Source organism: Streptomyces misionensis, from assembly GCF_007896895.1.
Taxonomy (GTDB): domain Bacteria; phylum Actinomycetota; class Actinomycetes; order Streptomycetales; family Streptomycetaceae; genus Streptomyces; species Streptomyces misionensis_A.
In genome coordinates this window covers 18,480-102,532 of record NZ_VOGW01000197.1, presented here as the reverse complement: position 1 = coordinate 102,532, position 84,053 = coordinate 18,480, and the positions used below count along the sequence as shown (strand labels likewise).

Below are 84,053 nucleotides of genomic sequence, written 5' to 3'. Positions count from 1 at the left end.
AGGCGGGAACGAGCGCGGAAGCGGAAGCGGAGGCGGGAGGCGGGGCGCACGGCCGGGCGCGGTCAGCAGGGCCCGCCGGGACTCGCCGGGACTCGGGGCGGTGCCCGGCGCGCTCAGCGCAGCGGTACGACGGCCGTGATCCGCTTGCCCCCGCACGGCAGCTCGCTGACGCGCACGTCCCGGGCGAGGTGGCAGACGATGGGCCAGCCCCGGCCGTGGCGGCGGGTGGGGGCGTGCCCGTCCGCGGGGGCGGTGGCGACCGGGAGTTCGTCGCTGCGGTCGCTGACCGAGACCCGGACGCCGCCGGAGTCCACGTCGACGTCGAAGCCGGTGATGCCGCCGCCGTGCACGATGGCGTTGGTGGTGAGTTCCGAGGTGACCAGGAGCGCGTCGTCCATGGTGTGCGGGCCGAGCGGCAGATGCCGGGCCCGGCAGCGCTCGGTGACCACGCGCTGTACGGTCCTGCGGGCGTCGGCCGGGCGGCACGGCGGCCGACGCAAGGGTTCGTCCGTCGGGGCGCAGGAGCTGGTGGGGTGTATGTCTGGCATCCCTTCCCTCCCTGGGGCACTGCCGGGATACGCGCTCTCTCCCTGTCCGGCTGACCCTTGACGGCCCCCTCAAACACGCTGGGTGCCGGTGTCATCACCTCGCCCGGACGGGGTACCCGTGGCGCATGACCGACGTGGTGGACGCGGACGAGTTGCTGCGGCGCATCCAGCGGGGCAGGGACCGCGCGGCCGAAGGGGAACGGCTCTGGGCGGACCGCGCCCGGACCCTGACGGCCGAGGACCCGGAGGGCGCGCGGGAGGCCGCGGTGCGGGCACGGGCGTACGAGGCGGTGCTGCGGGTGCTGGAGGAGATCGTCCAGCCGGGTGGACCCCCGCTGACGGCGGAGGGGGTGAGACGAGTCACCTAGGCCGCTTCCGGGTTGCGTGAATCGGCCACGGATGGTTTATCGTTCATCCATAAGTGATGGCGGAGCGGGCCACCGAGCCCCCGCCCCACCCTGAACTGCCCTGGCTGGCCTCCCCCGTCCAGCCAGGGCTTTTTTCTGCCCGCGCGACGGCTCCCCGCAAGAAATCCGCGTCCTTCGAGGTGCCCTGGGCGGCGCCAGCGGCTGAAATGGGTGTGACGAACGCACCCGGCCCGCACAGAGCCCCGCAGCACCCGAACCGCCGCCGGCGAGGAGCCCGCGCCATGACCAAAGCGATAAAACTGCTGACCGCCCTGCCCCAGGCGCAGCGCGAACGCCTGATGGAGCTGGCCAAGGAGGTGTCCTTCCCGGAGGACACCCGTATCTTCGAGGCGGGCGGCACGGCCGACCGGTTCTGGGTGATCCGTTCGGGGGCGGTCCATCTGGACCAGGAGGTCACCGCACGAAAGCGGGTGACCGTGGGCACGCTCGGCGCGGGCGACCTGCTCGGCTGGTCCTGGCTGTTCCCGCCGTACCAGTGGGACTTCGGCTCGGTGGCCTTCAGCAACGTGCGCGCCTACGAGTTCGACGGGCCCTCGGTGCTCGCGCTGTGCGTGGAGGACCCGCTGCTCGGGCTGTCGCTGGTGCGCTCGGTGGCCGAGATCCTCGCCCACCGGCTGGAGATCACCCGCGGCAGGCTGATGGACGAGTACGCGCTGGGCCGCCGCAGCCCGCTGTAGGGCCCGTCCTCCCCGTCCCGCCGAGCGGGCCCGGTCCGGAGGAAGGGCCCCGGCCTCAGATCCGGTAGCGCCGCAGCGCGGGCACGGCCGCGGCCAGGGCCAGCATCAGCACCACGACCAGGGCACCGCCGCCCGCGACGGCCGCGCGCGGGCCGAACAGGGAGCCGGCGGTGCCGTGCAGCACGTCGGCCAGCCTGGGGCCGCCCGCCACCACGACGGTGAACACCCCCTGCATCCGGCCGCGCATCTCGTCGGTCGCGGCGGACAGCAGGATCGCGCCCCGGAACACCATCGAGATCATGTCCGCGACCCCGGCCGCGGCGAGGAAGACCAGCGCGACCCACAGGTTGCCGCTGAGCCCGGACCCGGCGATGGCCACGCCCCAGCCGACGACCGCGCCGATGACCATCCAGCCGTGCCGGCGGGCCCGGGAGAAGACGCCCGAGAAGAGCCCGCCGAGCACCGCGCCGACCGGGATGCCGGCGAACAGCACGCCGAGCGCCAGCCCTTCGCCCCAGGCGTGGTAGGTCTGCGCGGCCAGCTGCGGGAACAGGGCGCGGGGCATGCCGAACACCATGGCGACGATGTCGGCGAGGAAGGACAGCAGCAGCACCTTGTGCCCGGATATGTAGCGGAACCCCTCGGCTATCTCGCGCACCCCGGCACGGCGGGCGGGGCCGTCGCCGAGCGGGGGCAGCGCGGGCAGCCGGAAGACGGCCCACACGGTGACGCACAGCGCGAGGGCGTCGATCAGGTACAGCTCGGGCAGCCCGATCACCGGGATGAGCACACCGGCGAGCAGTGGCCCGGCCACCAGTCCGGTCTGCATCACGGTGGAGCTGAGCGCGTTGGCGGCGGGCAGTTCCCGGGCCGGGACCAGCCGGGCGATGGAGGCGTTGCGGGCCGGGGAGTTGAGGCCGAAGAAGGCCTGCTGGAGCGCGAGCAGCACCATGAGGACGACGACCGAGTCCAGCCCGCCGACGGCCTGCGCCCAGAACAGCAGGGAGGTCACCGCGATGCCGATGTTCGTCACCAGCAGCAGCTTGCGGCGGTCCACCGTGTCGGCGACCGCCCCGCCCCACAGCGCGAACACCACCATGGGCACCAGGCCGGCGAGGCTCGCGTAGCCGACCCAGGCCGAGGAGTGGGTGATGTCGTAGATCTGCTTGGGTACGGCGACGGCGGTGAGCTGGCTGCCCACGGAGGTGACGATGGTCGAGGACCACAGGCGCCGGTAGGCGGGGATGCGCAGCGGACGGGTGTCCATCGCCCAGCGCCGCCAGCCCCGGCGGGGCGGGGTGTCGGCCGTCTGCGCGTCGCCGCCGGTCTCGGTCGTGCTCTCGCTCGTGTTCACGGATGTCCTGGTTGCTCGTTACATCTTTTCAGTTCGAGAGCCTAACTATCGCATCCGTCCGGGCGGGAGACCCGTCTCGGCCTTCGGAGGGGCGACGGCACCGCCCGCGCGCTCAGCCCCGCAGAAGCAGGGAGCCGCCCAGCACGAGCATGGTGGCGGCGACCAGGCCGTCCAGGACCCGCCAGGCGCCGGGCCGGGCCAGGTACCGGCCGAGCAGCCGGGCGCCGAAGCCGAGCGCGGTGAACCAGCACAGGCTGGCGAGCGCGGCGCCGAGCCCGAAGGTCCAGCGCATCGGGCCCCGGTCGGCGGCCAGGGAGCCCAGCAGGAAGACGGTGTCCAGGTAGACGTGGGGATTGAGCCAGGTCATCGCCAGACAGGCGAGCACCGCCCGGCGCCGCGAACCGGCGGCCTCGCCCGCCGCCACCAGGCCGGTGGCCGCGGGCCGTACCACCCGGCGGGCGGCGAGCAGCCCGTAGCAGAGCAGGAAGACGCCGCCGACGATCCCGACCGCGCGGACCGCGCCCGGCCAGGCCACCACGAGGGCGCCGACGCCGCCGACACCGAGGGAGATGAGCACCGCGTCGGACAGGGCGCAGATCCCGACCACGGCGAGTACGGCGTCCCGGCGCACCCCCTGCCGCAGGACGAAGGCGTTCTGGGCGCCGATGGCGACGATCAGGGACATGCCGGTGCCGAATCCGGCGACCGCTGCGGTCAGGGCGGTGTTGTTCATGCGTTCGAAGCTAAGGGCGTAGGGGCATCAAGTACAGCTAAAGATTCTTACGTATCCTTAGCGCTCGTGATGGACCTCCCCCTGGATCAGGTACGGACGCTGCTCGCGGTGGTCGACGAGGGCACCTTCGACGCGGCGGCCGCCGCCCTGCACGTGACGCCCTCGGCGGTCAGCCAGCGGGTCAAGGCGCTCGAACAGCGCACCGGGCGGGTGCTGCTGCAACGGACCAAGCCGGTGCGGCCCACGGAGTCCGGCGCGGTGCTGGTGCGGTACGCCCGCCAGCTCGCCCGGCTCGAACACGACGCGTGGGGAGAACTGGGGCTCAGCGGCGCCGGGGAGCCCACCCGGGTGTCGGTCGCGGTGAACGCGGACTCGCTGGCGACCTGGTTCCTGCCGGCGCTGAGCCGGGTGCCGGGACTCTGCTTCGAGCTGCACCGCGAGGACGAGGGGCACACCGCGGTGCTGCTGCGCGAGGGGCTGGTGATGGCGGCGGTGACCTCCTCGCCCGACCCGGTGCCCGGCTGCACGGCGCGCCCGCTCGGCCGGATGCGCTATCTCCCGGTCGCCGCACCGGAGTTCGCCCGCACCCGGCTCGGTGGGCGGCCCCTGGTGGACGGGCTGGTCTCGGTGCCCGTGGTGCTCTTCGACCGCAAGGACGACTTCCAGGACGGCTACGTCCGCCGGCTCGGCGGTGTCTCGGCCGGTCCGCACCGGCACTACGTGCCCACCTCGGAGGGCTTCCTCGACGCGGTCGTCGCGGGCCTCGGCTGGGGCATGGTGCCGGAGGTCCAGGCGTACCCCCTGCTGGACGAGGGCCTGCTCACCCTGCTCGCCCCCGGCGAGTGGATGGACGTCACCCTGTACTGGCAGCAGTGGAGGCTCGACTCCCCCTCGCTGGCGGCGCTGGCCGAGGCGGTGACGGCCACGGCGGCGAAGGCGCTGCGGGCCTGAGAGCGAGAGGTGGCCGGAAGTCGTCGGTCCGGCGCCGATCCCGGGCCCGTTGCGGCCGTCGCCGTTTCACTCCGCGACGACCGGTCACCCGCCCCCGGAACGCCTTCGACAGGACACGGACATTTCCCGATCCGACCCAGGAGACTTCCATGGAGAACTGGCGCGAACATGCCGCGTGCCGTCATGAGGATCCCGACCTCTTCTTCCCCATAGGCACCACCGGGCCCGCGCAGGTGCAGGCCGAGCAGGCCAAGGCGGTCTGCGGGCACTGCCCGGTCCGGGAGCAGTGTCTCGACTGGGCGCTGGAGACCGGTCAGGGCATCGGTGTCTGGGGCGGTACCACCGAGGTGGAGCGCCGGGCGCTGCGCCGCCGGGCCCGCTCCCGCCAGCGCTCGGGCTGACCGGGAACCGGGTTCAGCCGGCCCCGCGGCGCAGGGTGCCCCACGCCCGCTCCTGGCGGCTCACCTCCGTCCGGGCCGTCTCGATCACCTCGTCGGCGATCCAGCACAGCGGCTCGACGTCGGTCACCAGGGGCTCGTTGTCGGGGCCCCGGCCGCTCTCCCGGCCCTTGAGGACCCAGGGACGGACGCCGGGGCCCTTGTCGTGGGGCAGGTGCGCGTAGTCGTACAGGCGGCGGGCCACCCACAGCTCGGGCGAGCGGTCGCCCCACCAGTCCGCCACGTCGAGGGGGTTGGCGGACAGACCGGGCAGAGGGACGCCGGTCAGCTCGTCGGCGCTGGAGACGGCCTCCAGGTCGAGGCCGGGCCCCCTGGACCAGCGCACGTACAGGCCGCGGTGGCGGGCCACCAGCTCGGCCGCCTCGGCGAGCGTGGAGACGGTGGGCAGGTCCTCCGGTGCGCTCATGGGCTCCGGGGTACCCCCGGGACGCGAGGGGAACCGGACCACGGCGGTGCACGACGCCCCGCTCACGGCTCCTCGCCCGGTGCCTCCCCGGCGGGCAGCCGCAGGGTGAACACCGAGCCCGCGCCGGGCTCGCTCGCCGCTTCGGCGGTGCCGCCGTGCGCGGCGACCAGCTGCCGGACGATGGACAGCCCGAGCCCGCTGCCCCCGGTGCGGCGACTGCGGGACTTCTCCGCGCGCCAGAACCGCTCGAAGACCTGCGGCAGTTCCTCGGGCGCGATGCCCGAGCCGGTGTCGGCGACGGTGAGGACGGCGTCCGGGCCGTCCCGGCGGGCGGTCAGCGTGACCGTGCCGGCGGCCGGGGTGTGCCGCAGCGCGTTGGAGACGAGGTTGCCGAGCACCTGCCGCATCCGCACCGGGTCGGCGTCCAGCCAGACGGCCGGGTCGGCCTCGGTCGCCAGCGTCACCCGGGCGGCGTCCGCGGCCACCCGGTGCGCGGCGGCGACCTGGGCCAGCAGTTCCGCCGCCGGCAGCGGCTCGCGGTGCAGCCGCAAGGTGCCGGCGTCGGCGGCGGCGAGGTCCTGGAGGTCGTCGATGATCCGCTGGAGGACGACCGCCTCCTCGTGCAGCGAGTCCAGCAGGCCCGGGTCGGGCTCCACCACGCCGTCCCGCATCACCTCCAGCCAGCCGCGGATGTTGGTGAGCGGGCTGCGCAGTTCGTGCGCGATGTCGCTGACCATGGCCTTGCGCTGGGCCTCCAGGCGTTCGCGGCGCTCGGTGAGCGCGTTGAACGCCTCCGCGAGGATGCCGGTCTCGTCGCGTGTGGTCACCGGAACCCGCACATGCCGCTCGGGCGGCGCCTGCGCGGCCTCGGTCAGCGCGCGCAGCGGCCGTACCAGCCGGACGGCGACGGCGGCGGTCACCGCGACGGTGACGGCGAGGACCAGCCCGGCGGCGGAGACCACCTTGGCCTTGTTGGCCGGGGACATGTCGAAGCGGGAGGGGTTGCGGTCGCCGATGCCGAGGAAGAGTTCGGCGCCGGGGGCGACATAGGGCTCCAGCTGCGTGCGGCGGGCGGTGAGCACACAGCTCCGGGCCGCCCGCGCGGTGCCGCCCCGGGCGGCGGCGAGCTTGACGAGCAGGGGGCCGCCGCCGAAGTGGTCCTCGGCGTTCGGCTCGTAGAGCGGGAACAGCGGCCCGTCGCCGACCGCCAGGCCCGCCTGCCGCAGGCAGGGGCGGGCGAGGCCGGACAGCGTGTCCAGGGCCCTGCGCTCGGTGGGTGTGGGGATGCTCAGCCCTCCGTCCGCGCACACCGCGAGGCCGTAGCCGGCGGGGTCGGTGCCGTCGGTGGCGGTGAGCCCGGGCCGTCCGCTCGGCGTGTGCGCCACGGTGGTCCGGATGCCGTAGCGGGCGTAGCAGTCCTTGTTCCGGCCGGCGAGCGCGTCCAGTGCGGCGCGTTCCTTCGCGGGCAGCAGATACGGGCCGACCGCGCGCGGGTCGATGCCGCTGAGCTGGGCGCCGGTCTCGCTGTAGGTGTCGGTGCGCAGCGGGTCGACGCCCGCGGCGGGCCGGGGCGGCAGCGGGGTGCCGCGGGGCGCGGAGTCGGCCAGCAGGGCGCGGTCGGGGGTGGTGAGCGCGATCCGGCGGCCGGTGCGTTTCGCCAGCTCGCGCACGGTGTGGTGGACGCCGGACCAGTCGGGGTGCGTGGCCGCGTACCCGCTGAGTTCGGCGAGGATGCTGTTGTCGGCGGCGAGGTCCTGGCCCTGCTCCTCCTTCAGGGCGCTGGTGGTGGTGGTCACCGCGAGCCAGGCGGTGGCCGCGACCGAGCAGACGGCGATCAGCGCGGAGACGGACAGGAGGCGGACGAGGAGCCGCTTGCGCAGCGGGATCCGCCGCCGCGCCGCCGGGCGCCGGCTCCCCCGCCGGGTCCCGAACCTCACATCCGGCCCCCGCTGAGCTTGTAGCCGACGCCGAACACGGTGAGCAGCCGGACGGGGTGCCGGGAGTCGGCCTCGATCTTGCGGCGCAGGTTCATGATGTGCACGTCGATGGCGCGTTCGGTGGAGGAGCGGTCGAACCCGCGGGTGCTCTGGAGGAGTTGATGCCGGGTGAAGACCCGCTCGGGCTCGGCCGCCATGGCCAGCAGGATCTGGAACTCGGCCGGGGTGCACTCCACCGGCAGGCCGTCGCAGCGCACTTCGTGGCGCACGGGATCGACGCTGATCCCGGCGGCCCGTACGGCCGGGTCGTCGCCGCGCGCCCCGCCGCCGCGCCGCAGCACCGTGCGGATGCGGGCCATCAGCTCGCGCGGGCTGTACGGCTTGGTGAGGTAGTCGTCGGCGCCCAGGTCGAGGCCGAGCAGCAGGTCGTCCTCGCCGGAGCGGGCCGTGAGCATCACCACCGGCACCGCCAACTCGCCGTCAGGACGCCGCAGTCGGCGGCAGACGTCGAAGCCGTCGAGGACCGGCAGCATCAGGTCGAGGACGAGCAGGTCGGGCCGCAGGCGGCGGGCCGCGTCGAGCGCGGCCGCGCCGTCGTGCACCACCGTCGCGGTGTGTCCCTCGGCCAGCAGGGAGCGGCGGATCAGCTCGGCCTGTTTCTCGTCGTCCTCGGCGACCAGCACATGTGCGCACACAAGTGCGGATCCTAAGCGGCTCAAGCGGCGAGCCAGTCGGCGTACCCCATCGCGACCACCGGGTGCCGGGCCGGATCGAGGGTGCGCAGCAGCTCCTTCATGTGTCCCTTGGAGACGCTGACGCAGCCGTGGGTGGGGCCGCCGTGGTCGACGTGCAGCCAGACGCCGCCGCCGCGCTTCTCGCCCAGCGGGCGGGTCCAGTCCAGCGGGGAGGTGCCGGGCTTGCGGTTGTAGTCGATGGCGATGACGTAGTCGAAGCAGCCGTCCAGGGGTTCGCCCTCGAAGCCGGTGCCGGGCGAGTGGAACCGGGGGGACTGGTGGTACGGCAGTCTGCTGCCCGGGTCGGGCAGCAGCCCCCCGGCGTCCGTGAGGGTGTAGACGCCGAGCGGGGAGCGCAGGTCGTTGAGCATGTGGTGGGCGCTCCAGCCGTGCAGCGCGTTGTGCGCGGGCCAACGGGGGCCCGCCTGCCAGCCGTCGGCGGTGCGCTGGTGCAGGACGACCGTGCACTGCGGGGAGTCGGGGCCGCGCCCGGTGGCGACGACGACCTGGGTGCACTGCTCGGGTATCGCCGCCGACCGGGTGGGTCCGAGTCCGGGTATGCCCTGGTGGGCCTGTTCGGCCTGGGAGGTGGTGCCCGTCGCGGGCGCCGGCCGGGTGGGCGGCGTGCGGCGCCCGGTCTCCCCGGCCCCGCCGCCGCAGCCGGTGAGCAGCAGCGGGGAGGCGAGGAGGGCGACGGCGGTTCTGCGGTTGATCATGTTGTCGAGCTTCGCCGACGGTTATGTGGAAATGGTAAGAAATCAGGGCCTGTTCGGCTTGCCCTTCGTGAACAGCCAGGTGTGGAAGAGGGAATCCAGCCGCTTGCCGGACTCCTGCTCCGCGAGCCGGACGAACTGCGCGGTGGTGCCGTGTCCGTGGCGGTGCGCGGTGGCCCAGGCGCGCAGGATGCGGAAGAAGGCCGGGTCGCCGACCGCCTTGCGCAGTTCGTGCAGGGCCATGGCGCCGCGGTCGTAGACGGGGGCGCCGAAGATGTTCTCGCCGCTGCCCGGGTCGCCGGGCGGGTAGGCCCACAGTCCGTCGCCGGCCGGGCGGGCGTAGAGGCCGTCGAAGGTCTTCTGGGCACTGGCGCCGCCGTGCTGTTCCGAGTAGAGCCACTCCGCGTAGGTGGCGAAGCCCTCGTTGAGCCAGATGTCCTTCCAGGAGGTCGGGGACACCGAGTCCCCGTACCACTGGTGGGCGCTCTCGTGCACGAGGGTGAGGATGCCGGGCGCGGAGTCGTAGAGCGGACGGGTCTGGGTCTCCAGGGCGTAGCCGACGTCCGCGTGGTCGACGATGGACCCGGCGGACGTGAAGGGATAGGGCCCGAACAGCTTGCTCTCCCACTCCAGGACGGAGGGCAGCTTGGCGAGCACCGGCGCGGCGGCCTCGGCCTCGCGGGGGTCGACGGCGTCGTAGACCTGGACGCCGTCGCGGGTGGTGTACCGGTGGACCTGGAAGGTGCCGATGGTGGCGGTGGCCAGGTAGGCAGCCATCGGCTGGGTCTCGCGCCAGCGGAAGGTGGTCTCGCCGCCGGCGGTGCGCTGCCCGAGCAGGACGCCGTTGGCGACCGCGGTGCGGCCCTTGGGCACGGTGATCGTGAAGTCGTACGACGACTTGTCCTTGGGGTGGGCGTTCCCCGGGAACCAGGTCATGGCGCCCTGCGGTTCGTTGGCGACGAACGCGCCGTCGTCGGTGGGGATCCAGCCGTCCGCCGAGCCGTCCGGGTCGGTGACCGGCTTCGGGGTGCCGTGGTATCTGACGGTGACCGTGAAGTCCCGCCCGGCGCGCAGGACGTGGCGCGGGGTGACGACGAGTTCCTGTCCGGAGCGTTCGACGGCGGTGGCCGCGGTGCGGTCGACGGTGACGCCGTCCACCGTCAGCCCTTTGAGGTCGAGGTCGAAGCGGCTGAGCTGCTGGGTGGCGCGGGCGGTGAGGACCGCGGTGCCGGTCAGCCGGCCGCCGCTTCGGTAGCGCAGCGTCAGGTCGTAGTGGCGCACGTGGTAGCCGCCGTTGCCGCTGAGCGGGAAGTAGGGGTCGCCCGCGCCGGCCGCGCCGGTGGTGCCCGTCCCCGTCGGCGCGGCGGCGCCGACGAGGGCGGCGACGGCGACGGGGACGGTGGCGAGAACCGCCCGGCGGCCGAATCCCGTGCCACGGCGGCCTGCGGGCTGTCTGCGGGGTGGCGTCACATGCGCTCCTTGTACGGTGGCTGGTGCTCGGCAGGCCCACAGACTAGGGGTCCGGGCCGCTCGGTCTCCGTCTCGTTCCGGCCAAGTGGCGCCGACCGGCGCGCACCGGGTGCGCGCAGTACGCTCGCGGAATCGGCCCCTGTCGTGAAGGGCGGTCCCGACCGTGAGCGTGCGTGTACGACGGATCTATGACGAACCCGATCCCGACGACGGCCTACGGGTCCTGGTCGACCGGTTGTGGCCGCGCGGGGTGGCCAAGGACGCGGCGCACGTGGACGAGTGGCCCAAGGGGCTCACTCCCTCGGCCGGACTGCGCACCTGGTTCCACGGCGGCGGTTCCTACGAGGAGTTCCGCCGCCGCTACGAGGCGGAACTGGACGCTCCCGAGGCCGCCGAGCTCCTCGACGGCCTGCGCGAGTCCGTCCGCAAGGGCCGTGTGACCCTGCTGACGGCGTCGAAGACACCGGAGCGCAGCCACGCCCAGGTGTTGCTGGAACAGCTCGGCGGCTGACCCGGGGGCCGGGTGGCGCCGGACGGCCGGGCTCAGCCCGTCCGGCGGGCGGCGTGCCGGCCCGCGGCGCGGCCGGAGAAGAGGCAGCCGCCGAGGAAGGTGCCCTCCAGGGAGTTGTAGCCGTGCACCCCGCCGCCGCCGAAGCCGGCCACCTCGCCCGCCGCGTACAGCCCCTCGACGGGGTTGCCGTCGGTGCCGAGGGCGCGGGAGTCGAGGTCGGTCTGGATGCCGCCGAGCGTCTTGCGGGTGAGCACGTGCAGCCGTACGCCGATCAGCGGGCCCGCGGCCGGGTCCAGCAGGCGGTGCGGGACGGCGACCCGGCCGAGGCGGTCGCCGAGATAGCGGCGGGCGTTGCGGATGCCCTGGATCTGGGAGTCCTTGCTGTAGGGGTTGGCCATCTGGAGGTCGCGGGCCTCGATCTGGCGGCGCACCTCGGCGGCGTCGAGCAGCGGCTTGCCGGTGAGGCCGTTCATCTTCTCGACCAGGTGCTCCAGCGATCCGGCGGTCACGAAGTCGGCGCCCTTGTCGAGGAAGGCCCGCACCGGGCCGGGCGCCCCCTTGCCGAGGACCCGGTCGCGCAGCACCGCCTTGCGGTCCTTGGCGGTGATGTCGGGGTTCTGCTCGGAGCCGGAGAGGGCGAACTCCTTCTCGATGATCTTCCGGGTGAGGATGAACCAGGAGTGGTCGTAGCCCGCGATGTCCTCGGTGGTGCGCAGGTACTTGAGGGTGTTGAGGGTGTCGTAGCCGGGCAGGCAGGGGTCGGGCAGCCGGCGGCCGAGGGCGTCCAGCCAGATGGAGGAGGGGCCGGGCAGGATGCGGATGCCGTGGCCGGGCCAGACGGGGTCCCAGTTCCGCAGGCCCTCGGTGTAGTGCCACATCCGGTCCCGGTTGACCAGCCGGACGCCGGCCGCCGCGCTGATGTCGAGCATGCGGCCGTCGACGTGGGCGGGCACGCCGGTGACCATCTCGGCGGGGGGTGTGCCGAGGCGGGCGGGCCAGTGGCGGCGCACGATGTCGTGGTCGGCGCCGATGCCGCCGGTGGTGACGACGACGGCCTGGGCGGTGAGTTCGAAGTCGCCGACGCGCTCGCGGTTGGTGGCGACGCCGCGCGGCGCGTCGTCGGGGGCGAGCACGGTGCCGCGCACGCCGCGGGCCGTGCCGCCCTCGATGACCAGTTCGTCCACCTGGTGGCGGTGATGAAAGGTCAGCAGTCCGTCGCGGGCGGCCTGCCGGGCGTGTTCGACGAAGGGTCCGACCACTCCGGTGCCGGTGCCCCAGGCGATGTGGAAGCGGGGCACGGAGTTGCCGTGTCCGTCGGCCCTGAGGTCGCCGCGCTCGGCCCAGCCGACGGTGGGCAGCAGCTCTATGCCGTGGCCCCGCAGCCAGGACCGCTTCTCACCGGCCGCGAACTCCACGTAGGCGCGGGCCCATTCGACCGCCCAGGAGTCCTCGTCGTCGGTCCGGTCGAACTGGGCGCTGCCGCGCCAGTCGTTCCACGCCAGTTCGAGGGAGTCCTTGATGCCGATGCGGCGCTGTTCCGGGGAATCGACGAGGAAGAGCCCGCCGAAGGACCAGTACGCCTGGCCGCCGAGGTTGGCGCTGTTCTCCTGGTCGACCAGGGCCACCCGGCGTCCCCGGCTGGTGAGTTCGTGGGCCGCGACCAGGCCGGCGAGGCCCGCTCCGACGACGATGACGTCCGCGTCCATGACGTGGGGTTTCCTTCCTCAGTGCGGGGATGCAGTGCGTGGGTGCCTCGGCGCGTGACTGCCTCGGCGCGTGGGTGCCTCAGCGCGTGGACGAGGGGGTGGAGGCGGTGGGCGGCGCGGTGCCGCCGTCGGTGAGCAGCGCGGTGAGCAGTTGCTTGAGCCAGGCCCGCGCGCGCTCGACGTCCTTGTCCAGCAGCAGCTGGACGGTGACGCCGTCGTACGCGGCGACCACGGCGTGCGCGGCGCCCGCCACGTCGCCGAGCACGGCGGGCAGCGCGGTGTGGCCCCGGGCCCGGAAGAGGCGGTCGGCGACGGCCTCCCGGAGCCGGGCCCGGTGGTCGAGGAGGGCCTTGGCGACGACCGGGTCGCGGGCGGCGTGCACCAGGAAGTCGGTCTTCACCAGCAGCCAGTCCACGTCGAGCAGCAGCACCGCGGTGACGCGGTCCACGGCGGCCGGTACGTCGAGGCCGGGGCCGTCCTCGGCGAGGGCGCCCGCGACCTGGTCCGCGATGAGGTCGGCGCGCTGCCGGTAGAGGGCGAAGAACAGCTCGTCCAGGGTGGCGAAGTTGGAGTAGAAGGCGCCCCTGCTGTATCCGGCCGCCTCGCAGACCTCCTCGATGGAGACCCGGCCGAAGCCCTTGGCGGCGAACACCCGGAACGCGGCGTCGAGCAGCCGGGCGCGGGTGTGCGCCCGGCGCCGGGGGACGCGCTCGGCGGTCTCCTGCATGGCGGCACCTCGCTTTCGATACGGGAATGTATCCAATACATCGGTGTATCGAAAGGGCCTGTGCGGCGCGGCGGTGCCGCCGGTGATCAAATGGAACGTATTTTCGATTAAGGAGTACGCTGGGCTCCATGGCCACGCACCTCCAGGGCTCCCTGTTCGACCAGACCGACGAGCTGCGCCTCGGCCCGCTCGACGGCCTGCGCCGGACCGTGCTGGGCGCCGGCGCCTGGATCGACGTACTGCCGGGCTGGCTCGGCGGCGCCGACACCCTGTTCGAAAAGCTCGCGGCGGAGGTGCCCTGGCGCGCCGAGCACCGCAAGATGTACGACAACGTGGTCGCCGTACCGCGCCTGCTGGCCTTCTACGGTGCGGCGGACCCGCTCCCCCACCCGGTCCTGGACGAGGCCCGTGCGGCGTTGTCCCGGCACTACGCCGGGGAGCTGGGCGAGCCGTTCACCACCGCGGGGCTGTGCTTCTACCGCGACGGCCGGGACAGCGTGGCCTGGCACGGCGACCGGATCGGCCGGGGCTCGCGCGAGGACACCATGGTGGCGATCCTCTCCGTGGGCGAGCCCCGCGATCTGCTGCTGCGCCCGGCCGGCGGGGGCGGCGCGACGGTGCGGCGGCCGCTCGGGCACGGCGATCTGATCGTGATGGGCGGCTCCTGTCAGCGCACCTGGGAGCACTGCGTGCCGAAGACGGCGCGGGCGGCGGGACCGCGCATCAGCATCCAGTTCCGGCCGCAGGGCGTGCGCTGAGACTCCGGCCGGCCCCTTGCGCCCCGCGGTGTTCGATCTGATTGGCTGTCCTCCCGACGATCAACGACACCCGGGGCGGAGAGAGCATGCGGGCACAGGTACACCAAGTCGCCGACGGCACCTATCTGGTGCACGGCAACAACGTCAACTGGGTGATCCTCAAGGACGGGGACGGCATCACGCTGATCGACACCGGCTACCCCGGGGACCGGCCGGGAGTGCTGGAGTCCCTCGCGGCGGTGGGCGGTTCACCGGAGGCGGTCGCCGCGGTGCTGATCACCCACGCGCACAACGACCACCTGGGCTCGGCCGAGTACCTGCGCACCACGCACGGCACCCCCGTCTATCTGCACCCGGCCGAAGTGCCGCACGCCCGCCGGGACTTCCTGCACCAGGCCACCATCGGTGACGTGGTCCGCAACGCCTGGCGGCCGGGGCTGCTGCCCTGGGCGGCGCACGTCATCAAGGTCGGCGGCATCGAGCACAACCCGGTCACCGCGCCCGAGCCGTTCCCCGCCGAGGGCGCGCTGGACCTGCCGGGCCGCCCGGTGCCCGTGCACACGCCCGGCCACACCGACGGCCACTGCGTCTACCACCTACCCGAGGCGGGCATCGTGATCTCCGGCGACGCCCTGGTCAGCGGGCACGCCACCTCGCGGGTCAAGGGGCCGCAGCTGCTGCACGGCTTCTTCCACCACGACGGCGGCCAGGTGCTGGACTCCCTGGACGTGATCGCGGCGCTCGACGGCGACACCCTGCTGCCCGGCCACGGCCCGGTCCACCGGGGCGCGATGCGCGCCGCCGCGGAACAGGCACGGGACCGGGCCGGCCGCAACGCCCGGCGCGGGGCCTAGAGTTCATGTCCCGCGCTACGCGTGCGGGACCACCGCCACCGGGCAGTCCGCGTGGTGCAGCACGCCGTGGGCGACCGAGCCGATGCGGGCGCCCACGGCGGTGCGCCGGGCCCGGCGGCCGACGACCATCAGCTGGGCCCGGCCGGCCAGCGACAGCAGCACCTGCCCGGCGCTGCCCATCTCCACCTGCTCGGCCACCGCGACCCCCGGGAACCGCTCGCGCCAGGGCCGCAGCGCGTCGGCCAGCGCCTGCCTCTCGTACGGTTCGAGCCCGCCGGCCTCGTCCAGCAGCCTGAGCGAACCGGGGCTGTAGGCGAAGACCGGCGGCAGGGTCCACGCCCGTACGGCCCGTACGGTGGCGCCGCGGGCCGCCGCCGTCTCGAAGGCGAAGCGCAGGGTGGCCGCGCTGTCCTCCGGGTCGCCGTGCTGGCCGACCACCACCTCCCGCCCGGCCGCCTCCAGCGCCGGGCGGTCACCGGCCCGCACCAGCACCACGGGCCGGGTGGCCTCGGCGACGACCTGCTGTCCGACGGAGCCGAGCAGGAAGCCGACGACCGGTCCGTGCCCGCGCGAGCCGAGCACCAGCATCTCGTCCCGCGAGGCCGCGCGGCCCAGTGCCGCCACGGCCCCCTCCTCGACCACGTCGACGCTCACCGTGAGCTTCGGGTGCCGCTCGGCGAGCGCGCGCACCGCCTCCGCCACGCCCTGCTCCGCCCAGCCCCGCTGGGTCTCCCGGCCGGCCCCGGCGAGCGTGTCTGCGTACGTCCACGCGTGCAGCACCCGCAGGGGCAGGCCCCGGCGCACGGCCTCCCGGGCCGCCCAGTCGAGCGCGGCCCGGCTCTCCTCCGTGCCGTCCGTCCCTGCCGTGATCGCCCGTGCCATGCCTGGTCTCCTCGTCGTCCCACGTGTGCGTGCTGCCGGTGCCCACTATCGGGCACCGCGTGGCGCCGCCCGCCCCCGGCCCCGCGTCCGTCCGGACGAACCAGGGCCGCGCACCACCGGGCCACCGGGCACCCGGTGATCCGGAGTTTCGAGCCGGGCGAGCAGTGGTTCTGGGACTACACCACCGAGGAGTTGTACACCTCGGGGCCCGAACTCGCCCCGCCCGCGGCTCATCCCGCCGACCAGCCGGTGCCGGGTCCCGCGGGGCGGCTGCCCGAGGACTGGGCGCGCACGTCGGGGTGAGCCCCGGCGCGCGCGGGGCGTACGGCCCGGCGGGCGCACTCCAGGCGGTCCAGGCCGACGCCGTCGGCGAGGGCCCGCATGCCCCGGTCGCCGGGGTGCAGATGGTCGCCGCCGTCGAGGTCCGGCCGCAGCCGCTCGGGGTCACGGGGGTCGCGCAGCACCCGGTCGAAGTCGGTGACGGCGTCGAACGCCCCGCCGGTGCGGACGAACCGGTTGACCTCCCGGCGCGCGGCCTCGACGCCGGGGTTCCATTCCGGCCATCCCTTGAACGGGCCGATGGTCGCGGCGACCACGCACAGGTGGGCCGCGTGCGCCCGCCGCACGATCCGCCGGTACCCGGCGATCAGGTCGGCCGCGGTGGCGCCGGGGCGGGCCTTGAGGTCGTTGACGCCCTCGAAGAGGAAGACGGTGCGCACCCCCGGCAGCGACAGCACGTCCCGGTCCAGCCGGTGCAGCGCGCTGGGCCCGGCGTCGTCCGCGAGCACCTTGTCGCCGGAGATGCCCTCGTCGGCCACGCCCTCGACGGCGGCGCGGGCCGCGCGCAGGCGCCGGGCGAGGTGGTCGGGCCAGCGGCGGTCGGTGTCGGGGGTGGACCTCTCGCCGTCCGTGAGGGAGTCGCCGAGCACGGCCACGGCGCCGGTCGCCGGGCGGTCCGGCCGTACGGAGACGGCGTCGAGGTACCACCAGGAGCCGGTGGTCCCCGTCCAGTGCGCGGCGCCCGGCTCGGCGGTGTGCGCGCCCTGTCCGGTGTACGACGTCCGCAACGCCATCCGGTGGCCGCTGGCCGGTCCGGCGGCGTGCGGGGTGTGCAGGCTGACGGCGAGGTCCGCGCCGGCCGGCAGCCGGCCGGGCAGCGGGTCGCTCCAGGCCGTGGCGCCGGCGGGCAGGGTGATCCGGCGGGCGCCGCCGAAGGTCACCGGGCGGTTGCCGCCGGGCCGCAGGGCGGCGCCGCGCAGGCGCGGTCCGGCGTGGACGTGGTCGAGGGTCAGCGGCCGGTCCCCGAAGGCGTTGGTGAAGCGGACGCGGAGGGCGGTGCCGCCGACGCTGGTGTGCACGATCATCCGGTACTCCCGGTCCGCCGCGCCCGGGCCCAGCCGCTCGGCGCTCGCCGCCCAGGTGACCACGCCGGAGGGGCGGCCGGCGGCGCCGGGCAGGTGGGGCGCCGCGCGGGCCGGCCCGGCCTGGCAGGCGACGGCCGTCAGCAGGGCGGCGGCGACGCGGCAGCCGCGTCCGCACCGGCCGTTCACGGGGTGCCCGGTCCGCCGGGTCCCGGCCGGGCCCCGGGGGACGTGTCGGCGTGTCCCACGCTCGTCATGGTCGCGCCGCCACGCCGGCCGCGCACCTCGGTGGGCGCTCTCACCAGGGGTGCCCATCCGCTGTCCCTCCCGCCGTACGGTTCCGGTCCCGCCGCCGGGGCGGGTGCCCGGGGGAGGCGCCACGATGCGGGTGCCGCGCGTGCCCCGCGTGCCCGGAGTCGGGCCCGTCCGGGGAGTCGTCGAGAGCGTCCGGCGGATCGGCGGCGGACATGCGGATGCCCCGCGCGGGGCGGGGCATCCGGTGGTGCGAGGGGCGTCAGTGCCTGGCGGCCGGCGTGTTGGCGGCGGTCACGTCGACCGCGGCCCACGCCTTGTCCACCGTCTTGTACTCGGTGCTGCCCGCGCCGTACAGGTCCTGGGCCGCCTTCAGCGTCGCGACGCGCGCGTCGTGGAAGTCGGTCGTGGAGACCATGTAGCGGGTGAGCGCCCGGTAGAAGACGGCGGTGGCCTTGGTGCGGCCGATGCCCTTCACCGTGGACCTGTCGTACGTCGGCGAGTCGTAGGCGACACCGTTGATCGTCTTCTTGCCGCTGCCCTCCGCGAGGAGGTAGTAGGCGTGCGACGAGACGCCGGAACCCGCGTGCACCTCGGTGTCGTAGGTGTCCGGCGTCCAGTAGTCGATCGTGCCTTCGAGCTTGTCGAGCGAGGGGTGGTCCAGGCGGCGCAGGAACTTCTGCCCGATGCCCAGCTTCTCGCCGATCAGGTAGTCGGGCGTGTCGCTCTTGTTGGCCGCGAAGAACTCGACGTTGGAGCCGAAGATGTCCGCCAGCGACTCGTTGAGCGCGCCCGGCTCGCCGTACTGGTTGCCGTACGGGTCGACGTAGGTCGGCTCCAGCTTCGCGGTGGAGTCCACCACGCCGTGGGTCAGTTCGTGACCGGTGACGTCCAGGACGACCAGCGGCTTCTTGAAGGTCCGCCCGTCACCGTCGCCGTACAGCATGCAGGCGCAGTTGGGGTCCCAGAACGCGTTGGCGACCTTGTCGCCCCAGTGGACCATCCCGCGGGCTGCCTTGCCGTTGCCGGCGATCCCCTTGCGCCCGAACGTCTTCTTGTAGAAGTCCAGGGTCTTGGCGATGCCGTACTGGGCGTCGGCGGCGGCGCTGGCACGGTTGGCGGTCGTGCCGTTGCCCCACACGTTGGTGGTGCTCGTGAACTTCGCGCCGGCGCCGAAACTCTCGGTGCTCCTGCCCTTGGCGTCGCGCACCTCGGTGCCGTACCGGGTCGGGTCGGCGAGCTGGTAATGGCCGCGCGAGGTCTGCGTGGTGGTGAGGCCGACGCTGCCGACGAAGAGCGTCTTGCCGGTGCCGCTCGCGGCCGACGGGTACGACGTCGTGGCGCCCGCGGTGCCGCCCGAGCCGGCCAGGGCGGCGCTGCGCGCGGCCCCGACGGCCGGGTCGAGCGTCACGCCCTTCTTGCGCAGGGAGGCGAGCAGCTTCGGCGACAGGAACTGGTCGCTGTCGGGGGTGTTGCTGCGCACCTTGCCGGTGACGGCGTCCACGACGACGGTGTTGGTGCCGTCCTCGGCGGTCACGGTCACCTGGTAGGCGAGCGCCGAGGCGCCGCCCCGGGCGTCCACGACGAGCCGGGCGGTGCCCGCCTCGCCCTTGGCGGCCTGGGCGGCCTTGGCGGCGGCCTGGCCGGCGGTGAGCCTGGCCCGGGTCGCGGCGGCCGGCTCGACGGTGTGGTCGGCGGCGCGGGTCACGCCCGTGTAGCGAAGCGCGCGGTCGAGGTGGACCACGAGGTCGCCGCCGAGCACCGGCATGCCGTCGTGGGTGCGCTCGAAGCGGACGTGCCGGGCGCCCTCGGGGTCCAGCATGACGTCCTGGGCCCGCAGTTCGTCGCCCTGCGTGACACCGGTCGCGGTGGCGTGCGCGAAGGCCGCGGTGCGCGCCGCGGTCACCACGGCGGTGTCGGTGCCGGTGGTGGCGGACGCCACGGAGCGCGCCTGCCCCGTCGTGGCGGGTCCCGCGAAGGCCGTACCGGCCAGGCCCGTGGCAGCCGTCGTCACCGCGACGGCGACCGCCACCGAGCGTATGTGCGGTTTACGCAATCTGATCAGGGTTCCTTCTGTTGAGGGCGGCGGGATCCTCAACCGCCCCGTGACATGGCGCGATTGGGCGCCACGGGGGCTGGTCGGGCCCCCGGGAGTCACCCTTACGGAACAGTCATGTGCACGTAAAGCTGGAATGATCCATTTCGCGATCTTCTATGGCAATCTTTTGCAAACCAAGGCCAGAGAGTGATCGCTGCATGACCAGCTGTGTGTCGACTGTGGAGATGCCGCCTCCATCCCCTAGGTTCCCAGGCCGGAATGTGACTGATGTCGCATCAGCCGACGTACGGATGGGAGTGGATGCCCGATGGTGTCAGCCACGGTGGGCAGGGGCGCGGTGCTCGGGGCGGTCGCGCTGGCCCTGCTGGCGGTGCCGGCGCAGGCCGCGACCGGGGAGGTGAGGTCCCCGGCGGCGGCCGGGCTTCCGGCGCCGGATGCCGCGGGGCTCGCCCGGGTGCTGGGCTCGGCGGTGGCCCAGGGCGCGCCGGGCGCACTGGCCCGGATCGACGACCACGGCACGGTCTACACCGCCACCCACGGGTTCGCCGACCGGAACACCCGGCGGGCCATGGCGGCGGGCGACCGGTTCCGCGTCGGCAGCGTCACCAAGACCTTCTCGGCCGTCGTGCTGCTGCAACTCGTCGACGAGCACAAGCTGGCACTGGACGCGCCCGTCGACCGGTATCTGCCGGGACTGCTGCCGGACGACCGGATCACCGTCCGCCACCTGCTGAGCCACCGCAGCGGACTGTACGACTACACCGACGACATGTTCGCCGACAGCGTGCCCGGCTTCGAGGCGGTGCGGAACAAGGTCTTCACCTACCGCGAGTTGGTCGCGCTGTCCCTGAAGCACCCGCGCACCAACGCGCCCGGCGCCGCCTACTCCTACTCCAACACCAACTTCGTCGTCGCGGGCATGCTCATCGAGAAGCTCACCGGGCACTCCGTGGCGACCGAGTACCGCGAGCGCGTCTTCGAGCCGCTGAAGCTCGACGACACCTTCTACGTCCACCCCGACACCCGCATCCCCGGCGCCCACGCCCACGGCTACCTCACCCCCGACACGGCGGGCGACCCGCTGGTGGACGCGACCGACCAGACGGCCTCCTGGGCGCAGAGCGCGGGCGCCGTCATCTCCAGCGCGCGGGACCTCGACACGTTCTACGGCGCGCTGCTGGGCGGCAGGCTGCTGTCCGCCGCACGGCTCGCCGAGATGGAGAAGACGACGCCGGTCAACGCCACGACCGCGTACGGGCTCGGGCTGCGCCGCCGCGACCTGTCCTGCGGCATCTCCGTCTACGGGCACACCGGCACGGTGCAGGGCTACTACACGTACGCGTTCGCCACCAAGGACGGCGGCCGCCGCATGACCGCCGTCGCCACCACCTCGAACAACGGCAAGGTGCTCGACACCCTTGCCGGGACACTCGATTCGGCGTTCTGCGGCAAGCCGAAGAAGGGCTGATCCCCGTCGGGCGGATCACGATCTTGGCGGAACGTCCCCTTCCGGGCCAGGATTCCCCCATGAAGGGTGATCTTTTCTCCGGTCGGTACGTGGTGCGCCCCACCGCCGAACCCGGCATGTCCGTCGAGAACGCCAAGTGCCTCAAGTACACGGTGGACGGCGAGATGTACGCCCGGCAGGGCGCGATGGTCGCCCACCGCGGCAGCCTCCGCTTCGAGCGCAAGGGCCAGGGCGTCGGCGGCATGCTCAAGCGCGCGGTCACCGGCGAGGGGCTGCCGCTGATGGCGGTGCGCGGACAGGGCGAGGTCTGGCTCGCGCACGAGGCGCAGAACTGCTTCGTCCTGGAGATCGAGCCCGGCGACACGTTCACCGTGAACGGCCGCAACGTCCTGTGCTTCGATTCGACGCTGTCGTACGAGATCAGGACGGTGAAGGGCACCGGCATCACCGCGGGCGGCCTGTTCAACAGCGTGTTCGGCGGACACGGCCGGCTCGGCCTGGTGTGCGAGGGCGACCCGCTGGTCATCCCGGTGTCGGCGCGGCAGCCGGTGTACGTCGACACGGACGCGGTGGTCGGCTGGACCGAGCGGCTGGAGACCTCGCTGCACCGCTCGCAGTCGGTGGGGTCGATGCTGCGGGGCGGCTCCGGGGAGGCCGTCCAGCTGATGCTGCGGGGCGAGGGCTTCGTCGTCGTACGGCCGAGCGAACTGACCCAGCACAAGCCGCAACAGCACTGACGGCAAACGCCGTTGACCTGGGATCGCCGCACGCGTCAAGGTGCGTGCGGCGCGGTTCCCACCCCGCGCCGGAAGGGTGAAGCACCTTGATCGGCATCTCGGACATCGAAGCCGCCGCCCGGCTGATCGCCCCGCACATCGTGCGGACGCCGACCGTGGCGAGCCCCGGGCTCGGCGCACTGCTCGGCGTCCCCGTCACCGTCAAGCTCGAACTCCTCCAGCGCACCGGCTCGTTCAAGGCCCGCGGGGCCGCGGCGAAGCTGCTGTCGCTGGGCGAGGCCGAGCGGGCGGCCGGCGTGGTGGCGGTCAGCGGCGGCAACCACGGCGTCGCGCTCGCGGCGATGGCGGCGGCCCTCGATGTGAAGGCGACCGTGGTGATGCCGCGCACCGCGCCCGCCCGCTCCCTCGCGCTCGCCGAGGAGGCCGGGGCGACGCTGCGGCTGACCGACGGCATGGACAGCGCCTTCGAACTGGTGAACACGCTCAGGGACGAGGGGCTGACCCTCGTCCATCCGTTCGACGACCCGGTGGTGATCGCCGGGCAGGGCACGGTCGGCCTGGAACTGGCCGAGGACGCGGACGACGAGCCGACCGACGTCGTCGTCAGCGTCGGCGGGGGCGGCCTGATCGCGGGCGTCGCGGCGGCGCTGCGGGCCCGCCGCCCCGGCGTGCGGGTATGGGGCGTGGAGACGGAGGGCGCCGAGTCGATGTCCGCCGCGCTGAAGGCGGGCGGTCCGGTGCCGGTCCCACTGTCCTCGGTGGTCACCACGCTCAGCCCGCCCGCCGTCTCCCGGCTGACCTACGACCATGTCCGCGAGCTGGTCGAGGAGGTGCTGGTGGTACCGGACCGGGAGGCCGTGCGGGGCTGCCTGGAGCTGGCCGACCACGCCAAGGTGTGGGCGGAGCCCGCCGCGGGCTGCCTGCTGCCCGCCGCCCGCGAGATCGTCTCCCGGGTCGGCCCGGGCGCCCGGATCGGGCTCGTGGTGTGCGGCGGCAACACCTCGTTCGGTGAGCTGACCGACTGGGCGGACCGCTTCGGCCTGCGATGACTCCGGCAGTCCGCCCTCGGCCGTTTTCCGGCGGCCGGCCCGGGGACTCGGCCCGCATGGTGCAAATCGGATACACGATGATGACCGAGCAGGCCGGCCCCCGGGAGCTGGTGGACCATGTGGTGCGCGCCGAGGAGGCCGGGTTCGACTTCTCGGTGACCTCGGACCACTACTTTCCGTGGCTGCGCGCGCAGGGCCACTCCCCGTACGCGTGGAGCGTGCTCGGCGCCGCGGCCCAGGCCACCTCGCGGATTCCGCTGATGACCTACGTGACCTGTCCCACCCGGCGCTACCACCCGGCCGTGGTCGCGCAGAAGGCGGCCACCGTGCAGCTGCTGTCCGAGGGCAGGTTCCGGCTCGGTCTCGGCGCCGGTGAGAACCTCAACGAGCATGTGGTGGGCGGTGGCTGGCCCCCGGTGGACGTGCGGCACGAGATGCTGGAGGAGGCCCTGGAGATCATCCGCGCGCTGTTCCGGGGCGATCACGTCACCTACCACGGCGAGCACTTCGACGTGGAGTCGGCCCGGCTGTGGGACCTGCCGGAGCAGGCGCCGCCGATCGGCGTCGCGGTCTCCGGCGAGCAGTCCTGCCGGCTCGCCGGGCACCTCGCCGACCTGGTGATCGCGACCGAGCCGAAGGCGGATCTGCTGGAGGCCTTCGACCGGCACGGCGGTGAGGGAAAGCCCCGGGTCGGCCAGCTGCCGGTGAGCTACGGCACCGACCGGGACGCGGCCGTCGAGCGCGCCCACAGCCAGTTCCGCTGGTTCGGGCTGGGCTGGAAGGTGAACTCCGAACTGCCGCACCCGGACTCCTTCGCGGCCGCGACACAGTTCGTCACCCCCGACGACGTGGCCTCCTCCATCCCGTGCGGCGACGACCCGGACGACTTCGTGGCGGCCGTACGCCCGTACGCCGAGGCGGGATTCGGGGAGATCGCCCTCGTGCAGATCGGCGGCGAGACCCAGCCGGAGTTCCTGGACTGGTCGGCGAAGACCCTGCTGCCCGCGCTGCGCGAGGCGTTCGACTGACGTCCGCGCGTCCGGCGATGTCAACTTCCGCCGAACCGGGGTACCCGGAAGATCCACGCCGATCGTCCCGGAGGTCCTCGCGTGAACACGTCCGCGCACACGTCCATGGTGGTGCAGCTCCACACGCCGGGTACCGGCCGGTGCCCGGTGTTCGTCCATCTCGGCTACGACGCCGCCGACCCGTTCGCCGTCACGGCCGTCTTCGCCCATGACGGCCGGGTGCTGGCCCGCTGGCGCCTGGACCGGGAGATGCTGGCCGCCGGACTGGCCGGGCCGGTCGGCGTCGGCGACGTACGGCTGCGCCCGGTCGGCACCGGTGCGGGGCACGAACTGCGCATGGAGTTCCTCGGCGACACCCGTCCCGACGGCGGCCGGCAGCGCGCGGTGGTGTACGCGTGGGCGCCGGCCGTCGCCGGGTTCCTGCGCGAGACCCACGCCGTGGTGCCGCCCGGCTGTGAACGGGCCCCGGTGGACGATCTGCTGGCGGACATCCTGGCCGCCGGCTGAGCCGTCGGGAGACGTCCCGCGGCGTGGGGCGAGCTCCTCGGCAGGGCCGACGCGATCGACCCGGCCGAGGACCCCGCCCGCGGCGGCCGCTCAGACGTCGTCCCCGCGGGTGGTGTGCCGGCGGCGGACCCACATGGGGAGGCCGAACCAGCACACCAGGTACCAGACGACGACCCCCGTGACCAGCCAGGGCACATAGCTGTCGTGCGTGGCCACCCGGAGGATGAGCAGCAGGGCGGAGGTCGTGGTGGCGAGCAGCATGACCAGGCCCACGAAGGTCAGCCGGGCGGCGAGCCGCACCGCACGGGGTTTGATCCGGCGCCCGGCGACCAGCCGGTGCAGGGAGACCGGCCCGATGAGGGCGCCGGTGGTGCAGGCGCCGAGGACCACCGTGACGATGTAGATGTGCTGGTCGTCGACGGGCAGCCGGGTGAACTTCGGGTAGAAGACGACGGTCAGCAGGAAGCCGAACAGGATCTGCACGCCCGTCTGGGCGACGCGGACCTCCTGGATGAGTTCACCCCACATCCGGTCCGCCCGCTCCTCCTCGGTCTCGTGTCGTCCTCTGCGACGTCCGTCCTCGGTCATGCGATGCAGGTAACCGCCCGGCCGTTCCTTCAAACGGTGGGCGTCCGGGCCGTCACCAGCGGTGTTCGACCTGCTCCCGGATCCGCTTCTCGTACAGGTCGCGGATCGCGGCGAGGGTGTCCTGCGGCAGCGGCGGCAGCTGGGCGGCGGCCGCGTTGGCGCGGGCCTGCTCGGGGTTGCGGGCGCCGGGGATCACCGTGGTGACGCCCTCCTGCTCGATGATCCAGCGCAGCGCCAGCTGGGCCGGCGTGCCCCCGACCGCCCGCTCAGGCCTCCGCGGTGCGGCACTCCGGGTGGCCCCAGCCCTGCGCGTTCTTGGCGATGGACTCGCCGGCCGCGTAGGAGCGGCCGCAGACGCAGCGGCCGGGGAACTTCGCCTTGAGGGTGCGCGAGGAGGACGCGCCGCCGCCGCGACGGACCGTCTTCTTGCGGGGGGCGGCCGACTTGGGGGTGTCGGGCGAGGGCGGCGGCACCGGCGAGCCGAGCGCGCTGCCCGCCGCCTCCTGCACCGAGGCGGCCTGGCTGGCGGCGCGGTCGGCGAAGTCGTTGAGCGGGTCGCCGTCGACCTGGTGGGCCGGGACGTAGCGGAACTCCACCGAGCGGCCGTCCAGGAGGGCGTCGATGCGCACCACCAGCTCCTGGTTGGCGACCGGCTTGCCGGCGGACGTCTTCCAGCCGTTGCGCTTCCAGCCCGGCAGCCAGGTGGTGACGGCCTTCATGGCGTACTGGGAGTCCATCCGGACCTCCAGCGGCACCTCGGGGTCGACGGCGGTCAGCAGCCGCTCCAGGGCGGTGAGTTCGGCGACGTTGTTGGTGGCCCGGCCGAGCGGGCCCGCCTCCCAGCGAGCGGGCGTCCGCTCGTCGTCGTCCGAGACCACCCACGCCCATCCGGCCGGTCCGGGGTTTCCCTTCGAAGCCCCGTCGCACGCGGCCACCACTCGTTCACGCATGCGCACGATCATCCCACGACCGCGCGGGTGCCCGGTCCGGTCCGGTCAGGGGCCCTCGATCCGGGGCGGCTCGCCCTCTGTGGTCATGACGTCGATCACCGAGAAGTCGGCGCCCTGGGGATCGCTGAGCGCCGCGAACCGGCCGAAGGGGCTGCTCATCGGCCCGAACCGGACGACGCCGCCGAGCCGGACCGCCGCGGCGACGGCAGCGTCGCAGTCGGCGACGGCGAAGTAGACGTTGATGTACGAGGGCACCTCGGGCGGGAAGTCGTCGGTCATCCGCATCCGGCCGAGCACGGTCTCCTCGCCCACGTCGAACACCCGGAAGTCCACCGCGTCGTCCGCGAGGTCCCGCGCCCGGTACGGGAAGACCGCGGTGAGGAAGGCGTCCGTCCGCTCGGGCTCACGGGTGAAGACCTCGGCCCAGCAGTAGGCGCCGGGGACGGCCGTCTCCTCGAAGCCCTCGTGGGTGCCCGCCTGCCACACCCCGAACACGGCCCCGCTGGGCTCGCGGGCCAGGCACATGGTGCCGAAGTCGGCGATCGGCATCGGCTCCATCAGCACGTCGCCGCCGGCCCGCCGTACCCTCTCCGCCGTGGCGGCGGCGTCCGGTGAGGCGAAGTACAGGCACCACTGCGACTGCCCCTCCTGACCGGGCATGGGCGGGACCACGGCGGCCACCGCCCTCCCGTCCGCGTAGGCCTGGGTGTAGTTGCCGTACTCGGACGTGGACGCGCCGAAGGTCCAGCCGAGGACCTCGCCGTAGAACTTCTTGGCGCCCTCCAGGTCGGTGAACATCGCATCGGCCCAGCAGGGGGTTCCTTCCGGTTGTACGGCCATCGGCGCCGCCCTCCTGGTGTCGTGCCGGCCCCCGTCTGCCCACGCTAGCGCTGCGACCGGAAAGGTTCACCGGCTCGCGACGCCCGGCACGGCACCTCGCCGCGTTGTCGCATCACCCGAGTACATCCAGTACGCGGGTCATGCTCCGCCTTGCGATGCACCGCACCGGACGCCGCGAGCTTCCCGGCAAACCTTTCCAGCCACAGCACTAGCCAGCCCCTGGCCGGGCCGCGCGCCGAGCGGGGGCCTGCCGGACACTGGGGAGGGGAGCGGACTTCCGCGGAAGGGCACGGGCGATGACGGCAGCGGCGATGCGGGCGTGGTCAGTGGTGGAGCAGGGACCGGTCGAGGGCGAGCCGCTGAAGGAGATCGAGCGGCCGGTGCCCGAGCCCGGGCCCGACGAGCTGCTGGTGCGGGTGCGGGCGTGCGGGGTGTGCCGGACCGATCTGCATGTCGCGGAGGGCGACCTGCCGGTGCACCGGGCAGGGGTGACGCCCGGCCACGAGGTCGTCGGCGAGGTGGCCGGCACCGGGGCGCAGGTCTTCGGCTTCGCCCTCGGCGACCGGGTGGGCGTGGCCTGGCTGCGCCGCACCGACGGGGTGTGCGCCTACTGCGCCCGGGGCGACGAGAACCTGTGCCCGCGCTCGCGCTACACCGGCTGGGACGCGGACGGCGGATACGCCGAGTACACCACCGTCCCGGCGCCGTTCGCCTACCGGCTGCCCGAGGCGCTGGACGACGTGCCGGCGGCGCCGCTGCTGTGCGCCGGGATCATCGGCTTCCGCGCGCTGCGCCGCTCCGGGCTGCCGCGCGGTGGCCGCCTCGGGCTGTACGGCTTCGGGGGCAGCGCCCATCTGTGCGCCCAGGTCGCGCTCGCCGAGGGCGCGACCGTGCATGTGATCACCCGCGACGAGGTGTCGCGCCGGCTCGCCCTGGAGCTGGGCGCGGCCTCCGCGCGGGACCTGGCCGAGCCGCCGCCGGAGCCACTGGACGCGGCGATCCTCTTCGCCCCGGCGGGCGAGCTGGTGCCGGTCGCGCTGCGCGCCCTGGACCGGGGCGGGGTGCTGGCGCTCGCGGGCATCCACCTCACCGACGTGCCGCCGCTGCACTACGAGACGGACCTGTTCTACGAGAAGGAGGTGCGCAGCGTCACCGCCAACACCCGTGCGGACGGCCGGGAGTTCCTCGCGCTGGCGGCCCGCTACGGCGTCCGCGCGACCACCCACCGCTATCCGCTCGACCGGGCCCCCGAGGCGTTGCGCGATCTGAAGGCGGGCCGCTTCGACGGCGCGGCGGTGCTGGTACCCGGGTGACGGGGCGCCCGAAATCCCTCGACGGCACGGGCCCCGGGGCGCTCGGATGGGGGCCGTGAACGCGCAGAGAATGCACGCCGACGAAGTCGGCATCGACGCCGCGCTGGTCCGGCGGCTGATCGCCCGCCGCTTTCCCGAGTGGGCCGGGCTGCCGGTGCGGCGACTCGTGTCCTCGGGCACGGAGAACGCCATGTTCCGGCTGGGCACCGAGCTGGTGGTACAGCTCCCCCGGCACCCCGGCGCGGTCCCCGGCGTGGCCCATGAGCAGCGCTGGCTGCCCCGGCTCGGCCCGCTGCTCCCGGTGGCCGTGCCCGAGCCGGTGGGCCGGGGCGAGCCGGACGAGGACCATCCGTGGCCCTGGTCCGTCTACCGCTGGCTGGAGGGCGCCAACCCGACGGCGGGCGCCGTGCCCGGGCCGCGGAGGCTGGCCGAGGACCTCGGGCGGTTCGTCCGCGCCCTGCGCCGGGTGCCCCCCGGGGACGCGCCGGCCGGCTACCGGGGCGGCGCCCTGAGCGAGCGGGACGCGCCCACCCGTGCGGCCATCGCCGAGCTGGGCGAGCGGATCGACGCGGCCGCCGTCACCGCGCTGTGGGAGCGGGCGCTGCGCGCCCCGCGGCACAGCGGCCCGCCGATGTGGTCCCACGGCGACCTGTCACCCGGCAACGTCCTGGTCGACGGCGACCGGCTCGGCGCGGTCATCGACTTCGGCTGCGCGGGCGTGGGCGATCCCGCCGTGGATCTGATGCCGGCCTGGAACCTGCTGCCCGCCGCCGCCCGGCCCGCCTTCCGCGAGGCAGTGGACGCGGACGACGCCGAGTGGGCCCGCGGCCGGGGCTGGGCCCTGTCGGTGGCCCTGATCCAGCTCCCCTACTACTGGCACACCAACCCGCCCCTGGCGGCGAACTCCCGCCATGTGATCGGCGAGATCCTGACGGAGGGGTGAGCGCTCACTCCCCCGCGTACGCCCGCTCCAGCGCGGCCACGTCCAGCTTGCCCATGCCCAGCATGGCGCGGGCGGTGCGCGCGGCCTTCTCGGGGTCCGGGTCGCTCATCAGGGTGAGCAGGCGGTCGTAGACGACCTGCCAGGAGACGCCGTAGCGGTCCTTGAGCCAGCCGCAGGAGCCGCCCTCGCCGCCGTTCTCGGTGAGCTTGGTCCAGTAGTGGTCGATCTCCCGCTGGCCGGAGCAGAGGATCTGGAAGGAGATCGACTCGTTGAAGGTGAACTGAGGGCCGCCGTTGAGCGCCATGAACCGCTGGCCGTTGGCCGTGAACTCGACGGCCAGCACCGAGCCCGCCGGGCCGGGGCCGGCCGCGGTGTGGCGGCTGACGCGGTCGATGCGGGAGTTCTCGAAGATCGAGACGTAGTGATGCGCGGCCTCCTCCGCGCGGCCGTCGAACCAGAGGCATGTGAGGAAACCGTCGGTGGTCATGAGCACCTTCCGGATGGAGGAACGGATTCAGCTGTACAGACTCCCGCCGGAGCCGGAAGTCATCGGTGTTCCGCGCCGGGTGGTGCCGGCGCGCACCGGCGGTTTCACGCCAGTGCCGCCCGGCGGGTGCATGCGCCGTGTCACGGGGGGTACCCGCCCCGTGAGCGACCCCGCCGGCGGGCATGAGACGCCGATTGCGGGGTACGCGCGGAGGCACAGCAGCGCAGGGACCGACGCGAGCCGAACGGCGCCGGACCGTGACTTTCGTGGGGAGAGGTAATGGACACCGCAGGGAAGCGGGTGCAGGCAGCGGTCATCGAGAGAACCGGGCAGGACGGGACGGGCGAGGAGGCGCTGCCCGGCATCGCCGATCCCTCCGCCGTGGCCCCGCTGGACGCACGCTCGCTGTCCCGCCAGTTCTTCCGCCGGCTGACCGAGCTGGAGGAGGGCACCCACGAGTACCAGTACGCGCGCAACACCCTCATCGAGATGAACATGTCGCTCGTGCGGTTCGCGGCCGGCCGGTTCCGGAGCCGCGGCGACGACATGGAGGACATCGTCCAGACCGGCATGATCGGCCTGATCAAGGCCATCGACCGGTTCGACCTCTCCCGGGAGGTGGAGTTCACCTCCTTCGCGCTGCCGTACATCGTCGGCGAGATCAAGCGGTTCTTCCGGGACACCACCTGGGCGGTGCACGTCCCGCGGCGGCTCCAGGAGCTGCGGGTGGAGCTGGCCAGGGCGCGCGAGGAGCTGTCCAGCCGGCTCGACCGTGAGCCGACGGTCTCCGAGCTGGCCACCCTGATGAACCTGTCCGAGGACGAGGTGATCGAGGGCCAGCTCGCCGCCAACGGCTACAACTCCTCCTCCCTGGACGCCGCGCTGACCGGCGACGGCCCGGAGAACGGCGAGGCGGTGCTCGCCGACTTCATCGGCGTGGAGGAGGAGGGGCTGCGGCTGGTGGAGGACTTCCACGCGCTGGCGCCGCTGATGGCGGAGCTGAGCGAGCGGGACCGACAGATCATCCATCTGCGGTTCGTGGAGGAGGCCACCCAGGCGGAGATAGGGGAACGGCTCGGCTGCTCCCAGATGCACGTCTCGCGGCTGATCAAGCGGATCATCGGCCGGCTGCGCCAGGGCATGCTGGGCGAGCTCGGCTGCGCCTGAGCCGGCGGGTCGCCCGGGAACCTGGGACGGTCCCGGGCGGCCGTGACGCGCGCCGGGCGTTCAGCGGCGCAGTGCGAGGCGGGCGATCACGCGCTTGCCGACGGGGATGCGCTCGACGACGACCTCGGTGGCGAGGGCGTGCACGATCTCCAGGCCGTGCCGTCCGACGCGCTGCGGGTTCTTCGGGAACAGGTGCGGCAGGGCCGTGCTGCTGTCGCTGACGGACACGGCGACGGCCGCGTCCGTGCCCTCCAGTTCCAGGATGTAGGGGCCGTCGCTGTGCCGGTCGGCGTTGGTGATCAGCTCGCTGACCAGCAGGAGCAGCTCGCCGTCCACGGCGCGGTCGATCCGCGCGCACCACTCGGTCCGCAGCTGTTCGAGGAACTGGGCGGCGAACGCCCGTGCCTCGGCGATGCAGCCGGGCTCGCCGGTGAAGTGCGTCGCGCGTCTCAGCGGCTCGACGGGTACGTCGAAACCGGTCGGTATCACTGCCCCGCCCAGGTGCTCGGTCATACTGTCTTCCTCGCGGGCCACGGGCCCCGTCCGTTCGGTCGTCTGCGTCGCACCTGTCCTCCTACCCCGAGCCGCGCCGTGCAGTCCAGGCGTTCGCCCACCGCGCACAGTGGCACGCGTCACGGCGCCGGCCCGGCCGGGGCGGCGCGCGGACGGACCACCCGGCGGGCAGGACGCCCGGCCGCTGCTTAGCGTGGCAGGCGTGAGCCCTGTGACCGTCTCCGCGCGGCCCGCCGCCCGGCACGGCCTGCCCGAGGCCCTGGCCGTGGTGCTGACCGGGCTCGCGGTGATGGTGCTGGTGGCCGCGGCCGGGCTGTGGGCGGCGGGTGCGGCGGGACTGCCGGACGGCGCGTTCCCACGGGTGCTGGCCGCCACCGTGGTCACGGCGGTCGGCGGCAGCATCCGGTTCACCGGGAACGCGGGTGCCCTGGCCAGGACCGAGGCCGGTATCACCGTACTCCCCCTGTCGGTGGCGCTCACCGGTGCCCTGGTGATCGGTGCGGGCTTTCTGCGTCCGCTGCGGCACCGCACGGTCGCCTCGGCCGGGGAACTGGCCCGCTGGGCCGCCCGGATCGTGGTGCTGTGGCTGCTCGCGCTGACCGGGCTCGCCTTCGCGGCCCGGCAGACGTTCGCCGTGGACGTGGGCAGCGGGACCCTCAGCGATCTCACGCAGTTGTTCGAGGTGGAGCCACGGGTCGGGTTCGCCGCGGACGTGCCGTCGAGCGTGCTGTTCGCGCTGCTGTGGCTGGCCGGGGTGCTGCTGGTGGCACTGGTGGTCGCGGACGGGGTGCCGCTGCCGGGGCGGCTGCCGCGGTGGCGGGGGCGGGTGCGGCCCGCGGCCCGGGCGATGGTGGAACTGCTGCTGGCCGCCGTCGCCGTGGGCCTCGTCGTCGCGCTGGTCACGGCGGGCACCCGGGGGCACGCCCGGGCGACCTTCGCGCTGATCCTGCTCGGCCTGCCCAATCTGGTCTGGCCCGCGCTGACCATCGGCCTCGGGGCGACCTGGCACGGCCGGGTGGACGGCCCGTTCGGGCTGCCGGTGCCGCACGTCCTGGACGTGCTGCTGCGCACCCCGGGCGTCTCCGAGGTGAACCTGCGCACGCTGACCGGGTACGACGGGCGGATGTGGTGGCTGCCGGTGGCCGCCGGGGCGCTGCTGCTCGTCGCGGCCGTGCGGGCGGCGCTGCGCTCGCCGGCCGGTGCCCCGCTGTGGCCGGCCGCCGCCCGGCTGGGGGTCGCGCTCGCGCTCACCGTGCCGGCGATCGGTCTGCTGTGCCGGATCTCCGCGCACTACGGGCTGTCCCTGCTGGGCATCGGCGATCTGGGCGGCGGTCTGTCCGGGGAACTGCTGCTGCGGCCGCTGCTGTGGCAGGCGGTGGGCCTGGGCGCCCTGTGGGGGCTGGTCGCCGGTTTCCTGGGCGCGCTGCTCGCCCGCCCGCTGCGCCGCCGCCGCGCGCCGGGCGGGTCAGCCGATGGGCACGACGAGCGCGGGCACGGTGCGCTGCATCCGTAGCGCGTCGACGGACTCGGCGAGCAGTTCGTACTCGGTGGTGTCGTCACTGGCGGCGATCCTGACCAGCCGTCCGTCCGCCAGTTCGTCGGCCACCCGCTCCTGCTGGCCGTCGTCGGCGCACCAGGCGCGCAGCAGGGCGGGGACGTCGGCCACCGTGTCCGCGACGGGCACCAGCGCCCCGGCGGGAAAGGGGGCGGCCTCCGGGCTCGGGTCCAGCCGCTCGGCGATCCAGGACGCGCGGTCGCGCAGCCACCACAGGGCCAGGGCCAGCGTGGGCGCGCGGTAGGTGCCGAGCGGGACGCCGATGCGCCGTCCGTCGCACATCCCGTATGCCGTGACATGGCACAGGAACTCGTCGTGCACGTATCACTCCCCGTCGCCTCGTCCGGGTGTGCCGGGCGGACCTCGCTCTCCGTGCGGCTCCGTGCGGTGAAGTGCCCCTCGTTGTCGAGTATCGCCACGGCCGAAACACTGTCACCACGACTTTCCGGCCAGTCTGTCGGCATTTACCCCACCCTTTTTGGCCGGAATGACCCGATGCCCGGAGGGAGCCGGAGCATGACCCCGGAGGTAATCGACCCGCCGGGCGGCTGTGCGGCAAGGTGTTCACACCGGGTCGGCGAGACCCCGATCCGGGGTCCGACCAGCACAGACGATCCTCGACGGAGGCTGATTCACCATGTCCGAGAACACCGACCGCTACGAGAGCGCTGCCGCCCGTTACTTCGAGGCCTGGAACGCCACCGAGCCGGAGGCGCTGCGCAAGGCGGTCGCCGCCGCCTGGACCCCGGACGGCGGCTACACCGACCCGCTGGCCGACGTCCGCGGCCACGAGGGCATCGCCGCCGTGATCACCGCCGCGCACGAGCAGTTCCCGGGGTTCGTCTTCCGCCCGCTCGGCGCGGTGGACGGGCACCACGACACCGCGCGCTTCGGCTGGGAGCTGGTGAACGAGGCCGACGGCTCGGCGCCGGTCGCCGGGTTCGACGTGGTCACCCTGGACGCCGAGGGTCGTATCCGGCAGGTGCTGGGCTTCCTGGACCGGGTGCCGGCGGGTGCGTGACGGCACCGGGGCCCGGCTCCCGCACCCCGAGGCGGGGAGGGAGCCGGGCCCCGGTGGGAGCCTCGGGCCGCCAGGGCCCGGCGGGAGCGGCGAGGCGCCGGCGGAGCGGTCCTACGACCGTACGATCGCGTCGATCCGCTTGAGTTCCTCGGTGTCGAAGTCCAGGTTGCGCAGCACGCCCACGCTGTCCGCCAGCTGCTCGGGGCTGCTCGCGCCGACCAGGGCGGAGGTGACCCTCCCGCCGCGCAGCACCCAGGCCAGGGCCAGCTGGGCGAGGCTCTGACCACGGGCGGCGGCGATCTCCGCCAGCGCGCGCAGCCGTCCGAGCAGGTCCTCGGTGACCGCCTCCGGCTTGAGGAAGGGGCTGTCGCCCGCGGCACGGGAGCCCGCCGGGATGCCGTCGAGGTAGCGGCCGGTGAGCAGGCCCTGCTCCAGCGGGGAGTAGACGATGGAGCCGGTGCCGAGGTCGTCCAGGGCGTCGAGCAGCCCCTCGTCCTCGGGGCGCCGGTCGAGCAGGGAGTAGCGCGGCTGGTGGATGAGGAGCGGGGTGCCGAGTCCGGCGAGGATGCGGGCGGCCTCCCGGGTCTGCTCGGCGGAGTAGTTGGAGATGCCGACGTAGAGCGCCTTGCCCTGCTGGACCGCCGTGTGCAGCGCGCCCATCGTCTCCTCCAGCGGAGTCTCCGGGTCGGGGCGGTGCGAGTAGAAGATGTCGACGTACTCCAGGCCCATCCGCTTCAGGCTCTGGTCCAGGGAGGCCAGCAGGTACTTGCGCGAGCCGAACTCCCCGTACGGACCCGGCCACATCAGATAGCCGGCCTTGGTGGAGATCACCAGTTCGTCGCGGTAGGGGGCGAGGTCGGCGGCGAGGGCGGCGCCGAACGCGGACTCGGCGGCGCCGGGCGGCGGACCGTAGTTGTTGGCCAGGTCGAAGTGGGTGACGCCGAGGTCGAACGCCCGGCGCAGGATGGCCCGTTGGGTCTCCACCGGACGGTCGGGGCCGAAGTTGTGCCACAGGCCGAGCGACAGCGCGGGAAGCTTCAGCCCGCTGCGCCCGGTGCGCCGGTAGGGCATCTCGGCGTAACGGTCGGGGGATGCGGTGTACAACGCGACTCCTGGGGATGGGCACGGATCTACGGACCCCAGCATTCCCCGGACGGCGGCCAGCGGTCCAACCGGAGAATCGGATGGAATTGAGCGACTAGGCTGCTCAATCATGGAACTGCGCCATCTCCAGCACTTCGTCGCGGTCGCCGAGGACCAGCACTTCACCCGGGCCGCCGAGCGTCTGATGGTGTCCCAGTCGGGCCTGTCCGCCTCCATCCGGGCGTTGGAGCGCGAGCTGCGGGCGCCGCTGTTCGTGCGCACCACCCGGCGAGTGACGCTGACGGAGGCGGGGCGGGCGCTGCTGGTGGAGGCCGAGCGGGTGCTCGCGCAGGTGCGCGCGGCGCACGAGGCGGTGGCCGCGGTGCAGGGCGTGCTGCGCGGCACGCTGGCGCTGGGCACCGAGCAGTGCATCGCCGGGGTGCACGTGGCCCGGCTGCTCGCGGCCTTCCGGGGCCGGCACCCCGACGTGGAGATCCGGCTGCGCCAGGCGGGCTCGGGCGCGCTGGCCGAGGAGGTCGCGGCCGGGCGCCTCGACCTGGCCTTCGCCTACCGCACCCGGGCCGACGGCGACCAGCTGCGCTCGGTGTCGCTGACCAGTGAGCCGATGACGGTGCTGTGCCATCCGAGCCACCGGCTGGCCGCCGCCGGGGCGCTGCTCGCCCCGGACGACCTCGCCGGTGAGGTGTTCGTCGACTTCCACCCGGACTGGGGCCCGCGCCGCGCCACCGACGCCGCCTTCGCCGCGGCCGGGGTCCGGCGCACGGTCGCGCTGGAGGTCAACGACGTGCACAGCCTGCTGGACCTGGTGGACGAGAACCTGGGGATCGCGGTCGTCCCCCGCCACTTCCGGCACAAGCGGCCCACGCTCAGCGCGCTCCCGCTGAAGGGCTCGGGCGAGGCGGAGTACGAGACGGTGGCCCTGCTGCCGCCCGAGCGCTCCACCAGCCCCGCCGCCCGCGCGCTGGTCGCCCTGCTGGAGACGGAGGGCCCGGCATCGCCCGGGCCGTCCTGAATTCCGCACGCGGGAGCGCCGCCGATCTGTGATGGTGGACGGTATGCATGCGAAGGACATCCTCATCGACGGCTACGGCCGCATCCAGGAAGAAGTCCACGACACCCTCGACGGCCTCGGGCCGGACGAGCTGCATCACCGTCCGGCCCCCGGCGCCAACACGATCGCCTGGCTGGTCTGGCACCTCACGCGGGTGCAGGACGACCATGTCGCCGACGCCTTCGGGCTCGGCCAGGTGTGGCTCGAACAGGGCTGGGAGAAACGGTTCGGCCTCGATCTGCCCCGGCAGGACACCGGTTACGGGCACACCCCCGCCAAGATCGCCAAGGTGCGGGTCGACAGCGCCGAACTGCTGACCGGGTACTACGACGCCGTGCACGAACAGACGCTCGGCGCCCTGCGCTCCCTCGCCGCCAAGGACCTCGAACGCGTGGTGGACGAGGGCTGGGACCCGCCGGTCACCCTGGGCGTGCGCCTGGTGAGCGTCCTGTCCGACGATCTCCAGCACATCGGACAGGCCGCCTACCTCAAGGGGCTGGTTCAGAGCACGGGCGCGTAACCGGGCAGGATCACGTCCTCGATGAGGGCCTTGCGCTCGTCGAACGGGATGAACGCGCTCTTGACGGCGTTCACCGTGACGGTGCGCAGGTCCTCGGCCGTCCAGCCGGCCTCCTCGACCAGCAGCGCCATCTCCCGGGTCATCGTCGTCCCCGACACCAGCCGGTTGTCGGTGTTCAGGGTGACCCGGAAGCCGAGGTCCTTCAGCTCCGTGACGGGGTGCTCGGCGATCGACGTGGCGCAGCCGGTCTGGAGGTTGGAGGTGGGGCACATCTCCAGGGCGATCCGGCGGTCGCGCACCCAGGAGGCGAGCCGGCCGAGCTTGCCGTCCACGATGTCCTCGGTCAGGCGCACCCCGTGCCCGATGCGCTGGGCACCGCACACCTGGACGGCCTGGTGGATGCTGGGCAGCCCGTACGCCTCCCCGGCGTGGATGGTGAACGGCACGCTCTCGCGGCGCAGGTGTTCGAAGGCGGCCAGGTGGTCGGCGGGCGGGAAGCCGGCCTCGGCGCCGGCGATGTCGAAGCCGACGACCCCGGCGTCCCGGTAGGCCACGGCGAGGTCGGCGGCCTCCCGGACGCGGTCGAACATCCGCATGCCGCACAGCAGCGTGCCGACCCGCACCGGGGTGCCGGCGGCCGCCGCCCTGGCCATGCCGGCGGCCAGGCCCTCCTGCACCGCCTCGACCACCTCGGCGAGGGTCAGCCCGCCGCGGGTGTTCAGTTCGGGTGCGTAGCGCACCTCGCCGTAGACCACGCCGTCGGCGGCGAGGTCGAGCACGTACTCCTCGGCGGTGCGCAGCAGGCCCTCGCGGGTCTGCATGACGGCGAGGGTGTGCTCGAAGGTGGCGATGTAGCGCACCAGGTCACCGGAGCCGGCGGCCTCGACGTACCAGGCGGCCAGCTCCTCCGGGTCGGTGGTGGGCAGCCGGTGGCCCACCTCGGCGGCGAGTTCCACGACGGTGGCGGGCCGCAGACCGCCGTCGAGGTGGTCGTGCAGCACGGCCTTGGGGAGGCGCCGGATGGTGTCGGTGTCGATGCGGGGGGCGGTCATGGCAGGGCGTTCCTCAGCGGGTTGTACCGGGGTCGATCAAGGCGGCCGACGGTGCCGACAGGGGTGGTTAGCCGGTGAGGTTATACGTAAAACGACACGGGCGCCACTCCCTTGTCTACGCGCGTTGCCCAGGGCGGTGACCGGGGTCTCGGTGCGTCGGGGCGTCAGGGCGCCGTCTCGCCCTGCGCCACCTCCACCCGGTGATGGAAGTCCGCCAGCCCGGCGGCCGCGGTCACGCCGGACAGCGCCGTGCAGGCGATGAGCAGGGCGGCGACGGCACGTCCGGCGCGGGGCGCCCGAGGGGTGCCCAGGAGGGCCTGGACGCGCTGGGGCACGGGCCCCGCGGTCGCGGCGGCGGCGAAGTCGGGGCGCGGGGTGCCGGCCGCGTGGCCGGCGAGCGCGGCACGGGCGATGGCCCGGGCGGTCAGCCGCCGGTCGCCCACCGAGGCGGCCGCGGCCTCGTCGGCGGCGCGCTCGACGGCGAGCCGGATGGTCTCGCGGACCGGGCGCAGGGCCGGGTGGCAGTGCGCGGCGAGTTCGGCGGCGGCGAGGAAGTAGTGGTGGCCGCCCTCGTTGTGGGCGCGCTCGTGCGCGAACAGCGCCTCGCGCTCGGCGCCGTCGAGGCTGCGCAGCATCGCGGTGGTGACGACGATGCGGTGCGGACGGCCGGGCAGGGCGTAGGCGTCGGGGCGGGGCGAGTCCACCACGCACAGGTCACCGGCGGCGGGGCCGCGGCCGGCCGCGGTGCGGGCGGCCCGGAAGGCGCGGCTCTGGCGCAGCACCGACCGCACGAGGGTCCAGGAGCAGACCGCGAGGACGCCGACGGAGGTGGCGGCCGCCGGTACGACGATCAGCGCCGGGGCGGTGTGCAGCGGGTGGGTCAGCTCGCCGAACGCGGCGAAGAGGGGCAGCTTGAGCAGCCCGATCAGCACGAAGGCGCCGAGCGCGGCGAGCGAGCAGCCCGCGAGCGCGACCGCGCAGCCGGTGACCGCCCACAGCGCGGCGGCCGGGACGAGCCGGGCCAGCGCCCGCCGGGCCAGCGCCGGCAGGACGCAGGGCAGCAGCAGGGGCAGCAGAAGCAGGGCGGTCATGGGCCGTCGGATTCCAGCAGGTCCCGCAGGATGCGCTCGTCGGCCGGGCTGAGCTGCGCGACGAAGCGGGCGAGCACGGTCTCCCGGTCGCTGTCCCGGTCCAGCTCGCTGTGCATCCGGCGGGCGGTCAGGCCATGGGCGTCCTGGACCTCCTGGACCGGGTAGTACACATAGCCCCGGCCCTTGCGCTGCCGCTCGACGACGCCCTTGTCGTACAGCCTGCTGAGGATCGTCGTGACCGTCGTGCGGGCCAGGTCCGCGCCCAGGCCGGCCTGGACCTGTCCGGGGGTGCGGGGCCCGCCGGCGGCCCAGAGCGCGGCCAGTACGCCCGCCTCCAGTTCACCGGCCGGCCGGCGTTCGTCCTTGCCGTCGGTCATGGATACGTTCTCACCCCATCCTCCTCGTCCGTGTGCGGACCGTCTACACGATGGTAGTCATACGAGCGCGCGATACCCCGTGAGGTCCCGCGGGCGGACGCGGCGGTCCCGGCCGATCACCGCGAGCCGGAGCCCGGCCGTGCGGCGCGCGGCGCCGGTCCGGCGCCGCGGGACCCCTACGCCCGAGGCGCCGTTCCCGCCTCGAGACGGCTCAGTTCGCCGGGGGTGAGGCGCAGGGCGCCGGCGGCGATGTTCTCGACGAGGTGGTCGGGGTTTCCGGTGCCCGGGATGGCGAGGACGTGCGAGCCCCGCTGGAGGGTCCAGGCGAGCTGGACCTGGGCGGGGCTCGCCCCGTGCGCGCGGGCCACGGCCCGCGTCTCGTCGTCCGGGCCGGGCTCCACGGCACCGGCCTCGGCGCCCTTGCCGGCCATGGCGTAGTACGGCACGAAGGCGATGCCCCGCTCGCCGCACATCCGCAGCAGCTCGTCGGTCTCGGGGTCGCGGGTGCCGAGGCCGTACCGGTTCTGCACGGCGACCACCGGTGCTATGCCCAGCGCCTCGGTCAGGTGCCGGGGCGCGACGGACGAGATGCCGAGGTGCCGGATCAGCCCCGCCGCGCGCAGTTCGGCCAGGGCGCCGAAGTGCTCGGCGATGGACTCCTGGCGCATCCGGCGCAGATAGACCAGGTCGAGGTGGTCGCGGCCGAGCTGGCGCAGGTTCTCCTCGACGTGGGCGCGCAGCTGGTCGGGGCGCGCGGAGGTGCCCCACTCGCCGGACCAGTCGCGGAAGGGGCCCACCTTGGCGGCGATCACCAGGTCGTCGGCGTACGGGGCGAGGGCCGTGTTGATCAGCTCGTTGGCGGAGCGGCGGGCGGAGAAGTAGAAGGCGGCGGTGTCGATGTGGTTCACGCCGAGCTCGACGGCCCGGCGCAGCACGGTGATCGAGCGCTCCCGGTCGCTGGGCGTGCCCAGGTGGAATGCGGCGCTGCCGGTGAGCCGCATGGCCCCGAGGCCGATGCGGCGCACGGTCAGATCGCCCATCCGGAAGCTGCCGGAGGCCTGCGCGGTGACTGTTTCGAAGATCATTCGGCGGAGTGTGCCACAGCCGCCCGCGGCGGCGGGACCGGTGAACCGCCTTGCCGGGCAACCCCCGTACATGACAATCGACCCCCTCTACACATAAGCCGCCGATAAGAGCAAAATGGGTACTGCCGCGCTCTTCGAACGACGCGGTGGAAGAGGTCCGGTCTGCACAGCCGAAGGAGACGAGAGTCATGGCCAACGTCTCGCACCGGGGCGACATGTCGACCCACCCCGACGTCGGCGAGATGCGGGAACGCTACGCCCGCATGCTGGGCGGTCGTGATGTGGCGCTCGTGGACGGGCCGGTGTTCCTGCTCGGCCTGTACTGCGCGGCATCCCCCTGGATCGTGCACTACACCGCCAGCCAGCCGGCGCTCATGACCCACAACCTGATCATGGGCATCGCCATCGGACTGCTGGCACTCGGCTTCACCAGGGCCCCTGAGCGGATGTACGGCCTGAGCTGGGCCATGTGCGCGCTGGGCATCTGGATGATCATCGCGCCCTGGATCGTGGGCACCGCCCCGGACACGGGCGTGATCATCAACAACGTCGTCATCGGAGCACTGACGCTCGCCCTCGGACTCGTGTGCGCCGCCACGGCGGCGAAGAGCACCCCCAAGCCCTAGCGGGGAAGGAAGCACAAGGGAAAGCACGAGGAAGGAGAGATCGTCGAGCAAGGGAAGAAGCGCAAGGAAGGAAGAAGGACGGAGGGCCGGTGCGCCCGTGCGGACCGGCCCTCCCGCCTGTCCGCTCAGGACCCCACGGTCAGGGAGATCCACAGGTCCGGCGGCAGCTCCGGGCGACCCGGCACCGGCCGGGCCTCGCGGGTCCAGCCGCCCGGGGCGAGGTCCTCGGCAAGGCGGTGCCAGAAGGCGACCGCGCCCGGGTTGTCCTCCTGGAAGGCGATCTCCCAGCGCCCGGGATGCCGTCGCAGCACCTCCCGCGCCGCCCGCAGCCCGACCCCGGCGCGCCGCGCCCCGCGCACCACGAAGAAGCTGTTGAGCACCCGCACGGGGCCGTCGAGCCCACGTACGAAGGCGAACCCGGCGGCGCGGTCGCCGCGGGTCAGCAGGTAGGGCGCCCAGCCGGGCGCGGAGAAGGCGGCGTCGACGCGCTCGCTGCGGAACGTGCCGTCGGCGGCGGGCAGGGTGCCCTGGAACTCGGACAGGTCGTGGCGGAACATCAGCCACAGCCGCTCGACGGCGGGCCGGTCCTCGATGGTCGCGGGGCGGACGCGCACGTGCGTGTCGTCGCCCGTGGTGCGGATCAGGTCATCGGTCATGAACGAAAGCCTCCCCGGCGGACTTCGTCCGTGCCGGGGAGGCTTTCACGCAGAGCATGGATCTTAGCGCATCGAGCCTCAGACCGGCTCCGCCTCCGCCAGGAACTCCTCGCCGATCTCCTTCGCCCCGAACGGCCACACCCGCTCCAGCCTGGCCCACACCAGGAAGGCCGCGCACCCGAGGACGAGCCAGGCCAGGGACCACTCGACGGGGTGGCGGCCCGGGGAGTTGCGGTCGGCGTAGCCGTAGATCACGCACCAGCCGGAGAAGGCCACGAGACCGGGCAGGGGGTAGAGCCACATCCGGTACGGCCGGTGCAGGGCCGGCTGCCGGGCGCGCAGCACCGTCAGCGCGATGATCTGGGCCAGCGCCTGGACGATCACCATCACGGTGGTGAGCAGCTGGATCAGGGTGGCGAGATCGGTGTGCCGGCCGATCAGGAAGCCGACCGCGGTGAACACGCCCATGGTCGCCAGGCCCAGCGTCGGGAAGCGGTGCCGGGGGTGCAGCCGCTCGTACGGCCGGAAGAAGACCCGGTCGCGCGCGGCGTCGTACGGCACCCGGGAGCCGCCCAGCAGGCCCGTGAACACCGAGGCGAACGCGGTGATCAGGATGAGCACCGTGACCGTGTCGGCGGCCCCCCGGCCCCAGGTCTTCTCCAGCACCGCCGAGGCCACGGAGGTGGCGGCGACGTCGTGCGGGTCGGTCATGCGGTGCCAGTCGACGACGCCGAGCGTGCCGATCTGGAGCAGCAGGTAGATCGCCATGATGCCGAGGATCGAGAAGACGATGGAGCGCGGCAGCACCCGGCCGGGGTCCTTGATCTCGGCGCCCATGTAGGCGGTGGTGTTGTAGCCGAGGTAGTCGTAGACACCGATGGTCAGGCCCGCGGCGAACCCGGTCCAGAAGGCGCCGCCGGTCAGGTCGAAGGCGTGCGCCGGGTAGGCGAAGGCGAGGTGCGGGCTGAAGTCCGAGGCGGCGGCGGCGATCACCAGGACCACCGAGGCGATCATCACGGTCCACATCACGGCGGTGATCCGCGCGATGTGCTCGATGCCGCGCCACAGCAGGAGCACCACCAGGGCGATGACGCCCAGCCCGACCAGATCGCCCGCCGTCCGGCCGAGGCCGGGGGCGAGGTAGCCGAGGTACTGGACGAAGCCGACCACGCCGGTGGACATGATCAGCGGGATGAAGAGCATCGCCGTCCACACGAACAGGAACGGCATCAGCCGGCCGGTGCGGTACTGGAAGGCCTGGCGCAGATAGACGTAACTGCCGCCGGAGCCGGGCATCGCGGCGCCCAGCTCGGCCCAGACCAGCCCGTCGCACAGCGCCAGCACGGCGCCCGCGACGAAGCCGACGACCGCCTGCGGGCCGCCGAACGCGGCGACCATCAGCGGGATGGTGACGAAGGGGCCGATGCCGCACATCTGGCTCATGTTGATGGCCGTGGCCTGGAACAGCCCGACCCGTCGCACGAAGCCGCCCGGGGGCGGCGGACTACCGGACATGAGGACTCCTGGGACCGTCGGGGAGGCGTCGGGTAGGGGACCTTACGAGAATCGTGGCGCCGGGAGAAGGAAGGTGACGGATGTTCAGCGGGCGCCGGGGCGACGGTCGTTGACAGTGCCCGGGGGGCCGCCTAGCTTAAGCCCGGTTAGTAAAGTTTCCTAACTTTGCGAGCCTGGAGACCGTCTGTGTTCCCTCGCCCCGCCCCCGGCCTGAGGCTCGCCGCGGCCACCGGCCTCCTCGCCCTGCTCGGCTCCCTCGCCACCGGCGCCTGGGTGGACCCCCGCTCCTCCGGGCCCTCGCTGCGGCCGGTCGCGGCGCCGATGGCCCCGGCCCGGACCACCGAGGTGGCCTCGGCCGCCGGCACCGCCACCCCGCTCGCCGGATACGCCATCCAGTCCACGGCGCGCACGGACGACTCCCCGGTGGCCGTCTCCTCCCCCGGCTACCCGGCGCGGGGCTGGTACCCGGCGGGCCCGCGCTCCACCGTGCTGGCCGCGCTGCTCGCCGCCGGGAAGTACCCGGACCCCTTCCGCTCCACCAACCTGGCGAAGGTCCCGAAGGCCGACTTCGAGGTGCCCTGGTGGTACCGCGCCGACTTCGTCGTGCGCGACACCGGCCGGCGCACCTTCCTCGACTTCAGCGGGGTCGTCTCGGCCGCCGACGTCTACGTCAACGGCCACCGGGTGGCCGGCGCCGCGCAGGTGACCGGCGCGTACACCCGGCACGAGCTGGACGTGACCGAGCTGGTCCGGGAAGGCCGCAACGCGGTCGCCTTCCGGATCCGGCCCAACGAGCCGAGCAAGGACCTGACCATGGGGTGGCTCGACTGGCTCCAGCCGCCGCCGGACCGGAACATGGGCATCGTCCGCGACGTACTGGTGCGCCGGGGCGGCCCGGTCGCGCTGCGCGACGCGCACGTGGTCACCAGGCTGGCCGTGCCGTCCCTGGCCACCGCCGACCTGACCGTGCGGGCGAAGGTGCGCAACGACACCGGCGCGCCGGTCACCGCCGAGGTCACCGGCCGGGCCGCCGGGGCGCGACTGCGCACGACCGTACGGCTCGCCGCGCACGAGACGAGGACCGTCGTCTTCTCCCCCGCCGACGTGCCCGGGCTGCGCCTCACCGCGCCGAGGGTGTGGTGGCCGGCCGGGATGGGCGGGCAGCCGCTGTACTCCCTCGACCTCACCGCGAGCGTGTCCGGTACGCCCTCGGACACCGCGCGCGAGACCTTCGGCATCCGGGACGTCCGGGCGCCGCTGAACGCCGCAGGGGCCCGCCAGTACCGGATCAACGGGCGCCCGCTGCTGGTCAAGGGCGGCGGCTGGTCACCGGACGAGTTCCTGCGCTGGGACGCGGGCTACGCCGAGGACCGGCTGCGGTACGCCGTCGACCTCGGTCTCAACACCCTGCGCCTGGAGGGGCACCTGGAACCGGACGAGTTCTTCGCGCTGGCCGACCGGTACGGCGTGCTGACCCTGCCCGGCTGGGAGTGCTGCGACAAGTGGGAGGGACAGGTCAACGGCACGGAGAACGGGGAGAAGTGGTCCCCGGGCGACTATCCGGTGGCGAAGGCGTCGATGGCCGCCGAGGCCGCCCGGCTGCGCGACCACCCGAGCGTGCTGTCCTTCCTGATCGGCAGCGACTTCGCGCCCGACGCCAGGATCGAGAAGAACTACCTGGACGCCCTGCGGGACGCCGACTGGAACCTCCCGGTGATCCCCGCCGCGTCCGACAAGTCCTCGCCGCGGCTGGGCCGTTCGGGCATGAAGATGACCGGCCCCTACGACTGGGTGCCGCCCGGCTACTGGTACGCCGAGCGGGAGGGCGGCGCCACCGGCTTCAACTCCGAGACCAGCGCGGGCCCGAGCATCCCCACCCTGGACACCCTGCGCCGGATGCTCACCCCGGCCGAACTCGACAGCCTCTGGAAGGACCCGAAGGCGAAGCAGTACCACCGCTCGCCCTCCGCCACCTTCGGCACGCTGGCGCTGTACGACGAGGCCCTCGCCGCCCGCTACGGCTCCCCCGCCGGCCTCGCCGACTACGTGCGCAAGGCGCAGCTGGCCCAGTACGAGAACGTCCGCGCCCAGTTCGAGGCGTACGGCCGCAACGCGACGGCCCCCGACGCGCCCGCCACCGGGGTCGTGCACTGGATGTTCAACAGCGGCTGGACGTCCCTGCACTGGCAGCTCACCGACCGCTACCTCGACCAGGGCGGCGCCTACTTCGGCGCGAAGAAGGCCAACGAGCCGCTGCACATCCAGTATTCCTACGACGACCGGTCGGTGGCGGTGGTGAACAACCGGCACGCGGCCGTCCACGGTCTCACCGCGCGGGCCACGCTCTTCGACCCCGACGGCACCCTGCGCTACGACGGCAGGGCCGACGAGCTGTCGGTGGCCGGGGACGGGGCCCACACCACCGCGCTGACCCTGCCGGAGTCGGTCCCCGGGCTGGCCCGGACGTATCTGCTGCGGCTGGTGCTGACCGGCGCGGACGGCCGGGAGGTGAGCCGGAACGTGTACTGGCTCTCCACCCGGCCCGACGTCCTCGACTGGGAGCACACCACCTGGTGGTACACGCCGACGACCGGCCACGCCGACCTCACCGGCCTGGAGTCGATGGCCCGGGTCCCGGTGGCGGTGACGGCCGGCACCCGGTCCGCGGGCGGTGTGTCGACCACGACCGTGACACTGCGGAACACCTCGGACGGGGCGACGCCGTCGCTGCTGACGGATGTGCACCTGGTGGACGGGCGCGGGGCGCCGGTGCTGCCGGTGCGCTGGTCGGACAACGAGGTCGGGCTGTGGCCGGGCGAGTCGGTGACGCTGACCGCCGTCTACCGGACCGCCGATCTGCACGGCGCGGCCCCCCGGGTGCGGGTCTCCGGCTGGAACACCCCGGAGCGGACCGTGCCGGCGGCATGACGAGGGGGTGGGCCCCGCCGGGCCCACCCCCTGCGCGTTCCTCGGCTCAGGCGACGTCGAGCGCGGTGTCGTCCAGGACGAACGAGGTCTGGTACTTGGAGCCCTCGGTGCCGGTGAACTTCAGGGTGACGGTCTGCCCGGCGTAGCCGCTGAGGTCGAAGCTGCGCTGGGTGTAGCCGGAGGCGGCGTCCAGGTTCGAGTACGTCGCCAGGGTGCCGAGGACCGTGCCGGAGCCGTTGAGCACCTGGGCCTTGAGGGTGTCGTAGGCGGTGGCGGCGGTCTCGGCCGTGTCGACGTGCAGATAGAAGCTCAGCTTGGCCGAGGTGCAGCCGGCCGGGATCGTCACCGTCTGGGAGAGCGTGTCGGTGGTGGCGGTGCCGTAGCCGTCGAGCCAGGCGTAGTACGAGCCCGAACGCGGCGACTCGCTGGTGGAGTTGGTGATGACGCCGCTGGACGCGCTCCAGGCGGTGTTGCCGGACTCGAAGCCGTTGTTGCCCAGGAGCTGGCCCGCGGTGCAGGTGCCACCGCCGCCCGTGCCACCGCCGCCCGTGCCGCCACCGCCGGTGCCACCGCCGCTGGTGCCGCCGGCCCCGGCCAGCCACGCGGTGGCGTTGAGGGCGAGGGGCGCGTTGGTGGCGCCGGAGTCGTTCCAGCCGTCGTACAGGGTGTTGCCGGGGCTGCCGGTGCCGTCGTCGATCGGGGAGCTGTCACCCCAGAAGGCGACGCGGCCGCTGCCGAAGGTGCTGGTCAGGAAGAACGCCCCGGTGTTGCCCGAGTAACCGCTGCGGTAGACCAGGCCCTTGACGGAGGAGTTGTCGGCGGGCTTGAGGGTGGCGGTCGTCCCGTCGGCGATCAGGCTCTTGGTGACCTTGCCGAAGGAGCCGTTCAGCACCGGGTCGGTGCTGTCGCTGATGGCGGCCGGGTAGCCGGAGCTGATGTCGAGGGCGTCGATCGAGAAGCCGAACGGGTCGGAGGAGTCGACGCTGTTGTTCGTCATCAGATCGTTGAGGATCTTGACCGCGTCGGCGCCGTCGTTGTTGCGGTCGGCGCCGGTGTGGTCGGAGATCATGAACAGGCCGCCGCCGTTCTTCACGAAGTTCATGATCGCCGTCTTCTCGGCGGCCGTGAACAGCGTGTTGGGCTCCGGCAGGACCAGGGTGTCGAAGTTGGACAGGTCCAGCGCGGACGAGCCGCCGTAGCTCAGGCTCTGGCCGGACGGCAGCGTCTTCAGGCTGTAGCCGCCGGTCTTCTGCAATGCCACGCCCCAGGAGGACAGGGCTCCGGTCCAGTCCGTCTCGGCCGACGGAGAGGGGTTCTGGGCGAGCGGGTCGGGCTGACTGGTGGAGATGACCCAGTCGGCGTTGCCGGCCGTCTCGGCGTGGGCGTTGTCGAACAGGACGCGATGGGTGGTCGCGGTCGCCGCCCGGGCGGGGGTGCTCGCACCGGCCTGGACGGCGGCTCCGGTCAGGAGCAGGCCGAAGCCGGCGAGCGCGGTGGTGAGTCTGCGTCGGGATCTCCTGGATCCGAGCATCCGGCGAACCTCCGTTGTGGGGTGTGGGGAAGAGGAGTTGCGGCGCGAATCTGCGCGCGTAGAACGGGGTTCGAGGGTTCTACACGCGTCGACGGCTTGAAAGGTACATGGCATGAAGCGGCGGTGAACAGAAAGTCCAGGCAATAAACCGGCCCGGCGTGGCCGCGCCCCCAGCGGGCACCTTCACCAGCGAGGGGTATGCCGTTCGGAGGGGTAAAGATGGAGATATCAGGCCTCATCAGCGCCATTGTCATCGGGTTGATCATCGGTGTGCTGGGCCGGCTCGTCGTGCCGGGGCGGCAGCACATCGGGATTCTGTGGACCATCGTCGTCGGCATCGTGGCCGCGCTGGTGGGCTCGGCGATCGCCGCCGGGATCGGGGTCGCGGACACCAGGGGGCCGGACTGGATCGAGTGGCTCATCCAGATCGCCCTGGCGGCGGTGGGGGTGAGCGCACTCGACCGGGCGCGCCGCTGACCGCCGTCAGCGGCCGGGCTGTTCGTACAGGTACGGCGTCGTGGTGGTGAGCGCGAGGAAGCCGAGGCGTTCCAGGACGGGGCGGCTCATGGGCGAGGCGTCGACCTGGAGGTAGCGGCGGCCGTGGGCGGCGGCGACGCGGGCACGGTGGGCGACGAGGGCGCGGTACAGGCCCCGCCCCCGCCAGGCCTCGACGGTGCCACCGCCCCACAGCCCGGCGAACGGGGTGCCGGGGACGAGTTCCAGCCGGGCGGCGCTGACGGGTTCGTCGCCGGCCAGCGCGACGACGGCGGCCGCCGTGCCGGGGTCGGCGGCCAGCCGGTCGAGCAGGTGGTGGCGCAGGGCGCTGCCGTCGGTGCCGAAGGCCCGCTCGTGCACGGCCACGGCGAGGTCCACCCCGGCCGCGTCGGTGGCCTCCACCAGCCGTACCCCGTCGGGGAGGCCGGTGAACAGGTCGAGCCGTTCGATCTCGCCGATCATCAGTGTCTCGGTCGGCTCGGCCCGGAACCCGGCCGCGGTCAGCCGGGCGCCGAGGTCGCCGGGCCGGTCGTGGCCGTGGAGCTTCCACTCGAAGTCGTGGCCGAGGGCGGTGAAGCGGGCGATCTGCTCCCGGATCGCCTCGTCCGCGCCCCTCTCGTCGAGGGCGGACCAGAGCACTCCGTTCCAGCCGTGCGCCGCGATCTGCCGTACCACCCGCCCGGCCCGCTCGACGCGGGCGCCGGGACCGTCGGGTGCGGCGTGCTCGCGCAGGGCCCGGTCGTACAGGGCGAGGATCTCGTCTCTCTCCATGGCGGCCCACTCGATCACGCGGGAGTGGGTGCGGCAACGGAATTGCGCGTCAGCCCAGTTCGAGGGTGGTCACGCCGAACACCCGTTCCTGGGCGTGGGGGCGGACGGGGCCGGTGTACATGCGGGCCGTCTCGAAGGACGGGGCGAGGCCGGCCGCTTCGGCGAGGGCGATGCCGTCGGCGTTGGGCTCGGGGACGTCGACGGCGAGTTCGCGGCCGGCGGCCTCGGCCGTCAGCGCGGTGAACAGGGCGCGGGCGTCCTCGGCGGTGTCCGCGAGGAGCGGGCCGACGCGCAGGGCGTCGTGGCCGTGGCGGATGACGCCGTAGCCGGTGAGGCGGCCGCCGTCGTGGCGGACGAAGGCGCGGTGGCCGGGGGCGGTGAGCCACTCGGCGAGGAAGCGGGGCCGGTCGGCCGGATGGCAGGCGGCGTCATAGGCGGTGATCGCGGCGAGGTCGGCGGGGCCGGCCGGCCGGACTCCGGCGGGCACGGCGGCCTCGGGCGCGGTGCCGGTGTACCGGATGGTGCGGTAGGCGAACCGGAAGCCGGACTGGCGGTAGTTGTCCTGCTGGGCGACGACTCCGTCCAGGCCCACCGTACGGTTCCCGGCGTGGGCCAGGGCGGTCTTCCAGGTGGTGAGGCCGTGGCCCTGGCCGCGCAGGTCGGGGCGGACGAGGTAGCAGCCGAGGAAGGCGTAGTCCGCGCCGTAGTTGACGACGGAGACGGCCGAGACCGGCTCCCCGTCGATCCGGCCGAGGAAGAAGCCCTCGGGGTCCTGAGCGAAGAACGCGGGCCCGTCGGACAGCCCGGGGTTCCAGCCCTCCGCAGCCGCCCACCCGCTGATCACCGGCCAGTCGGCGGGGCCGGCCTGGGTGACGACGAGGTCCTGGGGGGCGGAAGAGGTCATCGGTGCGCTCCGTTCCGTCGGGGCTGACTGCCGTGGTCCGTACGGCCCTTCGGCGGACCGTCCGGAGCATCCTCCCGGATCGGCGGCGCCCACGCCACGGCAGGATCGGCCGACAGCGCGCGCCACAGAGGGCGGGACGTCGCGAGGACGAACAGCGCGAAGAGGGTGATGGGGAGCAGGCCCACGGGCCGCAGCAGCCGCGACCAGTCGGCGCACAGCCAGGACCAGTTGACGAACCAGTTGGCGAACGCGTCCGCCGCCATGACGGCAACCGCCAGCGGCACTCCCACCGGACGAGCGCCCAGCACCAGGACGGCGACCAGCGGGTCGAGGACGATCAGCGCGACGAAGAACACCTGGGCCGGGAGCGCGTAGGAGGAGTAGGCGTGCAGGCCGCGCTGTGCCAGGTCGGCGGCGTGCGTGCCGGTGCCCTCCAGGAATCCGGCGGCGTGGACGAGGAGGAGCGCACGCGTGCGTGGTGACAGCGTTCGCCATCGTCGTCGTATGCCGTCCGTCACCCGGTCACTCTACTGCCCGCCCCGGTAGGGGAGTTCGGTGTCGCCGTGAGGCTCCACCGGGCCGGCGTCCGGTCGGTGGCGGACGGTGGGGGCCCGGTGGCCGGTGGAGGCCTGGGACGTGGTGGGGGGTCAGCGGCCGCGGGCCGGACGGCAGCGGCGGTAGAGGATCGTGCCCGTGAGCAGGAGCGCCGCGCTCGCGGCCGCCGCGGGGGCGGTTAGGTCCGCGCCGGTGTGGGCCAGCGTGCCGGCCGCCGGCTCCGGTGCGGGGCGCGGGGCGTGCGGCGCCGGCCGGGCCGGGTGGTGCCGGACGGGGGCCGGCGGCTCGGGCGTGGGCGTGACCGGGTGCCGCGGAATCTCGCCGCCGCCGTTCACGGAGGTGTTGCCCATGGCCGGGTTGAGCAGTCCCACCACGTCGACGCTGTTGCCGCTGACGTTGACGGGCAGATCGACGGGCAGCTGGACGCCGTTGCCGGAGATCACCCCCGGGGAATGCGCGGCGCCGCCGTGGGCCACGGCCCCGCCGGAGGTGCCCGCTCCGCCACCGGTGCCGCCCGCGTCGTTGGCGCACCTGTTGCCCATGGCCGGGTTGAGCAGTCCCACGACGTCGACCGTGTTGCCGCACACGTTCACCGGGACGTCCACCGGCAGCTGGATGCCGTTGCCGGAGATCAGTCCGGGCGAGCCGGCCGCGACGCCGTCGGCGCTCGCGCCGTCGGCCGCGAACGCGGCGGACACCGGCCACGCCAGCGCCATCGCGCCGGAGGCGGCGACGGTGACGATCACACCGTTTCGGGTAGCCCGTCTCATTGGTTCCCTGCCTTCCAGACATGTTCGCGGGTACTCACCCGCACCACCTAAAACGCGGCGGAACCAGCCGAGTTATGGCTCAACGGTCTTTCACCCCATCGAGTGGCATGAACGTCGAACTGCCGGTAAAGCCGACAATGATCGACAAAGGGGTCCCGGCCGGCGCGGGAGCATACGGCACCGCACGGCGTTCCGCCCGTCCGGAGGCGGGCCGCCCGGGGCCCACTTATGGTGAGCGAGAGGGCGCCGTCCCGGTCCGCTGCGGGCGCCCCGGGAGGCTATCGATGCTGGCCAAGCTGTGCACGCGGTCCGCCGTGCGGCGCTGTGCGGGTACCGGAGTCCTCGCCCTGGCGCTGCTCGGCTCCGCCCTGCCCGCGACCGCGGCGCCGGTCCGCCCCGACCTCACCCGGTTCTACCGGCAGACGGTGGTCTGGGGCGCCTGCGCGGGCCCGGACATGCCGAAGGACCTCCAGTGCGGGAAGGTGACGGTCCCGCTCGACTACGCCCGGCCCGCCGCCGGCACGCTCGACATCGCGCTGGCCCGCTACCGCGCCACGGGCGCCTCGCACCATTCCGTGGTGCTGAACTTCGGCGGCCCCGGCGGCGCGGGCATCAACGAACTGGCGTACGACGGCAAGCAGTTCATGGATCTGACCAACGGCTACGACGTGGTCACCTTCGACCCCCGCGGGGTCGGCCGCTCCTCCCCCGTCAGCTGCGGCGACGAGGACCAGGCGGCGGGCGTCACCGGCGCCGACGCCGACCTCGCCCACCCCCAGGCACTGCTGCGGCAGTTGCGGCGGGCCGCCGTCGCGTGCGCGCGCAGTTCCGGTGCGGTGCTGCCGTACATAGGGACCGTGAACGCCTCCCGGGACCTGGACGTCATCCGGCAGGCCCTCGGCGAGAAGAAGCTCAACTACCTGGGCTTCTCCTACGGGACGCGGCTGGGCGCGGTCTACGCGGCGCAGTTCCCGCACCAGGTCGGCCGGATGGCCCTGGACGGCGTGGACACCTTGACCGAGTCGCTCGCGGAGCAGGGGATCGCGGGCGCGCAGGGGCAGCAGGCGGCGCTGGACGACTTCCTGGACTGGTGCGTGGGGAGCGCCGGCTGCCCGTTCGGGCGGGACCGGCGCGCGGCCGGCGACGAGGTGGTCCGGCTGGTGCGCTCGCTGGACCGGCGCCCGGTCACCACGGAGGGCGGCGACCCCTTCTCCGGCCAGGACCTGGTGGCCGCGCTGGTGCAGGGCCTGTACAGCAGGACCTCGTGGCCGACGCTGGAGCGGGCGCTGACCTCGGTGACACGGGACGGCGACCCCCGGGGCATCCTGGCCTTCGCCACACCCGGCGCGGGCCTGACGAAGGGCGCGGGCCGCCGGGCACCGGCCGGCGCCGGTCTGGCCGACCCCCAGGACGTGCCGCCCGACAATCTGCGGGCCGCGCTGATGGCGATCAACTGCGCGGACGACCCCGACCGGCCCGGTGCCGCGCGGATCGCCGGGGACCTCAGGCGGCTCGGCGCCGAGTACGACCAGGCGTCCCCGGTCTTCGGCCGCTACCGGCTCACCCAGCTGCTGATGTGCTACGGCCGCCCCAGGGGCACCGACTTCATCCGCGAGCGGGTGAAGGACGTGGACACGGCGCGGATGCTGCTCGTGGGCACCCGCGGCGACCCGGCGACGCCGTACCCGTGGACGGTGGAGACCGCCCGGCGGCTCGGCCCGTCGGCCGTGGTGCTCGACAACAAGGGTGACGGCCACACCGGATACGGCTCCTCGGTGTGTGTGCACCGCAGGGTCGACGACTTCCTGCTCTACGGCTCCCTGCCCGCGAACGGCAGTTCCTGCCCGGCGGACGGGAAGGAGTGGAGCGCCATCCCGGGCCGCACCGGCTGAACCGTACCGACCGAACGCACCGACCCATGACGGGAGCGGCCGCCGCCCGGCGGCCGTGACCGCGACGGAGGGACACCATCATGCGCATCCGCGCCGCCATCGCCGTACCCACCGCCTCGGCCGCCGCGGCGGCCCTGCTGCTGACCGCGCCGCCGGCCCACGCGGCCACCGCGAGCCCGCGACCTCTGCCCTGTGTCCAGGGCGCGCTGAAGCTGCGGGCGAGCACCGTGCCGGGCCGGCCGACCGTGGTGCGCGTCAGCGCCACCAACGTCGGCGGGCGTGCCTGTGCCGTCGACCGGGTGCCACTGGTGACCTTCGGCGGCCTGGACGGGGCGGCGCTGCCGCTGCCGGCCGGCGGCACGGGGCGGCTGCGGCTGGCGGCGGGCGAGACCGTCCACGCCGACGTGCGCACCATCGTGCGCACGTCCGATCCGCAGGCCCGCCGGGCGCGGTCGGTCACCGTCGGTGACTGGGCGGGCCGCTGGGGCCGCGTCTTCGGCCCGGCCCGGCTCGGCACCGGCGCCCAGGTGTCGGTCTGGGAGCCGGTGACGACGTGGTGGCAGCCGTCGGCGGCGGCCGCGGACCGGGCGCTGGGGCTCAGCCGAGGATGAGCTCCGGCTGGTAGATGTCCAGCCACTGCGCGAGGTCCAGGGTCCGTTCCAGGCCGCGCCGGGCGGCCTGGCTGCTGACCGGGGCCTCGCGTTCGGCGGCCTTCTTCAGCCGGTCCCGGTCCACCAGGTCGAAGATCCGGTGCGAGGGCCGGGCGAGCAGGTCCTTGGCCTGGTCCTGGAGGGCGCGCGCGTACTGCGGGTCCTGGGTGGACGGGTAGGGGCTCTTGACCCGGTCGTACACCGACTGCGGCAGGACGTCCTTGCTGGCCTCGCGCAGCAGGCTCTTCTCGCGGCCGTCGAAGGACTTCAGGGCCCAGGGGGTGTTGAACACGTACTCGACCAGGCGGTGGTCGCAGAACGGCACCCGCACCTCCAGGCCGGTCCGCATGCTCATCCGGTCCTTGCGGTCGAGGAGTATGCGCACGAAGCGGGTCAGGTGCAGGTGGCAGATCTGCCGCATGCGGTACTCGAAGTCGCTCTCGCCCGCGAGCCGTTCGATGGCGGAGACGGCGGTGCGGTAGCCGTCGGCTATGTATCCCTCCAGGTCCAGGGACTTGCCCACGTCGGCGCGGAGCATGTCGGAGTCGTCGCCGAAGTGGCGGCCGAAGCGCACCAGCCAGGGGAAGGTGTCGGCGCGGCGGGCGTCCTCGTCGAAGAACTGGAGGTAGCCGCCGAAGACCTCGTCGGCGGACTCGCCGGACAGGGCCACCGTGGACTTCTGCCGGATGGCGCGGAACAGGAGCAGCAGCGAGGCGTCCATGTCGCCGAAGCCGGCCGGCAGGTCGCGGGCGCGGATGACCTGCTCGCGCACGGCGGGGTCGGCGAGGGCCTGCGCGTCGAGGACGATGTCCTGGTGGTCGGTGCCGGCCAGCCGGGCCACGTCGTGCACGAAGGGGGTGTCCGGGGTGCCGCGCAGTTCGTCGGCGACGAAGTTCTCGGCCTGCCCGACGAAGTCGACGGCGAAGCTGCGGACCTTCTCGCCCTGGTCGGCCAGTTGCCGGGCGGCGAGGGCGGTCATCGCGGAGGAGTCGAGGCCGCCGGAGAGCAGGGTGCAGCGGGGCACGTCGGCGACGAGCTGGCGGCGCACGATGTCGTCGAGGAGTGTGCGCACGGTGGCGATGGTGGTGTCCCGGTCGTCCTCGTGCGGGCGGGTCTCCAGGCGCCAGTAGACGCGGGTGGACAGTCCGGAGCGGTCGACGGTGACGACCGTGCCGGGCTCCACCTCGCGCATGCCGTCCCAGACGGCGTGTCCCGGGGTCTTGATCAGCACGAGCAGTTCCCGCAGGCCGTCGAGGGTGACGCGGGGGCGGACCAGCGGGTTGGCGAGGATCGCCTTGGGCTCGGAGCCGAACAGCACGCCGTCGGGGGTCCGGTAGTAGTAGAACGGCTTGATGCCCATGCGGTCACGGATCATCACGAGCTTGTCGCGGCGGCCGTCCCAGATGGCGAACGCGTACATGCCGTTGAGGCGTTCGGCGAGCGCGTCACCCCATTCGACGTAGGCGTGCAGGACCACCTCGGTGTCGGAGTCGGTGGTGAACCGGTGGCCGCGGTCCGTCAGTTCCCGGCGCAGCTCGGTGAAGTTGTAGGTCTCCCCGGAGTAGACCAGCGCGACGGTGCCCTCGGGGGTGTCGAGGGACATCGGCTGCCGCCCGCCGGGCAGGTCGATGATGGCGAGCCGGCGGTGACCCAGGGCGGCGGGGCCTTCGGCCCAGACGCCGCGGTCGTCCGGGCCGCGGCAGGCCATCGTCTCGGTCATCGCATGCAATGTGGTGGCCTCGGCGGTCAGGTCGCGGTCGAAGGAAACCCATCCGGTGATGCCGCACATGCGCTACCTCCTGCCTCCGGTCGGCCTCCGGCACCCCGCTCACCTGTGCTTTCGCGGTGGCCGGGGCCGGCCGGCGAACCAGTTGTATCGAGCACCTATATAACGAGCGTCCGTCAGCCGCCGCCGTCGGTCAACGTGGCCGTAACACGGCCGGGAGTGCCCGGCCGATGATTTCAGCCGCTTTTTGCCTCCGCGAAATGCGGAAACGGCCGTGCCGTCGCGCCGGAGCCGACAGGAACCGGCCAGAGGCAAAAAATTCCCCAAGTATGCATTCGCTCTCGGATTCGCGATCAGAAACCATCCCGGCACCTCCAGGGACCGGCCACCGCGCCGCCGACCGTCGCGGGCGACGATGTCAGAAGTCCCGAATACCCCGAATGCCGTACATGTGAATCGGCCCTATGGTGCTGTCATGGAGCACGCACTGAGTCCCGCAACCCTTGCCGAACTTCGGCGTCCGCGGCCCTATCCGGCGGTGTCCGTGCTGACCCCGACGCACCGCCGGGGCGCCGGGAGCGACCAGGACCCCGTCCGGCTGCGCAATGTGCTGGCCGAGGCCAGGAAGCGCCTGGAGGCCGATCCGTCCGTGACCCGCGAGCGGCGCGCCGACGTCGACGCCCAGCTCGACCGCGCGCTCGCCGAGGTGGACCTCACCCATGCCGAGGACGGCCTGGTGATCTTCGCGGCGCCGGGCGAGCACCAGGTCTGGTCGCTGGCCCGCAGCGTCCCCGAGCGCGTGGTGCTCGCGGACACCTTCCTCACCCGCAATCTGGTCGCCGCCCAGGTGTCCGAGCGGCCCTTCTGGGTGCTGTCGGTCTCGGCCGACCAGGTCACCCTGTGGAGCGGCGGCGTGGACCGGGTGGTGGAGGTCCACACCGGGGGCTTCCCACTGGTCCGCAGCCGGGAGAACTTCGACGCCGAGCGGCAGGAACGCATCGGCGACCTGCCGAGCACCTTCCGCGACGAGGGCACCCGCCAGTTCCTGCGCGAGGTGGACACCGCGATGGCCGCGGTCCTGCGCGAGCAGCCGCGCCGGCTCTACGTCACCGGGGAACGGGCGGCGCTCTCCTTCCTGGACGAGGTGGGCAGCGTGGCCAAGGACGCCGTGCACGTGGCGCACGGCGGGCTCGCCCACTCCAGTCCTGACGCCGTGTGGCAGGCCATCCGGCCGGTCCTGGAGGAGGAGGCCGCGAAGGACACCGACAGCGTGGTCCGGGAACTGACCTCCGCGCGCGGCCACCGCACCTTCGCGGCCGGGCTGGACGAGCTGTGGCAGAGCGCCCGGGAGGGCCGGGTGCGGCTGCTCGCCGTGGAGGAGGGCTTCCGCGCGGTGGTCCGCGACGACGGCGAGCACCTGGTGCCTGCCGAGCCCGGCGACCTGGACGCCCGCGACGACATCGTGGACGAGATCGTGGAGCAGTGCCTGGAGACCGGCGCCGAGGTCCGCTTCGTGCCCGACGGCACGCTGGGCGAGGAGGACGGGATCGCGGGGGTGCTGCGGTTCTGACCCCGCCGGACCTGGGCTTGAGGGCGCGCTCCCCCCGCGACGTACGCTACGCGTGATCGTCGAGGCGAGGGAGCGCGCGCATGGGTGAGCTGCTGGGTGTGGCGGTGCTGGGGGCCGGGCACATGGGGGCCGATCACATACGGCGCCTGGACCGGGTGGTCAGCGGCGCCCGGGTCGCCGCCGTCGCCGACCCCGACGCCGGGCGGGCCGAGGCGGCCGTGGCGGGGCTGGCCGGCGTGACCGTGCACACCGATCCCGAGGCCGCACTCGACGCGCCCGGCGTGGACGCCGTGCTGATCGCCTCCCCCGGCCCGGCGCACGAGGCCGCGCTGCTCGGCGCGTTCGCGCGGAACCTGCCCGTGCTGTGCGAGAAGCCCATGGTGCCGGACTCGGCCGGTGCGCTGCGCGTCGTGGAGGCGGAGGCCCGGCTCGGGCGGCGGCTCGCGCAGATCGGGTTCATGCGCCGGTACGACGCCGAGTACCGGCGGCTGAAGGCGCTGCTGGACGGGGGCACGCTCGGCCGGCCGCTGCTGCTGCACTGCGTCCACCGCAATGTCTCCTCGCCGCCCGGGTTCACCAGCGCCCAGCTGATCAACAGCTCGGTCTCGCACGAGATCGACGCGGCCCGCTGGCTGCTCGGCGAGGAACTGACCGCGGTGACCGTGCGCCGCCCGGTGTCCTCGAAGGGCGCCCCGGAGGGACTGATCGATCCGCAGTTCGTGCTGTTCGAGACCGAGCGGGGCGCCCTGGTCGACGTCGAGGTCTTCGTCAACTGCGGCTTCGGCTACCAGGTGCGCTGCGAGGCGGTGTGCGAGGCGGGCGCCGCGCGGATCGGCGAGGACCGCTCCATGCTGGTCACCGCGGCCGCGAGCGCCCGCCGGGAGGTGGCGCGGGACTATCTCGTCCGCTTCGCCGACGCCTACGACCGCGAGGTGCAGGACTGGGTCGACGCCACCCGGGCCGGACGGGTCACCGGGCCCGGCGCCTGGGACGGCTACGCCGCCTCCGTCGTCGCGGAGGCGGGGGTCCGGGCGCTGGAGACCGGCGACCGGGTGGCCGTCGAGCTGGCGCCGCGCCCGGACCTGTACGCCTCGGTCAGCCGCTGACGCCGGGGCCGCCGGTCTCCAGGTGTCCGGTGAACCGGCGCGACCAGGTCGGGTCCGAGTCGACGGTCACCGTGAAGTCGTACCAGCCGCCCGAGTACGCGACGGCGTTGAAGAAGTCCTCCGCCGAGGCTCCGGCGGCGACGGTGTAGGTCCAGGGGCCGTCGCCGCGGTAGTGGCCGGAGGTGATGGTGAACGTCACCGGCGCGCCGCCCGAGTTGGCCATCCGGAAGTAGACGGCGAGCTTCCCCGTGCCCGGCTCGACCGCGTAACGGGTGCTCACCTCGGCGGACTTGCCCGCCTTGGTGGCGTCGCCCCGGAAGCGGCGCAGGAAACGGTTGGGGCCGATCATGGTCAGGTCGTACTTGCCGTCGCCGTAGCCGGAGCCGATGTTGAAGTAGTCCGAGGCGGTGCCGCCCGCGTCGACCGTGTACTGCCAGGGCGTGGTGTCGCGGTAGGCGTTGGGGTGGATGGAGAAGTGGGCCGCGCGGGTGGCGGGGGCGCCCTGGTTGGTCATCACGAACCAGGCGAGGATCTTGCCGCCCGCGCCGAACTCCAGCCGGTCCAGGTACCCGCCCGGCTGGTACGGCAGCGCGCGGGCCGGCCGGGTGCCGGGCTCCTGGGCGGGCAGGGCGTTGTCGGTGGGCACCGGGTTGGGCAGCGAGGTGCAGTTGCCGATGCCGATGACGCTGGTCGCGGGCAGGGACACCGGGCCGTTCACCGGGTGGGCGAAGTCGAACACGCCGGTGAGGTCGCCGCTCACCTTGCGCCGCCAGTCGCTGATGTTGGGGCAGGTCGCGGGCGTGCCGAGGGCGGCCGTCCAGGTCTCCAGGAAGCGCAGCACCGAGGTGTGTTCGAAGACCTCCGAGGAGACCCAGCCGCCGCGCGTCCAGGGCGATACGACGATCATCGGGACCCGGAAGCCGAAGCCGTACGGCACCCCGTTCAGGAACTCGCCGGCCGTGCCGGCGGGCGGGGACGGCGGGGGCACGTGGTCGAAGTAGCCGTCGTTCTCGTCGTAGTTGAGGAACAGGACGGTGGAGTCGAAGACGGCCTCGTCGGCGGCGAGGGCCTGGTAGACGAGGTTGACGAAGTGGGCGCCGTCGCCGGGCGGGGCGTAGGGGTGCTCGGAGAAGGCCTGGTTGGCCACCACCCAGGAGACCTGCGGCAGGGTGCCCGCCAGCACGTCGGCCCTGATGGCGGCGGCGATGTCGTCCGGGGTGGAGCCGGTCGCCTTCGGCACGGAGGACATGCCCCGGTCGTACAGCGGGTCGCCCGGCCGCGCGCCCGTGAACCTGCTGAAGTACGCGCAGGCGTTGTCGCCGTAGTTGTCCGAGGCGTTCTGGTAGACCTTCCAGCTGACCCCGGCGGCCTGGAGCGACTCGGCGTAGGTCTGCCAGGTCAGGCCGGACTCGTCGCCGCCGTCGTTGCTGGAGGAGTCGACCTTGCCGCTCCACAGGTAGGTGCGGTTGGGCCCGGTGGCGCTCAGGGTGGAGCAGAAATAGGCGTCGCAGATGGTGTAGTTGTCGGCGAGCGCGTAGTGGAAGGGGATGTCCGAGCGGTCCAGGCAGCCGAGCGAGCGGACGTTGCCCACGCCCGCGACCCAGTTGTCCAGGCGGCCCTTGTTCCACGCGGAGTGCTGCGAGGACCAGGAGTGCGGCAGGTCGCCGTTGCACTGGGCGAGGGTCTCGCCGTCCTGGCCGGCCACCGGCGGGGTGGCGCTGAGCTTCCACGGGTACTGACGGGTCGACAGGTTCGGCTGGTTGAAGACCGAGTAGCCGCCGCCGAGGGTGATGCCGCTGCGGTCGTCGAAGCCGCGCACGCCCTTCAGGCGGCCGAAGTAGTGGTCGAAACTGCGGTTCTCCTGCATGAGGATCACCACGTGCCTGACGTCCTTGATCGTGCCGGTCGCCGTGGTGGCGGCCGCCGCTGCCGGGCGCGCGGTGGCGCCCAGCGCCACCCCCGCCGCCACGGAAGCGCCCAGCCCCACGAATCCCCTACGGCTGATCGGTGTCATTCGCCCGCCCTCGGTCACGGGAGTGCCCCAGCGGCACACCGCGGGCCAGGGTGCCCGCCCGGGTCGGCGGGGTCCATACCCGGGGCGTGAGGCGAAGGTGAACAATGTTCAAAGGCGCCGGTGTGCCGCGCGAGGTCCCGGGAGGCCGCTCACACCCCGCCGAACAGGGCCGTCAGCCCCCGCTCCACCACCGCCGCCATGTCCTCCTGCCCCACCGCCACCACCCCGTAGCTGCGCACCAGGAAGCGGCGCAGGGTCGAGGTGGGGAACTGGAGCAGGGCGAGACCGAAGGGCGAATGGAACTCCAGTACGGTCCGGGTGCGGCCGTACGGCCAGATCTGGACGTCGCCGCGCCCGGCGGGGGTGCGCAGCCCCTGGTCCAGCAGGGAGCGCGCGAAGGTCCAGCTGACCTCCTCGCCCTCCAGGGCGGCCTCCGCGGGGAAGTCCACGAAGACGGCCAGAGGTTCGCGCGCGGTGTAGCGCAGGGTGGCCGTGACCGGGATCTCCCGGTCCTCCGCGGTGATCAGCCGGGCGAGCGCGGGTAGTTCGATGGTGGTCTCCATGCCTTTAAGGAGTCCGCCGGGGCGTCCCGCATGCCGTCAAATCCGGTCAGAGTTCGATGGGTACCGGCCGGACCCGGTCACCGGAAAGCACGGGACCGTCGAACAAACGGTTGACTGCGTCGTCGGAGGTCCGGTGCGTCCGTCAACTCCCGTATTTCCTCTACGACTTAGCGGAACCAGCGGGCGTGTCGGCACGGTGCGGGGATCGCCCCGGGAAGACTCTGGCATATGCCGGAAGCACCACCGTATCGTGTGTTGCCAAATCCCTTACGGGGCGTCGCGGGCTGTGCGACAGTCGTTGCGGTCCCCGTCCCGCAGGCCTTGCCGTCCCCCCTCTTCTCGGAGTGCGAAATGCCGTCACCGGTCTCCGCGGACCGCTCAGCCGCCCAGCCGCCCGGGCACGACCCGGTCGAGGCGTTGATCAGGCAGGCGCGGCGGCTCAAGGGAGAGGTGGACGCGGTACGGCGGGACGCGCGCACCGACGGCCCGGACCCCGAGGAGCGCTGGCAGCGCGCCCTGTACGACCTCGCGTTCCACCAACTGGACGACGTGGACGCCCACTTGGCCCAGCTGCGGGACGGTCCCGCCCCACTGCCCCCCGCTCCGGAACCTGCCCCGGCACCCGCCGCCCGCGCCCCGCGCGGCTCGCTGCTCAGCCGGGTCGGCAGCGCGGAGTGGAATCTGCTCACGGACGAGGCGACCTGGTCCACGGAGCTGTACCGCATCCTCGGCCGCGACCCCGGCCTGCCCGCCCTCACCCTGGACGAACTGCCCTCGCTGGTCCTGGAGGAGGACCGCCCGAAGCTGACCGCGATGGTCACGGGCTGTCTGATCGACGGCAGGCCGATCGACGGCGAGTTCCGGGTGCGCCGGCCCGACGCCTCGGTGCGGACCGTGCACATGATGGGCGAGCCGGTGCTCGGCCCCGACGGGGGCACCGCCTCGATGTGGGCCGTGCTGCGGGACGTCAGCGCGCTGCGCCGCAGCCAGCGGGCCGTGCGCGAGACCCGCGACTCGCTGCGGCAGCAGCGGCACCGGGAGCGGACCGAGCAGCGGGTCGCGGCCGAGTTGCAGGAGGCCGTGCTGGCGCCCTGGCGCGGCTCCCTGCGGCCCCCGCACCAGGGCCCGGCCACCCTGGACCTCGCCGCGCACCGGCTCTCCCCGGACGGCGGCGACCCGATCGGCGGGGACTGGTACGACGCGCTGGAGCTGGCGGACGGCGAGACCCTGCTGAGCGTCGGCGACCTCACCGGGCACGGGGTGGCCGTCGCCTCGGGCATGGCGACCCTGCTCGGCGCCGTGCGGGGCATGGCGATGGCGGGCACCCAGCCCGGGCGGCTCCTCGCCCTGCTCAACCAGTTGCTCGACTCCACGGTGCAGCCCGCCCTGGGCAGCGCCGTCTGCTGCCGCTACCGGCCCGCCACCCGGACCCTGGTCTGGGGGCAGGCGGGGCACCCCGCCCCGCTGCTGTACCGCGACGGGACGGGGCGCGTGCTCGGCGCACCGCAGGGCGTGCTCCTCGGTGCCACCACGAGCGCCGTCTACGAGCAGGCCGAGGCGACCCTCGTCCCGGGCGACCTGCTCCTGCTGCACACCGAGGGACTGGTGCCCGGGCAGGACCGGGCGGCGGCCGCGGACCGGCTGCTGGCCCTCGCCCCACGGATCGGCGCGGCGCGCACGGCGCAGGACTGTGTGCGGGCGCTGGTCGAGGAGTTCGGCGGGGCCGGACGTGAGGACGACGCGTGTGTGCTCGTCGCCCGGGTCACGGCGTGAGCCGATTCCCCGTCGGCCATCGGAGCTGACCTCCGGGCGTACGGTCCGGTCCGCGGCGCGGCAGCGGCGCGGCGCCCCCGCTACGCCTGGGCGCGGTTCTCGCCCTTCGCCCTCGGCTTGGGCAGGACGAGTCTGATCTCCTCCCGCAGTTCATGGATCTTCGGGTAGCCCGCGTACTGGGCGGTGAGCCGGTACATCTGGCGCAGCCGGTCCCAAGTGCGGCGGGAGGAGTTCGCCCCCATCGACATCAGGGCGAGGCGCGCGTAGCGGTCGGCCTGTTCCGGGTCGTCGGCGATGAAGCAGGCCGAGGCCATGGAGAGATGGTCGAAGATCTTCGAGCGCTCCCGGCCGTCGACGCGCAGCGCCAGGGCCTTGTCCGCGTAGTGCTGGGCGTGCACGGCCGCGTCCGGGTCGAACTCCGCCAGGGTGCGGTAGGCCAGGGCCTGCATGCCGTACAGGTCCTCGGCCTTGAAGGTCTGCATCCAGTCCAGCGGCTCGCCCTCGCCCCGGTCGGCGACGAACATGTCCTCCGCCTGCCCGAGGGTGCGGCGCATCGCCTGGCCCTTGCCCATGGACGCCTGCGCCCAGGCCTCGATGGTGTGGAACATCGCCTTGGTGCGCGGCTGGAGGCGGTCGCCCGCGCCGGACTGGGCGAGCTTCATCAGGTCCAGCGCCTCGTCCGGCCGGCCCAGGTGGACCATCTGACGGGCCGCGCGGGACAGCGCCTCGCCGGCGCGCGGCCGGTCACCGCCCTCCCGGGCGGCGTGCGCGGCGATGACGAAGTACTTCTGGGCGGTGGGCTCCAGGCCGACGTCGTGCGACATCCAGCCCGCGAGGACCGCGAGGTTGGCGGCGACGCCCCACAGGCGCCGCTGGAGGTGGGGGGGATGGTGGTAGGCGAGCATGCCGCCCACCTCGTTGAGCTGGCCCACCACCGCCTTGCGCTGGAGGCCGCCGCCACGGGCCGCGTCCCAGGCGCGGAACACCTCGACGGAGCGCTCCAGTTCCTCGATCTCCTGAGACCCGATGGGGGCGGCCTCGTAGCGGTCGAATCCGGCGGGGTCGGGGTGCAGGGGGTCGTCGAGGGCAGGGGCGTCGGCCCTGAGGACCGGGTCGGTGTGCAGCCAGTCGTGCATGGCGCTGCTGAGTGTGGATCCCGCGGCGAGCGCGGCACCCGCGCCCACCAAGCCGCGTCGGTTGAGCATGAGGTCCATTCCCGTGAATTCGGTGAGGACCGCGGCGGTCCGCTCGGGCGCCCACGGCACTCCGTCGGGATGTTCCTCGATCCCGTCGCCCTGCCGTTTCCCTGCCCGCCCGTGGCGCACCAGACCGAGGTCCTCGATGGTCACGACACGGCCGAGACGCTCGGTGAACAGGGCGGCCAGCACCCGCGGCACGGGATCGCGCGGGATCTCTCCCTTGTCGATCCACCGCCGGACCCGGGAGGTGTCGGTCGCCAGCTGGGGGTGGCCCATGGCCGCCGCCTGCTTGTTGACCAGCCTCGCGAGTTCGCCCTTGGACCAGCCGGCCAGGCCGAACAGGTCCGAAAGGCGGGTGTTGGGTCGTCCGCTCACGTCAAGCCCCCAGGTTCTCGGCTGAGTTGACAGTAGCCGGGTGAGGGTTGCCGGGCGACTATTCGCCACGGTTCGCCAGGGTGCGCCAGATGGTGTGCCAGGGGCCATCGGGTGTCAGGTAGGAAAGCGCCGTCCCGACCCGGTCCCCCCGGGGACATTCCCCAGGGTGTGCCCGGGGGCCCGGGCCGGGCCGGCGCGAGGACCCCACAGGCAGGCACCGCAGGCAACGAAGGGATCTGTATCTCCCATGTACGCGGCAACGTCCTCCGTGTCCGCCCCGCCCAGGCCGTTGCGCCCCCGCCCGGCGGGCGGCGGACCGTATCTCGACCCGGCGGTGCGTCCGGGCGGCCCCGTGCTGGGCGCGCCCCGGCCGCGGCGGATCCCGGGCCAGCCCGGCGCCCAACCGCTGAGCGGGAGACTCGACCTGTCCGGCCCCCAGGGCGCCCAGCTGCGCTCGGCGATCGCCGCGGTGCAGCGGATCTGCCCGGAGTTCGCGCCGGTCCAGGTCCTGCGGCGCAGCGGCCGGTCCGTGCTGTTCGTCGGTACGACGGGACGCGCCACGGCCGTCGCCAAGTGCCTGCTGGACCACTCGCCCGCAGGGGCGGAGCGCAGCAGGCACGAAATAGCCGTGTACCGCTCGTTCGTCCGGCACCGGCCTCCGGTCCGGGTGCCCCGGCTGATCGCGGCGGATCCGGACAACTGCACCCTGGTCATCGAGCGGATGCCGGGCCGGGTGGCGGCGCTCCAGCGGCATCCGGTGGAGGCGCCCCCGCGCGCGGACATCCGGGCGGCGCTCGGCGCGGTCTGCCGGGTGAACGCCTGGCGGCCCCCGGCCGGCCTGTTCGACATGCCGCTGGACTACGCCGCCCGGCTCTCGCGCGACCACGAGCTGGGGCTGCTCACCGACCGGGACCTCGGCGACCTCCAGAAGCTGCTGCACGGCATCGCGCACGAGGTGGGCCGCCAGGGCATGCTCCAGTTCTGCCACGGCGACGCGCTGCTGTCGAACATGCTGCTCTCCCCGGCCGGTCCGGTGCTGGTCGACTGGGAGCACGCGGGCTGGTACCTGCCGGGCTACGACCTGGCCACGCTGTGGCTGGTGCTCGGGCAGGCCCCCGCGGCCCGGCGGCAGATCAGCCAGATCGCCCAGTCGGCGGGCCCGGCCTCCCGGGACGCCTTCCTGGTGAACCTGATGCTGCTGCTGACCCGGGAGATCCGCCGGTACGAGACGGCCGTACAGCGTTCGATGCAGGACCCGGCCCCGGTGGCACCGGGCCTCGCCCATCCGGGTGCCGTGCCGTCCGGCGAGGAGCAGCGGCTGCTGCTCAGGCGGCTGCACGACGACTGCCAGACGGCCCGCAAGGCGGTGCGCGCGGCGGTCGGCACCCGCTGACGGGGACAAGGGTCCGCGGTGCGCCCGCAGCGGCGGCGCACCGCGGACCTCGCGCTGTGCGCGTCCCGGGACCGAAGGTTCCTTATTGGTCTACTCCACTGACGCCCCGCAGGCCCGGCCCCCGTCGCGGCGAAACTCGCCGAAACCCTTTGTGACGTGGGAAATCTCGGCGGTGAAGGCATCATTGACGGATCGTCGGCGAGCCGATACCACTGACCCAGCTCGGCGCCGCACGCCCCGCCACGCCCGCCCGTCACAGGAGGCCGCATTGCGAGGTTCCGCCACTGACTCACCGTCCGCCCCCGGCCACAGACATCTGCGGCGGGCCGCCGTGCCGCTCGCGGCGGCGGCCCTGCTGCTGCCGCTCTTCGGCGCGGCCCCCGCCCAGAGCGCCCCGGACCCGGCCCCGGACCGGCTCCAGTCCGCGTTCGCCGCCGCGTCCACCGAGTACCACGTGCCGCAGAGCGTGCTGCTGGCCGTCTCCTACCTCCAGTCCCGCTGGGACTCCCACGGCGGCGCGCCCAGCGTCTCCGGCGGCTACGGCCCGATGCACCTCACCGACGCCCGGACCGCGATCGCCACCACCGAGCACTTCGCCGACGGCACCGAGGACGCCCGCGGCGACGACGCGCGCCCCGCCCTGGTCCCCCGGGCGACGGTGCCGGCCGACTCCGCGCTGCCGGACCGGCTGAAGACGCTGCCCCGGGCGGCGGAACTGACCGGCATCCCGGCCGCGAGGCTGCGCACCGATCCGGCGGCCAACGTGTCCGGCGGCGCCGCCCTGCTGGCCGCCGCGCAGCGGCAGCTGGGCGAGCCGCTCAGCGCCGACCCGGCCGACTGGTACGGCGCGGTGGCCCGTTTCTCCGGTGCCGACGACACGGCGACCGCGGCGGCGTACGCGAACGACGTGTACGACGTGCTGCGCAGTGGTGAGCGGCGTACCACGGACGCCGGCCAGCACGTCGCCCTCACCGCCGAGCCCTCTCTCGCCCCGGACACCGCGCAGCTCGCGCGGACCGGTCTGCGCCCGGCCGGGGACGACGGCGCCGAGTGTCCGAAGTCGGTGTCCTGCGAGTGGCTGCCGGCGGCGTACGCGCAGTTCGGCGACAACGACTACGGCAACCACGACCTCGGCGACCGGCCGGCGTCGCAGCGGATCAAGTACATCGTCATCCATGACACCGAGGGCGCCTGGGACGGGGTGCTGAACCTGATCCAGGACCCGACCTACGTGTCCTGGAACTACACCATCCGCTCCACCGACGGGCTGATCGCCCAGCACGTCAAGGCGAAGGACGTGGCCTGGCACGCGGGCAACTGGGACGTCAACTCCCGCTCGATCGGCATCGAGCACGAGGGCTTCCTCACCGACCCGGACGCCTGGTTCACGGAGGCGATGTACCGGTCCTCGGCGCGGCTGGTGAAGTACCTGTCCGCGAGGTTCGGCATCCCGCTGGACCGGCAGCACATCCTGGGCCATGACAACGTGCCCGGGCCGACGGCGTCCAGCGTCCCGGGGATGCACACCGACCCGGGGCCGTACTGGGACTGGGCGCACTACTTCCAGCTGCTCGGGCACCCGTTCAAGAAGACGGCGGGCAAGCACGGCGGACTGGTCACGATCCGGCCCGACTACGCCACCAACCAGCCGGTCTACACGGGCTGCGAGACCGCGGGCGAGCCCTGCGCGGCGCACGCCTCCAGCGAGGTGCGGCTGTACTCGGACCACGACGTCGACGCGCCGCTGATCAAGGACATCGGGCTCGGCAGGGCGCCGACCGCCGACGTCAACGACCTGTCCTCGCGGGTCTCCACCGGCCAGCAGTACGCGGTCGCCGACCGCTGGGGCGACTGGACGGCCATCTGGTACCTCGGGCAGAAGGCCTGGTTCCAGAACCCGGCCGCGCATCCGGCGGCGGTCTCCGCCAAGGGACTGGTGATCACTCCGAAGGACGGGCTGACCAGCATCCCGGTGTACGGCCGCGCCTACCCGGAGAAGACCGCCTACCCGGCGGGGGTGCCCGTCCAGTCGGTGGTGTCCCTGCCGTACACGATCCCGGCCGGGCAGAAGTACGTGGTCGGTGACGAGATGCCGGGCGAGTACTTCTACTCGGTGACCTTCACGCCCGAGTCGCACCAGGTCGTACAGGGCAAGGACCTGTACTACGAGATCCAGTACGGCCACCGGGTCGGCTTCGTCCGCGCGGCGGACGTGACGGTGGAGAACTCGGCCGGTTAGCCACGGCCGCGGGCCTCAGCCCTGCTGGAAAAGCTCCGCCGGGAGCGGCTTCAGCAGGGCGTACAGGTCGTCCGTGATGGGGCGGTCCCAGGCCGCGATGGTCACGAGGACGCCGTCGCTGCGGTCGAACTGCACACAGGAGATCCGGCTCTCGGAGAGCTTGAGCCGGCGCACGATGAGCAGGTTGTCGCCCTGGAGGACGGGGGTGTCCTCGGTGCCGGCGACGGTGACCTCCTCGTCGTTCTCCAGCGCCAGCAGCAGCTGGCCCACCTCGAAGGGGATCTCCCCCTCGGCGACCTCGCGGGCCGGGGAGCCCTCCGGCAGATTGCCGATGATCATCGCGGGGCCGCGCCCGCCGAAGAGGTCGTAGCGCAGGAAGACACCCTGGCAGGTGCCGTCGGGCGCGGGCAGCAGCCCCGCACCGAGGTTGCCCGGCCAGTCGCCCGGGTCCATGGCCAGCACGTCGAAGTCGGGTCCGGCGGGAGTGGCGCTGCGGCGGCGGAGGAACGACATGCGGCCATGGTACGTGCCCGGGCAGGAGCGGGAGACCTGTGGGCGCCCGGAGGGGGACGGGGCGCGAGGGTGCCGGCCGGGCGACAAGGGGCGGCCGGGGAAGGCGTGTACGCATCACCCGCGCGCCTCGCCGCCTCGACGCCCCGGAGCCCCGGGCCGCGACCGGTCGGGACGCGCCCCCTCCCCCGTCAGTCGCCCTCGGGAGCCGGGGGCAGGACCGCGACGGGGCTCGCCGCGTGGAGGAGGACGGCCTGGGTGACGGAGCCGATCATGCGGGCCGGGGCCAGCAGACGGCGGCGGTGGCGGCCGACGACGACCAGGTCGGCGTCGCGGGAGGCGGCGACGAGGTTGCCGGCCGCGTCGCCGGGGACGGCCTCGGCATCGGCGCGGACGCCCGGGTGGTGCTCGCGGTGCGGGGCGAGGAAGCCCTCGGCGAGGCTGCGGGTCTCGCTCTCGATGGCCTCCTGGTCGGGCATGGGCGGCACCAGCTGGCCCGGCGCGGACCAGGTCTGGAGGGGCCACGGGTAGGCGGCGAGCACCTGGAGGCGGGCGTCGCGCAGGGCCGCCTCGGTGAAGGCGAAGGCGAGGGTGGCGTCGTCGGGGCTGTCGACGTTCAGGCCGACGACCACCCGGGGCCCGGGCTCGGCCGGTCCCTCGCCGTGCACCTCCCGGCCGGGCCGGGGCACGACGACCACCGGGCACTGCGCGTCCCGCGCGGCGGCGAGGCTGTTGGAGCCGAGCAGCAGGCTGGCGAAGCCGCCGCGCCCCCGGGAGCCGAGCACCAGCAGCAGGGCCTCGGCGCCGAGTTCGGGCAGCACCGCACCGGGCGCCCCCTCCAGCGTGACGTACTCCACGGCCTGCGGCGCCCGGTCGCCGAGTCCGGCGCGCGCCTCGTCGAGGACGGCGTCGGCCTCCGGTTCGGGCGGTCCGGCCACCAGGACGTCGGTCTGGCCCCAGGCGGCGTACTGGCGCACATGGACCACCCGCAGCGGTGCCGCGCGGCGCCGGGCGGCGTCCGCGGCCCACTCCAGGGCGCGCACGCTGTCCTCGGAACCGTCGACCGCGGCGACGACCGGCGCAGTGCTCATGCTTCCTCACCTCCGGAACGCGACCTTCCGTTGTCGGGACCAGCCTCTCAGGCACCGGCCCCGGCGGCGCACCGAGAGGGGCGAGGGTCGCCGGTGCGCAGGGCCGCGGAGCGCACGCTCCCCGGGGTCCGGCGGCCTACGGCTCGACGGTGGTGCCGGGCTCCGGGCGTTCGATCGGAAGGCCGGTCAGGCCCTTCTCGCCGAGGAGATCGGCGGTGGACCGCCGGCCGAGTTCACTGAGCATGAGTTCGTGGATCTGGATGACGCGCTCGGGCTCGACGGCGCGGACGAAGTCGGCGGCTTCACCGAGCTTGGTCCATGGGCCGCTGGTCGGGAGCAGGAGGGTGCGGACGGGGGCGTCGGGCACGAAGTAGGCGTCGCCGGGGTGGTAGACGGCTCCGTCGTCGAGGAGGTAGCCGACGTTGTCGGGGCACGGGATGTCGGCGTGGATCGGCGCGTGGCGGTGGCCGTGGACGGTGGCGGTGAGGGCGCCGACGCGGAAGGTGTCGCCCGCGGCGACGGCGTGGACGCGGCCACCGTGCCCGCCATGGCCGCCGAGGGCGGCCGCGACGGCGGCTGTGCCGTAGACGTGCAGCCCGGGCCGGGCTTCGAGCGCGGCGGCGACGAGCTTTTCGTCGAAGTGGTCGAAGTGTTCATGGGTGATCAGGACGGCGTGCGCGCGGGCGACGGCTTCGGCCGCCTCCGGAGTGAAGGTGCCGGGGTCGATGACCAGGCGGGTGTCGCCCTTTTCGAGCGTGACGCAGGCGTGGGCGTGCTTGGTGAGCTTCATGGGGTCCTCTCCCGACCCGGGGAATATCTACAACCAGACTGTACAACTTGATTGTAGATAATGAGCGCACACCGATCCCCGTCGACGCGACCGGGCACACCTTCGCCCGCCTTCGTCCGGCGCGGAAAAGTGTGCACCCGAGGTGTACAGTTTGGCGCTCCATGCGGGAAAGGACGGCGGGGCCATGGACGACGACGCACTGGCCGAAGAACTCCGGTTGACCGTCGGGCAGCTCGTGCGCGCCGTGCGCACCGCCGACACGATGCCACCCGGCGAGGCCGCCGTCCTGGGCTACCTGGACCGCGGCGGCCCGCTGACCACCGCCGACATCGCACAACAGCGGCGAGTCAGCCACCAGTCGGCCGCCAAGGCGGTCAAGGAACTCCTCGGGCAGGGCCTGGTGCGCGCGGAGGCCCACCCCCGTGACGGGCGCAAGCTCCTGCTCCACCTCACACCGGCGGGGAGCGGCCGGCTGGCCGAGGAGCGCCGAAGGCGTGCGGCCTCTCTCGGCGCCGCGATCGGCGAAGTCCTCGACCGCGAAGAGCGGGAGACGCTCGCGGCGGCGCTGCCCCTGCTGTCGCGTCTGACCGCGCGCCTGACGGCCAGGTAGGTTCAGGTCAGGTCGAACTCGCCCTCGCGCGCCCCGGAGACGAAGGCGCCCCACTCGGCGGGGGTGAAGATCAGGGAGGGGCTCTCCGGGCGGTCGCTGTTGCGCATCGCGATGAAGCCCTCGACGAAGGCGATCTGGACATCGCCCAGACCTCGGCTGCTGGACTGCCACTCGGCCTTGCTGAGGTCCAGGTTCGGCTTGTCCCAGCCCACGAGCGGCTGCTGCTGGGTGGTGCTGTCGGCCACGTCCGTGCTCCTCCCGGTGTCGTCGTGCGCGGCTCAGCCTAGCGACCGCTCCCGGTGCCCGACAGCCCACGTGGGGAGGACGTTCGGCGCTCCGGCGGCGCGGCGCCCACCAGCCGCACGGCGAAGAACGGCGAGCCCCGCCGGACGCGTGCCCGAGCGCCCCGCGGACGCCCCGGAGGATCTCGGTGCCGCCCATGAATCAGCCCTGCGGGACGCGACGCAGGTCGGCACCCGGACGCCCGCCGCACGCCCCGTCCGACACCACGGCCGCGCAAGTCGGCGCGCATCGGCGGCCGTTGCGGCGCCCCGGCGAGCCATGGCCCGGACGGCCTGAACCCCGCAGGTGGCGCCCTCGCTGTCGGCGCGCTAGCGGGCGGTTCGGGGCGGGGTCGCCTTTTCCCCCGACGGCCGGGCCCGGGGGGAGGTGCGGTCGAGGAAGGCCGTGATCCGGCCGCGGAACGTGTCCGGGTCGTCCAGCCAGGGGTAGTGGCCGGCGCCGCTCTGGACGGTGACCTCGGCGTTCGGGAAGGCCTCGGCGGCGCGGCGGGCGAGCGCGGGGCGCGGCCCGCCGTCGTACTCGCCCGCGTACACCAGGACCGGCGCCGTCAGTTCGGCGAGGGCGGCCCGGGTCGCGGCCGGGGTGAAGGCGCCCTCGGCGAAGTACCGTTCGCCGGCCTCGTCGTTGGTCTGCGCCTCCTCGGCGGCCGCGTGCGCCCTCGCGGTGTCGTCCCAGCGGCCGTGGAAGAACGGCAGGATCACCTCGTCGAAGTCCGCCTCGCCGGCGAGCCAGTCCCGGAAGGCGGGGTACGCCTCGGCGAACCACGGCTCGTGCGCCCGCAGCCGCGCGGCGGCCAGCCGGTCGTCCGGGGTGGCGCGCAGGCCGAGGGCGGACGGGTTGGGGGTGATCAGGACCAGGCGCCTGATCCGGTGCGGATGGCGCGCCGCGTACAGCATCGCCGCGGCCGCGCCCGCGGAGTGGGCGAGCAGGTCCATGCGGTCCAGGGACAGGTGGTCGCGCCAGGCCTCCACGTCCGCCACCATGCGGTCGCAGCGGTAGGTCGCCGGGTCGGCCGGCGCCGCGGAGTCGCCGGTGCCCCGCAGGTCCAGCAGGGCGAGCCGGCGGTGGGTGGTGAGTCCGCCCAGGTCCCCGAGGTAGGCGGAGGCGCGCATGGGGCCGCCGGGGAGGACGGCGAGCGTTTCGCCGTCGCCCCGCAGGTGGTGGGCGAGCCGGGTGCCGTCGGCCGTGGTGAAGGTCGGCATGAACACGATGGTCGGGGCCCGGGACGCTCCGCCGCAACGCCTTTCCGGTGGGCGGCATGCCGTGCCGTCCCGCGTCCGGCCCGGAAAATCTCCGCAGCCCCCTTGTCTGAAACCCCCGGATCCTGAATTACTGGCCCCGAACAGTTCGACCGAATGATCGGTCGTCCGGAATGTGCGGTTGGTAAGGAGACGTGCCGATGGCGGATGCGAGGGATCTGCTCGACGCGGGCGAACGGCTCGGCCCCGAGGAGTTGCGGACGCTTCAGCTGGAGCGGCTGCGCGCCTCGCTGCGGCACGCGTACGAGCACGTGCCGTTCTACCGGGAGTCCTTCGACAAGGCGGGGGTCCGCCCGGAGGACTGCCGGTCGCTCGCGGATCTCGCCCGCTTCCCCTTCACCACCAAGGCGGACCTGCGGGCGAACTACCCCTACGGGATGTTCGCCGTGCCCCGGGAGCGCGTCCGCCGGCTGCACGCCTCCAGCGGGACGACCGGGCTGCCCACCCTGGTCGGGTACACCGACAACGACCTGTCCATGTGGGCCGACATGGTGGCCCGCTCCATCCGGGCGGCCGGCGGGCGCCCCGGCGACGTGGTGCACGTGGCGTACGGGTACGGGCTGTTCACCGGGGGCCTGGGCGCCCACTACGGGGCGGAGCGCCTGGGCTGTACGGTCGTCCCGGCGTCCGGCGGGATGACCGCCCGGCAGGTGCGGCTGATCCAGGACCTGGAACCGGCCGTGATCATGGTGACGCCCTCCTACATGCTGACGCTCCTGGACGAGTTCGAGCGCCAGGGCGTGGACCCGCGCCAGACGGCGCTGCGGGTGGGGATCTTCGGGGCCGAGCCCTGGACCGAGCAGATGCGGCGGGAGATCGAGGAGCGGTTCGCGATCGACGCCGTGGACATCTACGGACTGTCCGAGGTGGTCGGCCCCGGGGTGGCCCAGGAGTGCGTGGAGACCAAGGACGGGCTGACCGTCTGGGAGGACCACTTCTACCCGGAGGTGGTCGACCCGATCACCGGCGAGGTGCTGCCGGAGGGCGAGCGGGGCGAGCTGGTGTTCACCTCGCTGACCAAGGAGGCCATGCCGATCGTCCGGTACCGGACCCGGGACCTGACCCGGCTGCTGCCCGGTACCGCCCGGGTGTTCCGGCGGATGGAGAAGATCTCGGGGCGCAGCGACGACCTGGTGATCCTGCGCGGGGTCAATCTGTTCCCCACGCAGATCGAGGAGATCGTGCTGCGCACGCCCGGGGTGGCGCCGCACTTCCAGCTGCGGCTGACGCGGGAGGGCCGGATGGACTCGCTCACCGTGCGCGCCGAGGCCCGCCCGGGCGCCACCCCGGAGGCGCGGGAGGCCGCGGTCCGGTCCATCGCGACCGAGGTGAAGAACGGCATCGGTGTCTCGGTGGACGTGGAGATCGTGGAGCCGGAGTCCCTGGAGCGCTCGGTCGGCAAGATCCGCCGCATCGTGGACCTGCGGCCGCGCGAGGCCGGGCAGGGCTAGGGTCTTTCGTTTGGATCAGCCCGGCATGATCCAAACGAGAGGCCCCAAGGCCGGGCGGGCCGGTCTCAGGTCCGCCCGAAGCGGTCCCGCAGGTCGCGCTTGAGGATCTTCCCGCTGGCGTTGCGGGGCAGCGCGGTCACGAACAGGATCCGCTTGGGCGCCTTGAAGGACGGCAGCTTCTCCCGTACGTGCGCGATGAGTTGCTCCTCCGTCACCTCGCCGCGCGGGACGACGACCGCCGTGACGGCCTCGATCCACCGTTCGTCGGGCAGGCCGATCACGGCGGCCTCCGCCACCGCCTCATGGGTGTAGAGGGCGTCCTCGACCTGGCGTGAAGCCACCAGGACGCCACCGGAGTTGATGACGTCCTTCACCCGGTCGACGATGGTGAAGCAGCCGTCGGCGTCCCGGACGGCGAGGTCGCCGGAGTGGAACCAGCCGTCCCGGAAGGCCTCCTCGGTCTCCTCGGGCTTGCCCCAGTAGCCCTCGCACAACTGCGGTGAGCGGTAGACGATCTCGCCCGTGGTGCCGTCAGGCACCTCTTCCCCGCGTTCGTCGACCACTCGTGCCTCCACGAAGAGCACCGGGCGCCCGCAGGAGTCCAGGCGGCCCTCGTGCTCGGCGGGGCCGAGGACCGTGGCGAGCGGGCCGATCTCGCTCTGCCCGAAGCAGTTGTAGAGGGCGAGGTCCGGCAGCCGCGCGCGCAGCCGCTCCAGGACGGGCACGGGCATGATGGAGGCGCCGTAGTACGCCTTGCGCAGCCCGCCGAGGTCCCGGGTGGCGAAGTCGTGCCGGTTGGCCAGGGCGATCCACACGGTGGGCGGCGCGAACAGGCTGTCCACCCGGCCGGCCTCGATCAGGTCGAACAGCAGGTCCCCGTCCGGCGCGTCCAGGATGACGTTGGTCGCGCCGACCGCGAGGCAGGGCAGCAGGAAGACGTGCAGCTGCGCCGAGTGGTACAGCGGCAGCGCGTGCGCGGGGCGGTCGCCGGGCCGCAGGTCCAGGGCGGTGATGGCGCTCAGATACTCGTGCACCAGGGCCCGGTGCGTCATCATCGCGCCCTTGGGCAGCGCCGTCGTGCCGGAGGTGTACAGCAGCTGCGCCAGGTCCTCGGCGGACGGTCCGGGGCCGTCGTACGGCGGGGTGGCCGCGAGCCGGGTCAGGAACGAGTCGTCGCGGTCCCGCAGCGGCAACACTCGTGCGTCGGGCGGAAGTTGACCGGCGAGGCCGGGGTCGGCGAGTACCAGGGCGCTGCCGGACTGGCCGACGACGTAGGCCAGGTCGTCGCCGGTGAGGTGGTGGTTGACCGGGACGTGGACGAGTCCCGCGCGGGCGCAGCCGAGGAAGGCGATCAGATAGGCGTCCGAGTTGTGGCCGTAGGCGCCGACCCGGTCGCCGGGGGCGAGGCCCTCGGCCAGCAGCAGCGCGGCGGCGCGGGAGACCGCGTCGTCCAGTTCCCCGTACGTCCAGCTCCGTGCGCCGTACTCCACCGCGACCCGGGTGGGGGTGCGGCGGGCGCTGCGCCGCAGCATCGCGTCGACCGTGCTGCCGTGTCCGTGCCTCATGACCGCCGATCCTCGGTCCGCCGGGCGGCCGGGTCAAGGAGCGGGACGCCGGCGGATCGGACCGGCCGGGGCCGCCCCGGTCGGCAGGGGGCGCACAGCCGCCGTGCGGGAGCTTGCCGTCGGGGCCGCGGGGCGGCTCGGCGACGGAGCCGGCGCCTGTGGGCCGCTGGGAGCCGGTGCGCGCGGCCGTCGAGAGGGTGCCGCGGCCGGCTCCGGTCCCGGTGGGTGCCCTTCGGCCGGTTCCACCACGGGCTTCGCCTCCCCACCCCGGTCGTCGTGCGGCACGCCGAAGGCGGCGGCGTCCGCGACGACAACGGCTTCCTGACGCGGCGTCAGTTCTGCTGCTCCAGCACGGCCATCGCCGCGTTGTGCCCGGGCACGCCGCTCACCCCGCCCCCGCGCACGGCACCCGCGCCGCACAGCAGGACGCGCGGGTGCGCGGTCTCCACACCCCAGCGGCCCGTGCCTTCCTGGACGTAGGGCCAGGACAGCGGGCGGTGGAAGATGTTGCCGCCGGGCAGCCGCAGGTCCCGCTCCAGGTCGAGCGGGGTCTTCGCCTCGATGCACGGGCGGCCGTCGGCGTCGGTGGCCAGACAGTCGGCGAGGGGTTCGGCGAGGTGGGCGTCGAGCTGGGCGAGGGTGGACGCCAGCAGGCGCTCGCGCGCCGCGTCGTTGTCCTCGGCGAAGAGCCGGGCCGGGGTGTGCAGCCCGAACAGGGTGAGGGTCTGGTGGCCGCGTCCGGCGAGTTCGGGGCCGAGGATGGTGGGGTCGGTCAGGGAGTGGCAGTAGATCTCGCAGGGCGGGACGGCGGGGAGTTCGCCGGCGGCGGCCTGGGCGTGGGCGGCGGCCAGTTGGTCGTATCCCTCGGCGACGTGGAAGGTGCCGGAGAAGGCTTCGCGGGGGTCGACGGCCGGGTCGCGGAGCCTCGGCAGCCGGGTGAGCAGCATGTTGACCTTGAGCTGGGCGCCTTCGGCGGGCTCGGGGGGCGTCTCGCCGGTGAGGGCGGCCAGTTCCCGCGGGGAGGCGCCCACCAGGACGTGCCGGGCGGCCGCGACGCCCTCGCCGTCGGCGGTGCGGTAGGCGACCTCGGCGCCGTCGGCGCCGGTGTCGATCCGGACCGCCTCGTGCCCGGTCGCGAGCACCGCGCCGGCCGCGCGGGCCGCCGCCGCGAGGGCGTCGGTGAGGGCGCCCATACCGCCCACGGGCACGTCCCAGGCGCCGGTGCCGCCGCCGATGACGTGGTAGAGGAAGCAGCGGTTCTGGACCAGGGAGGGGTCGTGGGCGTCGGCGAAGGTGCCGATCAGGGCGTCGGTGAGCGCCACGCCCCGCACCAGGTCGTCCGCGAAGTGCTCCTCCACGGCGACTCCGATCGGCTCCTCGAACAGGGCGCGCCAGGCGGCCTCGTCGTCGATGCGGCGGCGCAGTTCGTCCCGGGTGGGCAGGGGCTCGGTGAGGGTCGGGAAGACGCGCCGGGCGACGCGGCCGGTCATGCCGTAGAAGCGCTGCCAGGCGGCGTGTTCGCGCTCCCCGCCGGTCAGCCGGGCGAAGGCCGCCCGGGTGCGCTCCGCGCCGCCACCGACCAGCAGTCCGGTGGGCCGGCCCGCGCGTTCGACGGGGGTGTACGAGGAGATGGTGCGGGTGCGGACGCGGAAGTCGAGGCCGAGGTCGCTCACGATCTTCGGTGGCAGCAGGCTGACCAGGTAGGAGTAGCGCGACAGGCGGGCGTCCACCCCGGTGAACGGCCGGGTGGAGACGGCGGCCCCGCCGGTGTGGCCGAGTCGCTCCAGCACCAGCACGGAGCGCCCGGCCCGGGCCAGATAGGCGGCGGCGACCAGGCCGTTGTGGCCGCCGCCCACGATGACGGCGTCGTACGCGCGGGTTCCCTCGTTCGCGGACATGGTCCTTCGTAACACGCGGTGATCCGCGACGGCCAGACACCCGCGCGGCCCGGTCACGGGAGCAACTTGCTGAAAATTTCAGCAAGTTCTTGCCAGCGGTGCGGTCGGCTGCTTGACTCCCCCCATGGCCATCGAGACCGACGTACTCGTCCTGGGCGGCGCGGGCGTGGACACCGTCGTCCACGTCCCCGAGCTGCCGCTCCCCTACGCCGACAGCTACATGGTCCGGCCGGGCATCGTGACCCGCGCCGGACAGAGCGGGGACTTCGTCGCGCTCGGCGTGCGCGCCCTGGGCCTGCGCACCCACCACATCGACCTGGTCGGCGCCGATCCCGAGGGCGACCTGGTGCGGGCGCTGCACCGGGAGTGGGACATCCCGCTCACCGCGGTGCCCTCGGCCGCGGGCACCAAGCGCGCGGTCAACCTGGTCGGCCCGGACGGGCGGCGGCTGTCCCTGTACGACGACACCCGCGCCGAGGAGTCCGACCGGCTGCCCGAGGACACGCTGCGCACCCTGGCCGCCGCGAGCCGGCACGCCCATGTGGTGATCACCCACCCGTGCGCGCACGCCCTGCCGGTGTTGCGCGAGGCCGGGCCGACCATCTCGACGGACCTGCACGACTGGGACGGCGCCAACCCGTACCACGAGCCGTTCGCGCTCGGCGCGGACCTGGTCTTCCTGTCGACCACCGCGCTGGCCGACCACGAGCGCACCATGCGGGACATCGCGGCGCGCGGCCGGGCCCGGATCGTGGTGGCCACCGCCGGGGCCGAGGGCACGTACCTGCTGGTGGACGGCGACCTCACCCATGTGCCGGCGGTGGCCCCGCCCGCGCCCGTCGTGGACTCCAACGGCGCGGGCGACGCCTTCGCCGCCGCCTTCCTGATGGGCTGGCTGGACGGCGCGGGCCCGCTGCGCTGCGCCCGCTACGGCACCGTCGCGGGCGCCCACGCGTGCACGGTGCCCTCGACCCGGGCCGAGGCCATCGGACGGGACGAACTCCTCGCGCGGGCGGACGGGTCGGCCGCGGAGAAGGCGGCCTGAGAGTCCTGGCGCGTCGGCCTCCGCGCAGGCGGCCTGACGAATCCCGGGCGCCGATCACCGGGGGCGGCCCCTCATGGGACGCGCAGCGCCAGCACCGCCACGTCGTCGTGCTGGACGTCGCTCATCCGTTCCAGGAGTTCGTCACGGAAGACGGGCAGCGGCTCGTGGGCCAGCGCCGCCGCGTGCTGGCGCAACCGGGTCAGACCGCGGCCGATGTCCTCGCCGGGGCGCTCGACGAGGCCGTCGGTGTACAGCAGCAGGGTGGAGCCGGGCGGCAGGACGGTGCTCGCGGTCTCCCGGGGCAGTTCCGGATCGACGCCCAGGATGGGGGCGTGGCCTTCCTCCAGCAGCGTGGTGCGGCCGTCGGGCTGGGCCAGCAGCGGCGGGAGGTGGCCGGCGTTGGTCCAGGTCAGCCGCCAGGGCCCGGCATCGGGGGTCTCGACGCGGGCGATGACGGCCGTGACCAGCTCGATGCCGGTCAGGCCCTGCATCACCCGGTCCAATCGGCACATGACTCCCGCCGGGTCGTCGCCCCTGTCGTAGGCGAGGGCGCGCAGCATGTTGCGCAGTTGGCCCATGCGCACGGCGGCCGCCAGATCGTGGCCGACGACGTCCCCGATGGCGAGGACGGCCGAGCCGTCGGGCAGCGGAAAGGCGTCGTACCAGTCGCCGCCCACCTCGGCCCGCTCCCGGGCGGCCAGATAGCTGGTGGCGAGCCGGAGGTGGGCGAGGCCGGTCAGATCGGGCAGCAGGGACAACTGGAGCTGTTCGGCGGTGTGTTCCTGCATGGCGTACAGGCGCGCGTTGTCCAGCGCGAGGGCCGCGCGGTGGCCGAGGTCGGCGGCGAGCGCCTGCTCCTGCTCGTCGAACGGGAGCTGCGTACGGCGGACGAAGGTGAGCGCGCCCAGTTCCTGGCGCCGTACCCGCATGGGCACGATCAGCACGCTGCGGGCGCCCAGTGTGCGGTACAGGGCCCACTGCGCGGAACGGAGCGGATCGCCGGGATCGGCCGCGCCGAAGTCGGTCACCAGCACGGGTCCCCCTCCGCGCAGCACCTTCGCCAGGGCGCAGGCCGAGTCGTCGGGGCCGGGGAGGACGCCGCCGGACAGCACCCGCAGCGCCCGTTCGGCGTCCCGGTCCGTGACCGTGAGACGGCGCACCCCTTCGCCTTCGATCACGTCGACGACGCAGGCGTCGGCCAGCTGCGGCACCACGAGCCGGGCGAGGCGGCGCAGCGACTCCTCCGCGTCCAGCCCCGACGCCAGTGCGCGGCTCACGTCGGCGAGCAGCCGCAGCCGGGCGGCGGCCACCTCCGGCGGCAGCTCCCCGGAGGTCGCCGCCGGAGGCGGCGGCTCTTGCCTCATCACTCTCCTCCTGCGCCGAAGGACCGGTCGCGCGCACCGTGACCGTGTCCCTACGCAGATTCCACCACCGACGGCGGCCGTCAGCGCGGCGCACGGGCCGGGTGGCTGATCACGGCGCGCGCCGGCTCCGGCCGGCGCCGCGCCCTTCGGCGGGCCGGGGCCGTGGAACGTCTTGGAACGTCCTGCGGAAACCGGAGACGGCGACCGGGGGCGCATCGCGGGGCGGCGGGCCGGAGCGAACCGGGCCGACTGGTCAGGCCAGGGTTTCCAGGAAGTCGGAGCAGGCGGCGGCGCAGGCGCGGCAGGCGGCCGCGGCCGATTCGGCGCCGGGATGGTCGTCGAACGCGCCGGCGCATTCCAGGCAGACCTGGCGGCACCAGTCGACGCGGCCCCGGATTCCCTCCTCGTCCTGGCGGTTCTCCTCGCACAGCAGCCGGCAGGTGGTGTCGCACACCTCGGCGCACATGATGCCGACCCGGCGCACCCGTTCCTGGCGCTCGGTGCCGCCCGGGTCGACCAGGCTCACCCGTACCGAGCAGGCCCGGGCACACTCCGTGCACGCCTGGGCACAGGTGAAGCGGTCCTCGAGGAACCGGTAGAGCTGCTGCTGCGAGGTCTGCGGGGTCACGTCGTGCGGGTAGCCCCGGCGGCAGAGGGCAAACCACCACCCCTTACCACGACCGGACGCGAATGATGCCCGATTGGTTCGATTCGTACCCTTTCGGGCGGGGTATCCCTCTGCTATGAACACCGCACCGATGCAGTTGGCCGCGCCGAGCGGCCTGATGAGCCTCGTTCTCTTCGTCGTGGCCGTCGGCCTGCTGGCACTGCTCGCCGGCGGCTTCTGGATGACCTCGCGGGTGAAGTACCGCGAGTCGCCCCGCCCCCGGCCCGAGGAGCAGCCGAAGCTGCCGCCCGAGGGACCGGTGCACGAGATCCGGGAGAACCGGGACTACCAGGAGGTTCCCAAGACACCCAAGGGCGGTCGTCCGCTCACCCCCTACGAGCTGGGCAACGTGGACTCCAAGACGAGCGAGGAGCAGAAGCGCCCGCGCTGGAGCAGCGGTTCCAGCGGGTCCTTCGGGGGCGGCGGGCTCGGCGCCCACTGAACCCGCGGGGACACCACCGGACCCGGGCCCGCATCGGGCTGCCGTACGCCGTTTCAGGCCTCTTGCCGGGCGGCGTCGAGGCGGCCGACGCGGGCCACGTTCCGTACGTCTTCCGGGTCCTGGCTGGGCTCGGCCGCGAACCAGGCGTCCAGGATCTCCGTCAGCAGCGGTTCCGAGGTCAGGCGCAGGCTCAGGGCGAGGACGTTGGCGTCGTTCCAGCGGCGCGCGCCGTCCGCCGTGGCGGCGTCCGGGCACAGGGCGGCGCGCACGCCGGGCACCTTGTTCGCCGCGATGGACGCGCCGGTGCCGGTCCAGCAGCACACCACCGCCTGATCGGCCGTCCCGTCGGCCACGTCCCGGGCAGCCGCCTCCGAGCAGACCGCCCACTGCGGGTCGGCTCCCTCGCGCAGCGCGCCGTGCGTCCGTACCGCGTGCCCGCGCCGCCGCAGCTCGGCCACGAGCCGGCGCGCGACGGGTTCGTCCATGTCGGAGGAGACGGAGATCCGCATACCGGGAGGGTAGCCCGTCGGCTCCGCGCCCGGCGCGGACAGGGCAGGACCCCGGCACGCGGGGATGCAGCTGCCGGGGTCCGGTGGGAAGGGGCGTCGTCGCGAGGGACGGCGGACGGGTGTTCAGGGGTGGTCGGGCTGCTGCGCCGGAGGCACTCCGCCGCCCTCGCCCCCGCCCTTCTCGCCCTTGTCCGAGCCGTGCGGACGGGCACCCGCGCCCCGGCCGGACGTCTGGCGGGCCTTGAGCTCACCGCTGTCCTGCGGGGTGGCGCCCCCCTTGTCACTGCGCCGCTGTTCGGGCTGCTGCGGATTGGACATGCGCCGGACTCCCTCCGGGTGGTGCGTGATCTCGTGCGCCGCCCGGGTTCCCAGGGGTGCGCGGGTGACGCATCCGGCTCAGGGGCTGCTCAGGGGCGGGTGAGCCGCTGGTGAAGGTGTTCGAGGGCGTCGAGCAGGACCGTGCGGTGGTACCAGGCCAGCCAGGCCGCGGTGTCGGCGGCGAGCAGGTCGAGGGCCTCGGCCTGGGGGGAGGCCGGCCGGTGACCGGCGTCGGGCCAGTGCACGGTGAGCAGAGCGGTGCAGCAGCCGGCCGAGGACAGGACGGGGACGCACTGGAGCGCCCGGGCGCCCGCGGCGAGCAGCGCGCGCCGACCGTCCTCGGACAGCAACGCGTCGGTGGCCACGTCGGGCATGCTCACCCGTCGGCCCCGGGTGCGGGCGACCGCCTCGGCCGTGCCGTCGGTCCGGCCGCGCCCCAGGTGGTCCAGATAGGCGTCCGCGCCGCCGTACCGGGTCTCCAGCGCGAGCGCGTTCACGGCGGGGTCGACGGACAGCACGTGTCCGGCGGGGGCTCGCGCGATGGCCAGCGCCTCGTGGAGCACGGCCTCGATCATCTGACCCCGGTAGCGGGGGTCGCGCCCCGCGCGGGCGAGGATCCGCAGCGGGGGCAGGGGAAGAGGGCGGCGGCCCGGGAACCAGGTCGTGCCGTCGGGCGGGCGGGCCACGACCACGGCGGCGGCGAGGATCCGCAGCGGCACGTTGAACCGCTGGGAGGTCTCGCGCAGCACCCGGAAGGCGCCGCCGGTGTCGGGCAGTCCGTAGCGGGCCATGATCATGCCCTGGGCCATGCCGATCACGGGAGCGGTGCGCACCCGGGCGCGCAGGGCGCGGACCTCCTGGTGCAGGTCCTGGTACGACGGACGCAGCGGGTCCGCCATCTGCGAGCGCCAGGCGGGCAGTTCCTCCACCCGGGAGGCGGCGCGGGCCAGTTCGCGCAGGGCCTCGTCCAGGGTGGCGTACAGCTGGACGCCCTCCAGTCTGGCCAGGTGCACCGCCTCGCGGACGCCCGGGCGGGCCCGGACGATGATCAGGTCCGGGCGGCCGGCGCGTACCCGGGTCGTCTCGCTGAGCGTGCGCAGGACGGCGGCGCCGCCGAGCTGGACGTGGGCCATGTCGAGGACCGGCCGCAGTCCGGCGCGGTCCGCCCGGGCCAGATGGCCGCGCAGTTCCTCGGACCAGGCCTGGGCGCCGCGCGCGTCCAGGGTGCCGGACATGCGCAACAGCAGGGCGCCCTCGGCCGGCAGTCCCTCCACGACGGAGGACTCGATCACGAGGGGGGCCGGTGCGCCCGGCCGCGGGGAAGAGGCTTTCATGGCATCACCCGGGCAGGTCGAGTAAGGGCCTACGGCCGCTTCCCGGCCAGGAATCTGACCTTGAACCACCACCTTGCACGGCGGACGCCGGTCTCTCAACCGCACTCGGGCGGGCACCGGTCCGGCGGAGCCGGTGGGGCCGTGGGGGGTGCGGGGCGGATGCCGGGTCGCGTGCAGCCGGAGGCCGGCCGTGCGCGCCGCCGGCCGCGTCATGACCGGTCCCTCACTGTGCCCGCGCGCCCGTCCGCCGCGCAACGACTGTGGCCCGGGCGTGTCGGACCGGGCCGGCCGGGCGGCCGGTGAGCGGCGGGGCGTGCGCGGCGACGCCGGGACCGGGCCCGTCGGCGGGGCATGCACGGCGCACGGGAACCGGGCCGGTCGGCAGGGCAGCGGACGCCGGTGCCGGGCACGTCGGTCGGCATGCGCGGAACACCGGGACCGGACCCGTCGGCGGGGCAACGGACACCGGTGCCGGACAGGTCGGCGCGGTATTCGCGGAACCGGGACCAAACCCGTCGGCGGAGCACGCAACGGCGCACGGGAACCGGACCGTCGGCAGGCATGCACGGCACACGGGAACGGGGCCCATCGGCAGGGCAACGGACGCCGGTGCCGGACAGGTCGGCACGGCACGCACCGAACACCCGGACCGGACCCGTCGGCGCGGCATGCGTCGGAACACCCGGACCGGACCCGTCGGCGCGGCGGGTCCGTCAGCCGATGTAGCGGCGGGCGGGGGAGGTCCGGCGGGCGCGTTCCAGGGCGGCCAGGCGGTGTTCCAGCTCCGGCGGTACGGGGTCGCGCTGGCGCAGCACCCAGGGCAGTCCGGCGGTGGCGTGGGCGAAGGCGCGGGCGGAGGCGGCGTCGTGGGGCACCGTGCGGATCAGGTGCCCGGTGCGGCGCAGCGCGGGCAGGAGCGGGCGGCGCAGCCAGGTGAACCACAGGGTGTTGCGCAGGCCGAGGACGCGCCGGGCCGTGCTGTCGCGCAGCCGGGAGGCCTGGTGGTGGACGGTGAGTTCCTCCGCGTAGGCGAACCACCAGCCCTGGCGCAGCAGGTCGCAGGCGAGCAGTTCCTCCTCGCCGCCGAGCCACAGCCCGGGGTGGAAGCCGCCGCCCGCGCGGAAGGCGTCGGTGCGCATCACCGTGGCGGCGGCGAGGAAGGAGCCGAGGGCCGGTCCGGGGAGCCAGTCGGGGCCGGGCAGGGGCGATTCGCGCAGTTCGCGCACGACCGGGTCCTCGGTGCCCTCCGGCTCCACGACGATCCGCGCGGTGACGGCCGCGAGCCGGGGCCGGGTATCGAGCAGTTCGGCGGCGCGGGCGAGGCTGCCGGGCTCCCACCAGGAGTCGTCGTCGCAGAACGCCACGTAGGGCGTGCGGACGTGCCGGACGGCCAGGTTGCGGCCGACGGCCCCGAGGTTGCGACCCGGACGCAGCAGGGTCGTCTCCGGGAAGTCCCGGGCGACGGCCCCGGCGGTGTCGTCCGTCGAGGCGTTGTCGGTGACGATGACCCGGGGCCGCTCGGGCAGCCGCCGCAACTCGGCGAGGGTGCGCAGCAGTTCGGCGCGCCGGTTGTGGGTGATGACGACGACGGTCGTGGGGGTGCGGTTCATGGTGCGGCGTCCTCCTCGTCCCGGTCGCCCCGGCCGGCCGGCCCCGCCCCGGCGGGTCCCCGGAGTGCTTC

81 protein-coding genes and 2 pseudogenes are annotated in these 84,053 nt (G+C 73.7%); 34 read left to right on the top strand and 49 right to left on the bottom strand.

Features of this window, described 5'->3' with window-relative positions; translation table 11 throughout:
- Positions 1-113: 113 nt before the first annotated feature.
- Positions 114-548, bottom strand: a complete 435-nt coding sequence (locus tag FRZ03_RS36350) for an ATP-binding protein (RefSeq protein ID WP_146469331.1) — start codon at positions 546-548, stop codon at positions 114-116.
- Positions 549-673: 125 nt separating this feature from the next.
- Here FRZ03_RS36350 and FRZ03_RS36345 point away from each other — a divergent pair, with 125 nt between their 5' ends.
- Positions 674-916, top strand: a complete 243-nt coding sequence (locus tag FRZ03_RS36345) for a hypothetical protein (RefSeq protein ID WP_146469330.1) — start codon at positions 674-676, stop codon at positions 914-916.
- Between the two features lie 281 nt (positions 917-1,197).
- Positions 1,198-1,653, top strand: a complete 456-nt coding sequence (locus FRZ03_RS36340) for a cyclic nucleotide-binding domain-containing protein (protein WP_146469329.1) — start codon at positions 1,198-1,200, stop codon at positions 1,651-1,653.
- 55 nt (positions 1,654-1,708) lie between these two features.
- Here the strand turns inward: FRZ03_RS36340 and FRZ03_RS36335 are convergent, their stop codons facing one another.
- A complete protein-coding gene (locus tag FRZ03_RS36335; RefSeq protein ID WP_146469328.1) occupies positions 1,709-3,007 on the bottom strand; it encodes an MFS transporter in 1,299 nt (432 codons plus the stop codon).
- 112 nt (positions 3,008-3,119) lie between these two features.
- The gene (locus FRZ03_RS36330) at positions 3,120-3,740 is read right to left on the bottom strand and encodes a LysE/ArgO family amino acid transporter (protein WP_146469327.1); all 621 of its coding nucleotides are present in this window, start codon (positions 3,738-3,740) and stop codon (positions 3,120-3,122) included.
- 69 nt (positions 3,741-3,809) lie between these two features.
- Between FRZ03_RS36330 and FRZ03_RS36325 the strand changes: the two genes are divergently transcribed.
- On the top strand, positions 3,810-4,691 hold the full coding sequence (locus FRZ03_RS36325) for a LysR family transcriptional regulator ArgP (RefSeq protein ID WP_146469367.1): 882 nt from the start codon (positions 3,810-3,812) through the stop codon (positions 4,689-4,691).
- 149 nt (positions 4,692-4,840) lie between these two features.
- Entirely contained in the window at positions 4,841-5,092 is a 252-nt protein-coding gene (locus tag FRZ03_RS36320) for a WhiB family transcriptional regulator (protein ID WP_146469326.1), read from the top strand.
- 13 nt (positions 5,093-5,105) lie between these two features.
- On the opposite strand, the gene FRZ03_RS36315 is transcribed toward FRZ03_RS36320, so the two are convergent.
- From FRZ03_RS36315 to FRZ03_RS36295, 5 genes are all read right to left on the bottom strand, one after another.
- Positions 5,106-5,555 (bottom strand): DUF6098 family protein, encoded by a 450-nt coding sequence (locus FRZ03_RS36315; protein ID WP_146469325.1) that lies wholly within the window; start codon positions 5,553-5,555, stop codon positions 5,106-5,108.
- A gap of 62 nt (positions 5,556-5,617) precedes the next feature.
- Positions 5,618-7,492 carry a sensor histidine kinase gene (locus FRZ03_RS36310; protein ID WP_146469324.1) on the bottom strand — a complete coding sequence of 625 codons (1,875 nt, stop codon included), beginning with the start codon at positions 7,490-7,492 and terminating at the stop codon, positions 5,618-5,620.
- Positions 7,489-8,187: a response regulator transcription factor gene (locus FRZ03_RS36305; protein WP_146469323.1), complete on the bottom strand. Its 699-nt coding sequence runs from the start codon at positions 8,185-8,187 to the stop codon at positions 7,489-7,491. Before FRZ03_RS36305 ends, FRZ03_RS36310 begins: the two co-directional genes overlap by 4 nt.
- 20 nt (positions 8,188-8,207) lie before the next feature.
- The gene (locus tag FRZ03_RS36300) at positions 8,208-8,942 is read right to left on the bottom strand and encodes a L,D-transpeptidase family protein (RefSeq protein WP_146469322.1); all 735 of its coding nucleotides are present in this window, start codon (positions 8,940-8,942) and stop codon (positions 8,208-8,210) included.
- A 42-nt stretch (positions 8,943-8,984) separates the two neighbouring features.
- On the bottom strand, positions 8,985-10,409 hold the full coding sequence (locus FRZ03_RS36295) for a M1 family metallopeptidase (RefSeq protein WP_146469321.1): 1,425 nt from the start codon (positions 10,407-10,409) through the stop codon (positions 8,985-8,987).
- A gap of 163 nt (positions 10,410-10,572) precedes the next feature.
- Here FRZ03_RS36295 and FRZ03_RS36290 point away from each other — a divergent pair, with 163 nt between their 5' ends.
- The gene (locus FRZ03_RS36290; protein WP_146469320.1) at positions 10,573-10,920 is read left to right on the top strand and encodes a DUF488 domain-containing protein; all 348 of its coding nucleotides are present in this window, start codon (positions 10,573-10,575) and stop codon (positions 10,918-10,920) included.
- Between the two features lie 32 nt (positions 10,921-10,952).
- On the opposite strand, the gene FRZ03_RS36285 is transcribed toward FRZ03_RS36290, so the two are convergent.
- Together FRZ03_RS36285 and FRZ03_RS36280 are read right to left on the bottom strand one after the other, a co-directional pair.
- Complete coding sequence (locus FRZ03_RS36285) at positions 10,953-12,626, bottom strand: FAD-binding dehydrogenase (protein WP_146469319.1); 1,674 nt, start codon at positions 12,624-12,626, stop codon at positions 10,953-10,955.
- A gap of 79 nt (positions 12,627-12,705) precedes the next feature.
- Positions 12,706-13,353 (bottom strand): TetR/AcrR family transcriptional regulator, encoded by a 648-nt coding sequence (locus FRZ03_RS36280; protein WP_146469318.1) that lies wholly within the window; start codon positions 13,351-13,353, stop codon positions 12,706-12,708.
- A gap of 128 nt (positions 13,354-13,481) precedes the next feature.
- Here FRZ03_RS36280 and FRZ03_RS36275 point away from each other — a divergent pair, with 128 nt between their 5' ends.
- Complete coding sequence (locus FRZ03_RS36275; RefSeq protein ID WP_146469317.1) at positions 13,482-14,111, top strand: alpha-ketoglutarate-dependent dioxygenase AlkB; 630 nt, start codon at positions 13,482-13,484, stop codon at positions 14,109-14,111.
- 86 nt (positions 14,112-14,197) lie between these two features.
- The gene (locus FRZ03_RS36270) at positions 14,198-14,965 is read left to right on the top strand and encodes an MBL fold metallo-hydrolase (protein ID WP_146469316.1); all 768 of its coding nucleotides are present in this window, start codon (positions 14,198-14,200) and stop codon (positions 14,963-14,965) included.
- Between the two features lie 15 nt (positions 14,966-14,980).
- Here the strand turns inward: FRZ03_RS36270 and FRZ03_RS36265 are convergent, their stop codons facing one another.
- Positions 14,981-15,847: a universal stress protein gene (locus FRZ03_RS36265; protein WP_146469315.1), complete on the bottom strand. Its 867-nt coding sequence runs from the start codon at positions 15,845-15,847 to the stop codon at positions 14,981-14,983.
- Positions 15,848-15,955: 108 nt separating this feature from the next.
- Here FRZ03_RS36265 and FRZ03_RS40855 point away from each other — a divergent pair.
- A pseudogene (locus FRZ03_RS40855) lies at positions 15,956-16,150 on the top strand (UBP-type zinc finger domain-containing protein); the annotation flags it as partial.
- Here the strand turns inward: FRZ03_RS40855 and FRZ03_RS36255 are convergent.
- Both FRZ03_RS36255 and FRZ03_RS36250 read right to left on the bottom strand, forming a co-directional pair.
- Entirely contained in the window at positions 16,078-17,397 is a 1,320-nt protein-coding gene (locus FRZ03_RS36255; RefSeq protein ID WP_261399491.1) for an SGNH/GDSL hydrolase family protein, read from the bottom strand. The pseudogene FRZ03_RS40855 and the gene FRZ03_RS36255 overlap by 73 nt on opposite strands.
- A 325-nt stretch (positions 17,398-17,722) precedes the next feature.
- Positions 17,723-19,516 (bottom strand): M4 family metallopeptidase, encoded by a 1,794-nt coding sequence (locus tag FRZ03_RS36250; RefSeq protein ID WP_146469313.1) that lies wholly within the window; start codon positions 19,514-19,516, stop codon positions 17,723-17,725.
- Between the two features lie 310 nt (positions 19,517-19,826).
- Between FRZ03_RS36250 and FRZ03_RS36245 the strand changes: the two genes are divergently transcribed.
- From FRZ03_RS36245 to FRZ03_RS36225, 5 genes are all read left to right on the top strand, one after another.
- On the top strand, positions 19,827-20,987 hold the full coding sequence (locus FRZ03_RS36245; RefSeq protein WP_146469312.1) for a serine hydrolase domain-containing protein: 1,161 nt from the start codon (positions 19,827-19,829) through the stop codon (positions 20,985-20,987).
- Between the two features lie 59 nt (positions 20,988-21,046).
- Positions 21,047-21,724 (top strand): AIM24 family protein, encoded by a 678-nt coding sequence (locus FRZ03_RS36240; protein ID WP_146469311.1) that lies wholly within the window; start codon positions 21,047-21,049, stop codon positions 21,722-21,724.
- A gap of 86 nt (positions 21,725-21,810) precedes the next feature.
- Positions 21,811-22,773 carry a pyridoxal-phosphate dependent enzyme gene (locus tag FRZ03_RS36235; protein ID WP_146469310.1) on the top strand — a complete coding sequence of 321 codons (963 nt, stop codon included), beginning with the start codon at positions 21,811-21,813 and terminating at the stop codon, positions 22,771-22,773.
- Positions 22,774-22,829: 56 nt separating this feature from the next.
- Positions 22,830-23,801 carry an LLM class F420-dependent oxidoreductase gene (locus FRZ03_RS36230; protein ID WP_146469309.1) on the top strand — a complete coding sequence of 324 codons (972 nt, stop codon included), beginning with the start codon at positions 22,830-22,832 and terminating at the stop codon, positions 23,799-23,801.
- Between the two features lie 81 nt (positions 23,802-23,882).
- Positions 23,883-24,308 carry an SsgA family sporulation/cell division regulator gene (locus FRZ03_RS36225; protein WP_146469308.1) on the top strand — a complete coding sequence of 142 codons (426 nt, stop codon included), beginning with the start codon at positions 23,883-23,885 and terminating at the stop codon, positions 24,306-24,308.
- Positions 24,309-24,398: 90 nt separating this feature from the next.
- Here FRZ03_RS36225 and FRZ03_RS36220 read toward each other — a convergent pair whose 3' ends face one another.
- From FRZ03_RS36220 to FRZ03_RS36205, 4 genes and pseudogenes are all read right to left on the bottom strand, one after another.
- A complete protein-coding gene (locus FRZ03_RS36220; RefSeq protein WP_146469307.1) occupies positions 24,399-24,896 on the bottom strand; it encodes a DUF6328 family protein in 498 nt (165 codons plus the stop codon).
- Between the two features lie 52 nt (positions 24,897-24,948).
- Positions 24,949-25,152, bottom strand: a pseudogene (locus tag FRZ03_RS36215) (aldo/keto reductase); the annotation flags it as partial.
- A 10-nt stretch (positions 25,153-25,162) separates the two neighbouring features.
- Complete coding sequence (locus FRZ03_RS36210; protein WP_146469306.1) at positions 25,163-25,858, bottom strand: ribonuclease H family protein; 696 nt, start codon at positions 25,856-25,858, stop codon at positions 25,163-25,165.
- Between the two features lie 33 nt (positions 25,859-25,891).
- Positions 25,892-26,686 (bottom strand): VOC family protein, encoded by a 795-nt coding sequence (locus FRZ03_RS36205; protein ID WP_146469305.1) that lies wholly within the window; start codon positions 26,684-26,686, stop codon positions 25,892-25,894.
- Between the two features lie 311 nt (positions 26,687-26,997).
- On the opposite strand from FRZ03_RS36205, the gene FRZ03_RS36200 reads away from it, so the two are divergent.
- Both FRZ03_RS36200 and FRZ03_RS36195 read left to right on the top strand, forming a co-directional pair.
- Positions 26,998-27,999: a zinc-binding alcohol dehydrogenase family protein gene (locus FRZ03_RS36200; protein WP_186785809.1), complete on the top strand. Its 1,002-nt coding sequence runs from the start codon at positions 26,998-27,000 to the stop codon at positions 27,997-27,999.
- Positions 28,000-28,045: 46 nt separating this feature from the next.
- Positions 28,046-28,942, top strand: a complete 897-nt coding sequence (locus FRZ03_RS36195; protein ID WP_261399490.1) for an aminoglycoside phosphotransferase family protein — start codon at positions 28,046-28,048, stop codon at positions 28,940-28,942.
- 4 nt (positions 28,943-28,946) lie between these two features.
- Here FRZ03_RS36195 and FRZ03_RS36190 read toward each other — a convergent pair whose 3' ends face one another.
- Entirely contained in the window at positions 28,947-29,429 is a 483-nt protein-coding gene (locus tag FRZ03_RS36190) for a VOC family protein (RefSeq protein WP_146469303.1), read from the bottom strand.
- A gap of 279 nt (positions 29,430-29,708) precedes the next feature.
- Here FRZ03_RS36190 and FRZ03_RS36185 point away from each other — a divergent pair, with 279 nt between their 5' ends.
- Positions 29,709-30,596, top strand: a complete 888-nt coding sequence (locus tag FRZ03_RS36185) for an RNA polymerase sigma factor SigF (RefSeq protein WP_146469302.1) — start codon at positions 29,709-29,711, stop codon at positions 30,594-30,596.
- Positions 30,597-30,656: 60 nt separating this feature from the next.
- Here FRZ03_RS36185 and FRZ03_RS36180 read toward each other — a convergent pair whose 3' ends face one another.
- Complete coding sequence (locus FRZ03_RS36180) at positions 30,657-31,109, bottom strand: ATP-binding protein (RefSeq protein WP_146469301.1); 453 nt, start codon at positions 31,107-31,109, stop codon at positions 30,657-30,659.
- Between the two features lie 202 nt (positions 31,110-31,311).
- Here FRZ03_RS36180 and FRZ03_RS36175 point away from each other — a divergent pair, with 202 nt between their 5' ends.
- Positions 31,312-32,622, top strand: coding sequence for a streptophobe family protein (locus FRZ03_RS36175; RefSeq protein ID WP_146469300.1), 1,311 nt, complete (start codon positions 31,312-31,314; stop codon positions 32,620-32,622).
- On the opposite strand, the gene FRZ03_RS36170 is transcribed toward FRZ03_RS36175, so the two are convergent.
- Positions 32,575-32,985 (bottom strand): hypothetical protein, encoded by a 411-nt coding sequence (locus FRZ03_RS36170; RefSeq protein WP_146469299.1) that lies wholly within the window; start codon positions 32,983-32,985, stop codon positions 32,575-32,577. The genes FRZ03_RS36175 and FRZ03_RS36170 overlap by 48 nt on opposite strands.
- Positions 32,986-33,301: 316 nt before the next feature.
- Here FRZ03_RS36170 and FRZ03_RS36165 point away from each other — a divergent pair, with 316 nt between their 5' ends.
- Positions 33,302-33,685, top strand: a complete 384-nt coding sequence (locus FRZ03_RS36165) for a nuclear transport factor 2 family protein (protein WP_146469298.1) — start codon at positions 33,302-33,304, stop codon at positions 33,683-33,685.
- A gap of 111 nt (positions 33,686-33,796) precedes the next feature.
- Here the strand turns inward: FRZ03_RS36165 and mgrA are convergent, their stop codons facing one another.
- Positions 33,797-34,789 (bottom strand): L-glyceraldehyde 3-phosphate reductase, encoded by a 993-nt coding sequence (gene mgrA / locus FRZ03_RS36160; RefSeq protein ID WP_146469297.1) that lies wholly within the window; start codon positions 34,787-34,789, stop codon positions 33,797-33,799.
- Between the two features lie 109 nt (positions 34,790-34,898).
- Here mgrA and FRZ03_RS36155 point away from each other — a divergent pair, with 109 nt between their 5' ends.
- Entirely contained in the window at positions 34,899-35,801 is a 903-nt protein-coding gene (locus FRZ03_RS36155; protein ID WP_146469296.1) for a LysR family transcriptional regulator, read from the top strand.
- A 43-nt stretch (positions 35,802-35,844) separates the two neighbouring features.
- Complete coding sequence (locus tag FRZ03_RS36150) at positions 35,845-36,360, top strand: mycothiol transferase (RefSeq protein ID WP_146469295.1); 516 nt, start codon at positions 35,845-35,847, stop codon at positions 36,358-36,360.
- Here the strand turns inward: FRZ03_RS36150 and FRZ03_RS36145 are convergent.
- The 4 genes from FRZ03_RS36145 to FRZ03_RS36130 form a co-directional block, all read right to left on the bottom strand.
- Positions 36,342-37,412 carry an adenosine deaminase gene (locus FRZ03_RS36145; RefSeq protein WP_146469294.1) on the bottom strand — a complete coding sequence of 357 codons (1,071 nt, stop codon included), beginning with the start codon at positions 37,410-37,412 and terminating at the stop codon, positions 36,342-36,344. The genes FRZ03_RS36150 and FRZ03_RS36145 overlap by 19 nt on opposite strands.
- Positions 37,413-37,576: 164 nt before the next feature.
- Positions 37,577-38,503, bottom strand: coding sequence for a M48 family metalloprotease (locus FRZ03_RS36140; RefSeq protein ID WP_146469293.1), 927 nt, complete (start codon positions 38,501-38,503; stop codon positions 37,577-37,579).
- Positions 38,500-38,880 carry a BlaI/MecI/CopY family transcriptional regulator gene (locus FRZ03_RS36135; RefSeq protein WP_146469292.1) on the bottom strand — a complete coding sequence of 127 codons (381 nt, stop codon included), beginning with the start codon at positions 38,878-38,880 and terminating at the stop codon, positions 38,500-38,502. The genes FRZ03_RS36140 and FRZ03_RS36135 overlap by 4 nt, the downstream gene beginning before the upstream one ends.
- Before the next feature lie 176 nt (positions 38,881-39,056).
- Entirely contained in the window at positions 39,057-39,965 is a 909-nt protein-coding gene (locus tag FRZ03_RS36130) for an aldo/keto reductase (protein WP_146469291.1), read from the bottom strand.
- Positions 39,966-40,153: 188 nt separating this feature from the next.
- On the opposite strand from FRZ03_RS36130, the gene FRZ03_RS36125 reads away from it, so the two are divergent.
- A complete protein-coding gene (locus FRZ03_RS36125) occupies positions 40,154-40,591 on the top strand; it encodes an SPW repeat protein (protein ID WP_146469290.1) in 438 nt (145 codons plus the stop codon).
- A gap of 125 nt (positions 40,592-40,716) precedes the next feature.
- Here the strand turns inward: FRZ03_RS36125 and FRZ03_RS36120 are convergent, their stop codons facing one another.
- Together FRZ03_RS36120 and FRZ03_RS36115 are read right to left on the bottom strand one after the other, a co-directional pair.
- Complete coding sequence (locus FRZ03_RS36120; protein ID WP_146469289.1) at positions 40,717-41,247, bottom strand: GNAT family N-acetyltransferase; 531 nt, start codon at positions 41,245-41,247, stop codon at positions 40,717-40,719.
- Positions 41,248-41,325: 78 nt separating this feature from the next.
- A complete protein-coding gene (locus tag FRZ03_RS36115; RefSeq protein WP_146469288.1) occupies positions 41,326-42,762 on the bottom strand; it encodes an APC family permease in 1,437 nt (478 codons plus the stop codon).
- Between the two features lie 186 nt (positions 42,763-42,948).
- On the opposite strand from FRZ03_RS36115, the gene FRZ03_RS36110 reads away from it, so the two are divergent.
- Positions 42,949-45,690 carry a glycoside hydrolase family 2 protein gene (locus FRZ03_RS36110; protein WP_146469287.1) on the top strand — a complete coding sequence of 914 codons (2,742 nt, stop codon included), beginning with the start codon at positions 42,949-42,951 and terminating at the stop codon, positions 45,688-45,690.
- A gap of 46 nt (positions 45,691-45,736) precedes the next feature.
- On the opposite strand, the gene FRZ03_RS36105 is transcribed toward FRZ03_RS36110, so the two are convergent.
- The gene (locus FRZ03_RS36105) at positions 45,737-47,221 is read right to left on the bottom strand and encodes a M6 family metallopeptidase (RefSeq protein WP_146469286.1); all 1,485 of its coding nucleotides are present in this window, start codon (positions 47,219-47,221) and stop codon (positions 45,737-45,739) included.
- Between the two features lie 219 nt (positions 47,222-47,440).
- Between FRZ03_RS36105 and FRZ03_RS36100 the strand changes: the two genes are divergently transcribed.
- Entirely contained in the window at positions 47,441-47,698 is a 258-nt protein-coding gene (locus FRZ03_RS36100; protein WP_146469285.1) for a GlsB/YeaQ/YmgE family stress response membrane protein, read from the top strand.
- 6 nt (positions 47,699-47,704) lie between these two features.
- Here FRZ03_RS36100 and FRZ03_RS36095 read toward each other — a convergent pair whose 3' ends face one another.
- The 4 genes from FRZ03_RS36095 to FRZ03_RS41085 form a co-directional block, all read right to left on the bottom strand.
- Positions 47,705-48,487: a GNAT family N-acetyltransferase gene (locus FRZ03_RS36095; protein ID WP_146469365.1), complete on the bottom strand. Its 783-nt coding sequence runs from the start codon at positions 48,485-48,487 to the stop codon at positions 47,705-47,707.
- Positions 48,488-48,536: 49 nt separating this feature from the next.
- On the bottom strand, positions 48,537-49,391 hold the full coding sequence (locus tag FRZ03_RS36090) for a GNAT family N-acetyltransferase (protein ID WP_146469284.1): 855 nt from the start codon (positions 49,389-49,391) through the stop codon (positions 48,537-48,539).
- The gene (locus FRZ03_RS36085; protein ID WP_186785804.1) at positions 49,388-49,909 is read right to left on the bottom strand and encodes a hypothetical protein; all 522 of its coding nucleotides are present in this window, start codon (positions 49,907-49,909) and stop codon (positions 49,388-49,390) included. Before FRZ03_RS36085 ends, FRZ03_RS36090 begins: the two co-directional genes overlap by 4 nt.
- A gap of 129 nt (positions 49,910-50,038) precedes the next feature.
- Positions 50,039-50,716 carry a chaplin gene (locus FRZ03_RS41085; RefSeq protein WP_146469283.1) on the bottom strand — a complete coding sequence of 226 codons (678 nt, stop codon included), beginning with the start codon at positions 50,714-50,716 and terminating at the stop codon, positions 50,039-50,041.
- A 284-nt stretch (positions 50,717-51,000) separates the two neighbouring features.
- Between FRZ03_RS41085 and FRZ03_RS36075 the strand changes: the two genes are divergently transcribed.
- Positions 51,001-52,608: an alpha/beta hydrolase gene (locus FRZ03_RS36075; RefSeq protein ID WP_146469282.1), complete on the top strand. Its 1,608-nt coding sequence runs from the start codon at positions 51,001-51,003 to the stop codon at positions 52,606-52,608.
- Between the two features lie 80 nt (positions 52,609-52,688).
- Complete coding sequence (locus FRZ03_RS36070; RefSeq protein ID WP_146469281.1) at positions 52,689-53,219, top strand: DUF4232 domain-containing protein; 531 nt, start codon at positions 52,689-52,691, stop codon at positions 53,217-53,219.
- On the opposite strand, the gene asnB is transcribed toward FRZ03_RS36070, so the two are convergent.
- Positions 53,206-55,047 (bottom strand): asparagine synthase (glutamine-hydrolyzing), encoded by a 1,842-nt coding sequence (asnB, locus tag FRZ03_RS36065; protein ID WP_146469280.1) that lies wholly within the window; start codon positions 55,045-55,047, stop codon positions 53,206-53,208. The two genes, FRZ03_RS36070 and asnB, sit on opposite strands and share 14 nt — an antisense overlap.
- Positions 55,048-55,459: 412 nt before the next feature.
- On the opposite strand from asnB, the gene FRZ03_RS36060 reads away from it, so the two are divergent.
- Both FRZ03_RS36060 and FRZ03_RS36055 read left to right on the top strand, forming a co-directional pair.
- A complete protein-coding gene (locus FRZ03_RS36060) occupies positions 55,460-56,554 on the top strand; it encodes a baeRF3 domain-containing protein (protein ID WP_146469279.1) in 1,095 nt (364 codons plus the stop codon).
- A gap of 80 nt (positions 56,555-56,634) precedes the next feature.
- Entirely contained in the window at positions 56,635-57,660 is a 1,026-nt protein-coding gene (locus tag FRZ03_RS36055) for a Gfo/Idh/MocA family protein (RefSeq protein ID WP_146469278.1), read from the top strand.
- Here the strand turns inward: FRZ03_RS36055 and FRZ03_RS36050 are convergent.
- Positions 57,650-59,674 (bottom strand): phosphocholine-specific phospholipase C, encoded by a 2,025-nt coding sequence (locus FRZ03_RS36050; protein ID WP_146469277.1) that lies wholly within the window; start codon positions 59,672-59,674, stop codon positions 57,650-57,652. The two genes, FRZ03_RS36055 and FRZ03_RS36050, sit on opposite strands and share 11 nt — an antisense overlap.
- Before the next feature lie 149 nt (positions 59,675-59,823).
- A complete protein-coding gene (locus tag FRZ03_RS36045) occupies positions 59,824-60,237 on the bottom strand; it encodes an SsgA family sporulation/cell division regulator (RefSeq protein ID WP_146469276.1) in 414 nt (137 codons plus the stop codon).
- Positions 60,238-60,588: 351 nt separating this feature from the next.
- Between FRZ03_RS36045 and FRZ03_RS36040 the strand changes: the two genes are divergently transcribed.
- The gene (locus FRZ03_RS36040; RefSeq protein ID WP_146469275.1) at positions 60,589-62,010 is read left to right on the top strand and encodes a PP2C family protein-serine/threonine phosphatase; all 1,422 of its coding nucleotides are present in this window, start codon (positions 60,589-60,591) and stop codon (positions 62,008-62,010) included.
- Between the two features lie 80 nt (positions 62,011-62,090).
- Here the strand turns inward: FRZ03_RS36040 and FRZ03_RS36035 are convergent, their stop codons facing one another.
- Complete coding sequence (locus FRZ03_RS36035) at positions 62,091-63,584, bottom strand: DNA-binding protein NsdB (RefSeq protein ID WP_146469274.1); 1,494 nt, start codon at positions 63,582-63,584, stop codon at positions 62,091-62,093.
- Between the two features lie 247 nt (positions 63,585-63,831).
- Between FRZ03_RS36035 and FRZ03_RS36030 the strand changes: the two genes are divergently transcribed.
- Together FRZ03_RS36030 and FRZ03_RS36025 are read left to right on the top strand one after the other, a co-directional pair.
- The gene (locus tag FRZ03_RS36030) at positions 63,832-64,977 is read left to right on the top strand and encodes an aminoglycoside phosphotransferase family protein (protein ID WP_146469273.1); all 1,146 of its coding nucleotides are present in this window, start codon (positions 63,832-63,834) and stop codon (positions 64,975-64,977) included.
- 268 nt (positions 64,978-65,245) lie between these two features.
- Positions 65,246-67,216 (top strand): N-acetylmuramoyl-L-alanine amidase, encoded by a 1,971-nt coding sequence (locus FRZ03_RS36025; RefSeq protein ID WP_186785803.1) that lies wholly within the window; start codon positions 65,246-65,248, stop codon positions 67,214-67,216.
- 15 nt (positions 67,217-67,231) lie between these two features.
- Here the strand turns inward: FRZ03_RS36025 and FRZ03_RS36020 are convergent, their stop codons facing one another.
- From FRZ03_RS36020 to FRZ03_RS36010, 3 genes are all read right to left on the bottom strand, one after another.
- Positions 67,232-67,729: a glycosyltransferase family protein gene (locus FRZ03_RS36020; RefSeq protein WP_146469272.1), complete on the bottom strand. Its 498-nt coding sequence runs from the start codon at positions 67,727-67,729 to the stop codon at positions 67,232-67,234.
- 188 nt (positions 67,730-67,917) lie between these two features.
- A complete protein-coding gene (locus FRZ03_RS36015) occupies positions 67,918-68,817 on the bottom strand; it encodes a universal stress protein (protein WP_146469271.1) in 900 nt (299 codons plus the stop codon).
- Between the two features lie 136 nt (positions 68,818-68,953).
- On the bottom strand, positions 68,954-69,607 hold the full coding sequence (locus FRZ03_RS36010) for an MBL fold metallo-hydrolase (protein WP_146469270.1): 654 nt from the start codon (positions 69,605-69,607) through the stop codon (positions 68,954-68,956).
- 184 nt (positions 69,608-69,791) lie between these two features.
- Between FRZ03_RS36010 and FRZ03_RS36005 the strand changes: the two genes are divergently transcribed.
- The gene (locus tag FRZ03_RS36005) at positions 69,792-70,217 is read left to right on the top strand and encodes a MarR family winged helix-turn-helix transcriptional regulator (RefSeq protein ID WP_146469269.1); all 426 of its coding nucleotides are present in this window, start codon (positions 69,792-69,794) and stop codon (positions 70,215-70,217) included.
- 2 nt (positions 70,218-70,219) lie between these two features.
- Here the strand turns inward: FRZ03_RS36005 and FRZ03_RS36000 are convergent, their stop codons facing one another.
- Both FRZ03_RS36000 and FRZ03_RS35995 read right to left on the bottom strand, forming a co-directional pair.
- Entirely contained in the window at positions 70,220-70,462 is a 243-nt protein-coding gene (locus FRZ03_RS36000; protein ID WP_146469268.1) for a DUF397 domain-containing protein, read from the bottom strand.
- Positions 70,463-70,828: 366 nt separating this feature from the next.
- Positions 70,829-71,722 carry an alpha/beta fold hydrolase gene (locus FRZ03_RS35995; RefSeq protein WP_146469267.1) on the bottom strand — a complete coding sequence of 298 codons (894 nt, stop codon included), beginning with the start codon at positions 71,720-71,722 and terminating at the stop codon, positions 70,829-70,831.
- Positions 71,723-71,919: 197 nt separating this feature from the next.
- On the opposite strand from FRZ03_RS35995, the gene paaK reads away from it, so the two are divergent.
- Positions 71,920-73,230 (top strand): phenylacetate--CoA ligase PaaK, encoded by a 1,311-nt coding sequence (gene paaK, locus FRZ03_RS35990; RefSeq protein ID WP_146469266.1) that lies wholly within the window; start codon positions 71,920-71,922, stop codon positions 73,228-73,230.
- A gap of 65 nt (positions 73,231-73,295) precedes the next feature.
- On the opposite strand, the gene FRZ03_RS35985 is transcribed toward paaK, so the two are convergent.
- Positions 73,296-74,795: a fatty acyl-CoA synthetase gene (locus FRZ03_RS35985; RefSeq protein ID WP_146469265.1), complete on the bottom strand. Its 1,500-nt coding sequence runs from the start codon at positions 74,793-74,795 to the stop codon at positions 73,296-73,298.
- Between the two features lie 332 nt (positions 74,796-75,127).
- On the bottom strand, positions 75,128-76,693 hold the full coding sequence (locus FRZ03_RS35980; protein WP_146469264.1) for a phytoene desaturase family protein: 1,566 nt from the start codon (positions 76,691-76,693) through the stop codon (positions 75,128-75,130).
- A 124-nt stretch (positions 76,694-76,817) separates the two neighbouring features.
- Between FRZ03_RS35980 and FRZ03_RS35975 the strand changes: the two genes are divergently transcribed.
- Entirely contained in the window at positions 76,818-77,738 is a 921-nt protein-coding gene (locus FRZ03_RS35975) for a PfkB family carbohydrate kinase (RefSeq protein WP_146469263.1), read from the top strand.
- A 71-nt stretch (positions 77,739-77,809) separates the two neighbouring features.
- On the opposite strand, the gene FRZ03_RS35970 is transcribed toward FRZ03_RS35975, so the two are convergent.
- Positions 77,810-79,102, bottom strand: a complete 1,293-nt coding sequence (locus tag FRZ03_RS35970) for a PP2C family protein-serine/threonine phosphatase (RefSeq protein WP_261399489.1) — start codon at positions 79,100-79,102, stop codon at positions 77,810-77,812.
- Between the two features lie 253 nt (positions 79,103-79,355).
- On the bottom strand, positions 79,356-79,730 hold the full coding sequence (locus FRZ03_RS35965; RefSeq protein ID WP_146469261.1) for a four-helix bundle copper-binding protein: 375 nt from the start codon (positions 79,728-79,730) through the stop codon (positions 79,356-79,358).
- Positions 79,731-79,845: 115 nt separating this feature from the next.
- Between FRZ03_RS35965 and FRZ03_RS35960 the strand changes: the two genes are divergently transcribed.
- Entirely contained in the window at positions 79,846-80,211 is a 366-nt protein-coding gene (locus tag FRZ03_RS35960) for a DUF6479 family protein (protein WP_186785802.1), read from the top strand.
- 53 nt (positions 80,212-80,264) lie between these two features.
- On the opposite strand, the gene FRZ03_RS35955 is transcribed toward FRZ03_RS35960, so the two are convergent.
- From FRZ03_RS35955 to FRZ03_RS35940, 4 genes are all read right to left on the bottom strand, one after another.
- Positions 80,265-80,720 (bottom strand): RpiB/LacA/LacB family sugar-phosphate isomerase, encoded by a 456-nt coding sequence (locus tag FRZ03_RS35955; RefSeq protein ID WP_146469260.1) that lies wholly within the window; start codon positions 80,718-80,720, stop codon positions 80,265-80,267.
- Between the two features lie 123 nt (positions 80,721-80,843).
- On the bottom strand, positions 80,844-81,038 hold the full coding sequence (locus FRZ03_RS35950; RefSeq protein WP_146469259.1) for a hypothetical protein: 195 nt from the start codon (positions 81,036-81,038) through the stop codon (positions 80,844-80,846).
- 89 nt (positions 81,039-81,127) lie between these two features.
- Positions 81,128-82,372, bottom strand: coding sequence for an ANTAR domain-containing protein (locus FRZ03_RS35945; protein WP_261399488.1), 1,245 nt, complete (start codon positions 82,370-82,372; stop codon positions 81,128-81,130).
- Positions 82,373-83,085: 713 nt separating this feature from the next.
- Positions 83,086-83,982: a glycosyltransferase family 2 protein gene (locus FRZ03_RS35940; protein WP_146469258.1), complete on the bottom strand. Its 897-nt coding sequence runs from the start codon at positions 83,980-83,982 to the stop codon at positions 83,086-83,088.
- Between the last annotated feature and the right edge of the window lie 71 nt (positions 83,983-84,053).

Bases quoted from the DNA above. Each gene is read 5' to 3' on its own strand.
- FRZ03_RS36350 (WP_146469331.1), bottom strand. From the start codon at position 548: ATGCCAGACATACACCCCACCAGCTCCTGCGCCCCGACGGACGAACCC.
- FRZ03_RS36345 (WP_146469330.1), top strand. From the start codon at position 674: ATGACCGACGTGGTGGACGCGGACGAGTTGCTGCGGCGCATCCAGCGG.
- FRZ03_RS36340 (WP_146469329.1), top strand. From the start codon at position 1,198: ATGACCAAAGCGATAAAACTGCTGACCGCCCTGCCCCAGGCGCAGCGC.
- FRZ03_RS36330 (WP_146469327.1), bottom strand. From the start codon at position 3,740: ATGAACAACACCGCCCTGACCGCAGCGGTCGCCGGATTCGGCACCGGC.
- FRZ03_RS36325 (WP_146469367.1), top strand. From the start codon at position 3,810: ATGGACCTCCCCCTGGATCAGGTACGGACGCTGCTCGCGGTGGTCGAC.
- FRZ03_RS36320 (WP_146469326.1), top strand. From the start codon at position 4,841: ATGGAGAACTGGCGCGAACATGCCGCGTGCCGTCATGAGGATCCCGAC.
- FRZ03_RS36315 (WP_146469325.1), bottom strand. From the start codon at position 5,555: ATGAGCGCACCGGAGGACCTGCCCACCGTCTCCACGCTCGCCGAGGCG.
- FRZ03_RS36300 (WP_146469322.1), bottom strand. From the start codon at position 8,942: ATGATCAACCGCAGAACCGCCGTCGCCCTCCTCGCCTCCCCGCTGCTG.
- FRZ03_RS36285 (WP_146469319.1), bottom strand. From the start codon at position 12,626: ATGGACGCGGACGTCATCGTCGTCGGAGCGGGCCTCGCCGGCCTGGTC.
- FRZ03_RS36280 (WP_146469318.1), bottom strand. From the start codon at position 13,353: ATGCAGGAGACCGCCGAGCGCGTCCCCCGGCGCCGGGCGCACACCCGC.
- FRZ03_RS36275 (WP_146469317.1), top strand. From the start codon at position 13,482: ATGGCCACGCACCTCCAGGGCTCCCTGTTCGACCAGACCGACGAGCTG.
- FRZ03_RS36270 (WP_146469316.1), top strand. From the start codon at position 14,198: ATGCGGGCACAGGTACACCAAGTCGCCGACGGCACCTATCTGGTGCAC.
- FRZ03_RS36265 (WP_146469315.1), bottom strand. From the start codon at position 15,847: ATGGCACGGGCGATCACGGCAGGGACGGACGGCACGGAGGAGAGCCGG.
- FRZ03_RS36245 (WP_146469312.1), top strand. From the start codon at position 19,827: ATGGTGTCAGCCACGGTGGGCAGGGGCGCGGTGCTCGGGGCGGTCGCG.
- FRZ03_RS36240 (WP_146469311.1), top strand. From the start codon at position 21,047: ATGAAGGGTGATCTTTTCTCCGGTCGGTACGTGGTGCGCCCCACCGCC.
- FRZ03_RS36230 (WP_146469309.1), top strand. From the start codon at position 22,830: ATGGTGCAAATCGGATACACGATGATGACCGAGCAGGCCGGCCCCCGG.
- FRZ03_RS36220 (WP_146469307.1), bottom strand. From the start codon at position 24,896: ATGACCGAGGACGGACGTCGCAGAGGACGACACGAGACCGAGGAGGAG.
- FRZ03_RS36210 (WP_146469306.1), bottom strand. From the start codon at position 25,858: ATGATCGTGCGCATGCGTGAACGAGTGGTGGCCGCGTGCGACGGGGCT.
- FRZ03_RS36205 (WP_146469305.1), bottom strand. From the start codon at position 26,686: ATGGCCGTACAACCGGAAGGAACCCCCTGCTGGGCCGATGCGATGTTC.
- FRZ03_RS36200 (WP_186785809.1), top strand. From the start codon at position 26,998: ATGCGGGCGTGGTCAGTGGTGGAGCAGGGACCGGTCGAGGGCGAGCCG.
- FRZ03_RS36195 (WP_261399490.1), top strand. From the start codon at position 28,046: ATGGGGGCCGTGAACGCGCAGAGAATGCACGCCGACGAAGTCGGCATC.
- FRZ03_RS36190 (WP_146469303.1), bottom strand. From the start codon at position 29,429: ATGACCACCGACGGTTTCCTCACATGCCTCTGGTTCGACGGCCGCGCG.
- FRZ03_RS36185 (WP_146469302.1), top strand. From the start codon at position 29,709: ATGGACACCGCAGGGAAGCGGGTGCAGGCAGCGGTCATCGAGAGAACC.
- FRZ03_RS36180 (WP_146469301.1), bottom strand. From the start codon at position 31,109: ATGACCGAGCACCTGGGCGGGGCAGTGATACCGACCGGTTTCGACGTA.
- FRZ03_RS36165 (WP_146469298.1), top strand. From the start codon at position 33,302: ATGTCCGAGAACACCGACCGCTACGAGAGCGCTGCCGCCCGTTACTTC.
- FRZ03_RS36155 (WP_146469296.1), top strand. From the start codon at position 34,899: ATGGAACTGCGCCATCTCCAGCACTTCGTCGCGGTCGCCGAGGACCAG.
- FRZ03_RS36150 (WP_146469295.1), top strand. From the start codon at position 35,845: ATGCATGCGAAGGACATCCTCATCGACGGCTACGGCCGCATCCAGGAA.
- FRZ03_RS36145 (WP_146469294.1), bottom strand. From the start codon at position 37,412: ATGACCGCCCCCCGCATCGACACCGACACCATCCGGCGCCTCCCCAAG.
- FRZ03_RS36140 (WP_146469293.1), bottom strand. From the start codon at position 38,503: ATGACCGCCCTGCTTCTGCTGCCCCTGCTGCTGCCCTGCGTCCTGCCG.
- FRZ03_RS36135 (WP_146469292.1), bottom strand. From the start codon at position 38,880: ATGACCGACGGCAAGGACGAACGCCGGCCGGCCGGTGAACTGGAGGCG.
- FRZ03_RS36130 (WP_146469291.1), bottom strand. From the start codon at position 39,965: ATGATCTTCGAAACAGTCACCGCGCAGGCCTCCGGCAGCTTCCGGATG.
- FRZ03_RS36125 (WP_146469290.1), top strand. From the start codon at position 40,154: ATGGCCAACGTCTCGCACCGGGGCGACATGTCGACCCACCCCGACGTC.
- FRZ03_RS36120 (WP_146469289.1), bottom strand. From the start codon at position 41,247: ATGACCGATGACCTGATCCGCACCACGGGCGACGACACGCACGTGCGC.
- FRZ03_RS36115 (WP_146469288.1), bottom strand. From the start codon at position 42,762: ATGTCCGGTAGTCCGCCGCCCCCGGGCGGCTTCGTGCGACGGGTCGGG.
- FRZ03_RS36105 (WP_146469286.1), bottom strand. From the start codon at position 47,221: ATGCTCGGATCCAGGAGATCCCGACGCAGACTCACCACCGCGCTCGCC.
- FRZ03_RS36100 (WP_146469285.1), top strand. From the start codon at position 47,441: ATGGAGATATCAGGCCTCATCAGCGCCATTGTCATCGGGTTGATCATC.
- FRZ03_RS36095 (WP_146469365.1), bottom strand. From the start codon at position 48,487: ATGGAGAGAGACGAGATCCTCGCCCTGTACGACCGGGCCCTGCGCGAG.
- FRZ03_RS36090 (WP_146469284.1), bottom strand. From the start codon at position 49,391: ATGACCTCTTCCGCCCCCCAGGACCTCGTCGTCACCCAGGCCGGCCCC.
- FRZ03_RS41085 (WP_146469283.1), bottom strand. From the start codon at position 50,716: ATGAGACGGGCTACCCGAAACGGTGTGATCGTCACCGTCGCCGCCTCC.
- FRZ03_RS36075 (WP_146469282.1), top strand. From the start codon at position 51,001: ATGCTGGCCAAGCTGTGCACGCGGTCCGCCGTGCGGCGCTGTGCGGGT.
- FRZ03_RS36070 (WP_146469281.1), top strand. From the start codon at position 52,689: ATGCGCATCCGCGCCGCCATCGCCGTACCCACCGCCTCGGCCGCCGCG.
- asnB (WP_146469280.1), bottom strand. From the start codon at position 55,047: ATGTGCGGCATCACCGGATGGGTTTCCTTCGACCGCGACCTGACCGCC.
- FRZ03_RS36060 (WP_146469279.1), top strand. From the start codon at position 55,460: ATGGAGCACGCACTGAGTCCCGCAACCCTTGCCGAACTTCGGCGTCCG.
- FRZ03_RS36055 (WP_146469278.1), top strand. From the start codon at position 56,635: ATGGGTGAGCTGCTGGGTGTGGCGGTGCTGGGGGCCGGGCACATGGGG.
- FRZ03_RS36050 (WP_146469277.1), bottom strand. From the start codon at position 59,674: ATGACACCGATCAGCCGTAGGGGATTCGTGGGGCTGGGCGCTTCCGTG.
- FRZ03_RS36045 (WP_146469276.1), bottom strand. From the start codon at position 60,237: ATGGAGACCACCATCGAACTACCCGCGCTCGCCCGGCTGATCACCGCG.
- FRZ03_RS36040 (WP_146469275.1), top strand. From the start codon at position 60,589: ATGCCGTCACCGGTCTCCGCGGACCGCTCAGCCGCCCAGCCGCCCGGG.
- FRZ03_RS36030 (WP_146469273.1), top strand. From the start codon at position 63,832: ATGTACGCGGCAACGTCCTCCGTGTCCGCCCCGCCCAGGCCGTTGCGC.
- FRZ03_RS36020 (WP_146469272.1), bottom strand. From the start codon at position 67,729: ATGTCGTTCCTCCGCCGCCGCAGCGCCACTCCCGCCGGACCCGACTTC.
- FRZ03_RS36015 (WP_146469271.1), bottom strand. From the start codon at position 68,817: ATGAGCACTGCGCCGGTCGTCGCCGCGGTCGACGGTTCCGAGGACAGC.
- FRZ03_RS36010 (WP_146469270.1), bottom strand. From the start codon at position 69,607: ATGAAGCTCACCAAGCACGCCCACGCCTGCGTCACGCTCGAAAAGGGC.
- FRZ03_RS36005 (WP_146469269.1), top strand. From the start codon at position 69,792: ATGGACGACGACGCACTGGCCGAAGAACTCCGGTTGACCGTCGGGCAG.
- FRZ03_RS35995 (WP_146469267.1), bottom strand. From the start codon at position 71,722: ATGCCGACCTTCACCACGGCCGACGGCACCCGGCTCGCCCACCACCTG.
- paaK (WP_146469266.1), top strand. From the start codon at position 71,920: ATGGCGGATGCGAGGGATCTGCTCGACGCGGGCGAACGGCTCGGCCCC.
- FRZ03_RS35985 (WP_146469265.1), bottom strand. From the start codon at position 74,795: ATGAGGCACGGACACGGCAGCACGGTCGACGCGATGCTGCGGCGCAGC.
- FRZ03_RS35980 (WP_146469264.1), bottom strand. From the start codon at position 76,693: ATGTCCGCGAACGAGGGAACCCGCGCGTACGACGCCGTCATCGTGGGC.
- FRZ03_RS35975 (WP_146469263.1), top strand. From the start codon at position 76,818: ATGGCCATCGAGACCGACGTACTCGTCCTGGGCGGCGCGGGCGTGGAC.
- FRZ03_RS35970 (WP_261399489.1), bottom strand. From the start codon at position 79,102: ATGAGGCAAGAGCCGCCGCCTCCGGCGGCGACCTCCGGGGAGCTGCCG.
- FRZ03_RS35960 (WP_186785802.1), top strand. From the start codon at position 79,846: ATGAACACCGCACCGATGCAGTTGGCCGCGCCGAGCGGCCTGATGAGC.
- FRZ03_RS35955 (WP_146469260.1), bottom strand. From the start codon at position 80,720: ATGCGGATCTCCGTCTCCTCCGACATGGACGAACCCGTCGCGCGCCGG.
- FRZ03_RS35950 (WP_146469259.1), bottom strand. From the start codon at position 81,038: ATGTCCAATCCGCAGCAGCCCGAACAGCGGCGCAGTGACAAGGGGGGC.
- FRZ03_RS35945 (WP_261399488.1), bottom strand. From the start codon at position 82,372: ATGAAAGCCTCTTCCCCGCGGCCGGGCGCACCGGCCCCCCTCGTGATC.
- FRZ03_RS35940 (WP_146469258.1), bottom strand. From the start codon at position 83,982: ATGAACCGCACCCCCACGACCGTCGTCGTCATCACCCACAACCGGCGC.